Below are 115,343 nucleotides of genomic sequence, written 5' to 3' on the forward strand. Positions count from 1 at the left end.
ATAATAATGTTTATCATTCATATATAAAGAAATATATTTTGGATGAAAAGAAAATAGTTTTTAATCCTGTTAACATGAATGCGAAAAAGTTAGAAGGTGTTTATTCATTTATAATTGGTGACAATATGCATAGAAGTATTGTAGATTATGCCACAAGGGATACAATAGGAGAGGCAGAATATTTCATATCTCCTATTTCAGCGGCAGAAGCTGTTTTGACTAGTTTTGAAAAGGATAGTGGAGTTGTACATGTGGATTTGGGACACTATTCAACTGTGGTTACCATATTCTTGAACAACGCACCTATAAAATTTGTGAGAATTCAAAAATCGATTAGGCATGTTGTATTAGACATAGCGAGGGTTTTGAAGACATCTATAAACGAAGCAGAAAGACTTTTAAAGATTTATGGAATAGCTGTTTTTGAAAATATTGAACCAAGTGTTATAGAATACAAGGCGTTGGATAACAGAACGAATTTAGAGGTAAATAGAGAACTTCTTGCAAGAATAATTTATGCAAGATTAAGGGAAATTTTCTTGAACGTTAGAAAAATTTATAGAGATGCAATGTTAGATTATAAAGAATTTAAAGATTTGGGAATACCAGGTGGTGTGGTTTTGACTGGTGGAGGTGCTAAAATTTCTAGGATTACAGATGTGGCCTCCGATGTGTTGAAATGTTCTGTGAGAGTTGGAAGCTTTGTAAATACAGATGAATTTATCATTGAGGAGAATGAACAAATATTGTCTGATCCGCAATTTTCAGCGGTATTTGGAAATGTTTTGCAATTTGAAAAAGAAGAGAGTTCAGAATTTATATCCAGTAAGAATAAATCAAAAAATTCTTTTGGATTTGGTGAATTTTTTAGAAAATTGTTTAAGGGGGAATAAATATGGCATTTAATGTAAAAAAAGAAGAGAGTTTTTCAAAAATAATGCCTGTTATAAAAGTTGTTGGTGTTGGAGGAGCAGGTTGTAATGCCGTGAATAGAATGGTTGAGTCTGGTATAGATGATGTGAAGTTTATTGCCGTTAATACAGATGCACAAGTTCTTGAAGTAAGTAAAGCGGATGAAATTGTGCAAATTGGTGAAAAATTAACCAAAGGTTTAGGAGCTGGTGGTAATCCAAAAGTTGGTGAAGAGGCAGCACTTGAAGATAAAAAGAAGTTAGAAGAAATATTAAGGGGAACTGATATGCTCTTTATTACAGCAGGTTTTGGAGGCGGTACTGGTACTGGTGCAGCTCCAGTTATAGCAGAAATTGCTAAAAATTTGGGGATTTTAACTGTTGCAGTTGTTACTACACCGTTTTATTTTGAAGGTGATCCAAGGTGGAAAGCGGCAATGCAGGGAATTAGAAAAATACATCAACACGTAGATACATTAATAAAGATAAGTAATAATAAGTTATTGGAGGAGTTTTCTTCAGATATAACTTTTGTTGATGCTTTCAAAAAGGCAGATGAAACATTGTATCAAGGTATAAAAGGTATTTCCGAATTAATTACCAAAAGGGGCATTATAAATTTAGATTTTGCCGATATTGAATCTGTAATGAGAAATGCGGGAGCGGCAATGCTTGGAATAGGTGTTGGTAAAGGTGAAAATAGAGCTACAATTGCAGCGAGAAATGCGCTTGAAAGTAAATTAGTTGAACATCCTATTGAAAATGCAAATTCAATAATCTTAAATATAACAGCATCTAATAGTTTTAAATTACATGAGATGCAGGAAGCTGCTGTTATAATAAGACAGACATGCAGTGAGAATGCAGATCTCAAACTTGGTATAAATGTTGATCCTGAAATGCCTGAAGATGAAGTAAGAGTGACTTTGATTGCAACAGGTCTTGAGAGAGAAGAAGACTTTTTATACAGTCAAGAAGATATTCCTGCTTTGTTTAAATTTGGGTTGGAGGTAATGGGAAATGATGGAAAAAAAGTATAAACGATTGGGGGATATTTTAATTGATAGGGGGATAATTACAAAAGAAGATTTGGAGTATGCATTACAGGTTCAAAAAAAGACAAGAAAGCCAATTGGAGAAGTTTTAGTTGAATTGGGATTTTGTACTTGGAATCAGATAGTAAAAGCATTGTCTAAGCAGTATGAAGTACCTTATTTTGCCGAAAAGCCCAAAGTAGATCCAACATTGAATTTGAATATGAAAAGAGAATTGATGGAGGAATTAAGGGCAGTTCCAATAAAGCTTGATGGAGATAAAATAGTAGTTGTTACAGATAACGTATATAACATTTCTTTGATAAAAAGAAGGTTGAAGTTTCTTTTTGGAAAAGAGATAGAAGTGTATCTTATAGCACCTGATATGTTTGAAGAAGTTTTAATGGAAGTTTCATCGGAAAAAAAGATGGAGTTTGAAGTTTCAGAATCATTATATGAGAATGAAGAAGGAGAAGAAGAGGAAGAAAATTTGGGTGAAATAGAAAATGAAGATACCCCCGTTGTTAGATTAGTAAACAATTTATTAACACATGCTATTGAATTAGATGCAAGCGATATTCATATAGAGCCTACTGGGAAGAGAAATGTTGTTGTTAGATATAGAATTGATGGAGTTTTAAAGAAAATAACGGAATATCCAAAAAGTAGTCATGGTTCTGTTGTGGCAAGGATAAAAATTCTATCAAAACTTGATATCACTGAAAGACGAATACCACAGGATGGTAAGTTTTTTATGAATTTAAATTCTGAACAGTATGACTTTAGGGTTTCCACGATGCCATCTGTTAATGGAGAAAAGGTTGTCATGAGAATTTTAAAAGTTTCTCAATCAAATAAAAAATTAGAAGAATTGGGCTATAGTGATTATAATTATGAAAGAATTAAGCAATTGATAACTCATCCATATGGAATTATATTGGTTACTGGTCCAACTGGTAGTGGAAAAAGTACTACATTGGTTGGAATAATTAATTCCCTTAACGATGAAGCTGTAAATATAGTTACAGCAGAAGATCCAGTAGAATATACTATTGAAGGTGTCACGCAATGTCAAGTAAATCCGGAAATAGGTCTTACATTTGCAAAGTATCTAAGAGCCTTTTTAAGACAAGATCCAGATATCATAATGGTCGGTGAAATTAGGGATAAGGAGACAGCAAATTTGGCTGTTGAGGCATCACTAACTGGGCATTTAGTTTTATCAACGTTGCATACAAATACTGCAGCAGGTGCAATTGATAGATTGCTGAATATGGGGATTGATCCAAGTCTTATCAGTTCTTCATTGATTGGAGTAATTGGCCAAAGATTGGTGAGAAGAGTTTGTAATAATTGTGCAAGAGAGGTATCCCTTGATGGAGAGTATGCAGAATTTGCTAGAAAGCTTTTTCCTGAGATACCTTTAAAACAAAAAGTAGCAGTGGGATGTGAAGCTTGTAATAATACTGGGTATAAAGGTAGAACCGCTATTAATGAAGTTTTAATAGTAAATGATGAATTAAAATATTTAATAAATAATAGGGTATCACTTTCAGAGATAACAAAGTCTGCAAAGCGGGGAGGGATGCGTACTTTATTTGAGGATGGTCTTTACAAAGTTTTGAATGGAGAAACAACTCTTGAGGAAATTATAAGGGTGACAGGTGGAATGTATGAGGAATGAGGAATATAAGAAAAAATTGGAGGAAAAGGAAAAAAAACTAAAAGAAGAAATTCAAGGTTATAGAAAAAGAAGTATTTATATACTTTTTATAAATATAGTAGTTGTTCTTGTTATTTTTTTCTTGTTCAAAAGTTTGAATGTAAAAAATCCAAATTTAGTGAATGGATTTCAGGTTATTATTAAACATAAAACTGAGTTTTTTTCCAACGAAGAGATTGATGCAAAGGTTTATCTTATAAATACAAGAAATGCTTTGCAAAGTTTTGTGATTAATAATTTCCGTTTTAAAATTTTAAAAGAAAATATCCCTATATATAATTTCTACTACAATTCAAGTGTAAATTCTAATGTTGATAAACTTTCAAGTGTCTTGGTTTTTGATCTAAAGCGAGAAGTCACTATTAAGAATTTGACTGCTGGAATTTATAAAATTGTAGTTAATTTAAACTTAAATGGAAAAGATATAGAAGTTGAAAATACTTTCAATGTCAAAGAAGAAATATTAAAAGAAATATCTATGGATCCATTTTATATAGTTGGTGAAAAAATTTATCCACAAATTGTTATTGAAAATAAGACATCTACATCTGTGGAACTTAATGTAGAATCTTTAGAGTGGATTTTAGGAGGTAAATCATTTAAGGATATAAATTTAGGAAAATACAAACTTTTTAGTGGTGAAAGACTTTTTTTGGAATCTTCAAAACCATTTTTAGCCGAAAAAACGGGAATATTTACTTTAAAGTGTAGCTTAGTTATTAACGGACAGCTAAATGAGATTTTAAATAAATTTTTGGTTGTAAATGAGGTAGAAAGAAATTTAGAAGATTTAAAATTAAGAATATATTCCGATGAATATTTGAAGAAAAACTCACCTGTTAAATTTTCTTTTGAGATAAATAATCTCAAAAATAAAGAAAGGTATATTTTGATAAGAAAGGTAAATGTGTTAGTTCCAGAAGAAAATTATTCATATGAAGTTAGTAATATGAAGGTTTTTTTAAACAAATATGGTGGGGTAACTTTATTTGAACTTCCTTTAATGTTTGAAAATAGTGGAAAGCACACGATAATTTTCAGATTAGTTTCCGACAATGAGATCTCGAAAGTTTTAACTTTAAATGTTCCGTGATATAATACATAAAGGAAAATAACAAATAATTTGGGAGGTGTTTTGATGAAAGAACCTATTATAAAGGAAACGGAAGAAAAGATGAAAAAAAGTGTGAATTCGATTGATGAAGAATTAAAAAAATTGAGAACAGGAAGACCATCTCCTGCACTTTTAGAAGAAATAAAAGTAGATTACTATGGAGTGCCTACTCCAATAAACCAGGTTGCAACGGTAAATGTAACAGAAGAACGTTCTTTGATTATTAAGCCTTGGGAGAAAAATTTACTTGGAGCTATAGAAAAGGCAATTCAAAGTAGTGATTTAGGATTAAATCCAATGAATGATGGTAATGTTGTTAGATTGGTATTTCCTACTCCAACCACAGAACAAAGACAGAAATGGGTAAAAAAAGCAAAAGACATAGTTGAACATGGGAAAATTGCCATTAGGAATATAAGAAGAGATAGTATAAAGGTGTTAAAAGAAATGAAAAAAGATGGAGAAATTTCTGAGGATGATGAAAGAAGGTTAGAAAAGGAAATACAAAACTTAACTGACAAATATGTTGAAGAGTTGGATAAATTATTTGAGAAGAAAGAAAAGGAGATAATGGAGTTTTAATATGTTGCGGCATATAGCTTTTATAATGGATGGAAATGGAAGATGGGCGAAAAGACAAAATAAGCCTAGAATGTACGGTCATTACAAGGGAGCGTATAAAATTGAGGAAGTAGTAAGATGGTCTGCAAAACGTGGTGTAAAGTACACCACGTTTTATGCATTTTCAACGGAAAATTGGAAAAGACCGAAAAAAGAAGTAAATTTTATCTTTGGCCTTCTGCAGAGTAAAATTGCTGAATTTTACGAAAGAATGGATAAAGAAGGAGTAAAACTAGTCTTTTCAGGACGTCTAAAAGAATTGGGTGATAAGATATACAATATTTGTAGAGAATACGAAGAAAAGACGAAGAATAATGAGAGAATAGTTGTAAATATGGCAATAAATTACGGAGGGAGAGCAGAGATAATAGATGCTGTTAATAGAATTTTAGAGAGTGGACTACAGAAAATAGATGAAAATATTTTTAATTCGTTTCTTTATAGACCTGAAATTCCTGATCCAGATTTGATAATTAGAACTTCTGGAGAAATGAGGTTAAGTAATTTTTTAACATGGGAAGCTGCGTACAGTGAACTTTATTTTACAAATGTTTTGTGGCCAGATTTTTCAGAAAAAGATTTGCAAGAGGCGATAGATGATTATTTCAAAAGGAATAGGAGATTTGGGGGGATAAAGTGAAAGAAGAAACCAAAGTTAGGCTTTTTTCCGCATTAATTGTTGCTCCGGTTGTTGTTATATGCTTTGTTTCGTATCAAAGTTTGATAGGGCTAGTTTCCGCTATTGTTTTTTTGGCAAGTTCTGAGTTATATTTTTCAACGTTGATGAAGTACAAAAAAACGGGAGTAATTGTATTGTATATTATCATTGTTTCCGCATTTCCCGTTTTGTTTGGTTTGTGGTTTATAAATTTTTCTATGGAATTGTTTAGTGTATTATTTATAATGGGTATTTTAGTAACATTAGTTTTGGTAAAGAATAAAGATATAGTTATGGAATATTTTGGTGTTTTTTCCATATCTATGATTTACATTTCATTTAATCTTTCTTTTTTTATTCCACTTTATAAATATTATGGTGCATCGCTGGCTTTACTAACATTAACTCTATCCTGGGCATATGATAGTTTTGCGTACTTTTTTGGTCTTGCTTTTGGGAAACACAAATTATCTAAAGTTTACAGTCCAAATAAAAGTTATGAAGGGCTTTTTGGAGGAATTTTTGGTACATTTATTTATGTTTTAATTTATTTTTATGTTATGAAAACCTTTTTTCAATGCAATACTAATATTAGTTATTTGTATTCTGTGCCTTTTGCTATAATTACAGGACTATTTGATACATTAGGAGATCTTTTTGAATCTGCTATAAAAAGGGCATATGGTTTAAAGCATATAGGAAAATTTATGCCTGGACATGGAGGAATGTTAGATAGAATAGATGGATTGTTATTTGTTGCTCCGATTATATTTATATTTTTGAAAATTTTTGTAGGTTAAGGAGGTAACTGTATGCAAAGCGAAGAGATAAGGCAGCTATTTCTAGAATTTTTCGAGAAGAAAGGTCATAAAATTTTACCTAGTGCTTCTTTGATTCCAGATGACCCACAATTAATGTTTACAGTTGCGGGTATGGTTCCTTTTAAACCTATTTTTTGGGGAAAGGTTGATCCTATTTATACACGTATAGCAACGTGTCAAAAATGTATAAGAACAACTGATATAGAGAATGTGGGAAGAACACCAAGACATCATACTTTTTTTGAAATGCTTGGAAATTTTTCTTTTGGTGATTATTTTAAAAGAGAGGCAATTGAATGGGCATGGGAATTTATAACACAAATTTTAAAAATACCAGAAGAGAAGTTGTGGATATCGGTGTATGAAAAAGATGATGAAGCATACGAAATTTGGAGAAATATAGGAATACCTTCGCAAAAAATTTTAAGGTTAGGAAAGGAAGATAATTTTTGGGGGCCTGCTGGGCCTACAGGTCCTTGTGGACCGGACACTGAAATTTTTTACGATACAGGTATGGAAGTTGAAACTGTAGATGGCAAAGAACCAAATCCTGCAAATACAGAAGGGCGTTTTGTGGAGATATGGAATTTAGTTTTTACGGAATATTATCAAGATGAAAATGGAAATTTATTACCTTTGAAGAGGAGAAATATCGATACAGGTGCTGGGTTGGAAAGAATTGCTGCAATGATGCAAGGGGTATATTATAACTTTGATACTGATTTATTTTTACCTATTATAAATAGAATTTCTGATATTTTGAAAGTTGATTATGCAAAAGATCAGAAAAAGGACGTATCAATTCGTGTTATTGCTGATCATATTAGAGCTTTAGTATTTTTAATTTCCGATGGTGTGTTTCCATCTAACGAAGGAAGAGGCTATGTTTTAAGAAGAATTTTACGAAGGGCTGCAAGGCATGGTAAGTTACTTGGAGCAGATAGGCCATTTTTGTACAATGTTGTAGATGCTGTAGTAGAGAAAATGGGAAAGATTTACCCGGAAATTGTGGAGAAATCTAATTTTGTTAAAAAAATTATTCATGGAGAAGAAGAGAGGTTTTTACAAAATTTGAATAAAGGACTTGAAATTGTAGAAAAAGTTGTCAGAGAATCTGGGGGAAAAATAGATGGAAAATCTGCTTTTAAATTATACGATACTTATGGATTTCCACTGGATATTTTAAAGGATCTTGCAAATGAAAATGGATATGTACTTGATGAAGAGGGTTTCAATAAATACATGGAGGAACAAAGAAAAAAGGCGAGGAATGCAGCAGGAGAAGTTGAATTTTCTGAAAGAACAGAATATGAGTCTTTGAATTTTCACACAGAATTTGTAGGATACGATACACTAGAGACAGATGTAAAAGTTTTAAAGATTAAGACAGATGATTTTGTCGATAGTGTTGAAAACGTAGAATGTGAGTTGGTTTTTGATGTTACTCCTTTTTATCCTGAAAAAGGTGGACAGGTTTCCGATAAAGGTGTAATTAGTTTTGAAAATGGTAATTTTGAGGTCAAACATGTATATTTACCCGTTGAAGGAATAATAGTTCATAAAGGAGTGTTAAAGGGGAGGGTAAAAGTTGGTGATAAAGGTGTTGCAAGGGTGGACATGGATAAAAGAAAAGCTACTGCAAGAAATCATACAGCAACGCATTTATTGCATGCGGCGTTAAGAAAGATATTGGGGACTCATGTTAGACAAGCAGGTTCTTTGGTTGAACCTGAAAGATTGAGGTTTGATTTTACGCATTATGAAGCGTTAACAGAAAAGCAGATAAAAGAGGTTGAAAAGCTTGTAAATAAAATAGTTTTAGAAGCAATAGATGTGGAAACGGAAATTATGTCTTATGATGAGGCTGTTAGCAAAGGAGCGATGGCATTATTTGAAGAGAAGTATGGAGATAAAGTTAGAGTTGTAAAAGTATCAGATTTTAGTGAAGAGTTGTGTGGAGGTACACATGTAAAAAATACTGGAGAAATAGGATTGTTTAAAATTATCAGTGAGGGTTCAGTTAGTGCTGGTGTGCGAAGAATTGAGGCAATAACTGGAATGGTTAGTTTGAATTATTTAAAATCTCTGGAGAATAATTGGAAAAAGATTAAAAATTTACTTGAAGCAAATGACAGGGATGTATTTGCAAAAATTGAAAAATTGAAAACAGATATCAAGTTATTGGAATCAAAATTCAAAAAATTTCAGAAAAATATGGTTAATGTTGAGAAGTTATTGGAAGAAGTTAATTTGGAAAGTAACATAAAGTATTTAGTTAAAGAATTTGAAGGATTGGAAGTTGAGACATTAAGGGAGATATCCGATAGGATAATTGATAAGGGTGTGGATCTTGTAGTATTTTTTAACAAACAAAATGATAAGGTAGTGTTGATAGTAAAAAGAAGAAAAGACTTAAAAAAATTACATGCTGGTGAAATTGCAAAAACTTTATCTAAAGTTTTAGGTGGCGGTGGTGGCGGAAGACCAGATTTTGCCCAAGCAGGTGGCAAAGAAGTTTCAAAGATAAGTGATGCAAAGAAAAAATTAGTTGAATTTTTAAAGGAGTGTTAGTATGTTTAAAAGATATGATATGGGGATAGATTTGGGGACTGCTAATACATTAGTCTATGTAAGAGATAAAGGGATAGTAATAAATGAACCTTCGGTTGTCGCAATAAATGTAGAAAATGATGAAGTTTTAAAAGTTGGAAATGAAGCAAAAAATATGATTGGAAAAACTCCTTCGTATATAAAAGCAATACGGCCATTGAAAGACGGAGTTATTGCTGATTACAATGTGGCACTTGCTATGCTTACTTATTTTATTAATAGAGCTCAAAATGGTTTTTCATTTTTTAGACCCATGGTTGTTGTTGGAGTACCTGTGGGAATTACTGAAGTTGAAAGTAGAGCAATACTTGAGGCAGGTAATGAAGCTGGTGCAAAACGAGTTTTTTTAATAGAAGAACCTATGGCTACAGCTATCGGTGCTAATTTGAACGTTGAGGAACCAACGGGCAATATGGTAGTGGACATAGGGGGAGGTACTACCGAAATTGCTGTTATTTCCTTGGGAAGCCTTGTTACTTGGACTTCAATTAGGGTTGCGGGAGATGAACTTGATGAGGCGATTATCCAATATGTAAGAGAAGTGTATAGAGTGATAATTGGTGAAAGAACAGCAGAAAGGGTTAAAATTGAGATCGGAAATGTATTTCCAGATAAGGAATATGATGAACTTGAGACGAGCATTACCGGAATAGATTTGTCAAGCGGACTTCCAAAAAGGCTTGTGTTAAGAGGTGGTGAAATAAGAGAAGCTTTGAAACCTATAATAATGCAAATTGTAGATTCTACAAAGGCAACTTTGGAAAAGACTCCTCCGGAGTTAGTGGCAGATATTACAGAGAAAGGAATAGTAGTTGCAGGTGGAGGAGCACTACTTAGGGGTATCACTACGTTGATGAAGAAAGAGACGGGAATAGAGGCGTTTGTTGCAGATGAACCTATGACTTGTGTAGCACGTGGTGCAGGAATGGTACTTGATAAAGTTTCAATATTATCGAGATTGAGGAGAAATGAATGAAAAAAGTAGAAATTCTGATGTTATCTTTTTTATTACTTATCTTTATTTTTATTTTTAATTATATGTTTGAAGATAAAGTTTTGGAAAGTGTAAATGTGTTTTTTGAAAAAACATCTTATCCGTTTTTTTTACTAAGAAAAGGTTTAAATACTTTATTTGATGATGATGTAAAATATAAAATGGTTTATTTTGGCATCGAAAAGGATGAATTAACTCCCTTAAGTTTTTCTGAAAAGGGGATTTACTTTTTTGGAGTAGATGCTACTGGTGTGATATTAACAAATGATAAAAGGTTATTTGGGATAGTAAATACTACTGGTAATTTTGTTTTTGTAAAAAAATGGTGGTATGATAAATTTGAAGTTACGGTGGTAACGGATAAGTTTGAAATTGAAGCGTTGCTTGATAATGGAAATTTGGAATTTTTTGATAGTGTAGAAGTAAAAAATGGAAATATATATTATTCAAAGTATTTACCATATGGAGTTTATTTGCACAATTTAGGTGTTAGGTTGGGTTATATAAAAGATGGGAAGGTCTATTTAAATCTTACAAATTTCAATCTAAATACACACTTTTTTTTATTAGAAGATTATATTAGGAGGAGATAGAATGGGTGAATATGAAAAAATGACAAAAGAAGAATTGATAGTTAGAATTAGGGAGTTAGAAGATGAGTTATTATTACTCAAGACAAGACAAAACGAGCTTGAAAGCTTGCTTACTGAATATTCAGAGATTGTAAAGAAGCAATTTGAAGCCTTTGATGATTTTATAAAAGATTTGGGAACAAAGAGAATGATTGACCCGTTAACAAGGGTTTATTCAAAAGAACATATATTGAAATTAATAAGCTATTACCATCAAAAAGCATTTGAAGAAAACTTTGAATATGCTATTATTCTGATTAAGTTGAGAGGAATAAATGAAAAAGAAGATTTTGAAAAGGAACAAATTATTATTACCTTAGGTAAAGTTTTAAGAGAATCGGTTAGAGTTCCTTTAGATAGTATTGGAAGATATTCATATGATTCATTCTTAGTGCTATTGACCGAAATTTCAAAAGAAAATGCAAATGTTGTAAAGGATAGAATAGAAAGTTTAATGAATATTAAACTTCCAGAAGTGGAGTTTGACATAAAAATGGCTACATATCCTTACGATTCAACAAACCTTGAAGAACTATTAAATATTGTGAAAGAATGAGGGATTAAATTGGGATATTTTGTGCTAGAAAAATCTGTATTAAATGGTGAAGTGGTTATTTCAGGTGCTAAGAATGCAGCGCTTCCTATTTTGGCAGCCACTATATTAATTGATGATGAAATAGAGTTACGTAATGTGCCCGATTTGCTTGATATTAGAACGATGATTGATATTCTAAAAGAGACGGGCAAAAATGTGTATTTTGAAAATAACATTGTTAGGATTTCGGGAGTTGCTAAGAATAAAGTGATTCCATATGATTTAGTAAGAAAAATGAGAGCTTCTTTTAACGTTTTAGGGCCTTTAGTGTTGAGGTTAGGAGAGGGGCAGGTTTCATTGCCAGGGGGGTGTGCAATAGGAGTTAGGCCAGTAGATTATCATATAATGGGGTTAAAAAAACTTGGTTTTAGTATAGAAATTGAACATGGTGAGGTTTTTGCAAAAAGAGGAAAAAGTGAAGGGGAAATTTTTATTACATTACCTTTTCCCAGTGTAGGTGCAACAGAACATTTAATGACAACTGCTGCATTATTAGATGGTGTAGAAGTTGTTATAGAAAACGCTGCAATGGAGCCGGAGATTGTTGATCTTCAGAAATTTTTGAACAAAATGGGAGCGAATGTAGTTGGTGCTGGAACAAGAAAAATTATAGTAAAAGGAGTTAAAAGACTTTCAGGTGGAACATATAGTGTAATGCCAGATAGAATAGAAGCGGGTACTTACGCTATATCTATAGCATCAACAGGTGGTGAAGGTGTTGTAAAAGGTATAATCCCAGAACATTTAGAGATATTATGGGAAGTATTAGAAGAAACAGGTACAAAGGTTGACATATTTAACTCATATGTTTATGTAAATGGTAAAAATAGGAAAAAGTCTATTAATATAAACATACAACCTTATCCAGGATTTCCCACTGATTTACAACCTCAGATTATGGTTTATTTATCTGTTGCAAATGGGACTAGTATGATAATGGAAAATGTATTTAAAAATAGGTTTCATCACGTAGATGAATTGGTTAGAATGGGGGCAAAGATAAGAATATTTGATGGAACGGCGATAGTAGAAGGCGTCAAAAAATTAAGTGGAGCCAAAGTCGAGGGAACCGATTTACGTGCAACTGCGGCACTTATCATTGCAGGATTCCTTGCCGAAGGAAAAACAGAAGTACATAATGATTTTCATGCGCTAAGAGGGTATGAAAATATAGCGTATAAATTTAAAAAATTGGGAGGAAATATTAAACACGTAATTTGAGGTGATCTTTTTGAATAGAAAGGTTTTGTTGTTTTTTGTAGACGTATTCTCTACTTTAATAGCTGGAGTTTTAGCTCTTTTTATTAGATTTGGTTTTAATTTTTCTGAGATGAGAAAATACGATGAGTCAATATATGTATACATTATAATTTCAGCGTTGGTATACATTTTTAATGGAAATTACAAAGTGGTGTGGAGATATGCAAACCAAAAGGATTTTTTGAAGCTTTTTAGAGCCTCTGTTATTTCTTATTTACTCGTTTTGTCATTTTTTCATTTTTATAAGGGAATAGTTTTACCAAGGTCAGTTGGGTTTGTAATGTTTTTATCTTCATTTATTTTACTAGTTGGTGTAAGACTTTTTTATCAATTTATAATAGAAATAAAAAAAAGTGTAGAAAACAAATACTTGATAATTGGAGCTGGAGATGTAGCTGTTTCAATTGCAGAAGAAATAATGAAATCTGGTATTGGTGATGTTGTTTGTTTTATAGATGACGATACAAATAAGATTGGCCGTACAATATTTGGAAGGAAGGTCTTTGGACCTCTTTCAAAAATTGATGAATATTTAAAGTTATTTTCGTACGATGAAATTATAATTGCTATACCAGAATTAAATAGTCAACGAATCAATAGTATAATTGAAAAAATAGATCTAAAGAAAACAAAAGTAAAAGTTATTCCTTCTTTCGAAGAACTTTTTAAAGATAAAATCAGAATTGAAGATATTAGGGAAATTTCTTTGGAAGATATAATCGGTAGAAAACCTGTAAGGGTTGATTTGAGCAGAATAAGGGAGTATATAAAAGATAAAGTTGTTATGATAACAGGAGCTGGTGGAAGTATAGGCTCTGAGATTTGTAGACAAATAGCTTTTCAAGAACCAAATCGAATTATTCTTTTGGGTAGAGGAGAAAACAGTATTTATGAAATTAATGAGGAAGTAAGAGAAAAATTTCCCAATTTGGAAGTTTCAAGGGTGATTGGGGATGTGGAAAATTCGAAGTGGATGAGGGAAGTATTTAAAAAGTATAGTCCCGATATTGTTTTTCATACGGCAGCTCATAAGCATGTTCCTTTAATGGAAGAAAATCCATATGAAGCTATTAGGGTAAATGTATTTGGTACCGTGAATTTGGTGGAACTTTCATGTGAATTTAATGTTGAAAGATTTGTATTTATTTCCACAGACAAAGCGGTTAATCCAACATCTTTTATGGGGTTGAGTAAAAGAATTTCAGAACTTTATGTTCTAGCAAAAAAATGCCCTGTAAAGTTCTCAATTGTCAGATTTGGTAATGTTATTGGAAGTCGTGGGAGTGTTTTATGGAAATTTAAAAAACAAATTGAAAATGGAAGAGCAGTTACGATAACTCATCCGGAAATGAGAAGGTATTTTATGAGTATTCCAGAGGCTGTTTCGCTAGTTTTACAATCAACTATTTTGAATGGAAATTTGTTTGTTTTGGATATGGGAAAGCAGATATATATTGAAAGCGTTGCAAAAAAATTGGCAAAGATTCTAGGGAGGGATGATATTGATATAATTTATACTGGAATTAGAGAAGGCGAAAAATTATACGAGGAATTATTTTATCCTTACGAGGTTCCGTTAAAAACAGAACATCCTAAGATATATTCTGTGAATTTTTCGGTTCCAATTTCAACTGAACAAATTAAAAATCTTTCTAAAGAGATAATGGAGAATTTGTTAGTAGGAAATATTGAGAAAGCTGTTGGCATTGCTAGAAGAATTGTTCCAGAATTTAAATTTAAAGGAGGATTAAAATGAAGTTTATAGATTCATTTGTATTTAAATATGTAAAAAAAGAAAAAAAGAATGATTTTTCCAAAATTTTAAACGAGATATCTAAATTTTCAGAGCAAGGAATTAATTTTTCGGTAGAGTTAAATGAGAATATAGGGCGTTTAAGATTAGAATTGTACGAAACAAATCAAGAAAAAGATTTGATTTTTTTCAAGGGTTTATTATACACTAATATAGACAAAGTAGATTTTTCTAATTTGATGGGATTTTCTGAAAAGATTGTATTACCATCTGGTTTAGTTTTAGATTATGCGATTTCCGAAGGTGCAAAGAGTGCCATTAAAGGGTTATTTTTAGACGGAGATGTAGCTTACGTAGTAGTTGACAGTAAAAAAACAGAAAAATTAACAAATAAAGCACTGGCAATTTTAGTGTTAGAATATTTGGTTAACAACGTCTTTGAAGTAAAGTTTAATCAAGATGATTATGAAATAGAGATTGAAACTGAATTAACTGATTATTTTATATAAAAAAGAGGTTAAAGCATGATAAGTGGTTTGGTATTATTATCAATAGGAGTGTTGCTATTATTTTCTATATTTTTTTCTTTTTCATTTTCTCTAATATTTTATTTTGGTCTTTTTATTGGAGTATTTGGTTTTTATAGGATAATAAAGGAATTTCCAAAAGGAGTTGCAGCTATTATATTGGGGATTATAATTATACTGCATGGTTTAAGTTATATAAAATTAACATTTTTTGATTTCATTTTGGTACTAGTCAGTGCTGGGCTAATAGAAGTAGGCTTAGGATATATTGTAAAGAAAAGGTAACTGAAATGTGATATAATAAAGATTGCAATAAAAATAAATGGAGGTGGGCTAATGGGTGCTGTTAATAAAAAAAGAACTCTTACTTTGATAGGACATAATAGTTGTGGTAAAAGCATACTTTTATCTGCGATGTTGGTAAATGGAGGAAAGATTGATAAAGTTGGAAATAAAGAAGTAGATTTTGATCCCATTGAAGCGGAAAGAGGCTCAAGTATTTCCTCGCACGTAGCAAAATTTGATTTTAATGGTTACCGATTTACGGTTATTGATACACCGGGGTTTAGTGATTTTGTTGGTGATGTTATAAATGCAGTATTTGTTACCGAAAATATAGTTTCAGTGGTTAATGCAACTGCGGGAGTTGAAATTCAAACTGAAAGAACATGGAGTATAGCTGAGGAATTAAAAAAACCTATATCTGTGTTTATTAATCAAATGGATAAAGAAAGGGCAAATTTTGAAGAAGCATTAGATAGTTTAAAAGAAAGATTTGAAAGGAAGTTTGTTCCAGTTTTTTATCCTGTAGGTAAAGAAGATAGTTTTACAGGTATTGTAAATGTATTTTCGGGAGAAGCATTTGTTTACGAAAATGGTAAGGCAAAAAAAATAGATATTCCTGAAGAACTAAAAGATAAAGTGGAAGAGTTAAGAGCATCAATGATTGAGGATATAGTTTCTTTGGATGAGGAATTAATGGAAAGATATTTTGCAGATGAAGATATTAGTTCTGATGAGCTTTTAAAGACTTTGAAAATTGGTTACAAAAATGGTGAAATTGTTCCAGTATTTTGTGGTTCTGCCGAGAAAAATATAGGTGTTGATAAATTTTTGGAAGTAATGTCAATTTTGGGTGTAAATCCATTAGAAGGAAATGCATATAAAGCAGTTCTTGAATCTGGAGATGAGGTTGAGATTCTTCCATCGGAAGATGAGCCAGTTGTTGCATATACCTTTAAAGCGATAGTTGATCAATTTGTTGGAAAGTTGAGCTTTTTGAAAGTAATTAGTGGAAAATTAACAGCTGGTGATACACTTGTTAATGTTAATAGAGGAGTAAACGAAAAAATTGGGCATATTTACTATCCTGTATTAAAAAATACCGAGGAAACTTCGGAAGCAACGTGTGGGGATATTATTGTTATTCCAAAATTGAAAGAGAGTGCCATTGGAGACACAATGACTCATAAAGATAGAAGATTAAAGATTGTATTACCTGAATTTCCAGAGCCAATGATTTCAAGAAGTATCAATCCAAAATCCAAGTCAGATATTGATAAAATTAGTAATGGACTTGCAAGACTTGCAGATTCTGATCCAACGTTTAGTTGGGAGTTTGATCCTGAAACTTCAGAAACAGTTATTTCGGGTATTGGAAATATCCATTTGGATGTAATGGTTGAAAGATTAAAAAACATATTTGGTGTAGATGTTGAAGTTGGAAAGCCAAAAATTGCATATAGAGAAACAATTACTGGAAAGGCGATTGGTGAACATAAACATAAGAAGCAAACAGGTGGACATGGTCAATATGGACATGTGAAAATTGAAATAGAGCCAGTTGAAAGAGGAAAAGGGTTTGAATTTGTTGATAAAATAGTTGGTGGGGTAATTCCAAAAAACTTTATTCCATCTGTTGAAAAAGGAATCAAAGAGGCTATGAAAAAGGGATCACTTGCAGGATTTCCTGTAGTTGATATTAGGGTTACATTGTTTGATGGTTCGTATCATGAAGTTGATTCTTCTGATATTTCTTTCCAAATAGCTGCAATACAGGCATTTAGGAAAGCTTTTGAACAAGCAAGACCCGTATTACTTGAACCTATAATGGAAGTTTCTGTATTTGTACCAGATGAAAATGCAGGAGATGTGATGGGAGAAATTAGTTCAAGAAGAGGTAGACCACATGGAATGGAACCTGCAGGAAAAGGAGTTACAAAGGTAACAGCTGAAGTGCCACTTGCAGAGATGTTGGATTTCTCGGGTAGACTTTCTTCTATCACAAGTGGTAGAGGATATTTCACTATGAAATTTTCGAAATATGATATTGTTCCGCCAAATGTTCAAGAAAAAATTATTCAAGAAAGAAAAAGAGAAATGGAACAAGAATAATAAGATTTAAATCTTGCGGGGCTAAAAGCCCCGCATTTTTTTTAAGGAATGATTGTAGGTTGTGTAGAAAAATTTATTTGGAGAAGAATATTTGGAGGTTGGATATGGAGAAGAAAAACAAACTTCTAAAATTTCTAATAGCGTTTATTATAGCAGTTTTAGTTATTTCGGAAATTTTGTTGTTTTCTTATTTTAATTTTTTATTAAAAAATGTATATGGTGTGGATGAATCATTGTTTTCAAATTTCAAGAGTTATGCTGCGTATTTGTTAAATAAAATACCTATTCTAAATAGGTATGTAAAGTATGAGTCATTAAGTGTAAATGAACCCAAAAAGTATTTTACAGAAATATTTGAAAGTTATAAGAAAAATATAGAGGAATTAATTAAGCAATCGGAAGAAAAATTGAAAGAGGCAGAAAAATTAAGAAAACAAAACGAAATTTTATACAATTCGCTTAAAAGAATAGAGGATGAATGGAAAGAGAAAAAAATAAGTGAAGAATTGTCCAAAACAAAAGTTTTTGATACTGCTAAGAATTTAAATAAATTAGTTGAAATTTTTAAAAATGGAGATGCAAATGAATTAGTACCGTTGATGAATAGTAAAGATGTGAATGTAGAGACATTAGCTGTAGTTTTTCAGCAGTTAGCTCCAGACTTAAGGAGTGAAATGGTACAAGCACTTGCAAAAGTAAATCCAACAAAAGCAGCTGCGGTTGTTAATAAAATTTACAATGTAAATGAAATTCTTAGTAATTTAAATGAAAAATTGGAATTTTTGAAAAAAGAGATTGATAAATTGTACACATTACAAAGTCAGTTGATATCACTTGAAGGATTTAACAAAGCAGTAAAAGGATATTTATCTTCATTAAGTGAAAACGAGATTTACTCAATGATTAATTTATACAAGGATTCTCCTAGAATTGTATATTATCTGCTATCTAATGTGGATGTCTCAATTACAAAAAGGATTTTAAAACGTTTAAAAGATGAAAATGAGAAACTTTTTGTTGAGTTAATAAAATTAGGTGGTGGGATAGAATGAATCTTTTAAAACAACTTATTGCTAATAACGTTGAAATGAATCATGGTAAAAATGTAAAATTAAAAAGCCAAAAAGAAAGTAATAGCGCTTTTAAACAATTAGTAGAGGAAAAAAAGAAAATTTTTGGAAAAACAGTTTCAAAAGAAATATTAAGGCTACAAGATGAACCTTTTATAGATGAAAAAAAATTACTAAAGCATGTTATAGAAAGTTTGGAAACTTCTGTGAGTACTAAAAACTTAACAGAAGACGTTAAAGATAAGTTTTCAAATGTTGTTTTCGAAAGAAAAAATGGAGAGAATTCAAAAAAGAAAGAATATAAATTTAGTAATATGGATGGTAAAAAAGAAATTTTACCACGAGACGAAAAAACCATGCTGCAAGAAAAAAAGATAGTTAATACTTTTGAGAAAAAGGAAATCTTAGAGTTAGACAGATTAAAGTTGGAAAGATCAGAGGAAAAAAACGTAAAAAATAGTATTTTAAGAAAGATGATTAGTGATAAAAAGGAAAATAATGAAAAGTTACTCGTCTTAAAAAGTAAAAAAGATGGAAAAGTAAAAATTATAAGTAAAGTTTTTGTTGAAAATGATATTGTTGAAAAGAAAAATTTTATAAAAGAAGATACAAATACTTTAAAAAAAGGAATTACAAAATTAAAAAAAGAACCATTGGAAACAGGGAAAGATCAGAAGTTTTTTGATATCTCAAAGAAAGATGAAAAATTAAAAAATTTACGGAGAGATGTTATAAAGAGTAAAGTAGTTGAAAATAGTAAAGTAATTGAAAAAAAGGAGGATATATCTCCTTTCCATTCAATAGAAAAAACTTATTTGAATGTAAAAGAATATGTAAATGGACTCAATGAAGATGGAAATTTTCAAGGTGATTTTGTTGGTGATATTAAGAAAAATATAACAAGTGAAAATATAAAAAATAATGATAAAAAGAAAAATATAATTCTAAATTCTTCAAAAAAGATGGATGTTAAAAATATTAAAGCTGTTAAGTATAGTAAAGCTAAAGAAGTGAAAAAATTGGATGTTCCTGCAAAAATAGGCAAAGAGATAGAAAAAAAAGAAACTAAGATAAATTTAAAAGTGCAAGAAGTTATAACGAATTTTTTAGAAAAGTTAGAAGGGAAAGAATCTTATCTTTTAGAAAACAATCAAGTGAGCTTAAATGTGGATATTAAGGATTTAAGATTGTTGTGTGAAAATGTAAGACATTTAAAAAATATTAAAATAAAAGATGTGAAATTACCAAAGAACACCCCACCCAAGATTAAAGTAATTTTTACAAATGAGAATAACCTAGAAAAAAAGCTATTAAAAAGAGATGTAATATTGAATAGGAATATAATTTTAAATAAAAAAAAGGATGTAGTTTACTTTTTCAAAGACAAAATATTTAGAATTGGAAATAAGACTATAAATTCTTTAATATTAATACCTATTTCTATGACAAATGAGAAATTATCCCCAATAATTAGAGAAAAAAATCCTCCAAGGACAAATGAAATTAATAGAAGGGTTAAAATTTTAGAGCGGTTTATTAGGGAAAACAATGTTTTTTTGAAGAATAATATAAAGGGGGATAGTGAACATAAGTTGAAAATAGAATTTATTTTTGAAAGCGAAAGAAATATAAAAAAACATGTAGCACGTAAGGAAGTTAATCCAAAAATTTCCAATGAAATTTTCAAATATCAAGCAAGAAAATTATATAAGATGCCAAAATATGAAGAAGTGCATACGAAAATTGATCTTTTGAATAATACAGAGAAGGCGAACAATTTACATGTAATTAGAACAGAACTAGAATCTCGAAATAGAAACATAGAGGAAATTTACAAAAAAATTACGGAGATGATAGAGAATAAAGGAAGTTATAAGGAAAAAGCAATAATTGATTTAAAACATCCAGCTTTTGGCAAGCTTGAGATTAATTTGGAAAAAGTGGATGACGAAGTAGTTATAAGATTTGTTTTTGAAAATAAAGAATCAAGAGATATTGTAGAAAAAGGATTACACAATTTAAGGGAAAGATTTAATAATATAGGGCTTGAGATCAAAGAATATTCTTTTGAAGTTAAAGAAGAACAAGAATGGTATGAAGAAGAAAAACAAGACAAAGGAAATGAACAAAATAGAAAGCAAAAAAAGAGGTGGGTGAAAGATAATGATGAACTGGATACAAATGAATAATATTTATCCAATGGAAAATTCAAAAAATCACGGTGTAAAAAAAGAGTTAGACAAGGAAGCATTTTTAGAACTATTAGTTACTCAATTAAAAAATCAGGATCCTTTAGAACCATTAAAAGATAGGGAGTTTATTGCTCAAATGACGCAGCTATCTACACTTGAACAAATTACAAATATGAGTGAGTCAGTTCAAAAATTTGTTGAAAGTTCAGCATCGTTGTATAGAGCACAAGTTTCATCTATGGTGGGAAAGTATGCTGTTGTAAAGTCGAATATTATTGAGTTAAAAAACGGTGTGACAAATACCCAAGTTTTTAAATTAGAAGAACCTTCGCATGTAATTTTAAAGATATACGATGAAAATGGGAAAATTGTTAAAGAGGAAGACCTTGGAAATTTAGAAGCAGGTATGCAGACCTTTTTATGGGACGGTAGGAACAATGACGGAGTTGCTTTACCAGACGGGATTTATAATTTTGGACTTTATACGGTACAACCTGATGGAAGTTTAAGTGAAATTTCAGCTATGGATGGTGGAAAAGTTGAAGCAGTGCAGTTTAAAGATAATGATGTATATGTACTTGTGAATGGGAATTTGTATCCGATAAATTCAATAATAGAAATTTCTGAAGAGGGGTGAAATAGATGATAAGATCAATTTACAGTGGAGTAACTGGTCTTCAAGGATTTCAACAGGCTATTGATGTCGTAGGAAATAATATTGCAAATGTCAGTACAATAGGTTTTAAAGCATCGCGTGTAACTTATGCAACAACTTTTTCTCAGGTTTTGGAGTTGTCAAAAAGGGCAACAGAGCTTACAGGTGGGACAAATCCAAAGCAAATAGGCTATGGTGTAAAAGTTGCATCAATAGATAAGATAATGTCTCAAGGGAGTTTTCAAAACACGGGGAAAAAAACTGATCTTGCAATTCAAGGAGATGGTTTTTTTATTCTAAGAGATGGTACAGGAAAGACATATTATACTAGAGCGGGGAACTTTGATTTAGATGTGAATGGTACAATTATACAACCAACTTCAGGGTTAAAATTGCAGGGATGGATAGCCGAACCAGATCCAGAATCTGGCAAAAGATATGTAGATACAAATAAACCAATATCAGATATCCAAATTTCTGCTGGACTTTCTATGTCTGCAAAGAAGACTACTTCTATGACTGTGGCAAATAATTTAGATGCAAGAGTTGGCCCAGGTAAAACTGTTATGACATTGTCAGGTTACGGAGGAACTTCTGTAAATGTAAAGATAATTTTCGATAGAGATAAGGGAGGTTTACAGGATCCATTTGCAGATTATCAAATTTATAGAGCAAAAGTATACAGTGGAACAGATGATAATATCGATGGAGAGATATATATGAAATTTGACAAATTTGGTAATGTTGTACAATCTGGTGCAATAAAGCAAAAGTTGAGTGTTACAGCAACGACTGATGGAAGTGTTAATTTAAGTGGAATAGGTCAGGAGGATGGAAATTACACATTTATTATCAGAGATTCTAGTGGCAAAATTTTGGATGTTCAAACTGCTAGTGTAAGTTCAGGAACTGCAATTGTTGCTTCTGATCAAATAAAGAATGGTAGTGATTATGTGATAGAAGTTGCAAAAGATGTTGTTGATCTTGCAACTCCTGGGTTTATTGCATCAACGGAAAATGGAACGGTGGTTTCAACTAATCAGTTGGATTTCACATATAACGGAGCAGATATTTCTTCCAATGCAAAAGTATTTGTTAGAGATTCAAACGGTAATTTGGTTGCACAATATGATTTTACTTCTGGTTTGATAAATGGTACAAACTATAGTTTGACGGGTGTTTTTGATCCAGCAGAGATTTATACGGTGGAAGTTTATAACGGTTCGACTGTAAATAGTCTAGTAGTTCCTGGAAGTGGTGAACCTAGATTTTACGAAGCGGATAATCCTACTAATTTTTCTGTTACAGATTTTAATTCACCATTTTATACAACATCGGTGCAGGTATATGATACGCTTGGTAACGCGTATACATTATATATAGATTTCGTAAAACTTTCTGCAAATTACAACGATGGTTCTGCAAATTATAAAAATGCTTGGGCATTTAGAGTAAGGAGTGCTTCGGGAGAGAATGTAAAATATTTAAGTAATTACGATACTGGGCAAGAGATAACAAGTGGTACAACTGGTGTTATGACTTTTGATGAGAGTGGAAGGTATACAGGATTGTATGCTTTTGATCCAATAACTGGTCAGATAAATCGTGGAGAATCTATTGATGCAATTAAATTTAATGCTGCAGAAAACGGAGATGGGGAAGTAAAAATTAAATTGAATCTGACTGGTATAACGCAGTTTGCTGCAACCTCTGATGCTTATGTTGTTGAACAAAACGGAAATGCTCAAGGTACTTTGGAGTCTTTCTCAATTGCAGAAAATGGAGATATAATTGGTACATTTAGTAATGGACTTACTGATAAACTTGGGAAGGTAGCACTTGCTATTTTTAATAATCCTGCGGGTCTTTTGGAGGCAGGGAACTCTCTTTACACGGAAAGTGCGAATAGTGGAAGCGCAATAATTAGACAACCTGGATTTGGGGGTTCTGGTGCATTGATTTCTGGAGCACTTGAAATGTCAAATGTAGATTTGTCCGAAGAGTTTACAAAATTAATAATTGCTCAGAGAGGTTTTCAAGCAAATGCGAGAGTTGTAACTACTGCTGATCAAATTCTTCAAGAAGTAGTGAATTTAAGACGATAAAATAAGGGGTGAAGTGTATTATCTTACTTACTTTTTTAAATAAGAAAAAATTTTATCTTAATGCAGAGTACATTGAAAAAGTAGAAGCTTTGCCTGATACAACTATTACACTCTACAATGGGAAAAAGTATATTGTATTGGAAAGTGTGGAGGAAGTAATTGAAGAAATAATGGAATATAGAAGAAGAATTTTGAGTATTCCCCCTTTATATAAGGATGGTGAGGAATAATGGATATAGCATTACTGGGTGGTATGGGTTTGGCCTTTATTATGGTTATTTATGGGATTATATCCGGTGGAGGTGACTTTGCGGCTTTTATCAATATTCCATCAATAGTTATAGTCATTGGTGGTTCGATAGGTGCTGCAGTTGCTGCAAATCCTAAAGATATAGCTTTTAAATTTGTCCAAGTTGCACTAGAGTCTTTAAAAGAACCAAAGACTGACTATGTAAATCTTTTGAAAACTTTGGTTTCGTTATCTGAAAAAGCTAGAAGGGAAGGACTTTTATCCCTAGAGGAAAATATTGAACAACTTGAAGATCCATTTATGAAAAAAGGGTTACAATTATTGGTTGATGGTACTGAACCAGAAGTTTTAAAGTCTATGATGGAAATTGAAATAGAAGTTGCTTCAAGTGAAATGAATTTGAAAAAAGGGTTATTTGATGCAATTGGAGCATATGCCCCTGCTTTTGGTATGATAGGTACTTTGATTGGTTTAATACAAATGCTTAAAAGTTTGAATGATCCAAATTCTTTAGGTCCATCTATGGCAGTTGCACTTATTACTACGCTATATGGTTCAATAATGGCTAATGCCTTTGCGTTGCCAATTTCAGAGAAAATAGGAAAAAGAATATTAAATATGGAATTAGAAAAAAACATGATATTAGAAGGTATTTTATCAATTCAAGCTGGAGAAAATCCAAGAATATTAGAAGAAAAATTAAAGGCGTTCTTACCTCAAGCGGCTAAAGCACAATACGAGGCATCTACTCAGGAGGCAAGTGCATAATGGCTAAAAAGCAAGAATGTCCAAAAGGTGCCCCTTTGTGGATGACCACATATGGTGATATGGTTACGTTGTTGCTGACATTTTTTGTGTTGCTCTTTGCAATGTCTAGTATTAGTCCAGGTAAGTTTCAACAAGTTGCGGTAGGTTTAACATCGGCTTTAAATGGAAATCCCCCAAGTGTTTTAACTGGTGGAAAATCTTTACAAACAGAACCATTAATTTCACAAAATCCTGGGGTTTATCAGGAGATTTTAAGGATATCAGAGGAATACAAAGGAAAGGTAACTGTACAGGAAAAAGATGAAGGTACATTAATTACAATTAGTGATTTGGATATATTTGAACCAGGGAGTGCAAGGTTAACTGCTGAAGCGAAAAAACTTTTGGAAAAATTGGGAACTGTGATAATTGAACATACTACTAATGTTCTCGAAGTATATGGTTTTGCAAATGAAATACCTTTGCCTGAGAATTCTATATATTTTTCCAATTGGCATCTCAGTGCTGCACGGGCTTCTAGTGTTGTTCTTTTCTTTACAACAGAATTAAAACAGAAACGTTCATTAGAAAGAATAGCGGATATCCAGTTAGGAAGGTTTGATCCAGATTACTATTATGCACCTGAGAGGTTTGTACCAATAGGGAAGGGTGATGTTGAAATACAAAAAGAAATAAAAGCATTGAGAAATTTATATGAATTTAAACTTGAAGAGATGAGAAAAAAGTTAGTTGCAGGTGAAATTACGAGAAACGAGTGGAATGATTTTGTTGCAAGACTCACTCAAGAAACCGATCAGAAAATCGTGGATTTAAGGCAAAAATATAGAAGAATTGATATTTTGATAAAGAGAGAATTAGCAAAATAGGAGGGGTTCAAATGCCAGAGGAAGAAATTCAAGAAGCTCAGCCAAAGAAAAAAAAGGGAATAATGGGATTGCTAATGCCAATTTTGATACCTTTAGTTATATCGTTAGTGGTAAGTGTTGCAGTGGTTATGTTCTTGGGCAATAACACTCAACCACAAGCTGCAAAAGAAACTACTCAATCTGAAACTACTTCTTCAGTTCCTATAAAAGCAGTTGTTATTCAGCCAGGAACTTATCAGACGTTTATGTTAAAAGGTGGAAAGGAAGTTGCTGTTATTGACTCGCTTTCGTTTAAGGTGGGAAGTGATCAATGTAGAAGTCTAATTGCAGAAAAGAATGATGAAATCATGGATGCTTTAATGCTTATTTTTCTTAGTAAAGAGAGAACAGAAATAAATACACCTGCAGGGATAGAACTTTTGAAAAAACAAATAAAAAATGCTGTGAATGAAATAACAGGATTTGTTGGTGAAAAAGAAAAACAAGGAGTGATAGATGTATATCTTTATATAAAAGCTGTTAGCTCTGTACAGTAATTGAGGTGATAATATGTCTGATGTTTTAAGTCAGGAAGAAATAGATAGGTTATTACAGGCTGTAAATCAAGGAGAAGTATCGATTGAAGAGGTAAAAAAAGAGGAAGAAGAGAAAAAAGTTAGAACTTACGATTTTCTAAGACCTAGGAAATTTTCCAAAGAACAAGAAAGAACATTGCAGATGCTCCATGAGAATTTTGCAAGAAGTTTATCGACGTATTTTTCTGGTAGGTTGAGAAGTTTTGTTGCGGTTGATCTTGTAAGTATTGACCAGATGACATATGATGAGTTTATAAAGTCGATAAAAAATCCTTCCTTTATTACTGTGTTTTCTGCAAAGGAATTTGTCGGAAGTGCTGTACTGGATATAGATTTAGAGATTTTTTACGGTATTTTGGAAATTTTACTAGGAGGTCCAGGAACTTCTGTTGAGTTAAATAGACCTCCAACAGGAACTGAAATAGAAGTTATGAGAAAAGAAGTTGTAAATATATTGACAAATTTATCACAGGCGTGGAATAGTGTTTATTCTTTTGTTCCTGTTATTGAAGCTATTGAAACAAACCCACAATTTGTTCAAGTTGTGGCGTTAAATGAAATGGTTTTGGTTATAACATTTTTTGTAAATATTGGTAAACTTGAGGGATATATAAATGTCTGTTGGCCTTCTTCATTGGTAGAACCAATTGGAGAAAAATTAACTACCCAGAGTTGGTTTAAAACAAAACAGAAAATTGTTTCCGAGGAAGATATGAAAGCTTTAAGAGAGAATCTTGCAAGAACAATTGTGGAGTTATCTGCAACTATTGGAGAAACTAACTTGACACTTTGGGATATTTTAAATCTTGAGGTTGGTGATGTAATACGTTTAAATACTTTTAAAGAGGATCCTCTAAAGATAAAACTAAATGGGAAGGATAAATTTCTTGGGGTTCCAGGTGTTTTTAAAGGAAGGTATGCAGTTAGAATTGTAGAGGTGTTAGATGAGGAGGAGATAAAATGATGGGAGACGAACAATTTCTTTCGCAAGAAGAGTTGGACTCTCTTTTGAATCAAATAGATGATTCGCAAAATGAACTAACTGATCTTGAAAAAGATATGTTTGGTGAAATTGGGAATATAATAATGGGGAGTGGGACTACTGCTTTATCAACACTCCTTGGGAGGAAAGTTGATATAACTGTTCCTACAGTTGAAATGAAGAAACTCAAAGAAATAAGAAAAGAGGTTAAAGGTAAAAATGCGGTAGTTTCGATAAATTTTGTAGGAGAAATAGAAGGATTAAATGCCTTGGTTTTACCACAGATTGCAGTGGCAAGGATTGCAAATATTATGATGGGTGGTACTGGAGAAGTAGAATCAGAGGAAGTGGATGAAATATCATTGAGTGCAGTCTCTGAAGCAATGAACCAAATGATGGGGGCGGCAGCAACTTCTCTTTCAGATATGTTAAAAAAACCAGTGGATATAACACCTCCGGTCGTTGAATTGTTAGATTTTGATGATGAAAATGTTAAATTTCCACCGGTAGTTACTAACGAGGATGATGTTGTTGCAAAGGTTAATTTTAATCTTATAATCGAGGGGTTAGAACCTGCAGCCTTCTTTTTAACAATGTCACCACCTTTTGTAAAGAAATTGTATAAGATGTTATTTGGTAGTACTGAAACGGTACAAGAGGAAAAACAGTCTCCATTGCAGCCACAAACGCAAGTTAATAATCAATCTGGGAAGCCATCGATGGGAATGGCTACTTCTGAAAATGTTCAGAAAAATCCAGTTGCGGTTTCACCAGCTCAATTTCAATCTTTTGAAAGTGGAGGAACTGTAAAAAGTGGTACACAGATTCCAGATAGGATTCAAGCACTTTTAGATATTCCTTTAAATGTTGTTGTGGAATTAGGAAAAACGAAATTAACTTTAAAACAAGTTATGGAGCTTTCTGTAGGTTCGTTGATTGAACTTGATAAATTGACAGGTGAACCTGTGGATATTATAGTTAATGGGAAGCTTATTGCAAGGGGTGAAGTCGTAGTAATAGATGAAAATTTTGGTGTAAGAATTACGGAAATTGTGAGTCCACAAGAAAGATTTTACACTTTAGAATAAAAAAGGCTTCGGAAGATCCGAAGCCTTTTTTATTTTCTCTTTGATTTAGCCGCTATTGAAAGGGACCAAAATAGTCCTCCAAATAAAACTACACCTGCAAAAATCATAAATATTATAGCACTTATGCTCATTTTGTCTCCTCCCTTTAAATTTCCTTCTTATAGTATTCGCTGTCCTTTGAAGGAATTTTTGAAAGAATAATAGCGATAATCGGAGTTGCAATTAGTATTGCAAAACCAGTTAATAATGCCCAAGTTGGATAACCCCCATATGGTTCTTTAATCTCATCTATTAATGTTAAAACAAGAACAGATATAAGTGCAGTTGGAATTATGAATTTTAACGATAAATTAAACCATTTTCCGATCTTTACTTCTGAAACTTTGTTGATATAATTTCTGAGTTTTTCCGCACCAAAAACCCAACCAATGATTATTGATTCCAAAATTCCAACAATTAATAATGCATATATACTAAGGAAGTGATCAATGATATCAAGCCAATACAGACCTCCTTGCGTGGAGAAAAGAAGTCCACATAGGAATCCAAATATTGAAAATCCTATTAAAAATGCCTTTTTGTTTGTTTTGAATTTATCAGCAGCTGCTGCTTCTACCGATTCAACTAGCGAGAAAGCAGAATCAATACCAAGTGTTAATAACATCAAAAAGAAAGCAAGACCAATAATTGATTGGATAATCATACCACCTGGGAATAAAGAGATAGCTTTTGGATAAACTACAAATGCGAGTCCAATTCCACCATTTACAACTTCATTAACAGGACTTCCAGTTTGTAAAGCCATGTAACCTAGCACTGAAAATACGGCAATTCCAGCAAGAAATGATGTAGCAGAGTTTCCTAATGCCGTAATTATAGCGTTGTTTGCAATGTCTTCATCTTTTTTGTTGTAACTTCCGTATGCAATCATTATACCAAACGCCAAACTAAGCGTGAAGAATATTTGACCAAATGCATTAGCCCAAACTCTTGGATCTGCAAGCTTTGCAAAATTTGGTTCAAATAGATAATTTAATCCTTGTGCTGCACCATCTAAAGTAATACCTCTGATTCCAAGTAGAATTAATAAAACTACGGGTAATGGGACTGTCCATACAACTGTTTTTCCAACTGATGCTGTGCCTTTTCTTAAGATAAAGTAAATCCATAACCATGCAAGTACAAGTCCAATTAATATTGGCCATCTTATGGAACCTAATTCACCAGGACCATTGGATATTTTTAGAAAATTTCCAAAGAAAAAGTTGCTTGGATTGTCTTTCCATGCAACACCGAAAGAGTGATAAAGGTAGTTAAATATGTATGCCATTATAACATTGTAATAGAATGTTATTAATGCACCAGTTATAACAGCCCACCAACCGATAAATTCTGCACCTTTTTTGATTTTTGCCATTGATTTTGGGGCACTGCTTTGGAATTTTTGTCCAATAGCAAATTCAGCCATAAGTAGTGGAATACCTGCTAAAAATAAAGCAATAAAGTATGGAACGTAAAAAGCACCTCCACCATTTGAATAGGCCATGTAAGGAAATCTCCAAGCATTCCCAAGTCCGGCAGCAGAACCAATTGCCGCAAGTACAAAAGCCCATCTTGAACCCCACTTTTGTCTAGCCATAAAATCCCTCCTTTGTTAAGGTTGTAAAAACATTTGTAACTTTTAAGAAATTTTCTTATAAATAATATAACATATTTAACATGTAAAAATCAAATAAAAAAATCCGTTCTAAAAAAACGGATTTTTAAAAATTTTTTGTTAATTTTGTATTTACTTAATGATGTATTTTTTTAATTATTATAAAATAACCCCTCACTTTGAGGGGTTATATAGATATTTTTTCCAGGATTTTATCACATATTAGACCTTTAAAGCCAGGTTCATTTGAAAGTTCGCTGAGTAATCGAACTAAACTAAAAAATACGTCTTTAGGTACAATTGAAGATACGGATAATAGATTTTTGGAAATAGTTTCCACGTTGTTGATTAAATTTTTGGCTTCATCTTCTGTCAAATTTGTCAAGAAATCAATTATTCTTAAAATTAAAGAGTTTGCATCGTGTAATTCTAGATTCTTTGGTATTTTTCCATTAATAATGATTTCTCTTGCGGTAGGAATATTAGAAGTGATATTCTCTATAAAGATTTTTGCAGCTTCTGGGCCTAAAATTCCAGATGCGAGTTGATATCCGTATTGTCTTTTTTCATCCTCGGTTAGATTTTTTAAAACATTTCCTAATTTGTACCAACTTCTAGGGCTTGGTTTTAGCGTAGTTTTTAAAGATATATAATTTGAAGTATGGAGAAATTCTGGATTTTTCTCTATAAATTCTATTATTTCATTTGGTAAATGATTATTTTTTGCCCAATTGATCCACTCAGTTGTATCTGGTGAAACTTCTAAGATAAAAAATCTTGATAAAAAGGCGGGATCAGTTATTAAATCTACTTGATCATACTCTTCATCTGGCGGGTTCATAGAAGCTACTATCCATGTTCCTTTTGGAAGAATATGGTTGTGAATACGCTTATCAATTAAGAGTTGCATTATTGCGTTTCTTATGCTTCTGTGAGAGCGGTTTATCTCATCTAAAAAAATTATGGTATTTTCGTCTTCAGGCCACCAATCTGGTGCCAAAAAAACTGTTTTATTATTTTCTCTTGAAGGAAGTCCTATTAAATCTCCAGGTTCCATTTGGGATAGTACAAGTATGATTAGTTTTCTGTTCGTTTCTTTTGCAATTTCTTTTATTATGTCAGTTTTTCCTACACCGAAATGACCTATTAGAAGTGGAATTTCGTTACTTTCCATTATTTTTTTCGATAGTATTTTGGCTTCTTCCAGCGTCAAATTGTACACCTCCTAATTCGACTAAGAGATCTTCAATAAAAGTTTCTTCTTTGAAGGTTTCAGTAAGGCTGTAAATGTATTTCCTCCCTTTCTTTTTTCTTTTTATAACGCCATTCATAAGTAATTGTTTTATAATGTTTGTTGAATCTTTTCCTCTGATTCCATCGATTTCCTTTTTGGTAGCGTTTTTTGTTGATGCAAGAAAGATAACAATTTCAAGTTGAGAAGTTGAGAGAGTACTCAAAGAACGCCTTTTAACCACTTTTTCAACATATGTTGAAAATTTTTTCTTTGTAAAAAATTTTATATATCCATCTATGTTTCTTAATTCTATACCTGATTCTTCGTTTAGATTGTATTTTTTTTCTAGATTTTTAATTATTTCTTCTAATTTTTTTTCGTCTATTTGTGTTATTTCAATTATCTTTTCTTTTTGAATACCTTTTGAAGCAAAAATTAATGACTCAACTATTGCTATTTTTTCCACATCCATTTTAAATTCTCCTTATAAAGAGGTTTTCTTCTATTATTATTTTTTTGAGTTTTACAAGTTCCAAAATTGCCAAAAATTTTATTATAATTTCATATTTGTTTTTTGAGTTTTTTAGAATATTTATTAAATTTTTTTCTGTATCATTTAAAATTTGACTCATTACTGTCTCAATAGAAATATCTTCTTTCTTTATTTTGTAAACTTTTTGTTTTAACTCCACTTCTTTTATGATAGAAGAGATTAGTTTCTGTAATTTTTTCTCGTTAATTTTAGGAAATACCGTTTTTACAGATACGGGAATATTTTTAATACTAACATTTTCTGCTTTTTTTATCTTTTTTACCATTTCTTTTAATTTAGCGTATTGTTCGACTTGAAAGTAAAGTTTTTCTTTTGATTTTATAAATTCTTTATCTTCTGAGCTTCTAGGAAGTAGACTTCTGGATTTTAGCTCCATAAGATATGCAGCAGTTGCAATAAATTCAGATGTTATTTTTAGATTAAATTCTTTCATTTTTTGTAGATATTGATAAAATTCATCAGCAAGCTGGGAAATTGGTATTTCCCTGATACTTAATTTCTTTTTTTGTATAAGAAAAAGAATTAGATCTAAAGGTCCTTCAAATTCTTCAAATTTGAAGATAAATTCCATTAAAATCCTTCTTCTTCAATGATTGAAAGGTATTTTATCTTGTATATTTCAAGTAAATTTGCAACTGTTTCTGGATCCTCGCATTGGATTTTTATAGATACTTGTCTTTTATCATTTTCCTTTAATGTTAATATGGAAAGTATATTCATTTTGTTATTTGCAAGGACATCAATAACCCTTTTTAATTCACCTGGTTTGTCTTCAAGTTCTAGTACAATCCTTGTGCCTTGTTCATCCATAGCAGAGAGTTCTGTAAATGCCTCAAGTACCTCCTGAACAGTTAATACACCAATTACTTCTGCGTTGTTATTGACGACTGGTAATATTTGGTCTTTGTTTTCAATTAACATTAATGCTGCTTCTTCAACATTTGAGTCTTCTACCACGTAAAAGTCTGGAAATGTTATATACATATCTAATGGCTCATCTAATTCTGAATCTCTAATGCTTGATTTGTATACTACTCCTTCAAATTTTTCATTTTCATCTAAAACTATACAATAATCACAAGAAAAGTCCCTCATTTTCCTTAATGCATTACCGATTGTTTCATTTTTTTTCAATGATGGAAAATGTGTAAGTAACCATTTTTTTACATTCATAAATACAACCTCCTTTTAGAATATATTAATTACTCCATTTTCAGCACATATAACAAATACTTTATTTTTGTAAGAAAATATGTCGATAGGGTATTTGTCAGTTTTAAATTCTTTTGTGTTGCCATTAGAATTAAATACCATTAATTTATTATACGGTGCTGAAAGTATATACAATTTGTTGTTTATCACTTTTGCATTTGTTGGCGTATACTGTAACTTTTTCCATAATTCTATTTTATCATTTTTAATGGTATAAATTTCATTACTAAACATTGAACCAAAGTAAATTTTTTTATTCCAATTTAATACAAATGAAATATAAGGAGATGTTTTGTAAATTTTGAAGTTAACCAAACGTAATATGTTGCCACCACGTGTGTCTACGACGTAATCTTCTACAAGAAAAGAAGGAGTAATTAAATTGAAATTATACAATTTTTTTTTGTATTCTAAATCCACTTCTTTTTTCCAGATGAAAAGTCCTAAAGGATAGTTCTTATACATGTAGAAATAATTTGGAGCTGACAGGAATTTGTAGTAATATTTCAAGTGTAACGTGAAACTATATCCATACAAATTTCCATCTGTATCCAAGATGTAAACTTTATCTTTATCTCTCTGATAGAAGATAGGTTTTTTTTCAAGATGTTTTAAATTTTTTTCGTGTGTTTTTAAGTTTATGGAAATTAATTTTGTCCCTACTGTATCAATAATCAACAGTAAGTTTTTATCAAGATAAGATATTGCAGGAAAAATTCCCACATTGGTGAAGTAATATTCTATTTTTTCTGTTTCCATGTTATACACAATAACTGTTCTTTGAGTTGAACTTGTTAATATTAAGTATTTGTCAAATTGTGTATTTCTAAAGATGTATTTTACTCCCAAGTGTTGAGAAATTGAAAAAATTAACACATTAAATATTAGAAGATATAGTATCAAGTATTTTTTTTGCAACGTATTCTTTACTCCCTTCAAATTTTAAAACTTGTGTTTTTGAAATTAGAAATACTTCAGAGTAGTTGCTTCCCATTACTTTAGAAGCGTTATTTGCTATTATGTAATTAACTTGTTTTTTTTCTAACTTTTCTTTTCCGTATGCTATTATATTTTCCGTTTCCGCTGCAAATCCTACAATTACTTGGTTTTTAAGTCTTTGTATAGAAATCTCTTTTAAAATATCTTTTGTTCTTTTTAGTTCTAGTATTAATGATTCATTAGCCTTTTTAATTTTTTTAGCTTCTTTTCTAACAGGTGTGTAATCTGCAACTGCAGCAGTCATTATTACAATGTCAAAATTTTTAAAACGTTTAACAACTTCATTGTACATTTCATCTGCCGTTCTAATTTCTATGTATTCATCTATAAAGTATGGTTTTTCAATGTTTGTAGGTCCTGAGATTAGTGTTACATATGCCCCCATTCTTTTTGAAATTTTAGTAAGTGCATATCCCATTTTTCCGCTAGAATGGTTGGTTATGTATCTTATAGGATCTATACTTTCTTGGGTTGGGCCAGCAGTAATTAAAATTTTTTTGCCGTTTAATTTTTTTTCTTCTAATATGATTTTCAACATTTCAATTATTTTGGAATTTTCTGGGTATCTTCCCTTTCCCACATCTCCACAGGCAAGGTGACCTGTTTCTGGTTCTACTAAATACCAGCCAATTTTTTTTAGTTTTTGTATGTTTTCTAGTGTGATTTTATTTTCATACATCCTAGTATTCATTGTTGGAACAAACACTTTAGGTGTATTATTTGGAAGTGCTATCGCCGTTGTTGTTAAAAGGTTATCACCAAAACCGTTTGCAATTTTTGCAATTGTATTTGCAGTTGCAGGAGCAAGTAAAAAGATATCTGTTTTTTTGGAAAGTTCTGTGTGTATTATATATCCTCCATTTATTTGATATGTATCGGTGTATACGTTACAATTTCCAACTGCGGAGAAAACAGAAGGTGATATGAGTTTTGTTGCGTTTTCACTCATTATTACATCTATTTCAAAATTTTCTTTTCTTAATTTACTGACTAAGTCGACAGTTTTGTATATTGCTATACCACTTGATACGCCTAAAAGTATATGTGGCATTTTATTTTCCTCCTTTGAAGATATGTTTTTCTTCTGGAAATTTATTTGTTTTCACATCTTCTTTGTATGCCTTTAGTGCATCTAACATTATATTAAATGTATCGGCATATTGTTTTGAAAATTTTGGTTTAAATTCTGGATTTAGTCCAACTATATCGTGAAATACCAAAACTTGTCCGTCACAAAATCTACCTGCACCTATGCCAATTGTGGGAATAGAGAGTTTTTCTGTTATTTGTTTTGAAACATCTTCTGTTAGCATTTCAAGAACTATTGAAAATACCCCACATTTTTCTAATTGTACTGCGTTTTCAAGTATTGTTTTTTTGGAACTTTGTTCTTTTCCTTGAACTTTATATCCGCCAAAAGTATTTAACGATTGAGGTGTAAATCCTAAGTGTCCCATAACGGGGATGCCAATATTTATGCATTTTCTTATTAAATTGCAGTGGATTTTTCCACCTTCGATTTTAACTGCATTTGCTCCATTTTTAATCAGTAATCCTGCGTTTTTAATGGATTCTTCTAAGCTACAACCATATGAAAGGAATGGCATATCTGCGACTATAAAAGAATTTGGAGCTCCCCTTTTTACTGCTTTGAGATGTATAATTATTTCATCCATTGTTACAGGAATAGTTGAATTGTATCCGAGTACATTATTTCCAAGTGAATCTCCTACCAAAATTATATCTACACCTGCTTTTTCGGCAATTTTAGCAGATGGTGTATCATAAGCTGTTACCATTACTATTTTTTCTTTGCCTTTCATGTTTATTAATCTTTGAATATTCATATTTTTCACCCCTTCTTGTTACAATTTTAGCATAAAAAAACCCTCTTTTTTAAGAGGGAAGGAGATTTTCTAAACTCCATTTTAGTAATTCTGGGTGTTTCCGATTTTTGAAATTCGGATCATTTTCTAATTTGTAGGCGTTTATATTTCCAGATTTCATTTGTTTTATTTTCTCTAAATAGTCAATCATTTTATCGATATCTTCTTTATTTCCAATTTTTCCATGTCCTGGAATTATGTTTGAAACTTTTGGCATATTTTCAAGTGTATTTATCCAAAGTTCTAGATTGCTATCTGGAACTATTTCTGGATGAATGTCTGTAATTATTGTATCTCCTGCAATTATGATATTTTCTGATTCAATGTGTATATAAGATGAATCCAAGGTATGACCAGGACCACTATATATGACAAGTTTTATACCGTCTTCATATTCAAAGTAATTTTCAAATACTACATTTGGAAGTTTTATCTCAATGTCTTCTAATTTAAGTTGTTTTAGATAGTTTTCATCCATTTGTTTCATAAATTCCCTTGTCAATTTATGTGAAACAATGGGACAATCAAATGCAGAGTTTCCAAAAGTATGGTCAGGATGATAATGTGTGTTTATAACCAAAGAGATGTCCTTTCCAGAAATATCTTTTGAAAATTGCTTTATTTTCATTGCTTTTTTTGGAAAAAGTGAAGTATCTATTAGTATATTCCCTTTTTTCCCTATTATAAGTGTACTATTTGCGGCAAGTTCATTTTCGATAACATAAATTTTGTTGCTTATGTTTTTAATCATATTTATCCTCCTATATGATATACTTTTCATAGAAATATTTCTTTGTTAGGAGGGTGTATTCCTTGAATTTATCAAAAACTATACTACTTGTAGGATACTATGGTTTTGGAAATTTTGGTGATGAGCTTATGAGAAAAAGTATAAAAACATTTCTTAAAGGTAAGAACTTTAATGTTTTGGAGTTATTACCAAAAGATAAATTATCACATGGAGGTTACAATAGATTTAATTTAGTTTCTGTTATTTCCGCAATTTTAAAGTCAGACGTGGTCGTTTGTGGTGGTGGTGGCATTTTACAGGATAAGACAAGCTTGAGGAGTTTTATTTATTACTATACTATCTTTAAGTTATCATTGCTCTTGAAAAAGCCTGTTGTGTTTTTTGGAAATAGTTTTGGCCCTTTAAATTATTATTTTTCGCGGGTACTTTTAAAAGATTTGCTAAAAAATGATAATTTGTACATTTTTGCAAGGGATCCTGTTTCATACAAATTTTCAAAGTGTTTTAATGAAAACACATATCTTTGCACTGACCCTGGAATAATAGGCTTGAGTGATAAAGAACTTTCATTTGAGAAGAAGGCAGTAATAATTCCCAGAAAGATTAAAAGTTATATACCTATTTTATTCGATTTGAAAAGAAAAGGTATAAAAGAGGTAGTTTTTCTTCCGTTCTCTCCTGAGGATGTTAATCTTGCAAAAAAACTTTCAAATTTTTCAATTAAGGGTTTAAAAATGTACTTTTCTAGTGATATTAGTGAGATTTTTAGTTCAAGTATTGTGATCTCTGAAAGGTTTCACGGTTCTTTGATTGCGGCTTTCTATGGAAAACCATTTGTTTCAATTAAAGATGAAAAATTTAGAAGATTTTTTTCAAAATATGAAAATAACGATACATACTTTGCGAACAACTTATTTGAAGTTGCCTTAAAGTTAAAAGATATTCAACCTCCAAATATTAGTAAAAAGATGAAAGAAGAATGTGTTCAAATGTATAGAATGCTTGAAAAACTTCTTTTGAATATTATACGGTAACTACAGGATAATTATATACTGGATGATTTAGTATGTAAAATTCCTTATTGTATAACTTTTTAATATTTTCTTTGTTAATAACATCTTTGGGCGTGCCTTGAAATATTAATTCCCCATCTTTTAATGCATAGAGGTAATTACAATATTTTGAGGCAATATTAATGTTATGGAATGCGGCTAAAATACTTTTTCCTGATTCTGTAAGTTTCTTTAAAATTTCTACAATTTGAATTGCATGCGAAATATCCAAATGAGCAGTAAGTTCATCTACAATTATTATAGGGGTTTCTTGAAACAAACTTCTTGCTATTAAAACTCTACGTTGCTCTCCACCACTTAATGTGGAGAAGTATCTGTTTTCATATCCTGTTAATTCTACCATAGCTAGACATTTTTTTATTTTTGATGAATCATTAACTGTGTTAAAAAAACTTTTTTTTATATGTATAGCTCCAAGCTCGATAATATCCTTGACTTTGAATTCAAAAGTAGGGTTAAATTCTTGCCTTACGAAAGATACTTTTGAAGCTATAAAAGAGCGTGAGGACCTTTCCAAGTCTTTTCCAAAAATAAATACTTTCCCAGATTTAGGCTTTATTAATTTTGTAATTAATTTTAAGGTAGTAGATTTTCCGCTACCATTTGGCCCTATTATTCCCACAAAATCTCCATGTTTTAAAGAGATATTTATGTTTTTTAATTTGAAATTTTCATATTCAAAACAAATATTTTTTGTCTCAAGAATTGTTTTCATATACGCTTGCCACCTTTAACATTTGTTGGTATTTTTCTAATATTCTTTCAGCATATTGTTCTTTGTAAATACCACCGTTGTAGTGTTTTACAGCTTCTTGAATGTTCCCAAATTTATCGTAAAGGTACTTTAAATAATAACTTCCTATTTTTATATTTAATTTAAAATCCCACAATATTCTTGTCCAGCCTTCTTTAGGTTTTTTTAGGTTATAATAATTTGCAACAAAATCCGCCGTTTCAGGTTTTATCTGCATCATTCCAAGTTCACCGTAAAGTCCTATCACATTTCTGAATTCACTTTCAACTATTATGACAGAAGTTATTAGAAGTGGATCAAGCCCTGTTTCCTTTGAAGCATCTAATATTGCATCTTCTATTTTTATTAACAACTCATCGTCTGTTGGTAAACCATATGCTCTTCTGTATTCTTTTACAAAATTTCTAAACCATTTACCGGGAAGAGCATATACGATTGAAAATAATATCAAAAACACAAAAACAAAAATCCATTTTTTCATTGTTGCCCTCCTATTTTGGAATAATAAATGCCAAAAAAGTACCTAGTAGAAAACCTGCAAGTGCTTCAATAAATGTATGACCACTATTTGGGTCAACTTTTCTTCTTAATCCTACCGCATCAGATGCAATTATAGCAAGAAAAATAGCAGCTATTGCAGTATTAGGTGAGTCATATCCAGTAATACGTGCCACCTTCCAGGCTAGTGCAGATACAGTTGCAACGTGCGCGCTTGGCATTCCTCCATATCTTCCAAAACTTTTAATATCTTTATAAATTAGAACTTTTAAAAATTGAGCGATTAAAAATGCGAAGAAGGCTGTTAACAATGCATTGTTTGTTAGTAATTGCATTTTTCCCTCCTAAATTTCATACTCTTTTAATAGGTATAACAAATTTCCATTTTCTACATCTTTAAATTCCATTTTGTTGAATATCTTTTTTATTATGTATACCCCCAATCCCCCAGGTCTAATTTCTTCTAGTTTTCTTGGTTTTACTTTTGCAGGATCAACTTTTTCACCAAAATCTCTAAGATATACTTCCAATATATTGGGTTCAAGCCATTTTAAGGTCATTATTATTGTTTTATCTCTTTGAAATTTGTAAGTGTGCTCTATTACATTGGCGATTGCTTCGTTTACAGCAAGTTCTGTATCAAAAATATCTTGCTCTTTTATTCCTTTTTGAGCTAAGAAGTTTTGAATTACACTTCTTGCAATTTTTATATTTTCACTTCTTGAGAAAAAGGTCAAAGAAATAAAATCCATCATAGATTCTCCTTTATAATCTTTACTTTTTGGTTGTAATTTCCAAATTTATTCCAGCCTTCTTTTAGATTGAACTTGTTCTTTATATAGCTATCTACAATCAATATTTTGGGCCTTATTGATTTTACTACCTCAAAGAAGTTTTCTGTAATTTTTCTTTTGGATTCCTTTGTGATTTTAAAAGATTCTGGTAATATTTCCAAATTGCTCAAACCAAGTTTCTCAAGATTATTTTTTGATCTTTCTATAATCTTTTCAAATCTTTTTTTGCTTTCTATTTTTGAGAAAACACAACCACAATAATCTTGCCTGTATATTTGGCTTTCTTTTACAAATTTTGCGGCAAGATGAGATTCATTACCTTTTCTAAAAAAGCTTTCAATGTATTTAATTTTTTCTTCTTCCTCAACTATTTTACCAATATTGTTGATTTTTTCCAAAACTTTTTTTCTAGAAGCTGTTAAAGTCGTTGCAAAGGAACTTAAGTTAAGCTCTTTTGCTTTTTTTGCGGTGTTTAATAGCCTAAAATAGATACATTTGTCGCATCTTTTTGAATTTTCACCAAGATTCTCTAACCCTTTTATTACTTTGAAGAATTCTTCTATATTGTAATCACTTTCAATGAATGTCAAATTCCAGAGCTTTGCCAGTTTTTTAACTTCATTTAGCCTTTTTTCATATTCTTTTTTAGGATGAATATTGGGATTAAAAAAGTAAATGTATTTTATTTTATCTTTCCAATGAAAGTATGCTGCTGCAAGATCAGGAGCGCAACATACATGTAGTAGCATTAAAACACCTTCTTTGAGTCTAATAGTAAAGTTACGGGGCCATCATTTTCTAATTTTACACTCATGTGTGCTTTAAATTTCCCCGTTTCAACTTTGATATTATATTTTTTTACCTTTTCAACAAAATAATTGTATAAAATTTCTGCATCTTGTGGAGGAGCAGAATTGGAATATGAAGGTCTTCTTCCACGTCTACAATCTCCATACAAAGTAAATTGCGAAACAATCAGTATTTCACCTTTAATATCTAAAAGTGAAAGGTTCATTTTTCCTTCTTTATCGTCAAATATTCTCAAATTTAATATTTTTTCGACTAAATAATCTGCATCCTTTTCTGTATCTTCCTTTCCAATACCTACAAATACCAATATTCCCTTTTTTATTTTTCCAATTATCTTACTTTCTACTTCTACATTTGCATTATTTACTCTTTGTATTACCGCTCTCATCTTCTTCTCACCTTCAATATCCCTGCTTTTTTTTCTAAATCATTTATCACTGAGTAGAGCTCACTTAAAGATTTTACCACAATTGTTATATTTGCAAAGATCGTGTTCCAATTTTTTGATTCATTTAATTTGAAACTTGTAACATTAATTTTGTTTGAAATTAAGAGATTCATAATTTCTGGGAGTCTTTCTGTTTTATCAAATTCAATCTCGAGAATTGTTGTAAATCCATTTTCATTTGTTGTCCCCCATTTAGCTTCAAAGATTCTATCTTCATCAATGTGACGTATGTTTTTACAATTAATTCTATGTACAGTTATGCCTCTTCTACTTGCAACACCAACTATGTTATCACCTGGTACAGGCATACAACATTTTGCAATATGGACATCTAGATTTGATATTCCATCAATTATTACTATATTTTGGGAACTTGACTTTTTTTTATTTGATTTTTTCTTTTGCTGTTTTTCTTTTTTTTTCTCGATAATAGTCAGGATATCATTGAATGTAATACTTCCTTCACCAATTCTAGAGTAGAATTCTTCTACACTTAAATTATGACTTTTTAAAAAATTTTGGATTTTTTCAAGTTCGAAGAATTTTTCAATTGAAATGTTTAATCTTTTTGAAATTTTTCTGATTACGTCTTTCCCTGAATCAATTAGTTTTTCCTTTTCTTTTTCTCTAAAGAATCTTCTTATTTTTGCTTTTGTTCGAGGACTTTTTGAATATTTTATCCAGTTAAGACTTGGTCCTTTACTTGATTTATTAACGAGTATTTCAATAACATCTCCGTTTTTTAATTTGTAATCAATTGGAACGATTTTTCCGTTTACTTTTGCACCAGAAAAGTGGTGTCCGATTTCTGTGTGAATTGCGTATGCAAAATCTATTACAGTTGATCCAAATGGCATATGAATTATTTCACCTTTTGGTGTTAAAACAAAAACTTCTTCTAATTGTAGTTCATTTTTCAGTTCAGAAAGATTAGTATTTCCTTGTAATAACTCTTTCCGCCAGTCTAGTAATTGAATAAGCCACTTTTGCTTTAGGTTTACATCTTTTTCTTTATATATCCAATGTGCGATAAGTCCATATTCTGCTTCGTTGTGCATTTGTATATCCCTTATTTGAATTTCAAGTGGTTCACCATACTGAGTTATAACTGTTGTGTGTATTGATTTATAACCGTTTGATTTAGGTGCTGCTATGTAATCTTTAAATCTCCCGGGCAAAGGGACCCATATTTGATGTACAACTCCTAATGCAGAATAACAAAATTTTATATTATCAACAATTGCTCTTATACCGATTAAGTCGTAAATTTCTTCAAATTTTTTCTTTTTTTCTATCATTTTCTTCCAGATACTGTAATAGTGTTTATACCTTCCTTCCACTTTTGCATTAATGTTGTGTTCTTTTAGTGCCAATTTTAATTGGTTTACATATTCATTAGTTCTTTCTTCACGTTCTTTCTTTTTTTCAGAGACAAGTTCCTTTATTTTGTAGTATTCTTTAGGACGTAGTACTTTAAAAGATAGGTCTTCTAGTTCCCATTTTATAATATGGATTCCTAATTTGTGAGCAATTGGGGCATACACTTCAAGTGTTTCAAGAGCTTTATACTTTTTTTTATCTTCATTTTTAACAAATTGTATAGTTCTCATATTGTGCAACCTATCTGCAAGTTTTACAAAAATAACCCTGACATCTTCTGCCATGGCAAATAACATTTTTTGTATTGTTTCACTTTTTTTCTTTTGTTCTATATTCCCAACAGGTGCATTTATTTTGCTTACTTTAGTAACACCATCAACTATTAAAGCCACTTTTTCACCAAATTCATTTTTTATGTCATCGAGTGTAACTTTTCCTTCACTATCTTCAACTACATCGTGTAATATACCTGAAATCATAGTTTCGACATCAAGTCCCAAAGAGGCTAGAATTTTTGAAACTTCTAAGGGATGTGTAATAAAAGGTTCTCCTGATTTTCTAAAGAATCCTTCATGAGCATATTCTGCCATTTTTATGGCTTTTTTTATTTTTTCCTTTTCTAGATTGTTTAATTCTTTCTTTAGAAGCGTTTCCAAAGTTTTTATAAAATCTTCATATTTACTCAATTTAATCACTCCTCACTCTTTGGAAATAATTTTAACATATTTTTGTAAAAATATGTTATAATTCGTGTGATGATTATTTTCTTAAGCATATCTTAAAAAAAGGGAGGGGTCAAGGTGAAAAAGGTGTTCTTGTTTTCGGTTGTTTCAGTTTTACTTTTGTTATTACTAAGCGGTTGTTTTTTAGTTGATACCACACCTGTTACTTTGAAAGTATATGTTACTGATTATAACAGTGGGGCGGCGGTTTCTGATGCTAAAATCAGTCTGCTACATAATGGAATTGAAAAGTTAGATATTTATACCAATGAAAAGGGAGAGGCGTTAATTAATTTACCAACAAATCGCGATATTATCTATGTTGACTTAATAGTTACTAAAGATGGACATTCTGTTACGAGGATAAACAACCTTAAATTGGAAAAGGGAAAAGAAAATATTTTTGAAACACAACTTAGGGTAAGTTCTTCTGGTAAAACAAATGTTTTAGAACCTCTAACTGTTAATTTAGAGCTGTATGGAGATAGTGCAATGAGTAAAAATTTATCGTTTGTAGATAATGTACTGGATGTTTCAACGGATACTTTATATTACAAAGTAACCGTTGAAAGCAATGAGTATAAAGAAAAATACATCTATGTAAAATTAGGAAGTGTTCCAGGTTCTGGATTTTTTACAAATCCAAGGGATATTAATTATGGCTCACCAGCTGAAGGTAGTATTTCAACAGTTGGATTTGACGGATTGGTACCATTATATGTTGCTGCGTTTGATCAAAATGAAAATTTAGTTGTAAATGTATATTATCTAAATATCCATAGAAAGGGAAAAAGTGTAGATAACTATTATCAAGTCGAATATAAAGATGGTGCAAGGATTTTCGCGTATACCAGAAGAGGTGGAATAGCGTTTTATGGTGGTTCAGATAAGATAAATAAAAAGGCAGATATTACATTGAGAAAGCCACAAGCAGCTCCTGAAAAAGATACAAATCTTTGGGTAGAAGTAAAATGGATTTCTTGGGAGCAGTCAAGTGCATCTTCTACAACAGATCAACCTGATGCATATGTTGTATATAGAAGTTTTGATGGTGAAAGCTTTGAGGAAATAGCAACTGTTCCAGAGGGATACAATTACTATAGAGACAAATCTCCAAGACTTGAAGTTGGAAAAGAAGTCTGGTATAAAGTAGGCGCAAAATATGGAGATTATGTTGCAACTCCAACATTGTTAGGTTCTGTTGTTCCTTTGGATATTTTTGGTATAAAATACATTTCACCTGTTGATGGTGCGACAAACGTATCAACTAATCCAATATTTTCTTGGGAAATAGTAAATCCTGTAGAGTCAAAAGAAGGCACACCTGTTTATTACTTTGATATTTGGTTATACGATAACACCGTGAATGATTCTGGATATTATTCTTTAAGTAAATCTGGATATCCGAAGTATAATTTTTTGATTACTACAGCAACGTCTGTTGAAATTGAGTTTAGTAATCCTCCTTTAGGATTGTGGTGGGTGGATTATGCGGCAAAGACGTGGTATCCATATGTTACTTTGCAGAAAAATAAAACATATGAGTGGGGAAATGAACTTGCAGTAGCAGTGGTAAGCGATGAAGATTCTGAAGCATATTCAATTTATGCTGATTTAGGCAAGATATTTGATCCATTTAAGATTGAAGCAGAAATATATAATACATTTACAACGGGTGAAAATTAAGAAAGGGGGTAGAAAGAGATGAGAAAAAGTTTAAAATTTATTTTTCCACTTATTTTGATAGTATTTTTGATATTTTCTTCCTGTGGATTAAATAGTGGTATAGTAAGTAATCCGGAGAATAATAATGTAAACAATGTAAAATTTGGCAGTTTAGAGGAAGAACACGAACAAGGAAAAGTATTGGTTGGATATGAAAATAGAGAAGATGTAGAAAAAGTAGTAGAGGCGTTGAATGGTAAAATTTCTGTTGATTTGCCACAAATTAAAGTTGTTTCAATTAAATTTGATGGTACGGTAAAAGATGCATATGAAAAGATTATGAAATTAAATTTAAAGGGATTGAAATTTGTTGAGCCAAGTTACAAAAGATGGATAATTGATCCTAAACCTGTTTCTGATGAACATTTAATGATAAAATCAAATGGAGATTCCCTGTTTTCAGAAAGAGGAGAAGAGGAATTTTCAAAGTACCTTTGGGGTCTTGAAGCAATAAATGTAAAAGCAGCATGGGATGCGGGATATAAAGGAAATGGTATAGTTGTTGCAGTTATAGATAGTGGTGTTGATGGTACACATCCAGACCTTCAAGGACAGGTTATTGAAGGTTATAGACCACTTACTAATGAAGTGCTTTCCGCTGGAACAGATTCATCATTTGGTGGAGCTCATGGTACTCACGTTGCTGGAACGATTGCGGCATCGGAAAACTCTCTTGGAATCGTTGGAGTAGCCCCAGAGGCAAAGATAATGCCAATAGTAATTTTTGATGGTGCGGATGGTAAGTATATTGGTGATGACGAAGCTGCAGAAGGAATTATTTGGGCAGTTGATCATGGTGCGGATATTTTACAAAATTCTTGGGGAGGTTGGGGATACAGTTATACACTTAAGGCTGCATATGATTATGCTTTGGATAACGATGTAGTTGTAACTGTATCCGCTGGTAATGATCATACGGATCAACATGTGCATTATCCAAGTGGATATCCAGGAATTATACAAGTTGCAGCAGTAGAGTATAATGGTGGGAACTATAGGACAACGTGGTTCTCAAATAGAAGTGATGCAATAACAGTTGGAGCACCGGGCGTCTCAATTTTGTCGACAGTTCCATTGAGTACATCTAAAGGTTATGAAGGTCACAGTTTTGAAGATTCAAAGGGCGGATTGTACGATGTTTATCAGGGAACGTCAATGGCATGTCCACATGTATCTGGTGTTGTTGCATTATTAAAACAAAAATATCCAAATGCAAAAGTATGGCAGATAAGAAAGCTTATAGAAGAAGGTGCTGTTGATATAGATGAAGCAGGTTTTGATCATTCATCAGGTTATGGACTTATTAATACAAAAAATTCAATTGGTATGGAATTACCAACAAGTGGAGGAATTGAATCATTTGATGTGAAAGTGGTTAATTCTCAAAATAATGGAATTTCCGGAGTTTTTGTTACATTAAAGAGACTTGAAGGTTTTGGTGGAGATTATTTTGCAAAGACAGATTCATATGGAATTGCTCACTTTTCAAATATTGATGCAGGAAAGTATGAAATAATAGCAGGTGGTCCCGATTCAAACGATAGAAGCTATAATGGTGGATATCTTGGAAGTTATGCAACACGTAGAGAAGAAGAAAGGCAAGTTTCTAAAATATTGAATTTATCAACAAACACAACTCAAGAATTTACTTTTACTTCAACTTTCAAGTTTAAATTTGATGCACCATCGGTGAGTTTGGGGCAGGCAACGGTGACAGTTGATTCTGCATTGCATGAGATTGTTTTGGGAAAAAGAGTTTCTTATAGTGAAGAAGAGTTTATTCCTGGAAATGACTATGATTATTCAAACATTGCTGGTTTAGCACTGATAAGGATTGAAAGATCAAATGTTGGTGCAACTTGCACAGTCAATGGAACGGTAACTTTGAATGGTTATGAAATCCCAGTATATGGTACATTTGAATCAACAGATGCTACGCTTGCCACGGTAGATGAATTAGGTGGAGCAAAGCGTTGGTGGTTATTATTTGGTAGCAACTGATAAATTAATGGTAAAAATTCCCTCCCGTTTTTAGTCGGGAGGGTTTTTTTATAAATATTTTTTTATAAATATTTAAGTTATAGATAAATGAAACGAATGGAACAGCTTATTGTTAAAGTTTTTACACAGTGGTGTTTATTTTATAGCATTTAGTATCTTTTCTGGGGTTATTGGGAGTTGTGTAATTCTTACGCCGACAGCGTTATAAATGGCGTTAGCTATTGCTGCGGGTGGAGTGTCAATACCTATTTCACCTACTGATTTTGCACCGAAGGGACCACTTGGTTCATAACTTTCGACAAATTTTACAATTATATTTCCAATGTCCATTCTTGATGGTATCTTATAATTCATCAAATTATTTGTTAATAATTTTCCATTTTTAGTGTATTTTACATCTTCAAATAGTGCCATGCCTATACCTTGCACAATTCCCCCTTCTATTTGTACTTTTGCAAGATTTGGATTTATTGTTACTCCACAATCTACGACACCTACGTAGTTTATAAGTTTCACCTTCCCTGTTTCAATATCTACTTCTACTTCTGCAAAACCTGCCATATAAGGTGGTGGAGATTCTTTGCCTACATAAGAAGCGTCTGCTACAAGTTGTTTTTGGTTTTCTGTGTAATATAGCACTGTGGCAAGTTCTTTTAGTGATACCCTTTTATTACCATCTTTTTCGTATATAAACTCACCATCAAAATCTGCCTTTTCTTCCGGAATTTCAAGTTTTTTAGCGCCTTCTTTAATTATTAATTTTTTCATTTTTTCTGCGGCAAGTTGTACAGCATGACCAGATACATATGTTGTACTTGATGCGTATGCTCCCGTGTCAAATGGTGTTAAATCAGTGTCAGATGAATACACAATTATATTTTCAGTTGAAACATTTAAGATTTCTGCAGCCATCTGTGCAAGAATTGTATCACTTCCTGTTCCAAGGTCTGTTGCACCAATAAGCAAATTAAAAGAGCCATCATCATTGAGTTTTAATATGGCAGATGCCATATCAATATTCGCAATTCCAGAACCTTGCATTGCTATAGCCATTCCTACACCACGAACTTTTGTTTCAGAAACTTTTATTCTTGGATATTTTTCTTTCCAACCTATTAATTTCATTCCTTCTTCAATACATTCATTAAGTTTACAACTTTTTATTATCATTTCAGCACCTTCACGACCTTCTCCCATAATTTTGAATATAGGAGATGTCTCACCTTCATTCATCATGTTCTTTTTTCGAAGTTCTACTGGATCCATTCCAAGTTTTTGAGAAAGTATATCCATAGCAGATTCTAATGCAAAATTTGCTTGAATAGCGCCATATCCTCTATAAGCACCTGCTGGTACTGTATTTGTATACACAACTTTTCCTTTAAAACGTACAGCATTTACTTTGTTGTATAGAGGAAGAGTTTTTGAACCAGCAACCATGAAAGTTGTAAGTGCGTGTTCGCCATAAGCTCCTGTATCAGAAAGCCCCTGCATATCAATAACTTTTAACTTACCATTTTTGGTAGCACCTAAGGTTACATCGAATCTCATACAATGTCTACGATAAGTGGATTCAAAAACTTCTTGGCGTGTGTATATTAATTTTGCTGGTTTTCCAGTTTTAAGTGTTACAGCTGCTACGAATGGTTCACCGTGGACTGCTTGTTTTCCGCCAAAACCGCCACCAATTCTTGGTTTAATTACTCTTATATTTCTTATTGGTATATCAAAAGCTTCAGATATTATTCTTCTAACGTGAAATGGGACCTGTGTGGAGCTGATTATTACAAGTCTTTCGTGCATATCAATGTAAGAAGTTGCTGAATGTGGTTCAAATGCAACATGGGCTTGGGCTTGCGTATAAAATCGTTCTTTTACAACTACTTCACATTTTTTTAGTTCTTCTTCTATATCTCCAATTTGCATTTCATACGATGCTGCAATATTTTTCGCTGCATTAAATCCTATTTCAAACATAGAATGTGCTTCTTTTTCTGGATGTATTATAGATGAATGTTCTTCGGCTTTTTCAAAATCAAGAACAGGTTCAAAAATTTCGTATTCAACTTTTATCTTTTTAAGTGCTTTTGTTACGGCATTTTCATTTTTTCCAGCTACAATAGCAACTTCATCACCTACATATCTTACATATTCATCTAATATATACCAGTCATGAGGTGATGGTTCAGGATAACCTTGTCCAGCTCGTGTTATTGGATTTTTTGGAACATCTTTATATGTTAATATACATTCAATTCCCTCAATTTTTTCCGCTTCAGATATATCAATGTGTTTTATTTTTGCAAATGCATGGGGGCTTCGCAAAATTTTTACTATTAAAGAATCTTTTGGAGTTAAATCGTTCGTATAGACGGGTTTTCCAAGCATTAATCCAAAAGCATCTTTTTTTATTATGTTTTTTGTAACTTCTTTCATTTTGTCACCCCCAAAAATTTCGTGATAGCTCTATGCTGACTTTCATATCCTGTACATCTACAAAGATTACCTATGAGTTTGATTTTTGCTTTGTTTAGGTCTTTAACACCAATTTTTTTGAGATACACAGTATTTAAAATCAGACCTGGGCTACAATAACCGCATTGGTCTGCTCCTTCTTCTGATAACAATTTTGCAAAAGCTTTTGCATCTTCAAGTCCTTCAACTGTAGTTATTTCGTGACCATCAGCCCTTGCTGCAAAAACTGAACACGATGGAATAGGTTTACCATCAAAGAGAACAGTGCAAATACCACACATTCCCGTGTCACATCCTCTTCTTACACTGTAATATCCCAATTTCCTTAAAACATCGAGTAATATTTCGTGTGGTTCAATATCTATTTCTTCAGTTTTATTATTTACTTTTAACTTTATTCTCATTGTATAACCTCCCTTAAAGCTCTTTTTAATAACGCTTTACAAACTTTTTGTCTGTATATTTTTGACGCTCTTAAGTCATCGGAAAATTTGATTTTATTTAATAAGGATTCTACGGCTTTGTCAATATCTTCAAAGAAATTAAGATCTTTTGTTATCAAAACTGCCATTGCTGGTCTTGCGCCTACAGCAATTTTTACTTCATTTTCCGATTTTGAAACGGCTATGTTTATTATTGAAAAATCATATTCTGAATTTTTGATATTTTTAAATGAGACCGCCAGAGTTTTTTTCTTAATTGTTATTTTTTCAAGTATATCTTTTTGAATTTTTGTATTTAGAAAGTCTTCTAGTCTTATTTTTCCATTTTTGTATAAATGTACTTCTGTTTCTAAAACTAATAGTCCGGTTATAAGATCTGAGAAGCCAAATTTTGGGAAGATAGTACCACCAACTGTTATAAGATTACGCATTTGAAAGCTCAAGATATTTTCGGTTATGTTTTTGAGAAATCCGTTATACAGATTCGAAATAATGGTATTATCTTCAAACTCGGATAAAGTTACCATTGCACCTATTTCAATTTCATTTTCACTTTCCCGTATAAAATCAAGTTTTGCATCTATTAAATCTATTGCTGTTTCAAAACTTTGGTTTGAAAGTTTTAGAAAAGTAGCACCACCTATAATTTTTGCATTTTTTGATGTTAATACTTCGTAAGCTTCTTGCAAATTTTTTGGTTTTAAATATTCTCTAAAATAAATCATATACTCACCACCTCATTTTTAAGGTTATAAAAAGCTTTTATTGTAAGGTTGTGTACAAGTTTCTTTCTTTCACTTTTACTTGCTCTAACATCATCAATTGGTTTGGATAATTTTTCAAACTCATTTGCAAGGTATTTAAATAATTCAATTGAAAACTCTTCACCAATTATTTTGCTTTCGATATTTTTATTTCTTAATATAGTTGGAGATACAGAACCAAAACAAATGGAAATATCTTCTATTTTCCCATTATTTTCTTTAAGTAATACAGCTATACTTGCTATTGAAATTATCATAGCATTTCTTTTTCCCACCTTTTCAAAGAAGAATTTGTAATTATTTTTTACATCTATTTCTATTGCGTATATGATTTCATTTTGTGCAAGATCGATTTTTGAAGGGCCTAAGATAAAATTTTCGATTGGTATTATTCTATTTGTTGGTTTTATTATTATATTTCCATTTAATAGGTAAGTTGCAAGAATAAAGTCACCAGCGGGAGAAGCATTTGCGATATTACCAATAGGCGTGCCTCTATTTCTTATCATTGGAGAACCAATAAGTTTAATTATCTTTTCCAAAAATAAATTTATTTTGTTTTTCTTTAAGAATTCTAAAAGATCTGTGTATGTTGTGTTGAATGGAATTATTAATTTTTGATCTTCAAGTTTTATAGCTGATTTAATTTTTTTCGTGTCTATAACCGTTTGAGGTGTAATAACACCGTATCTCATTTTTACAAAAAGATCTGTTCCACCTGAAAACACAACTCCATTTGTATCATCTTTAATTTTTAAAAGCTCATCTAAAGTTGATGGGGAGTAATAATTTTTAATCATTATTCTCACATCCTTTTGCAGCTATCTTTACTGCTTCGATAATTTTTACATATCCTGTGCATCTACAGAGATTTCCTTCAAGTGCGTCTCTTATCTCTTCTTCGCTAGGAGTGGGATTGTTATCTAGAAGGTATTTTGTGGAAATGATAAATCCGGGTGTACAAAATCCACATTGAATTGCACCAGCTTTTACAAAAGCCATTTTAATGGAATCTTCTACTCCTTCAAGGGTTATTATCTCTTTCCCATCTAATTCTACTGCGAGCATAAGGCAAGAATGAACTGTTTTTCCATTAACAATTATCGTACAAGCACCACATTCACCTTCACCACATCCTTCCTTAATTGATGTTATTTTTAAATCATCACGTAAAAAATCAATGGCACGTTTATATACTTCAACTTCTTTTGTTACTTCTTTCCCGTTGAGTTTGAAATTTATCTTCATTTTATCACCTCTATATACTTCAGTACTTCTTCTAATTTTGGAGGAATTTTTTTAATTTTTATATTATTTTTTATAGGATCTACATCTTTTAATCCGTTTCCAGTTATAAAGATGGCAATAGACTCATTTTTTGATATGAATTTTTGACTTAATGCTTTTTTGAATCCTGCAAAAGCGGTTGCACCAGCAGGTTCTGCAAAAATCCCCGTTTTTTGTGCAAGCTCAAATATTGCTTTTTGTATTTCTATGTCTGATACTCTAATGAATTTTCCTTTACTTTTTTCAACATATTTACATGCTTTTATAACGTCTCTTGGCTTTCCAACTGAGATACTATCTGCAATTGTATTTGGTTGAATGTCAAACGGAGTGTATGGTCTACCTTTTTCAAACGTTTTTGTTACGGCGTCTGCACCTTCTGCTTGAACACCAATTATCTTTGGTATTTTATTTGTTAGGTTTAATTTGTAAAAATCGTAAAATCCTTTGAAAATTCCACTAATCACAGTTCCGTCTCCTACACTTACAAAGACAACATCTGGTACATTGAAATCCAATTGAACTATAAGTTCCATTGCTCCTGTTTTTTTGCCTTCTAAAAGGTAAGGATTAATTGCTGAATTTCTCGAATACCAGTTTAATTTACTTCCAATTTTCATTGAAATATCAAAAGCTGTATCGTAATTTCCATCAATTTTTAATATATTTGCACCGTATACTACTAGTTGTGCAAGTTTTGCAATCGGTATATTTGATGGAACAAAAATGAAAGTTTTAAGTTTAGTGGTAGTTGTTAGTCCAGCAAGTGAACTTGCGGCATTCCCAGTTGATGCACAATAAATTGTGTCAAAGTTATATTCATATGCTTTTGAAATTGCAATAGCTGTTGCTCGATCTTTGTATGATCCTGTTGGGTTGGTTCCATCATATTTGAAGATTACATTTTTAACTCCATAAAAGTTTTTGAAAGAGAGGAGAGGTGTATTTCCAACTTTTTGTCTAATGGGATATTCTTTTATGGGAAGAATAGCTTTAAACTGTGAAATATCGCCGCATTTGTTAAATTGACTTTTCTTTAATTTTATTTTTTCGTAGTTGTATACTATTTCAAGTGTGCCATATCTTGGGCCACATTCATCACATGTATACAGAGTTGGTGATGGTTCAAATAACTTACCACATGTTATACATCTTAACTTATACGTAGTGTACATAAAATTCCTCCTTATTTTTTTTAGATTATACTTTTATATGGTTAAAAAATAAAAAAAGTAAAAATTAAAGAAAAATTAATTTGTTAGGTTCTTTTCGAGTATAATAGAGTGTAGTTTGTGATATACTATAAATATGGAGGTGTGAGAATGAATAGAAACGAGGCGTTTGAATTATTAAAAGAACACATAAAAACAAAAAATCTTATAAAACATTGCATTGCCACAGAGGCGTTAATGCGAAAATTTGCAAAGCATTTTAACGAAGATGAAGAGGAGTGGGGAATTGCGGGACTTCTTCACGATTTAGATTATGAGTATACAAAAGATGATCCCGCACTCCATGGATTGAAAACAGTAGAAATATTGGGAGATAGTGTAAGTGATAATATAAAAAATGCAATTTTAGCACATTGTGGTAAAAAAAGAAGGGAAACACTTATGGAAAAGGTAATTTATGCGGCTGATCCAACCACTGGCTTTATCGTTGCATCAGCTCTTATTAGACCAGAAAAGAAGTTAGAGCCTGTGGATGTTAAATTTTTATTAAAAAGGTTTAAAGAAAAATCATTTGCAAAAGGAGCAAATAGGGAACAAATGAAAAGTTGTGAGGAATTTGGAATGGAACTTGAAGAATTTTTTGAAAAGTCTTTGGAAGCTATGAAAGAAATTTCCAAGGAGCTTGGTCTATGATTTTAAGAATAGTCTTGTGGACGCTTCCAGTTTTATTTATAAGTTTTGATTTAACTTTTAGCGATCTTTTTGTATTATTCCCTTTGTTTTTCTTTTTGGAATCTGCAGTTGATTTTAGTTTTGAGAAAGCTTTGAGATATGTTGTTTTTTTGAGTTTATATTCCTTTGTTGTATTTAAGGAGTTTGGAATAATTAGCATACTTATAATCTTTTTTATTTTGTTTTTGGAATCATTTAGGGATAATTTTTTGAAATTATGGGTGCTTTCGTTATTGGAGATTATTGTTTATTTTGGTATTAGAATTTTTGTTGAAAGGAATATAGTTTTTATTATTTCCATATTAATTGCTTTTGGTTTTAATTTTTATTTGTTAAAAAAGAAAATAATAGAGTATAGATAGGAGGTATTATTTATGAGGGTTACTTTCCCAGATGGCAGTATAAAAGAGTTTAATAGAGGTATTACACCAGGGGAGATAGCAAAGAATATTAGTGAGGGATTATTTAGAAACGCAGTGGGTGCGTTGGTTGATGGGAAATTGTGGGATTTGAATAGACCCATTGAATTTGATTGTGAATTGAAAATAATTACAAAAAAAGATAAAGAAGCACCTGAAATATACAGACATACAATGTCACATATTTTGGCACAAGCGGTTATGAGGATATACGGTGCTGAAAATGTGAGGTTGGGTATTGGTCCAACCATTGAAAATGGATTTTATTATGATTTTGATATTGTAAACGCTACTATTAAAGAAGAAGATTTGGAAAAAATTGAAAAAGAAATGAAGAAAATAATAAAAGAAGATTTGCCAATTGAAAGGTTTGAACTTCCAAAAGATGAGGCAATTAAATTAATGAAAAGTAAGGGACAAATCTACAAAGTAGAATTAATAAAGGAAATTGAGGATAAAAAGGTTAGTTTTTATAAGCAGGGGGAATTTGTTGATTTGTGTAGAGGTCCTCATTTGCCAAGGACGGGAATGATAAAGCATTTTAAATTGCTTTCAGTATCTGGCGCATATTGGAGAGGTAGTGAAAAAAATCCAATGCTCCAAAGGATATATGGAACATCTTTTGCTTCAAAAGAAGAACTTGATAATTACTTAAGAATGATTGAAGAAGCTAAAAAGAGAGATCACAGAAAACTGGGACCTAAATTGGGATTGTTTTTTATAAATAGTGAAGTTGCGGCTGGAATGCCCATCTTTTTGCCAAAAGGTGCAACTATTTTAAATGAGTTAATGAATTTTTCGCGAGAATTACATAAAAAATATGGTTATACTGAAGTGATAACTCCATTAGTTATGAATGTTAAGCTCTGGCATCAAAGTGGTCATTGGGATCACTATAAGGAAAATATGTATTTTACAGAAAAAGAAGAAATAGAATATGCAATAAAACCTATGAATTGTCCTGGACATATTTTGATTTACAAAAACAATGTAGTTTCTTATAGAGATTTACCTATTAGGTTATTTGAGTTTGGGAAGGTTCATAGATATGAAAGAAGTGGAGTATTGCACGGACTTTTAAGGGTAAGAGCATTTACTCAGGATGATGCACATATATTCTGTAGACAAGATCAAATAGAAGAAGAAGTTAGCAAAGTAGTTAAATTAATAGATGAATTGTACAAACCATTTGGATTTTCATATAGAGCAACTTTAAGTACAATGCCAGAAGATCACATGGGAGATGAGGAAACTTGGAATAAAGCAACTGATGCTTTGAAAAAAGTTTTAGAGGATATAAATCTTAACTTTGATATAGCAGAAGGTGAAGGTGCTTTTTACGGTCCAAAAGTTGATTTTCACGTAAAGGATTCCTTGGGAAGAGAGTGGCAATGTGCAACTATACAATTGGACTTTCAAATGCCTGAAAGGTTTGAAATTAGTTATGTTGATAAAGATGGCAGCGAGAAAAGACCTGTTATGATACATACTGCTAAATACGGTTCTTTGGAAAGATTTTTTGGAATATTAATTGAGCACTTTGCAGGTGCGTTTCCTTTGTGGCTTTCACCAATTCAAGTAATTATATTGCCGGTTTCCGATAAGTTTGTTGATTATGCAGAAGAAATTTATAAGATACTTGAAGATAATAATATTAGAGTATCATTAGATGATAGAAATGAGACTTTGGGTTACAAAATACGGGATGCTCAAATAAATAAAATACCATACATGATTATTGTAGGAGAAAAAGAGGTAGAAAGTGGTAAAATTAGTATTAGAAAAAGAGATGGAAGTGAGCAAAAAGATATATTAATAGGAGAATTTATTGAAGATTTAAAGAATATAATAAAAGATAGAAGGTGAGAATTTGATTAATGAGAAATTGTTAAAATATGTAGAAAAATATAAAAGTGAAATAGGTTTTAAAAAGGGAGAAAAAAGGGTAAATATATTTACAGAAGAAGAATTTTTGAAAGTAGAAAAAGATAACAAAATATTATTTGAAATTGTAGATGATGAAAATTATTATGAGTTAATTCCTATTGTTATGGAAAAGGTGTTGAAGGGACATTTAAATATATTAACAAAAGAAAAGGCAGAAGAGATTATTGTCAATTTATTGGTAAATATTATAGTTTTAAGTGAAGTAGAAGATGAAGAAGGTTTTAGCCATACGCAAAGAGTTTCAAAACTTGCGGAAAAATTTGGAAAATTTTTAGGAATGGATGAAAAAGAATTAAGAAAATTTGTAAGGCATGCTTATTTACATGATGTTGGGAAAATAAGCTTGGAACAGGTGATGCTGTATTCACCAACAAGAATAAGTCTTTTTGAAGAAAATTATCAAGATCACACTATAATGGGAAGTATTTTTCTTTCAATGTTTGACGTTTTGTGGGAATATATACCTACTGTTAGATATCATCACGAGCGATGGGACGGAAAAGGATTCCCTGATGGATTATCTGGTAAGCAGATACCATTTTACGCACGTGTTATCGCAATAATTGATTTTTTTGATGAGACAACTCATTTTATTTCGTCTGAATGGGAGGCTTCATTAAAGACACCAAAAGAAGCTTTGGAATTAATTAAAAAATTGTCTGGAAAATATTTTGATCCTGCTTTAGTTGAAAAATTTGAAGATTTTTTGAAAAGTGAGGGGGTGGTATAATTAGTCCAGTTGTATTTTGGATTGTATTGGGTCTGATTTTAATGGTAATGGAGATTTTAATACCAACATTTTTTATATTTTGGTTTGGAGTAGGGGCTTTAGCATCGTCTTTAGTTGCTTATTTTATTGGGAATACGATTTGGGAGCTTGTCGTGTTTATAGTAGTTTCTGGAGTATTGGTTGTTTTTACAAGGCCTCTTGTGGATAAGATAACGGGAGAACAAACAAGGAAAATAAATATTGATGATATTATTGGAAAGAAGGCTTTAGTTTTAGAAGATATTGATAATAAATCTGGTAAAGGGATTATTAAGGTTAATGGAGATACTTGGAGGGCTTTTTCAAAAGAAGATGAAATAATCGAAAAGGGAAAATATGTGAAAATTTTAAAGGTAGAAGGAGCTCATTTGGTTGTGACAAAACTGGAAAATGAGGGGGGAGATTGATGTACTTGTTATTTTTGATTTTTATATTTTTCTTGTTTATAGTAGCTTTATCTGGTATAAAGATTGTTAGGCCATATGAAAGAGGATTAGTGGAAAGATTGGGAAAATTTAAAAAAGAATTAAAAGCGGGTATACATTTTATAATTCCATTTTTTGATAGGATGATAAAGGTAGATTTAAGGGAACACGTAATTGATGTACCACCCCAAGAGGTTATTACAAAGGATAATGTGGTTGTAACGGTAGATGCGGTTATATATTACGAAATTACCGATGCATACAAGGCAGTTTATAACGTAAGTAATTTTGAATTTGCGACTATAAAACTTGCGCAAACTAATTTAAGAAACGTTATTGGTGAGTTAGAATTGGATCAGACTTTAACTTCAAGAGAACGAATTAACACAAAACTTCGTACAGTACTTGATGAGGCAACAGATAAATGGGGAATTCGTATTACAAGAGTAGAAATAAAGAAAATAGATCCACCAAAAGATATTATGGAAGCAATGAGCAAACAAATGAAAGCTGAAAGGACTAAGAGGGCTGCAATTCTTGAAGCAGAAGGAATAAGACAGTCTGAAATTTTAAAAGCAGAAGGTCAAAAACAAGCGGCAATTTTAAAATCAGAAGGTGAGGCAGAAGCTATTAAGAAGGTAGCAGAAGCAAATAAATATAAATTAATTGCTGAAGCACAAGGGCAAGGAGAAGCTATAATGTACATTTTTAAATCTATACATGAAGGAAAACCAACAAATGATGTTATAGCAATTAGATATCTTGAAACGTTAAAAGAAGTTGCAAATGGTAATGCTACTAAAATATTCTTACCAGTAGAAGTTTCGGGAATTTTGGGAAGTATAGGTGCTATTTCTGAAATGTTCAAAAATGGCGGTGAAGATAATAATGATTAATGCCTTTTTAATTTCTTTGATCTCAGGAGCCTTGGGGCTCCTGATTTCTGTTTTGACTGTGTTTTTTATAGTTATTTCGAATTCATTTTTTAAATATAACACATTTAGATTTTTTAATGAGATAATGGTTCTTGGATTTGGAATCCTTGGATGGTATTTTATATCATCTGGAATATTGTGCTTTTTGTTTTTTTTACTTATTTCTACTTTATATCAAATATATAGAATTATACGTGAAATTTACTCTATTGATGTTAGGTTTAGAATATTAGTACTTGCACTTGGAAAAGACAGATTTGAATATTCGCTTTTTTCCATTAAAAGAGTCCGTAAAAGGATTATAGGGAGCTTTTTTAAGCTTTTGGTGATTTTAATAGCTTCATATGCCATTTCTCAGTCCTTGCATGCTATGTTGGTAGGTGTTATATCTTTATTAGTTGGAGTGATTTTGATTTTTCTAAAATTGGACTGAGAAAGGGGATAATTGTGAAAAAAATTAGGGCAGAAGCTTTAGTTTTTTTAGGAATTTTAATATTACTCTTTATATTTGTAAACTCCTACATGGGAGTTTCTAATTTTTTTAAAACGTTAATGCTCACTGCACATGATTTGTTAATAAATACTGTCTTTTTTATAATGTCAATTGCTGTAATAACGGGGGCTTTTTCCGGGCTTTTGTTTGAATTTGGAGTTGCAGATTTAATTGATGTACTTTTAAAGCCTTTTATAAAACCTCTTTATAATCTTCCTGGAGTTGCTGCAATGGGGATTTTAACAACTTACTTTTCAGATAATCCTGCTATTATAGCTCTTGCTAAAGATAAAAGATTTATGAAAAATTTTGAGAAATGGCAACAGCCTCTTTTGTGTAACCTTGGCACATCGTTTGGGATGGGATTAATTGTTTCAACTTTTATGGTAGCTCAGGGTGTACGTATGGGAATTAATCTTTTTCCTGCAGTCTTAATTGGGAATATAGGTGCTTTAGTTGGTAGTGTTACAAGTGTAAGGATATTTTCTTTTTATACAAAGAGGGAATTGGGTAATTCCTCAAATGAAAAATTTGTTTCTGAAAAATACTATAGTAGCTCAAGGCATGGTAGTATTATGGAAAGATTTTTGGAAGCACTCCTCGATGGGGGGAAAAGTGGTGTAGATATAGGAATTGGAATTATACCTGGAGTACTTGTGATAAGTACTTTTGTTATGATTATAACCTTTGGTCCAAAAGATCCAAGCATAGGGTACCAGGGTCTTGCATATGAAGGAATACCCATTTTACCTTATATTGGTAAGAAGATATTTGTTATCTTGAAATGGCTTTTTGGTTTTTCAAGTCCAGAATTAATTGCCTTTCCATTAACATCTCTTGGTTCTACAGGAGCAGCGTTGGCACTTATACCTAAGTTTATTGATATGAATATTGTAACACCAAATGATATTGCCGTTTTTACCGCTATGGGAATGACTTGGAGTGGATATCTAAGTACACATATTGCTATGATGGATGAATTGGGATACAGGCACCTTACTGGAAAAGCTATTCTTTCGCATACTGTTGGGGGATTAGTTGCTGGGATAGTAGCACATTTAATGTATTTGTTCATGTAACCTCACTCCTGAATTGTAACCTTTTGTAGTGAAATGTTAAAATAATAAACGTTTTAATGTAGCATTAATTGTTTTATTATTTATTTAGATTTTAACAGGAAGGGAGTGGGGTAAGTGACTAAAGAATTGATTAATAAAAAGTTAAAAAAACTTGCCAAAAACTTTGGAACACCTGTTTTAGTAATGGATCTAGATGTGATTAAGGAAAATTACGAAAAATTAGTTAAAAATGTTAAAAACTCTAGAATTTACTATGCTGTTAAAGCCAACTCCCATGTAGAAATTCTAAAGCTTTTAAGAGATTTAGGTAGCTATTTTGATGTGGCGTCTAAACCTGAGATAGAAAAATTACTGTCTTTAGGTGTGGAACCACATAGAATGAGTTTTGGAAATACTATTAAAAAAGCATCAGATATTGTTTTTGCATATGAAAATGGAATAAGAATGTTTGCGGTAGATAGTGAAATGGAACTTGAAAAAATAGCAAGTAATGCGCCAAGTTCAGATATATACGTTAGAATAAGTACTAATGGTATGGAAGATGATGCAGATTGGCCACTTACAAGAAAGTTTGGAACAAGCGTTGATCATGCAATAAAGTTAGTAAAATATGCAAGTAAGTTAGGGTTAAATCCCATTGGAGTTAGTTTTCACGTGGGTTCCCAAAACTATAGACCTGATAATTGGCAAGTGGCTATTAGAGAAGTATCTGTAATATTTGAAGAGGCAAAAAGAATGGGAATAGATATGTATATGGTAAACACCGGTGGGGGAATGCCGGTGAAGTATTCAAAAGAGATACCGCAAATTGAAGAAATTTGTGACGTTATAAATAAATCAATTGTTGAATATATAGGGGAAGACACCTTAGTAGTTTTAGAACCGGGACGTTCTATGGTCGGGAATGCTGGAGCAATGGTAACTAGTGTGATACTTAGGAGTAAAAAAGGAGACGAAAATTGGGTTTATACAGACGCAGGAGTTTTTCATGGTTTAACTGAAACAATTCAAAATATAAAGTATGAAGTTGAAGTTATAGGAAAAGAAAGAGAGAGTAAGTGTTCTTTTGTCCTTGCAGGACCTACTTGCGACAGTGTAGATGTAATGTACTATGATATAGAACTTCCTGAAAGTACTACTATGGATGATTTGTTAGTATTGTACAATACAGGGGCATATACAACAGAATACAGCACAAATTTCAATGGAATACAATCGCCGAAAATAATTTTTGAAAAGTTGTTTGTTAAAGAAGAAATGGTAGAAGAAGTGTGATATAATAATATGTGGTTGAGCCGAGGTGGCGGAATTGGCAGACGCGCATGACTCAGGATCATGTGGGTTCTCCCGTGCGGGTTCAAATCCCGCCCTCGGCACCAGTCCCGGGTTTCCGGGATTTTTTGTATTTGAAAAAATAGAAAGGTGGAAGATGTGGAAGTAGTGAATTTTTCACAATTGAAATTAACTATTGGAAAGGAAGAAGAAGTAAGAAAAAAAATAGTAAGAAGTATAAATGACGGTCAGAAGACTTTTGTTGTTACTTTGAATGCCTCTATACTTTTGCGTACATTAAAGGATAGTTATTATAGAAAAATAGTCGAAAAAGCAAATTATATTATACCAGATGGTTCTGGAATAGTATGGGCATTAAAGAGAAATAGAAATATCTTAACGGATAGAATTACCGGTATAGATACAATGTTGTATTTGTGTAGAAAAGCAAAAGAGTACAATTGGAAAGTATATTTGCTTGGTTCGAGAACAAAGGTTGTGGAAGAAGCGGCAAAAAGACTAAGAGAGGAAGGAGTAAATATCGTTGGGTATTATCATGGATATTTTTCCGAAAATGATTTTACACCGCTAGAAGAGATAGAAGCTTTAAAGCCAGAACTTTTGTTTGTAGGAATGGGTGTGCCAAAGCAGGAGGAGTGGATATATAATAATTTTTTTCTTCCTTTCAAGTTGGCCATGGGTGTTGGTGGAAGTTTTGATGTTATTTCTGGAACAAAAAAGAGAGCCCCCAGTTTTTTTCAAAAGATGAAATTGGAATGGTTTTATAGATGGTTACAATCACCTATAAAAAAACGACATATTCCTATTGAGATTATAAAATACACATTTTTAGTATTAAGAGGAAAGATAAGATGAAAGAAAATGTTATAAGAGAATACATTAAAAGAATTGTTAATGCGCCGTTTAATCTTACTGCGATAAAGGATGAAAATCTTGCCTATTACCTGCTTGCGCTAGATAGTTTAATTCCTTTAGAGAAAATTAAATTAGAAGGGAATTTTTTAGATGTTGGGACTGGTGGGGGAGTTCCAGGAGTTTTTATCGGTATTGCATTTAAACATATGAAAGGACTATTAGTTGATGCTTCTAGGAAAAAGGTTGATTATATCAGAAATACCTGTAGAATGCTTGGGATAAATAATTTGGAATTTTTACATGGAAGAATTGAAGAGCAAAAAAATTTAAAAGGAACTTTTGATAACGTTTTTTCAAGAGCAGTTGCGGAATTGAGGATTATTTTAGAACTTACCGTACCATTTGCGAAAGTTGGCGGAAGAGTTTTTTTGTATAAAGGTAGAGAATATCTTAAAGAATTAGAGAATGCAAAGAATGCAATTGAGGTTTTAAAGGTAGAATTGACTGAAATTGTTGAATATAACATTTTGAGTAAAAAGAGGGTTTTACTTATTTTTGAAAAGAAAGAAAGTGTAGACAAGTTTCCAAGAAGGTATAATAAAATTTTAAAGAGTCCTTTGTAGGGAGGATTGTATATGTACGATACAATTTCGGCAATTTCATCACCTTATGGAACGGGGGCTATATCTGTTATAAGAATAGATGGCCCAAAAAGTTATGAAATTATAAAAAAACTTACGAATTTAGATGAAATAAAACATAGAATGGTTTACAGTACCTACATATATTTTGAAAATGAAATTATTGATCAAGTTAATGTTGTATTTTTCAAATCACCAAAAAGTTATACGGGAAATGATTTAGTTGAAATATATGCCCACGGTGGAGTTATTGTTACTCGTAAAATATTGGAAACTGTTTTGTCGAGTGGAGCACGCCTTGCAGAACGTGGAGAGTTCACAAAGAGGGCATTTTTGAATGGAAAAATTTCGCTTGTTCAAGCAGAAGCCATATATCAAATAATAGAAGCAAAAAGCGAGATTTCATTAAAAATGTCTTTGCAAAATTTAAATGGAGGGCTTAATGAAGAGATAGAATACTATCGTAGGGAGATTTTGAATATTTTATCTGAAATAGAAGTAACAGTTGATTATCCAGATGACATAGAAATTGATACGAAAAACATAGTAAAAGAGATTTTTAGAATAAAAAATGAAATAGATAACAAGGTAACAAATAGCAAAAAAGCTCTAATGTTAAACGCTGGAATTGTTATGACGATTGTTGGAAAACCAAATTCTGGAAAGTCCACTTTATTAAATAGGTTGCTCTTAGAGGATAGGGCGATTGTTACCGATATCCCAGGAACTACACGAGATGTGATAAAAGGTGAAATCGATATTAATGGTGTGAGATTTATCATTGTAGATACAGCTGGTATTAGAGAGACAGAAGATATCGTGGAAAAAATTGGAATTGATAGAAGTCTAAGGGAAATGAAAAAAGCTGATATAGTACTTTTCGTATTAGATGCTAGTACCGGATTTACGAAAGAAGATGAGTTCATATTAAAAGAGATAGAAAATAATAATTTTATTCCTATTTGGAATAAATGTGATAGTAGTTTGAAAATTAACAAGAAATTTGAAGACGAAGTGAAAATAAGTGCTCTTACTGGAGAGGGATTAAGAAATCTTGAAAATAAAATAATATCAAAAGTAAAAGATATAGTGGAAAGTGGTACTTCATCGCATATAACAACTCAAAGACAAGTAGAAATATTGGAAAGAGTTAATTTATATCTGGAACGTGCGGTTAAAAGTTTAGAAGAAGGTTTTGAATTGGATATTATATCTTTTGATTTAAGAAAGGCTTTAGAAGAATTTGATATATTACTAGGAAGAAGATTTACGGATGATTTGTTGGATAATATTTTTTCAAATTTTTGTGTTGGAAAATAAAAAAATACGGGCCTTTTTTTGGCCCGCTCAAAGCTGTGGGGGGTGTATCTCAAGGGGGATAGGGGGTTTCTCTAATTAAAATAATACACGAGTTATGTTACAAAGTTAGTCAGACCAAAGTTTCTATTATGAACCATTTGTGTTAATAATTAATTAAAACTTTTGCTTTAATAATATTTAAATGTTTTTTCCCACTTTTGCATATATTTTGACTTAGTTTGTGTGATTTTGGTTCGTAATTAATTATGAATTTATCTACTTCCCGTATCTTTTGGTGCGATACTTTTTATCCATTTTACGTAATCTGGATAATTCCTGGTTTGTATATATACATTACCAGGGCCTTCAAAATCGACTACTAGTCCTTCTCCACCAAAGATTGTGGATTTGATTCCACCAAAAGTTCTAACAGAGTATTTTACAGTTTCATCAAATGCAACAACATGTCCAGTATCAACGGTTAGTTTTTCTCCTGGTTGAAGTGTGATTTTAAATATAGCACCAAAAGAAGAAATTGCCACTTTACCAATGCCAGATAATTTTAATAAAAAGAACCCTTCACCTGAAAAAAATGTTTTAAATCCTCCAAATTTTGTATCTAAATCGATATTTTCTTCTGATGCTAAATATGAAGTTGATTGTAAAAACACTGTTCCATTTAGATCAATTACATCAATATCTCCAGGGAGTCTAGGAGCAAATAATATAGTACTTTTATTTTTCGCAGTATATTTGTTCAAAAATATATGTTCTCCTCCTAGGAAAGCCCTTTTTAAGGCTTTGAAAACTCCACCTGTTGTCGTCTTTATGTCCACATTTCCGGAAATAGAAACCATTGCACCTGATTCCCCTATAACTGTTTCTCCTGGATCTAAATGCGCGAAAAGTATAGCATAGGATCCTTTAAATTCAACCTTAAATTCCATTTTAACCCTCCTTTAATTTAAAATCAAATATTTTATGTTAATATTTATTGCGAGGTGAGAGTATGAAAAAACTATTTTTTTCGATTATAATTATATCATTTTTGGTATTTGATTTTTTTGTTATTTATTCAGAATTTAATTATTTCCCGTTATTTGAGAAAGAAATAGAGGTAAGTTTTGAAAGTTGGAAAGATTTAAAAAATTTTTTTGATGAAATAGGATATACTTCTTTAAAAAATCCTCCAAGAGTTTATTTAAAATCATTCCCAAAAGATTTAAAAGATGCACCGGTAGATGTACGAAAAGAGCTTTTTGTAAAAATAATGTTGCCGATAATAAGAAAGGTAAATAGTGAAATTCTGGCTGAAAGAGAGAAAATCATTATTTTGAAAAAAAAAGGGGACTTGGGTAAATTGAGAAAATTTATTAAAAAGTACTATGCAAAATCATATGATGAATTATTGATAAAGGTGGATAAAATTCCCGAGGATTTGGCAATTGCTCAGGCAGCTATTGAATCTGCGTGGGGAACGAGTAAATTTGCCGTTTACGCAAATAATATTTTTGGCGAATGGACATACGAACCTGGTACTGGAATAGTACCAGACGAAAGGCCAGATGGTGAAATATATGAGATAGAATATTTTAGAACTTTAGAAGATTCTGTGAGAAGTTATGCTTTAAATTTGAACAGATTACCGTATTATAAAAAATTCAGACTAATACGTGCGGGAATAGAAAAAGGCCATCCTGCAGATGGCCTAGTGTATTATTCTCAAATGAGGGAAAAATACGTAGAAATAGTAAAAACTGTGATAAAGCATCTTCCAAAATTATAAAACAAATATATTTTCACTTCTAAAGTTTTTGAGTATATTTTTTGTGTCAAATACAAACGGGACATTCTCAATAATTAGGTTATAGTCTACTCCTAAAGTATGTCCGGTAGTAACTATAGCACCGTCAAAGTTTTTTAAATTATCTTTGGTGAGTTTAATTGATTTATATTTTTTACCATTTAATTCAAATTCAGGTATAAATGGGTCGAAATAGGAAATATTTGTCTTTTTTCTTTCAAGTATTTCAATTACTTTTAGGGCAGGACTTTCTCTCATGTCGTCTATATTTCCCTTGTAAGCAACTCCAAGTACTAAAATATTACTACCGTTAAATGGTTTTTTGAATTCATTTAAAATATCTCCAAGTCTTTGTACAACGTAATATGGCATTTCATCTGCGATTTGTCCCGCTTGTTCAACCAGCATTAGGTGTAAATCATATTCTCTTGCTTTATAGGATAAATAAAATGGATCAATTGGAATACAGTGACCACCTATTCCGGGACCGGGGTAAAATGGCATATATCCGAAAGGTTTTGTGGCAGCTGCATTTATTACTTCCCAAATATTTACATCCATTTTTTCGGCAACTTTTGTCATTTCTTGTACAAGTGCAATATTTACCAATCTAAATGTATTTTCCAAAATTTTTGCCATTTCAGCTGTTTTGGGCGAACTTACCGGAAATACAGGAGCATCTAAGACATTTTCATACAATGCTTTTGCATGTTTTGTACATTCTTTTGTGATGCCTCCAACTACTTTTGGAGTATTTCTTGTTTTATACCTAATATTTCCTGGATCTACCCTTTCAGGGCTAAATGCTAGATAAAAATCATTTCCAATTTTTAAGCCTGTTTCTAGTAAAATAGGTAAAACTACTTCTTCCGTTGTTCCAGGATAGGTGGTGCTTTCAAGTATTATAAGCTGTTCTTTGTGAAGTCTTTTTGCGATATCTTTAGAAGTTTGAATAATGTATGAAAGATCAGGTTGTTTAAATTTATCTAAAGGAGTAGGCACACAAATACTCACAACGTCACATTTTGAAAGTTCATCAAAATTTGTTGTTGCACTGAGTATCTTTTTTGAAACTAATTCTTTTAGTTCTTCATCTTGAACATCACCTATATAATTTTGTCCTGAATTTACCATATCTACTCTTTTTTGTTGTATGTCAAAACCGATAACTTTGTAACCTGCTCTTGCTTTTTCAACTGCAAGTGGTAGTCCAACGTATCCTAAGCCCATTACACCAATTAATGCTTTTTTTTCTATTATCTTGCTATATAATTTACTCATAGTTACACCTCCGTATATTCGTTCATTGAGTGAATACACATACATTATATTATCTTATTTTGAGAATGTCAAGTGAATAGATGGTCATGATAGAAAGCGATACAATACTTGAAGAATTTTAGAACTTAGAATAGTTTTATTAATAACTTACTAAAACTACAGATTATGATTATGTGTGTAATTTTTTGAAAATTAAAAGTAAAAAGGTATGTTGTGTAATTTGATTTTTGGTATAATATAGATATGAAAAAAATTATATTGATAATAATTATTATTTCTACATTTATTTTTTCATTTTCTTTGGATGAAGTTCTAGTAGATGTTGAATCTGTAAATTATCGACTAGAGAATATTTTTTTATTTTCTGGAACTTTTTTATTAGATGATTATGTAAATAGTTTAGATTTATCAATGTTTAACAATGTTATTATTGAGAAAATAAACAGTATGGGCGAATTGGATTTTTTGACGTTTTTGGGAATTACATCTTTTTTAGTTTGTTTTGATGATCCATATACTTCGTTTACAATGGTTGAAAGTGTTGGATTTACAAGTGTGATAACATATTCCTTAAAAATGATTATTGGTAGGGGAAGACCTAATAGTTATGAAAAACCATTTGTTTTTAATTTTTTTTCCTTTGAAGGTAAAAATCATTCATTTCCTTCGGGACATAGCGCATTTGCATGGGCACTTTTTACGCCAATTGCTGAAAGATATGGTGACTTTTTTTATTTAGTACCCTTTTTGTTTTCTTTTTCACGGTTAGTTGGAAATTATCATTGGTTAAGTGATGTTGTTTTTGGGGCTTTAATAGGATATTCGATTGGTAAATCATTTTATATAACTTCCAGGTGAGAACCTGGAAGTTTTTTTATTTTAAGGTATAATTAGTTTGTAAAGCTAAATATAAGGAGAGATTATATGGCTATTGCGAATAGAATTATATTTTTTACTTTGATTAATGGGATTTCAAGAAATATTTATCAGGTGTTGTTTAATTTGTACTTAAAAAATTTAGGATATCAAAACGACATTATAGGAACCATAATGTCTGTTAATCTTTGGGGTAGTGCCATTTTGGGTTTAATAATAGGAATTTTATCGGATAAATACGGTAGAAAAAAGATGTTATTTGTTGTTCAACCATTGGTTTCTCTTTTTGCTATATTACGTTTGAATCCTTCAAATTTAATGTTGCTTTATGTTTTTTCATTTTTATTTGGAGGTTTTAACGCTTCTATTAGACTTTTAACTGATGTATTTTTGGTTGAAAATACGCATCATAAGAACAGGGCAAAGTATTTTGGATTGAATTTTGGGGTTAATATGTTTACGGGTGTTTTAGGAAATGGAATAGGCGGATTTTTGGGTGATTTGTTAGGGTTTAGATTTACAATGATACTTGCTATGGTTTTAAGGTTTTTTTCGATTTTGCCAGTGATGAATATAATTGAAAATAAGGTGAAAGTTGAAAATGTTAAATTAAATGAGTTTCAAAAGAAAATATTTGCATTTTATATCTTTTCAACTGCGAGCGTAGGGTTTGGTGCAGGATTATTCATACATTTTGGAAATGTAATTTTTTACGATTTATTTTCTTTGACTGCTACTTTTATAGGTTTTATACTTGCATTGGCACAGCTAGGTACAAGTATTGGTTCAACTTTTTCGCATAAACTGGGTAAAAAATTTGGAGCTGCAAAGGTTTTAATGTTATCAAATATGGTTGTTCCTATTTTAATTTTATTATTAGCTTTTATAAGGGAACCAATAACGTTTACAACAATTTATATAGGCAGATTTACTATTATGAATATGGTTAATCCTATTTTCAACACACTCGTATTATCTTATCTTCCATCCAATATTTTAGCATCTAGTACTGGTATAAGGAATTTCGCAAATAACGTTAGTCGTGCATTTGCAGCAATATTGTTCTCTGTTTTAGCATTGTCAAGTAAAGGGTATATGATTATATTTTTAATAAGTTCAGTGTTTTATTTTATTAATGGTTTTTTGATGATTATTTTTTATAAAAATATGGTGGGGAAGGATAAAAGATTTTACGACTAAATTTTGGTATAATATAGTAAATGATTAATATAAAAGCTTGGTTCAAATTTTTGGTATATTTGTCTTTGTTTGTAATCTCATTTTTTAACTTTACAATTGCAATATTTATATTTTTTATATTACAAATACCAATTGTAAAAAGGTCTGTGTTGGGGAAACTACCTTTTAATTTAGAGAGAAAAAGCTGGCTAAAAAAAGAAACTTATAAATATAAAGAAAATTTATGGTTAGATTTATATTATCCGAAAATTGAAACAAATAATGTGGTTTTATTTGCTCATGGTGGAGGATGGATAAGTGGCTATAGAAGACAACCTAACAACGTTTCATGGTATAGATATTTGGTATCAAAAGGTTTTATCGTTGCAACAATTGATTATAGATATGGTTATTTAAATGAAATAGACGTATTGGTTGAGGATATTTTTGATGCTTATAGATTTATAAAAAATATGTTTCCGTTGTCAAAAGTGAGTTTAATGGGATTATCTGCAGGTGGTCATCTTGCACTGTATTTTGGATTGAAATATAAACCTAGTGTGGAAAATATTGTTAGTTATTATACCCCATGTGATCTTTTAGATATTTGGAAAAGTTCGTCTTTGTTTGCAAGATTTGCCGTGTCAACTACGTTAAAGAGATTACCAGTAAAGTCCAAAGATGTGTATATAAAGTATTCCCCTATTACATATGTTAATAAAGATGCTCCTCCTATTTTACTTGTTCATGGTTTAAAAGATTCCGTTGTTCCATATTTTTCTTCTGTGAAAATGTATAAAAAGTTGAGAGAAAAAGGTAATAATGCCAAGCTATTATTACATCCATTTGGCGATCATGGCTTTGAATTTGTACTTAAAGATGAAAAAACTAAGGATATATTGGAAGAAACGATAAAATTTTTGAGGGGAGATTTGAAATGATAAATTTTGATTTTGACTTTAAAATGCCTGAGTATACATCTGGTTATATATTAAAGTCAAAAAGATTTAGAGTTTCGTATATTAAATTTCCTTCATTTTATAAAAATAGTGAAAAGGGGACTGAAATAGTTGAGACGTATCTTTTTGAACCAAAAAAAGATATAGGTGGAAGTTTAATGATTTTACATGGGCTTGGAACTAGTAATATTCCATTTTTGTTGTGGATGGGTACACATCTTGCAAATGCAGGGCTTAGAACTATTATTCCAATTTTACCTGGAAATTTCACAAGGGTTCCACATAACTCGGTTAGTGGAAAAGGGTATTTTTCAACTGATGTGGAAAAAGCGACAAAGTTTTGGGAACATGCTGTAATTGATATATTAAGTGTTTTAAAATTTTTTAAAACTTTGAATATGTGGCATGAAAATAACTGTTTATTGGGATTTTGTCTTGGAGGAATGATAAGTGTAATTTTGAATTCAGTTACAGATGATTTTAAAAAGACAATATTAATGACTACCGGTGGAGATGTTGGAACTTTAATATGGTATTCCCCAACACTAGCCTTTATGAGAAGGGATATAAAAAAGGGATTAGGTGGAGATATTAGGGAAAAGGAAAGGTTTTTAAATAGATTTAAAAATGATATTGAAAAATTGAGTAAGTTCAAAACTGTAAAGGAAATGCAAAACAGTGATATTCATCCGTTTTTAAAAGTTGATCCAATTGCATATGCTAAATTTGTGAAAAAAGAAAGAGTTATATTTATTGAAGCATTATTTGATAAAGCACTTCCAAAACAAAGTAGAAGAATACTTTGGGAAATGCTTGGAAAACCAAGGCGACATGTTATTTTATCCGGACATGTAACTTGGCTTCCTTTTCAATATTTTCTTGCAAGATTTATATTAAAAGAAATGGATGTAAATGAATTTAGAAGGCAAGCAAGGCTAATGGAGAAGATAAAATATGAGGAAAAATAACAAAGGAGGTACAGTAATGAAGATATTAGGACATAGAGGATATGCAGAAAAATTCACTGAAAATACGTTGGAATCTTTTGCTAAAGCTATTAAATATGGTGCTGATGGAATAGAATTAGATGTTTATTATACAAAAGATGGAGAAGTTGTTGTTACACATGATGAAGATTTAAAAAGGGTTTTTAATATAAATTTAAATGTAAAAAAATGCAACATAAAATCAATTAAAGAAAAAGCAGATGTCCCAACTTTAAATGAAGTTTTTGAAATTATACCTAAAGATAAGGTAATAAATGTAGAGATAAAGGACTTTGAAAATGCAGAGGATATAGTTAAATATGTCATAAAAGAAAACAGAAAGCAAGAGATAATTTTTAGTTCATTTGAACATGAAGTTATAAAAGAACTTTCAAGCATATATAAGTCTGAAAAATTTGGACTTTTATTTGATGAAAGACATAAAGATTTAACATTTGATGATATAAAAAAGTTATTTACAGAAACCAATATATACAGTGCACATATTCCCATAGATCTCTATTACATAGACAAGGAAAAATTTCTTTATTTAACTAATTTTTTAAGAAGTATTGAGAAAAAAGTAGTTATTTGGACAGTTAATAAAATTGAGGAAATTGAGTTTTTACGCAAGTTGGCGGATTATGTTATAACTGATTGTGTAGAAACAATTGTGAACTATTTAAAAAAGTAAAAACTGGCCTGTACAGGCCAGTTTGTTTATATTACATTGAGTTTTTTACCAACTTTTTCAAATTTTTCAAGTGCAAAATCTAAATCTTCTTTTGTGTGTACGGCGCTTATCATAACTCTTATTCGTGCTTTACCTTTTGGGACAGTGGGGTAACCAATTGATTGTGCAAAAATTCCCTCTTCAAAAAGCTCCTTACTAAATTGTGTGGAAAGTTTTGCATCGTACAACATGACAGGAGTTATTGGAGTTTCACTTTCTCCGGTATCAAAACCCAATTTTTTCATTTCTTCTTTAAAATATTTTGCATTATCCCACAATCTTTTGACCCTTTCATCTGATTCTTGGAGTATTTTAGTTGCTTCTAATGCTGCCGCGGTATCAGCTGGAGAAAGTGGACTGCTGAATAGGAAAGGTCTAGCTTTTTGCTTTAAATATTCAATTAATTCTTTTTTTCCGGCAACATAGCCGCCTAATACACCAAATGCTTTAGATAGTGTCCCAATTTCAATGTCAACCCTTCCATGTAATCCAAAGTGATCAACAATTCCTCTTCCATGACTGCCTAATACGCCCTCTCCATGTGCGTCATCTACCATAACCATGGCATTGTATTTTTCTGCAAGTTCAACTATTTCCGGTAGTGGTGCCAAGTCACCATCCATACTGAATACACCATCCGTTATAATTAGTCTTCTTCTTGCATTTTTGGCTTCTTTTAATTTTTCTTCTAAATCTTTTATATCGCGATGTTTCCATACGAATCTTTTTGCTTTTGAAAGTCTTACACCATCAATTATACTAGCGTGATTTAATTCATCAGAAAGGATTGCATCTTCTCCGCTGGTGATTGCAGGTATTACAGCTTGGTTTGCTACAAATCCAGATTGTAAGAAAATGGTTGCATCAACTTTTTTAAATTTTGCTAATGTATCCTCAAGTTCGTTGTGGAGTGAAAATGTACCAGCTATAGTTCTTACTGCACCTGGACCTACACCCCATTTTTCTATCGCATTTATTGCCGCTTTTTTCAATCTTTCTTCATTTGCAAATCCAAGATAATTATTTGAGCAAAGATTTAAAACTTTTTTTCCGTTTATGGTTAACCAAGCACCTTGTGGAGATTCAAGAGTTTTTATGTATGTGTATAGCCCTTGCTCTTTTAAATTTTCAAGTTCTTTTGCAAAAATACTGTAATCAAACATAATTTTACACCCCCTAATCAAGATTTAAAACTACTTTTCCGCATTTTTTATTCAACATAAGTTCAAATCCTTTTTCCCATTCATCAAAAGGAATAACATGTGTAACAATTTTTGAAAGGTCAACTTTTTTGTTTTTTAGTAATTCATCTGCAACTTTCCATGTATCAAACATACGTCTTCCCGTAATTCCATATACGGTAATTCCTCTCATAATTACAAGAGAATCAAGGTTGATATCTATGCTACCACCGAATATACCTAATAATGATGCTTCACCACCCATAGTGACACATTTTAAACCGTCTTCTAGTGCTTTCTTGTTACCGCTCATTTCAAGTAGAATATCTACACCATCTTCTGTTATAGTGTACACACTTTTTATTAAATCCTGTTTTGTTGGATCTATGACTATATCTGCACCATTTTCCTTTGCCATTTTAATTCTTAAAGGATCAACTTCGGAGGTAATTACTAAACTTGCACCAGCAGCTTTAGCAACTTGAATAGCCATTAACCCTATAGGACCTGCTCCTGTGATAAGTACTTTTTTCCCCGTTAAATCTGTTACCAAAGCGGTATGGATTGCATTTCCAAATGGTTCCATAACAGATGCAAAGTCTAAAGGAATTTCTTTTGAAAATTTCCACAGCACTGTTTCTGGAATAACAGCATATTCGGTAAAGACACCATTCCTATCCACACCTAATATTTCTAAATTCTTACAAACGTGCATTCTTCCAGTTTTACATTGATAACAATGTTCACATGGAATGTGCGTTTCAGCTGAAACTAAATCCCCCACTTTTACCTGTGTTACTGCTTCTCCTACTTCTACAACTTCCCCTGCCATTTCGTGCCCCACAATTAACGGCGGTTTGATCCTAGATTGAGACCATTCATCCCATTTGTAAATGTGGACATCTGTTCCACAAATAGAGGCACGACGTATCTTAACTAAGACGTCTCTTGGCCCTAATTTTTGAGGTTTATCAACTTCTTTCATTATAAATCCTGGACCTGCATTTTCTTTTAATATAGCTTTCATATTTATCCTCCTTCCATCTTAATCCATATTAAATTATATTACTTTACCAAAGATAAGTAAAAGAAAATAAGGGATTATTATGTGAAAATATTCTTTTTAAAATAGCTTAAAGTTGTAATTACTTAGTCTTTTTTATATATCCCAAAAAGAATAGGGAAAACGTATAAAACCAATTTGTTAGCATATGAAATTATATCACGGTTTAAGTTTAATTAGATAAAGTTTGATAACATTTGATTAAAATGTTATTATTAAATTTGAAATACGAAACATGGAGGTTAATATGTCTGCAAAAGATTTATTCTATGGAAGTATTTTAAAGCAGATTATAGTAATGGGACTCCCAACGGCTATTGGTTTTTCATTTCAAATGTTTTACGATTTAGTTGATCTTTACTGGATTGGTAAAATTTCAACGAGTGCGATTGCTGGGGTTGGAATTTTTTCCACTATTTTTTGGGTTGTAGAAGCTTTAAATGAAATAATAGGTGTTAGTTCTATTTCGTTGATTTCACAAAGTTATGGTAAAAGGAATTTTGAGAGAACAAATTCAGTTATTGAACAAACTATTGCTTTTAAATTTTTAGTTGCAATTGTAGGTAGTGTTATTTTACTTTTGTTTTTAAAACCTATATTTTGTTTGTTTACTAATGAAGGAAATGTTTTGGAATTGGGACTAAAGTATGGATATCTAAGAATATTTTTTCTACCAATAATGTTTTCGTCGTTTTCAATAAACACGGCATTTAGAAGTATTGGAAATTCAAAAACTCCAATGATTATAATGATAATATCCAGTGTCTTAAATATTATTTTAGATCCCATTTTAATGTTTGATGAAGTATTTATCTTTAGAGGATTTAATTTAGGCGTATCAGGCGCTGCCATTGCCACGATTATCTCACAAGTCTTTTCTTTTGTAGTTGGTTTTTATATATTGTTTAGTGGAGTTGAGGGAGTAAAACCCAGTATTAGTGAGTTGTTTAAATTAGATTTTGGGATTGACAAGAAATTAATTACTATAGGTCTTCCAAATGGTTTTGAAGTACTTATGAGAAATTTATCTGGAGTTATGATTTTATATTTTGTTTCAAAATATGGCAAAGAAGTTATATCTGCTTATACTATTGGAAATAGGATCTTTGGCTTTGTGTTTATGCCATTGTTTGGTATTTTAATGGGAAGTTCTGCAATAGTTGGACAAAGTTTAGGAGCAGAGAAGGTTGAAAGGGCAGAAAAAGTGTCAAAAATAGCGGGATGGTTAACTACAATTGTATCGTTGATTTTCGTTTGTATCATAGTTATCTTTTCAAAGGAATTTATTGATTTATTTTCGAATGATTATGAAGTGATTAGAAATGGTGTTTTATTTTTAAGGTACAGTGTATGGGGATTGTTATTTCTTGCATATGGTTTGGGAATTAGTATTGCTTTTACAGGTTCTGGTTATAATATTCCATTTCTGTTTATGAGTTTAATTTCTAGATGGATAGTCCAGATTCCTTTGATGTATTTTGTGGTAATGGTATTTAAATTGCCGGTGATTTGGCTTTGGATTAGTTTTGCATTTGGAGATTTTATGGAATACATAGTTTCCGTTTACTTTTTCAATAAGGGAAAATGGAAAGTAGTGAGAGTATAAGGAGGTGTAATTTATGATTTTAAACGACAGTAAAGTTGTGAAGTTATCACTTTTAGTTGAAATAGTCCATCCCATTGCGCGAATTCCTGTTTTAAACAATGATGGAAAGCCATATTATTTTCCCGGAGTTGGCGGTATTTCATATAACTTTGGGCTTGGTGATAATGTTTTTGAAATTTTTGGAGATCATGTTGAACCAGATGTTTCGACTAAAAATAAAGATAAAGTATTTAATGATACGTGTATGAATCTTGCGTGTATAGGGAATAAGGCTGTAGTAGTATCAGGTGAAGCAAAAGGGATGGAAGGGTACGTGATTGGAAAACATGGTGGAGTGGATAATATTTTGATATATTTTCCACAAAAAGATAAATTAGTCATTGGAGATAAGATTCAGATATGTGGATTTGGCCAAGGATTAGAGATAATAGATTATCCAGACTTGAAAGTTTTTAATATTGATCCTAATTTATTGAAAAAAATATCAATTATTGAAAAAAATGGGAAATTAATTTTTCCAGTTAAAGCTATTGTTCCTTCTTATCTTATGGGATCAGGTGTGGGGGCATCAAATCCAACTGGAACGGATTATGATATAAATACACATGATATGGACGAGATAAAGCGCCTTGGATTGGACAAACTAAAAATAGGGGATTTTGTTGCGATAAAAGATCATTATAATGGTTATGGTGTAGGTGGTTTTAGAAAGGGAGCAATTTCAATAGGTGTAGTTGTACATTCTAATTGTATAAAAACAGGCCATGGGCCTGGAATTGTAGTAGTAATGACTGCAAATGACAACAATAAACTTGATATTGAATTAAAAGATGAAGTGAACTTAAAAATGTTTTTAGAATAATCTTATTTTTTCTGTTCCATTTAAATATCCAACTACTATTTCGTTTAATTTTGGATATCTACCGATGTTTTCATCTGTTTTTACTAGTAAGTTTTTTCCTACAAGACCAATTATCGTGCCGGTTTTTGTTTCGTATTGTGCTTCTATTATTCTGTGTTTTTCTTTTGATGCATCGATATAGTCGTGAAAAATTACTTCACCATCTTTTATTATTGCAATTTTATCTGCGTATTCTTCTATCTCATATATTTCATGTGATGAAACGATAATGTATTTTCCAAGATCGGCATATTCTCTCATAATTTCCATTATTTCAACCCTTATTGTAGGATCTAAATGTTGTGTTGGCTCATCTAACAATAATATTTCTGCATTTGTGGATACGGCTAAGGCAACTAAGAATAGTGTTTTTAACCCTTGTGAGTATTTTGAAACATTTTGGGAAAGATCCAAATGGTATTTTATGGCCATTTTTTCAAATAAGTTATTATTCCACAATGGATAAATAGAACTCCATACTTTTTGATAATCATACCCAGTAAAGTTTTGAAAAACACATCTGTCTTCTGGAACATAGGATAATTTGTATTTCATTTTTTCTGTTAATTCTTCATCTTCAAAGGTTATAGTTCCATAATCTTTTCTTAGTACATGTGATATACAATTTAGGGTTGTTGTCTTGCCAACACCATTTGGACCAATTAGTGCCAAAACTTCTCCTTTCTCTAATTCAAAAGATATATTAGTCAAAACTGGTTTATTTTTGAAAGCCTTTTTTAATTGTTTAATTTTTAACATAACTTTCACCTCCAACGTAAACTCTGTAGGCTAAAAATAAAAGTAAAGCGGAAAAAAGTGCAGAATATAGTATATTTCCTTGATAAGTAGGACTAATTAAAAGATATGGATTAAAATTTATATCTAGTTGAAGACTGCCGATTTTTGTGAGTATAGAGTCTACAATTAAAAATATTATGGTAATTGCAAGATTATCTATACCAAATGATGCGGCAATGGTTGCTAGTGAAAAGATAAATGTTGAAAATATTAGAAAATAGATTGCTTGGGAGTGTTCGATAAGTATTGTGACAGAACAAATGAGTAACATTAAAAATGTGTATAGATAAAGGAATACTTCTTTTTTTGTAAATGGAAGATAATAGAAAAGTTTGTCTTTTTTTGATTTTATTTTTGAACCTAAAACGAGGTTTGAGAGGAAAAATACTGAAAAAATATTCGTGTAAGGTATAAATAAAAGCAAAAACCAAAAGAACCAACTTCCACTCTTTTCTTTTATTATTATTTCAAATAGAGCTTCAACCTTTTTCATTTTTCCACACCTCCTCAAATATTATAAAAATAGTTTGTATATCTATGTTTAACTTTTTAAGTTTTTTGACCACTTTTTTAATTTCCTCTATGGTATCATCGCTAAGTTTAATATCTTTATTTATGAAGTATCCAATTCCTTGTTCTGAGGAAATAATTCCTTCAATTTTTAACTTTTCCAACGCTTTAAGTACGGTATTTATATTAACTTGGAATATTTCTTTAAGTTCTCTAACGGGCGGCAGTTGATCTCCTGGTGTGAATTTTCCAAGAATAATTTCAGATTTTATCATGTTTATTATCTGGATATATGCGGGGATACCACTATGTTTGTCTACTTGTTTTAACATATCATCACTCCTGTTCAAAAGTGAGCCTTGGGCCTTTGATATCTAAAACCGCTTTTTTGTAATTTTTAATTTTTATGTTCCCCGATGTACAGAGTATTTTAATTTGTGCTGGATTGTTTGAAATATCAATGCTTCCTATAATGGTAGTTGCATTAATTCTTGTATAGGTATTTTTTCTGCCTAATTTTATATCTACATTCATTCCTGTTCCATCAATTCTTATTTCTTCATAGTTTATCTTTGAGTCTATATTTATACCTGTACCATTTAAATTAAAATTTTTTCCACTAATGTACCCGTCGATGTTTATACCTGTTCCATCTATCTCAAAAAATTTTGAATTTATTTTTCCATCTATATTGATACCAGTTCCATTTAGTTTTAAATTTTCACATTCTATGTCCAAAGAATTAAAACTTATGGCAGTGGCATTTATTTTTAGTTCATTTAACGTGGCTTTTCCAGATAATTTAACATTATTTGTGTTTATTTTCAGATATTTTAGGCTTTCAGTACCTATTTTAAGATAAAAAGAGTAATTATTTCCTTTATTAGTACTTATTTTGATAGTTTTTCCTTGTTCTATCTTTAATTTACTAGAATAACTTATATTATTTCCATCTGTAAATTCCAATATTAAATTTGAATTTCCCATATCTATTAATACTTCATCGGTAAAAAGTTCAGTATTGGTATCTGGATATATTATATTTTTTTGATAGTTTTGTAAACGTCTTTGTGAGAAATTTTCAATAAAATTGTTTAAAAAAAAAGGTCTAAGTTTTATGGTAAGTGTGGTTGGCAAGGAAAAAATTAAAACTAGAATAATAAATGCTATAGCTCCCCTTTTTATGATTGTTGAAAACACGAATACTCCTGCAAGAAAAATTATTATTTTAATACTCCATAGTGGGATTATAACACTTAAAATTCCCAGTAATAGCATTATCAATAGTTTAGAAAATATAGGGTATTTTTTGAGAAAATCCATAATGTCACCTCCATATTTATCTAGTGTTCTATATTAGTATAACACATATGTTCAAAAAAACAAAAAAAAAATATTTAAAAATTTAAAATCCCAATTTTGTTAAGTTTTTGGGGTCTATTTTTTCTAGAATGTTTTTTTTAGGTATATTGAATTTTTTTGAAAGTATTTCAATAGCTTTAAAGAAGTTATAATTTGCTTTTTTTATTGCATTTGCTACTTCTTCATAGCCAAATAAATTTATTAAAGGTGTTAAATTTGAAATGGATTTTTCCAAATTTTCTTTACATTTTTTCTCATTTGCCTCTATTTTAGAAATATATTTTGAAAGAGATATGCATGCATTTTTCAAAAGTTTTAAGGATTTTAATGTATAGTGAATAATTATTGGTGAAAATTGATTTAATTCTAGATTTCCTAATGAGGCAGCGTGGTTGATTAAACTATCATGTGAAAAGACAATTAGAGATATTTGCATAACGTATTCTGGAATAACGGGGTTTATCTTTCCAGGCATTATAGAGCTTCCAATTTGTACCTTTGGAAGTATTAACTCACCAATAGCGGTATTTGGTCCAGAACCAAGTAATCTTATATCGTTGGATATTTTATACAAGTTTACCGCAAGTGCTTTTAATAGTCCGTGTATTTCAGAGAAGACGTCCATGTTTTGGGTAGTATCTATTAAATTTTCTGCTTTTGCAATTTTAACACAGCACGTTTCTCTCAAAGTATTTACTATTTTTAATATATATTCCTTTGGAGCACCAATACCAGTGCCAATAGCTGTTCCGCCTATATTTACATTTCTAATTCTTTCCTCTACTTTGTTTAGTCTCCATCTATCCCTTGCAAGTGCGTCGGCAAAGGCGCCAAATTCTTGTCCCAACATTATTGGAGGGCCATCCATTAATTGTGTTCTTCCAACTTTTCTAATACTATAATACTCTTTTTCTTTTTGCTGTATGATGTTTTGAAGGTTTATTATCTTATCTATTAATTCTCTTAAACGTACTATTATTGCTATTTTTCCTGCGGTTACGAATGTATCATTGGTTGATTGATGCATATTTACATGTTCTAGGGGGTTTACAAATCCAAATTCTTTTCCCAAGATAATAGAAGCTTTATTTGCAATTACTTCATTAATATTCATATTAACTGAGGTGCCTGCTCCGCCTGATAATGGATCTACAATTATATGTGGTAATAATTCTTCCCACTTGTCACATGCTTTTTCAATGGCATTTCCTATTTCTTTTTCAAGGTAACCAAGTTCTGTATTTAATTTTGCAGCGGCCTTTTTTATCATAAAATAGGCCCAGAGAAATTTTTTGTCAAATTTTTCATTTGTATTTGGAAATATTTGAGTTGCTCTTTTTGATGAGATGCCGTATAGTGCATTGTCTTCGATTTCGATCTCACCCAAGTAGTCTCTTTCTTTCCTCATTTTTTCACCTCATTAATGGCTTAATAGCTCTATCAAGCACACCGTGTAAATAAGATATTATAACTCCGTAATTTGTCATGGGAATGTCCAAACGCTTGAACATACGAACCCTTCTCATCATGTTATTTCTGTTCATTACACAACCACCACAGTGAATAACCAATTTTGCGTCTTCAATTTCAGAAAGTTCTGGAAGGTCCACCCCTGCCCATACTTTAAAGTTTAATGCTGCTCCTGTGTGATTGGTCAACCACCTTGGAATTTTAACTCGTCCTATGTCTTCAGTAAGTGGCCTGTGGGTACAACCTTCCATTATGATAACGGTATCTCCGTCTGATAGATTTTCAATTGCTTTTACGCTTTCAACAAAATATTCTAAATCACCTCTATACCTTGATTCAAGTATGGAAAAAGTAGTTAGATCTACATCATCAGGCACATCTGAAACGACTTTCATTACACTTTGAGAATCTGTAACAACTAGTCTAGGTTTTATTCCTATATTTTCAATTGCATATCTTAATTCCCTTTCTTTTACCACTAATACTAACGATTCTCTGTCTAACCCCTCTCTTATTGCATGTACTTGTGGCATTATTAACCTACCTTTTGGTGCACCTAAATCGATTGGGACAACTAATATTACTAGATCTCCACCGTCTATTAAATCCGAAAGATAAGGTATTTCATCATCTTTTGGTAATAATGAATTTATTTTTTCTCCAATGTCCTCAAAGCCACTTTTTTTTAAAGCGGAAACCTTTATAATTGGGACATTATACTTTTCGTATGCTTTTTCTATTTTTTCTGGGTCTATTTTGTCTATTTTATTTATTACTATTAAATATGGAATTTCAAGTTCTTTAAAGAGGTTTATAATCTGTTCTTCAAAATCACCAGGTTTATTATCAACTATTAAGATTCCGCAATCTGCTCTATACAAAGTTTTTTTTGCCTTTTTTATACGTTTTATTCCTAATTCTCCAATGTCATCAAGACCAGGAGTATCAATTAGTGTAACAGGTCCAACAGGTGAAAGCTCCATACTTTTGAATACGGGATCTGTAGTAGTTCCTGCCACATTACTTACTATTGATACTTCTTGGCCAATTAGTGTGTTCATAAACGAAGATTTTCCAACATTTCTCTTTCCGGTAATTGCAATATATTTTCTGAATCCTCCACTTGCTATCATGCTTACACCTCTTTTGTAAAATATTTCACTAATATTATATCAAAAAAATGTTGTTGAGTAAATTAGATTATACTAAGTTATAGTATATGTGATATAATTATAAGCGGTAGAGTTCATCAGTTTAGGAGGTTTATCATGGAACGTGAAGAGTTAATAAAGAGAATAATAGATGAAAAGGGGAAGGAAGCTGTCGATGACTTAATTAAGCTATTAGATGATGAGGATAGTCAAGTAAGAGAGATAGCTTCAGAGGCATTGTTTAAATTGCAAGAATATTCAAGAGAAAAGTTATTAGAGGAGTTTAAAAGTAGAGTTTTAGAAGCTAAAAAGAATGATATAACACTACTTTATGTAATAGATATTTTAGCTGATATTGGAGAAAAAAGTATCAAAAAGGACTTGTACAGCGTTTTGTCACTTTATAGCTTTGAAGAAGCAGAGTTGGTAATTTATGAAGCGATAGCCAAACTAGGTTACGGTGATGAAGTTTACGATATACTTAAGTATTTTTTATTAGAAGATGCGGAAAGAAAAAAGTTTGGTGCACAAGCTGCAATGGCACTTTCATATGTGAATAGACCGGAAGTTGTAAAGGATTTAGTGAGTGCAATTAACAGTGGAGATTTTGACGGAGAAGATTTGGAAATAATTAAAAAGTCTTTATCAAATATTGTAATGAAAAATTCTATGTATTATGATATATTAAAGAAACTAGTTGGTGAAGATGTTGAAAAGTATATGGGGGAATAATATGGATTTTGAAGTGTTTAGAAAAGTTCATGTTAAATATATAGAAAAAAATATAGAAGAAGTTATAGATGAAAATAAATTAACAAATTCACAAGATTATCTTGTTGATGAATTAAAATTGTTTTGTTTAAGGTCTGGGAAGAGAATAAGGCCATTGTTATTTTTGTTAGGTGCAGAGAGTTTTGGGGCGAAAATTGATGAAAGGATTTATAAAGTTTCGGCGGTAATTGAAGTAATGCATTCTTTTTTATTAATACACGATGATATTATGGATCAATCTGATAAAAGAAGAGGACTACCTTCTATGCATAGTCTTTTGTATGAAAAGTTTAAAGATTTGAATTTTAATCCAAGAATTGGAGAAAATTTAGCGTTAGTGTTGGGAGATGTGTTGTTTTTTATAGCTTTAAGGGCTTTGAGTAAATTAGAATTGCCAAATGGTTTTTTAAAAGATTTTTCAGAATGTTACATAAATACTGGATATGGTCAAATCTTGGACGTTATTTATTCTATGAACAAAAAATATAAGGAGATTTTTGAAGAAAAGAAAATTTCTTTGGAAATTTCTAAATTAAAAACGGCTTATTATACCTTTTTTTATCCCTTTTATCTTGGAGCACTTTTTGGAAAAAGAAATGTCCCAAGGGGGGATTTAGAGGGTGTATTAATTCCTGCGGGGATAGCTTTTCAGATAAGAGATGATATATTAAGTACATTTGATGAAAATTCTGGAAAATCTAATCTTTCCGATATTTTAGAAGGAAAAGTAACGGCATTAATAGATTTTGGAAAATATGATGATAATTTTTTTGAGATGTATTTTAAACCTCGAAAAACGGACAAAGAAATAGGGTTTATAATTGATACGATAAGAAAAAGTGGAGCTGTAGAAAGTGCTAAAATCGTGATGAACGAGTTGTTTGAGCTTTCGCTAAAGAATTTAGAAAAAATAGATATAAAGAACAAAGAGGTGCTAATGGATTTAATATTGAGATTAAGGAGAGATTAAGATGCCAAATTTTGATTCTCATATAAGGGTTGGAATGTTTTTTTACCCAATTGTTTTGGGTGTTTATCTTTTTATTTTACATCTTTTAAATATGGGATATCCAGACGAGAAAGTTATAGCTTTTGGTTTTTTTCTTTTTGTTTTGTCATCTGATATGCCAGATATTGATCACAACCATTCTTTTTTACATAAATTTATAAGGTTACTTGTTATATCCTTTGTTATTTATTTCGAGTTTACAAAAAAAATTATTATATCTTTTTTTGATTTAAATGTTGGATTGTATTTGAGATTTTTGATAGCGTTTTTGACGGGATTATTTTTTGGGATTCTGTTTGAGATTATTATTCCTAAACATAGAGGGCCATTGCATACTTTTTGGGCTGCATTAATTTATGGTGGAATAATGTTTTCAGGTGCGTATTATTTGGGATTTAAGACTGAAAATTCAGCTTTTCTTGGTATAATATCTACGATAGGATATCTTGTTCATATAATAATGGATATTTCTTTTGTTGAAAAAAATGGAAAATTAATTAAAAGGTGATAGTATGTTTGTTATTGGAATTGGTGGTGGCACAGGTTCTGGAAAAACTACGGTTGCGCAAAAGATCCATGAAATAATAGGCAAAGAAAATAGTGTAATTTTGCCTATGGACAATTATTATAAAGATATGAGTCATATACCACTTGAGGAAAGAAAAAAGTATAACTATGACCATCCTAATATGATAGAGTCATCTTTGTTGGTGATGCATTTAAATAAGTTGTTATCTTCAAAAAGTATAAAGTTACCGGAATATGATTTTAAGATTTATTCTAGGACAGAAAAGTTTACTATTTTAGAACCGAAACCTGTTATTATAGTAGAAGGAATTTTTGCACTTTATTATGAGGATTTGAGAAAGTCGTACGATTTATCAATTTTTGTCGATGCTGAAAGTGATGTGAGGTTTATAAGGAGACTTGAAAGGGATATTAAAGAGAGAGGGCGGACTCTTGAAAGCGTTGTAGAGCAGTATTTGAATATGGTGAAACCTATGCATGATGCGTATGTAGAGCCTTCAAAAAAATATGCTGATTTGATTATACCCAAAGGTGGTTTTAATGAAAAAGCAATAGATGTTGTTGTGGAATTTATTTTTAAAAAGATGACTAATTTATGAAAAGAGGTGTCTTTATGTACCATAAAGTTTCAAGAGATCCCATTCATGCAGAAATTTTTATGTATCCTTTGGAAATCTTGGCATCTGATACTAAGGCAATGCAAAGATTAAGATATTTGTCACAATTAGTGGGTTCAGAATATGTATATCCTTGTGCAACTCATACTAGATTTGCACATTCGTTGGGAGTAATGCATATATCTGGTATGTATGCAAAGCATCTTTTTGAAGATAAAGCTAAAGTAAGAATTTTAAGATTAGCTGGATTATTACATGATATAGGTCATGGGCCATTTAGTCATCAATTCGATGAAGTGGTTTACAAGAATATGGGGTTAGATGATGGCCATGATGAATATAGAAATAAAATTTTAACAGAGTATATGCCAAATGCCATGTTAAAGGTTTACGAAAGGGCTCCTGAAAAGTTACAAAAGGCAGTTTTAGAAGATGTTGAATTTGTTTTAGGAGGGATTTCAGATCTTTTAGATGATTTTAGGAAGATAATGCAAATGGTGATAGATGTTTATGAGGGAGAAGAGTATGGAACAATAGAATTTGCAGTTATTCAAGGTCCCTTAGGAGCAGATAGAATGGACTTTGTCCTTAGAGATTCATACTTTGCAGGTACTAGAGGATTTGGGACTGGGTCTTTGGATAGACTTGTGAGAAATTCCATGATAATTGAAAAAGATGGAAAAAAACATTTGGCTTATAATATTAAGGTTATAGATGAGATTTATACTACGTTATTTGGCAGATTTATGATGTACAAAAATGTTTATTTCCATAAGACTTCACGTGCCGCAGATTTAATGATCCAAGAGCTTTTAGAGTTAAGTTATAAACCTTTGAAGTTAAAAGAACGTGTTGAAAATTTAGAAACTTTCATGGAATTAACCGATCAAAGAATTATAAATGAAATAGAAATTTACTTTAAGCAAATAGTTGAAGAGTACAATATTAGTTCATTTAAAGAGACAAAAGAAAAGATTTTAAATTATGAAATTGACCTCCAACCTTTGGAATTGGATATTGTAATGGCATATGAGATAGTGGAGAGATTAAAAAATAGAGATTTTTGGAAGACTATATTGGAAACGCCATTTTCCGTTGAGGGTATAGATCCTTCTGTTGCAAGTCAAGGATTTGCAATGGGTGTTTTGAAAAAAATTAAGCTAAGATTGAAAAAGGCTATTGAAGGTGCGGATGAAGAGGATAAAAATGAACTTGCAGAGATACTTTCAAATTTTGATAATATATTTAAAGTAGATACGCCTTATAAACTTTCCTTAGTGCATCCGGAAGAATTTTTAAAAAGTAATATATATATTTACGATTTTTGGAAAAAACAAGTTTTGTCCTTTGATGAGTATGTAAAAGAATATCCCGCGTATAGACTCATGAGCAGTAATTTAATACAAATAGTGAGGTTTTATGTTACAAAAGATATAAGGAGTTTATTGGAAAAGTATAATGTAATACCAAAAGTGGACATGCAACTTACTACGAGGTGGTAAAATGAAACTTCTTTTTGACGTAGGAAATACTCATACGACTATTGCACTTACGGATAATGGGAAGAAATTTAATATAAAGCGCATATCGACGTATTCATTGCAAACAGAAGATGAATTATACGTTTATCTTAAAATGTTATTTAGTGAAAACTATGATCAAATAATAGTTTCTTCAGTTGTTCCTAATATTAACCATATTTTTGAGTTTTTTTCTAAAAAATATATAGGTAAAGATGCTGTGTTTTTAAATGCAAAATTATACAAGAATATAAAGTGGGATGTTAGAGTTCCTTCTGATATTGGTGCAGATAGAGTGGCAAATGTGATTGCAGCTGAAAAGGATTACGGTAATAACGCAATAATAGTAGATTTTGGTACGGCGATAACTATTGATGTTTTGAAAAATGGAATATATGAAGGAGGAGTTATAATTCCTGGATTTGGGATGATGGTTAATGCCTTGTTTAAAGGAACTGCAAAACTTCCAAAGGTGGAGTTAAAGCCATCAGATGTTTTTATTGGAAAAGATACAGAATCTAATATAAGAATAGGTGTGATTAATACAGTGCTTGAAGGGATAATAAAAGTTGTTGAGAAAATAAAAAGTGAAACAGAAATTACCTCTGTTATATTCACAGGAGGACAATCAAAGATAATAATGGATTATAAAAAAGATGTTATTTACGATTTAGAATTAGGTCTTAGGGGGATTTATTACTTTTATGAAAGCGCTATTAGTTAATCCTTGGATTGAAGATTTTGCAGCATATGATTTTTGGCTTAAACCGTTAGGCCTGTTATATGTGGCATCTTATTTAGATAAATTAGGGTTTGAACTCTATCTTGTTGATTTAATGAATAGACATGATATTGATTTAAAGAGATTCGTAAATGTTCCTAGGGATAAGTTTTATGGCACAGGAAAATTTCCATTTGTTGAAGTAAAAAAACCAGATGTGTTAAAATTTATTCCGAGAAAATACAAAAGATACGGAGCACCCAAAGAGTTTTTTTATTACAAATTAAAAGATATAGGAAAAGTTGATATAATTTTTGTTACTTCTACGTTGACTTATTGGTATCCAGGTTATTGGGATACTATTTCTTTTTTAAAGAGTTATTATGGAAATAACGTACCTATTGTATTTGGTGGCTTTTATGTTAGAAATATACCGTCTCATGCGAGAAAGACTGGAGTACATATCTTTCCGAGTAATGATTTAAATAGATTGCCAAAGTTTTTAGAACAAGTAACAGGAAAAGAAATTAAATCTAAAAATATAGATTGGTTTATGCTTCCACCCATGTATGAGCTTTACAATAATTTGGGATATTTAGTTTTTTTAACTACTTTAGGATGTCCTTATAAGTGTTCGTATTGTATTGCTCATAGGATATGGGATGGAATAAAATTTAAACCTCCGGAAGTTGTGTTTTTTGAAATTGAAAAATACGTTGAAACATTTAATGTAAAAGATATAGTATTTTTTGATGATGCAATTTTGGTAAATTCCAAAAAGCATTTTAAAGTAATTTTAAAGAAGTTGCTGGAAAAAGGGTATTCAAAGTATAGGTTTCACCTTCCAAATGGAATACATGCTAGACTGATAGACGAGGAAATAGCGGAATTGATGAAGGAATTAAATTTTAAAACTATAAAACTTGGGTATGAAACTTCTGGAGAACTCCAGTTAAAAACGGGAGGTAAGGTCGTAGATAAAGATTTGGTAAGAGCTGCGCGTATTCTTAGAAAAAAAGGTTTTACCGAAAGAGAAGTTTCAGCGTATATTATGGTAAATATCCCTGGGCAAAGTGTTGAAGATGTAAAAAATGCTATTAATTTTTGTAAAACTGAAGGTATAGGATTTTCTATTAATGAATTTACTCCAATAATAGGTACAGATGATTGGATAAATTTGATAAATGAAGGAAAATTAACTGGATTAGAGGATCCTTTGTTGCTCAATAATACCGTTTTACCTTTTTGGTGGAAGTTTGGAATGAGTGAAAATGTGGTACAATATTTAAAGATGTATGCAAGAAAGGTAAAAGAAGGTGAAAATTACGATTGATCTGATACAATATTTAGTAACTGGATTTTTTGCTGTAATTTTAGTTATTTTTCCGCGTGAGGTTATAAAAGCTTATTTGATAGTTTTATCAGGGGATAATACGCCCAAAAAATTGAAGAGAACATCATTAAATCCATTTGTTCATTTGGATCCCATTGGGACGGTTGCGTTTATTTTGTTTGATTTTGGTTGGGCAAGACCTGTTCCAGTTTTTCCAATGAAAAATAAAAATGTTAGAAAAATTCTGATTTTTTCATCGATGATTGGTCCAATTTTGGGAGGGTTTTTTTTTATTCTATACGGTTTGTTGGCAAAAAGTTTTTTTGAATATAAAATAATGTATGAAGTTTTTTATAAGGCGTGCAAATGGAGTCTTACATATGCAATATTTTCACTCTTACCAGTTCCACCACTTGATGGTTCAAGGCTTCTTGGTGCTTTTTTGCCAGATGATTATTGGGATTGGTATATAAAATATGAAATATATGGTATACTATTTTTGTTAGGAATTTTACTGCTTTGGATATTACCGCTTATAATGGAACCTTTTGTTATATTGATAAATAATCTGACAAATTTTATAATACTAGGAAAAGGGGGATAACATGGAAGAAAAAATAAGAGAACTTGAACAACTTTTTGATGATTTGATTAAGAAATACGAAGAACTTAAGAAAGAAAATAAAGAACTTTGGAAGGAATTAAATGCTGCTATTGAAAGGGCTAATCAGCTTGAGCAAGAAAACAATGCATTAAAAGAGCAAATTTATGGAACATTTGAAAAATTATTGGGAAAAATAAAAAATGTTGTGGAGACATCAGCGGAGATAAATGGTGAAGAAAACGCTTGAGTTTAATGGTAAAAAATTTATTGTTGAATCTGATGTTGAAGAAGAGATATTAAATTATATCGAACAAAGATTAGTTAAATTAAACAAAAAGTATGATAATCTTTCATCGTTAGATGAAAGATTTCTTGCAATGTTGTGTGATGTGATTGAAAATGAATTTAAGTGTTTGGATGAAATTTCAAAATTAAGTGAAAAGTTAAAAAATATGGAGGAACCTAACGTTGAAAATAGGTCTATTTGATTCAGGGATTGGGGGAATTTCTGTTTTAAAAAAGCTTGCATATGTAAATGGAGCACATTATATTTATATTGCTGATACCGAAAGGGCTCCATATGGATTAAGGACTCCAGAAGTCCTTGAGTCTTTTGTTTGGGAATTTGTAGAGTTTTTTCATAAGAAGAGAGTTAATGAGATTTTTGCAGCTTGTAATACTACAGATTCAATTATATTGGGAAGAAATTTGGATTTGGGGATAAAATATAATAGTATAATTAAAGCCGGTATAAATGCGATAAAAGCCGATAGGATTGGAGTTATAGGCACAAATGTTACTATAAAAAATGGTAGTTATAAACGTTATTTGGAAATGATGGGTAAAGAGGTTTATCAAAAATCTACACAATTATTTGTTTCTATAGTTGAAGAAGGGGTTTTTTACGGCAGAATGGTTGAAGCTATAGCAAATTATTATTTGCTTTCTTTAAGAAAGGAGAATATTAGAGAATTGATATTGGGTTGTACACATTTTCCTTTCTTAAAGGGAATAATTTCAAGGGTTTTACCTAAGGTTAGAATAATTGACCCAGCCGAAGAGCTGTCAAAATTAGTACTAAAAGATAATTCGAAAAAACCGTTCGTTGAGTTTTATGTAACAGGAGATCCGGTAATTTTTGAAAGAAAATTAAAAAGAATAAATTTTAGAGTTCCGTATACTGTTAATAAGTTTAGAATTAGAAAGGTGATATCCATTGAAAAATTTAGTGATTTTAACGGGATTATCGGGAGCAGGTAAATCTACAGCACTTGGATTATTAGAAGATATGGGATTTTATTGTATAGATAATTTGCCTGTAAATTTAATTGAACAGATAATACCCGTAATATCTATTAATGTAGAAAATTTGGCCTTGGTTATAGATTCAAGAAGTGGGAATCTGGAAGATATGTATTTAGTTATTGAAAATTTAAAGAAGAAGTATTTAAAGGAAATTAAAATAATATTTTTGAATGCAAAGGATAGTGTATTAATAAATAGATTTGCACACACTCGAAGAAATCACCCTTTGCTTGAGGTTTCTAATTCGTTGGAAAAAGCAATTGAAAATGAAAGAAATTCGTTTACAAAAATTTTGGAGATATCAGATATAGTTATTGATACTTCTAATCTAAATCCACATCAATTGAGGGAAAGATTAGTAGAAATATTGACAAGTGTAGAGAAGAAATTTTTATTGCGTATTCTAAGTTTTGGATTTAAATATGGAGTACCATTAGATGTTGATTTTGTGTTTGATGTTCGTTTTTTTCCTAACCCATTTTATGTAGTGGGTTTAAGAAATAAAACTGGAAAAGACAAAGAGGTTAAAGAATTTTTATACAATACACAGGGTGTAAGTGATTTTATTGATATGTTGAAACAAGTTATTGATTTTGCGATTTCAAGATATGAAAATGAGGGAAGAATGGAGTTAAGTGTTGGGATTGGGTGTACTGGTGGTCAACACCGCTCTGTATTTTTTGCTGAAGAGCTTGCAAAATTTTATCTGGAAGATTGCAAAGTTTTATTGGAGCATAGGGACGTGAAGTAATGAATTTTGTAGTAGTTGGAGGCGGAACAGGAGTTTCAACTTTGTTAAGAGGTCTGAAATACTTTAAGGGTATTGATTTAAAAGCGATTATTACCGTTACAGATGAAGGAGGAAGTTCTGGAGTTTTAAGAAGAGAATACAATATTATACCTCCGGGAGATATTAGAAACAATTTAGTTGCACTTGCAAAAGATGAGGAGATACTGGGGAAGTTATTTTCGTATAGATTTTCAAATGGTTTTTTGTCGGGACATACAGTTGGGAACATAATTTTAACCGCACTTACAAAAATGTTAGGTAGTTTTACAAAAGCTGTAGAGTATATTTCAGAGGTATTAGCTATAAATGGTAAGGTAATTCCAGTATCTGAAGATTTAGTAAGACTTGTTGCATTTTACGAAGATGGAACTGTTGCTCATGGTGAAAGTGAAATAATGAAAGTTGTGAAAAAGAAAATTATCAAAATATCTTTAGATAAAGAAACTTATATTAGTAAAGAAGCAGATTGTGCAATTAAAAATGCCGATGTTATTATACTTGGTCCAGGAAGCATTTATACAAGTATTATACCTAATTTACTAGTAAATGGATTTTACGAGAGTTTAAACAAATCAAAGGCAAAAGTTGTATATGTTTCCAATTTAATGACTCAACCATCAGAGTCATATAATTTTACTCTTAGTGACCATGTGACAACAATTGAAAGATATTTAAAAAGAAAAGTTGATTATATTATTGTATCTTATTCTAATATTTGTGAAAGTGTTTTGAGACGGTATTTAGAAAATGGTTCAGTTCCAGTTGAAGTAGATATGAATGATGAAAGAATTATAATAGATGATTTAATTGAAATGAAAGATAATGATGGAAGAATAAGGCATAATCCTTTGAAACTTGCAAGTTTAATTATTGATTTGATCAGGTGATAAGATGCTTTATACTTTTTCAGAAGATGTTAAGGGGGAGCTTTGTCATTTAAAAATAAATAGCGAGGAAGAAGCAAGGTCAGAACTTTCAGGATTCTTAAAATCAAAAGGAGTTCTTATTAAAACACATGTAGATTTGTTTGTAAAATTAGAGGTTGGCTTTATCCCTGCTGCACGTAGAATAATGAACTTGATGAATCAAGTGGAAGTTGATAAAAAAAAGTTGACTTTGATAAAAAATAAATTGAAGAAAAAGAGAGTACAAATTTTTATACCTTTTTCTATAATGAAAAAGCTTGAGATAGATGTTCTGGAAATACCAAGTTATATTTTTGAAGATTTGAGTTATTTTTCTGCATTTTTAAGAGGACTTTTTATTGCAAGTGGTTCGGTTACTGATCCCGTGAAAAGTTATCATTTTGAAATAATTTCGCACAATGAAAGTTTATTAAATATTATAAAAAATTTTCTTGTAAAAAATTTGGGTGTTGAAGGAAAAATTTCAAAGTTTAATAATAATTTTAGGTATTATGTAAAAAAATCACGCGAAATTGTTGAATTGCTTAATTTTTTAGGAGCACAAAGAAATGCAGATAAGATGGAAAAGATAGTTAATTCAAGGGAAATAAAAAGTGATTTTAATCGTTCTTTGAATTTTTTAAGTGCGAATGCAAAAAGGGTAGGAGAGAGTAATGCAAAACAAATAAAAATCATAAGAAATTTAATTGAAAAGTATGGGTATGAAGTTTTATCAGAAGAATTAAAAAAATTAGCAATCTTGCGACTGGAAAATGAAGATTTAAGCTTATCGGATTTGGGAAAACTTTTTGATCCACCGTTGAGTAAAAGCATGGTTTACAATAGAGTAAGAAAGATTTTTAAAATTTATGAGAATTTGGAAGGTAAAAAAGTGGAGTGATATTTATGAAATGTCCATATTGTGGATATGAAGATACAAAAGTATTGGATTCTCGCGTGGATTCATCTGGTTTAACGGTAAGAAGAAGGAGAGAATGTATAAAGTGCAAGGGAAGGTTTACAACGTATGAAAGATATGAAGTTGGTCCTGTATTTGTCGTTAAAAGAGATGGGAAGAGGGAAAAGTTTGATAGGAATAAGATTTTGAATGGGATAATGAAAGCATGTGAAAAGACAAATGTTACGTTAGATGAAATGGAAAAATTAGTGGATGATGTGGTAAACGAAATACAAAAGTCCGGAAATTTGGAGGTATCAACATTAAAAATAGGAAGATTGGTCATGGAAAAGCTGAAAAAATTAAATGGGGTAGCTTATGTAAGATTTGCATCGGTTTATAAAGATTTTAGAGAAGTTGAACAATTTTTAGAAGTTGTGGAAGAATTGAAAAAAGAAAAATAGTATTGGAGGTGTATTAATGAAAAAAGAGGTTATTTATTTAACCAAAGAAGGATACGAAAAATTAAAAGCCGAGCTCGATCAATTAAAGCAAAAGCTTATGTTTGAAATTGCTGAAAGGATTAAAGAGGCAAGAGAGTTGGGTGATTTGTCTGAGAATTCTGAATATCAAGAGGCGAAAAACGAACAAGGTAGAATTGCCGCAAGAATTAACGAACTTGAAAATATGCTTTCAAAGGCAGAAGTTATTGAAGGGTTAGATACTAACGTAATCAACATTGGAAATTGGGTTATTATTAAAAATATTGAAACTGGTGAAGAAAAGACTATACAAATTGTAACTCCACATGAAGCAGATGTTTTCAGCAATAAGATAAGTATTGAATCTCCTGTGGGAAGAATTCTGGTTGGAAAAAAGGTAGGCGAAATAGTTAAAATTAAATCACCAAAAGGTGTTTTTAAATATCAGATTTTGGGAATAAAAGTTTAGGAGGGATTGAAGTTGTTAAAGGAATTTAGAGAACAAAGAATAAAAGAAATAAATCAATTAAGAACTGAAGGGGTCAATCCATATCCAAATAAGTTTGACAAAACACATACTAGTGAAATGATAAAAAGAGAATTTGGAGATTTAAAACCAGGAGAGGTAGAAGAAAATGCATTTGTATCTACTGCTGGAAGGATAATGTCTTTAAGAAAACATGGAAAAAGTGCGTTTTTCCATATTAAAGATTTTTATGGAAGAATACAAGCATATATTAGAAAAGACATTGTTGGAGACAAATTATATAACTTCTTTACAGAGTATATTTCAATTGGTGATATTGTAGGTGTTAAAGGAAGTGTGTTTAAAAGTAAAACAGGTGAAATTACAATTCTTGTAAAGGAAATAGAGCTTTTGAATAAACCTTTAAGGCCTATGCCTGAAAAGTGGCATGGTATTAAGGATAAAGAGTTATTGTATAGACAAAGATATGTTGATATGATTGCAAATGATGAAACGTTGAATAGATTTAGGATTAGGTTTGAAGTAATAAAATTAATTAGAGAATTTTTGAATTCAAAAGGATTTATTGAAGTTGAAACACCAATTTTGGAATATGTGACTGGTGGTGCATCAGCAAGACCTTTTGTGACACATTTGAATGTTTTTGATATTGATATGTATATGAGAATTGCAACGGAATTGTATTTAAAAAGATTTATTGTAGGTGGATTTGAAAGGATATATGAAATTGGTAAAAATTTTCGTAATGAAGGGTTATCGTATAAACATCATCCTGAGTTTACTTCAATTGAAGTTTATCAGGCTTATGCTGATTATGAAGATATGATGAATCTTACAGAGGAATTATTTGTTTTTATAGTTGAAAGGATATTTGGAACCACAAAGATAAGATATCAAGATATTGAGCTTGATTTTTCCAGACCTTGGAGAAGGGTGAAGATGAGAGATTTTATTAGAGAACATTTAAACGTAGATATATTAGAAGATTCTACAGATAAAATGATTGAAGTTTTAAAAGCACGTGAAGTAGAAGTGGAAATAAAAGACAGGGGACATATAATAGAGAAACTTTGGGATCTTGTCGAAGATAAAGTTGTTCAACCTACATTTTTATTGGAACATCCAGTTGAAATTTCACCACTTGCAAAAAAGCATAGAGAAGATCCACGTGTTACAGAAAGGTTTGAGTTAATAATCTTTGGAAGGGAAATGGCAAATGCATTTAGTGAGTTGAACGATCCAGTTGATCAATATGAAAGATTTTTAAAGCAAGTTGAGTTAAGAGAAGCAGGAGACGAAGAAGCTCAAATGATGGATAAAGATTTTGTAAGGGCACTTGAGTATGGAATGCCACCTACTGGTGGATTGGGAATAGGAATAGACAGACTTGTAATGTTGTTGACTAATTCACCTACAATTAGAGATGTTATAGCTTTCCCACTTGTTAGACCAAAATCTTTTGAAGAAGAAGAGCTAGATATAGAAGGGGGTTCGCAAGAATGAGAAAATGGTTTGAAAAGGCACACGGTGTAATTATTTGGACTATTGCTATTGCTTTTGTGGCTGGTATAGTAATTTGGTCTTTAACCTCTTATTTTTCTGCAAGGAAAAGTAAAATTGAATATTCTTTGAGTGATTCAGTAGCATTTTTAACAAAAGATGGAACAGCTTTAAATTCGGATTATTGGATTTTTCCATGGGATTTAGAAAAGTCATATAGTCAAGCATTATCTTATTACAAATTGACTGATGTTGATCCGGTTTTTGAAGAACCAATGTTAAAAACATCACTTTTGAATGACTTAATAGATACAAAAGTGGTGCTTTATTATGCGGAAGTTAGCAATATTAGACCAAGTAAAAGCGAAATTAAAGATGAACTTGAAAAACAAGTAAGTAAGATAAAGGAAAATGAAAACCTTTTGAAATATGTTGAACAAAATTTTGGTGGTTTGGAAAATTACAAAAAATCTATAGAACCTGATATTATTAAGTATTTAACTATTTCAAAAGTTAAAAATAAAATTGCCAAAATTGATGAGAAACAAATGGAAGAATACTATGAAAGTCACAAAGAGGAATTAATGAATAAGTATGATTCTGCAAATGTTGATTTTGTAAGCTTTTCAACCCAAGCTAGTGCAAATAATTTTATTACAAAAGCACTTATAGATGGTTTTGAAAAAGCTGCAACAGATCTGAATGTTTCTATTCAAAAGTATCCAAACCTTAAGAGGGGAATTTTGGACAAAAAATTTGAAGAAACGATTTTTTCTACACCAAATACTGTAGTAGGTCCAGTTCCTTTGGGGAGTAATTTTTTTGTATTTTATGTAAATGATTTAACTAATGTAGATACATTTGAAAAATTTTCGCTTTCGCAAGGTTATCAAGATGTTTTAAATCAGCTTCAGGGTGAAAAGTTTAGAAATGAGATTGAAAAGTTCAAAAAGGATAATAACGTTGGGTTTGTTATAAATAACGAAGTTTATAGGGTATGGAACGAAGTTTTAACAAAATCAGGAACTGATTTATTGAATGTGTATAAGAATTTAAATGGTATGGTATTTGATTTTAATTCAAACATAGTAAAAGAAGATGTTCCTGTTGAGATAAAAGCTGCATTTGTGACTTTGGTTGATAAGATGATAAAAGATGCGTCATTTACTAATAGTGAAATTATTGATGATGCTAAAAAAGAGTCAGATATTGTTTTGAAGAGTGTTTATAAAGATTATCCTGAATCATTTATTGCAACAAAAAAGATGAAAGAACAATATCCAGATAGAAAAGATGTATTGTTTAATTATTATACAAAGTTGTATTCTAAGATTAAACCGTATATAGAATATGGAATGCTTCAAAATGTTATGAATGATTTTATTGATTTATACGGTGGTTTGACAACTTTATCTGAAGCGACGGATATTTCATTAAATCAGAAAGCAGAAGTTCTTTATAATTTGTATGAAATAAATAAGATGCTTAAGGATGCGACAACTGCTAAGCAGTATCTTGAAAAATTAAAAGAAGCAACACCTACATATATGGATTTTGATGCGGCATTTAACGAACTTAATTTTATGAAAAACGCAACAAGCACTAATTAAGTAAAAAGAAATAAAAATCAAGTTCAAGCCCATTAATGGGCTTGAATTTTTTAGCACAACGAACTATTTATGGTATAATTTTTCAAGGGGTGATATTTTGCGGTTAGATAAATTTTTAAAGGAAACACGTATAATTAAAAGACGAACAATAGCACAGCAGCTTGCAAAAAATGGAAAGATTATTAGAAATAATATAGCATTAAAACCGGCCTCTGAGATAAGAAGTGGTGATGAACTTGAACTTTTTTTAAGGAGTAGGTTTTTAAAAATTAGAGTCTTAAGTGAGAAAGAATATGAAGTAATTGAAGAAAAAAAGATTTGGGGGGGATGAAATATGAGAAATATTGTAGAAAATCACGTGGAAGAAATGCTTGAGTTTTTAAGGTATGATAAGTCTCAATGGGGAAATATATGGGAAAAATTAAAATCCAAATTTTCAATTCTAGGAGAAATTGAAAAGAGTTTAGGTACTCCAAATTTTGATAAATTAGAAAGGAGAAATTTTGATAAATTTTTGTATGATTATAGAGAACTGGTGGGGAAGGATTCAATTGCAAAAAGAATCAGGCAACGCTCAGAAGAATTAGATTTAAAAAGAGAAGATTTTATAACATTTTTGGGAGTTTTTCCAAAAAGTGTGGATTGGATTGTTGTAGAAGAAAATGAAAAAAAAGTTATATTTGAAAATTTGTATTCATTATGGGAAAAAGGAGAACTTAATAAAGTTTCCGAAGCTGTGTTTCAATCTATTGTACATTTTAGAAAAGGAGAGGTAATGGGAAATTTTTACAATAAAGAGAAAATTTTCGAAGAAATAAATGAATTTTTGGCAAAAAAAGAAAAAGATAAGAGTTTTATGAAGTGCATTTGCAAAATTTTATATGAGAAAGTTCCATATTATAATTGGGTGGGATTTTATATGATAAATGATGAGGGGGTTTTAGAGTTAGGCGATTTTGTAGGTGAACCTACAGAACATGTAAAAATAAAAATCGGAGAGGGAATATGTGGTCAGGCAGCCGATTTGAAAAAAACATTTTTAGTTCAGAATGTTTTAAAAGAGACAAATTATTTGTCATGTAGTCCAAAGGTGAAAAGCGAAATTGTAGTTCCTATATTTAAAAATAAAGAGGTTATTGGTGAGATAGATATAGATAGTCATTATGTTTCACCGTTTGATGAAAGGGATAAAAAATTTTTAGAGGGAATATGTAGTATGGTTTCAGATTATCTTGATAAATAATGGAGGAGAAAATATATGAAGCAGCTTTTAAGGCTCCTAAAATATGCAAAGCCATACATGGCTTTATTTATAATAGCTATTTTAGTTGTTATTTCTCTTACCTTTGTTACTTTATTACCTCCACAAATTGTAAGAAGTGCTGTAAACAATTACATTACAAATGATAGCTTACCTACACCAGAAAGGTTTTCTGGTATTTTTAAAATGGCAGTGTATTTTATTATTTCTACATCTTTAATATTTGTTTTTGAATATATCTCAATTTTGATTACCACTTACCTTGGCGGAAAAATAGTTTATGACATAAGACGAGATTTGTTTCGTCATGTTTTAAAACTTCCTATGTCTTTTTTTGACAAACATCCAAGTGGTCAGATTACGACACGAATAGCAAATGATACTCAAAATGTTATGGAATTTTTTACATCTGTGGTTACAAGTGTATTTAATGATTTATTTTTGCTAACTGGAGTAATTATAATGATGTTAAGTGTAAGTAAGAATTTATTTTTAAATATTTCTTTCGTTTTTCCTGTTTTGATAGTTGCAATGCTTTTATTTAGATATTTTGATTTAAAGGCGTATAGAACTGTTAGAACAAGTATATCCAAAGTTAATGCTTATTTGGCAGAACATATTGCGGGGATGCCAGTTGTCAAATTATTTAATGCTGAAGATTTTGAAAGAAAAGAATTTGATAAGGTTAATAAAGATTTGTACAATGCTAGGATAAAACAAATGTATGTTTTTGCTATTTTTAGACCTACCGTTAGTACTTTATATAGGTTGGCAATTGCTGCGATAATTTGGATGGGAGCAAAGTATATTATTTTAAGAACTTTAAATTTTGGTGATTTATACGCGTTTATTGCTTATTTAGAATTGTTTATGAAACCACTTGAAGATTTATCCGAAAAGTACGATATTATTCAAAATACGGTAGCAAGTGCTGAAAAGATATTTACGTTGATGGATGAAGAGGAAGAACATTTTGGCGCTGAGAATGGTAAAAGGGAAATTGAAAAAGGTGTAGTTGAATTTAAAAATGTTTGGTTTAGATACAATGAAGAAAGGTGGATACTAAAAGATATAAATTTAAAATTTGAACCTGGAAAATTAATAGCTGTAGTTGGAGAAACTGGTGCGGGAAAAACTTCAATAATGAACCTAGTTAATGGGATGTATAGACTGCAAAAAGGGAAAATATTAATTGATAATTTAGAACTTGAAAAGTATAATATCCATTATTTGCGCAAGAATATTTCTGCGGTTCCACAGGATGTAGTATTGTTTTCGGGGAGTTTACTTGATAATGTGAGACTTTTTCATAAAGAAATATCTGAGGAAGAAGTTATCGAAGCTTTAAAAAAGGTGTATGTCTGGGATTTAATAGAAAGATTACCCAAGGGATTAAAAACAGAAATAATTGAAAGAGGAAAAGGAATTTCTGCGGGTGAAAGACAACTAATTGCGCTAGCACGTTCTGTATTGTTTGATGCTAAAATATTTATACTCGATGAAGCAACAAGCAATATTGATGTGCAAACTGAAGAAAGGATACAAAAAGCTGTTAGAAAATTATCGAAAGAAAAAACAGTCGTTATGATCGCGCATAGACTTGCAACAGTTGTAAATGCAGATGTTATATTCGTAATACATGATGGTAAAGTAGTGGAAAAAGGAACTCATAAAGAATTGATGAAAAAGAAGGGAATGTATTATAAACTTTATGAAGTGCAATTCAAAAAATAAAAGGTGCCGTGCACCCCTGCTTCGATTCTCTGAGACCTGAGCGTATCTCCACATCAGACTCAGGTCGAGTACCCCCACGGCACACACTTGCCTGCTTAGGGCTGCTTCCTTCCGGACCTGACCCGGTTCACAGGTAGTTGTTGCGTGGGACTCGGCCTTCAACGTCTTAGTGAAAACCGTTTTCAGACCTCAGATACCTCAGTAGGGGAATTAAGCCCCGCTAGGTGGATTTCGGGTTCAGGGGACCACCAACCCCCCGCTTAGCACGGCACCACATGATATTTTAACACTATTATTTATAATTGTCAAAGATTCATCTTTAAGAATATTGATGAAAGTTGAAAAAAAATAATAATGTGGTATTCTAAATATTTGTAAAAAAAGTGATAAATGGAGGGGAAAATATTAGGAGAAATTGGAATGTAATCTTTATAGTGCTTTTGATAGCTGTTTTTGCATTCTTTTTTAATTTTAATTCAGCAAAAAAGATATATATAAAAGGTGATAAATATTATGTGTCAAAATTTCTAGATTTTTTAAATAAAAATGGTTTAAAATATACTTTGGTAGACGAGGAAAATGCAGGCTTTATTATTGATTTAGATAACCTGGAAGTGGTTAATAACGATGGATTGGAATTTAACATAAGGTATAGTGATGAATTAATCAATAAAGTTTTGAAAAAGCTGTTTGAAGATGATTGTAAATATTTAATTTTGAATAACAACTTTTACCATGAAAATGCGTATTTTTACAAACACTTTACATTTGAAACAACTTGTGGTATAACTGTAATGGTGTTACCAGTGGAGTATGGGAGTTTGGAAATGTTTGTATTCCGAACTATTTTGAACATTATAAACAGAAATTATGTTTCATTTGAAAATGGATATCTTGTTACAAGTATGAATTTATATAAAGTCAGTAGAGAAAGGAAGCTAATTGGTATATATGATCCGATTTTGGATACTATGGAAATAATAGCCGATGAAAAAAACTAGTTAAGAGAGGTGAAAACTTTTGGAACCTATATTATCCGTTAAAAACCTAAGTACATGGTTTTATATGGAAGAGGGTGTTGTTAAAGCTGTTAACGATGTTTCGTTTGATTTACATGAGGATGAGGTTGTTGGAATTGTTGGAGAAACAGGTTCGGGAAAGAGTGTTACAGTAAAATCTATTATGAGGCTTATCCATAAGCCAGGGAAAATTGTTGGTGGTGAAATTATTTATAGAGGTAGGGGGAAAGAAGAAGATATTTTAAAGTTGTCTGCAGAAGAGATGTCCAAAATTAGAGGAAAAGAGATTAGTATGGTTTTCCAAGATCCACTTACCTCGTTAAATCCTCTTTATACAATAGGTGATCAATTAACAGAAACGATAATTAGGCACCAAAATGTTGACAGAAGGACTGCATGGGAAATCGGAATTGAAATGCTTAAAAAAGTTCAAATTCCCGAAGCAGAGAAGAGAATGGTTGCATATCCATTTGAATTTAGTGGTGGTATGAGGCAACGTGCAATTATTGCTATTGCACTTTCGTGTAATCCAAAAGTTTTAATTGCAGATGAGCCAACAACTGCTTTAGATGTTACAATTCAAGCACAGATTCTTGATTTGATGAAAGATTTGCAAAAGGAATTTAAAACAGGACTGCTGTTTATAACGCATGATTTGGGAGTTATTGCTTCTATGGCTGATAGAATAATTGTTATGTATGGAAGTAGGCAAATGGAAATAGCTTCTGCAGAAGATATATTCTACAAGCCAACACATCCATATACGCATATGTTGTTGCGTGCTATTCCAAGGCTTGATATGAAACAGGATAGATTAGAAGCAATTCCGGGGCAACCTCCGAGAATGATAGATGTACCTAATGTTTGTCCATTTGCACCAAGGTGTCCAAGGCGTTTGGATAAATGTTCTAAAGAACTTCCAGAGCTTACAGAAATTGAACCAGGACACTTTGTAAGATGTTTCAATCCCGTTCTAGATAGGAAAGAATCGGAGGCGATGAGGAATGAATGAAATAATAAAAAATGACCCCATAATAAAAGTGGAGAATTTGAAAAAATATTTCCCCATTTCAAAAGGTTTCTTGGTAAAGAAACACGTGGGAGATGTGAAAGCGGTTGATGATGTTTCGTTTGAAGTGAGAAAGAAGGAAACATTTGCGTTAGTGGGAGAATCAGGTTGTGGTAAGACAACTACCGCAAGGACAATGCTTAGATTGATTAATCCAACGGGTGGAAAAATAAAGGTGTTTGGAAAAGATATTTCAAATCTTAGCAGAAAAGAGTTGCTTCCATTTAGAAGAAAAATGCAAATAGTTTTTCAAAACCCAATAGGTTCACTAAATCCAAGAATGACAATAGGACAAATTTTGACAGAACCTTTATTATTTCACAAGATAGTATCTGATAAAAAAGAAGCCTATGATAGAGCTGTGGAAATCTTAAGAATGGTGGGATTAAAGCCATATCATATGGATAGATATCCTCACCAGTTTAGTGGAGGACAAAAACAAAGAATAGCTATTGCAAGGGCTTTATCAGTTGACCCGGAAATTATATTTTTAGATGAGCCAACTTCTGCATTAGATGTTTCAGTTCAAGCACAGATAATTAATTTGTTTTTGAAATTCCAGGAAGAGCTTAATCTTACTTATGTTTTTATTTCTCATGATTTATCGCTTGTAAGATTTATAAGCGATAAGGTTGCCGTTATGTATTTGGGGAAAATTGTTGAAATGGGTGATGTTGATGAAGTATTCGAAAATCCAATTCACCCATATACAAAGGCTTTATTATCTGCATCTCCGATACCTGATCCAAAAGTTGAGAAAAATAGAAAAAGGATAATTTTAAGTGGAAATGTCCCAAGTCCGATTGCAAGACCGAGTGGATGTTTCTTCCATCCGAGATGTCCATATAAAACGGAAAAATGTGAAAAAGAATATCCAAATATGTATAAAATTTCTGAAAATCACCAGGTATCATGTTACCTGGTAGAAAACGAGGGGGTGTGAGTTTATGAAGAAGCTCGCAGTATTTTTGGTGGTATTGGCAGTGGTGTTTTCATTTGCTGCTCAACTTCCTTATATAGGTGCTGATGCAAACGGTAAGCCAGGTGGACAGTTTGTCTTGGGAACACTAAGTGGGCCAAAGACCGTTAATGATGTTACCGCAAAAGAAACAAGTTCTACAGATGTTATTGAGATGTTTATGAGTTATGGTGGAACACTTATTGAAAGACATGGTGTAGATATGAAATTTTATCCTGCAATTGCCGAAAGTTGGGAAGGACCAAGGTTGACAGCAGATGGTGGTATGGAAGTTATTTGGCATATTAGAAAAGGGGTAAAATTTAGCGATGGTCAACCACTTACAGCTGATGATATTGTCTTTACATTAAACGAAATTTATACAAATCCTGATATTCCAAGTTCAATGCAAGATGTTTTGAAAAGTACACATGGTTATTTGCCCAAAGCAGAAAAAATTGATGATTATACTGTAAGAATGTACTACCCTGAACCATTTAGACTTGCATTTAGATACTTAGGTGGAATGTATATTTTCCCAAAACACATTGCAGAAGAATATGTAAAAAATGGAAACTTCCAAGAATTTTGGACAGTTGATTCAATTAACAAAGGGGAAGTTGTAGGGCTTGGTCCATATATTCCCGTGGAATATGTTCCCGATCAATACATAAAGTTTGTAAAAAATCCATATTACTGGAAAAAGGATGCTAATGGAAATCCTCTTCCGTACTTTGATGAGGTAATTTATAAGATAATTTCCAACCAAGATGCAATGAGACTTGCGTTTGAAAATGGTGAAATAGATGTTTATGGACCCAGAGGAACAGAATTTGCAGAATTAAAGGAAAAAGAAAAAGAGCTTAATATAGTAGTAACAACAGCAGGACCAGCATTTGGAACATTGTTTATCACATTTAATTGGAATACACCAGATCCGATCAAGAGAAAATGGTTTAGAAACGAGTACTTCAGAAAAGCAGTAGCATATGCAATAGATAAGGAATCTATAATTGATACTCTTTACAACGGACTTGCTATTCCACAATGGTCACCTGTATCCATGAGTTCTCCATATTACAACGAAGATGTTGTAACAAAATACGAATTTGACCTTGATCTTGCAAGGGCTATGCTTGAAATGGGTGGATTTACATGGGATGAAAATGGTCAACTTATCGACGAGGACGGAAATCCTGTTAAATTCTTGCTTACAACTAATGCAGGAAATAGAGTTAGAGAAGGAGCGGCAAATATAATTCAAGATGCATTGAAAAAATTAGGTATGGATGTTACATTTACACCAATTGATTTCAATACATTGGTACAAAAATTATTAAATACAGGTGATTGGGAGTCAATAATTATAGGATTAACTGGTGGTGACGAACCGCAAAGTGGTGCAAATGTATGGAAAGTAGATGCAGGATTGCATTTCTGGAATTACTCACCAGATACTGCAGAATATGTAGATAAAAATGATTATTATTTACCAGATTGGGAACTTGAAATTGATAAGATTTTCAAAGAAAATGTGGCAATTTTGGATGAAAATATTGTAAAGGATTACTTTGCAAGATTCCAACAATTGGTATCCGAGCATTTACCATTGATTTATACTGTAAACCAATTAAGGATGTACGCATATAGAGCAAACTTGAGAAATGTTAAGATAGGACCACTTGGTGGAACAACCTGGAATATTTATGAAGAATGGAGAGAACAATAATATTTTATAGCAGCAGGCGCGTCCTGCGCCTGCTTTCTTATTAAAATTCAAAGAGAGGTGACTGAGATTGCTAAGGTATATAGCACGTAGATTAATTATATTGATTCCAGAACTTTTTATAATTTCTTTGTTGGTTTTTTTGATAATGCAAGCAGCACCTGGGGATTTTTTAGATCAATACAGGCTTGATCCATCTGTGTCTAAAGAATTTATTAAATCTCTCGAGGAACAGTATGGTCTTAATAAGCCTATTTTGACTCAATATTTTTTGTGGTTGAAAGGATTATTTAAAGGAGATTTTGGATATTCATTTTATTATAGAAGACCTGTTATGGATTTGATTGGAGAAAGGGTTTTAGCCACGTTGATATTGTCGTTATATTCTTTTGTTATTTCGTGGATTGTGGGTATTATATTGGGAATTGTTTCAGCTTTAAAGAAATACTCTTTTTGGGATAAGTTTTTGACAATAATAGCATTTACTGGAATTGCGATACCTGGTTTCTTTTTAGCGCTTTTGTTGCTTTATATGGCAGCAAAGACTGGGTGGTTCCCAGTAGCAGGTATGTACGATGTTAATCATGGGAAAATGACTGTTTGGGAAGGTTTTAAAGATATTTTCTGGCATATGCAGCTTCCAGCGTTTACCTTAACATTTGGCGGTTTCGCAGGATTAATGAGGTATATGAGGGGTAGTTTACTTGATGTTTTAAACGAAGATTATGTTGAATTTGCAAGGGCGAAAGGTATGCCTGAACGCGTAGTTATCTTTAAACACGCAGTTAGGAATGCAATAAATCCTTTGATAACGATGTTTGGTTTTAGTTTATCTGGACTCCTTGGAGGAGCCGTAATTACGGAAACGATCTTTTCGTGGCCAGGACTTGGAAGATTAGTTTATCAAGCATTGCAACAACAAGATATGTACGTTGTTATGGCAAGTACGGTAATAAGTGTTATTATGTTGATCATAGGTAATTTGGTTGGTGATATTTTATTAGCAGCAGTTGATCCAAGAATTAGGTTGGAATAGGAGGTAGTAGTTAATGGCGAAAAAAGAAGAAATAAAGAAGAAAAATAATAATGAAAATATAGATTTTGAGGAAGTGTATCTTACAAGAGGTCAATTAATGTGGCGAGCTTTTAAAAAGAACAAACTTGCGATGGTAGGATTATGGACATTAATTGTTTTATATGTTATGATGTTTGCAGCTGATTTCTTGTCACCATATAATCCTTTTGAGCAAAGTCTGAAACATTCATATGCACCTCCAACAGATGTTTCTTCTGTGTATAAAGTGGGAGATTTTGAGAAAAAAGTAGGTTTATATGTTTTACCATATATAAGTTATGTTGATAAATTGGATTATACGAGAAAGACTAGAGAATTGATTTTTCCAAGTAGGATAACATTTGAGTATAAAGGCGAATTAATCACGTTGGTGTTAAATAATGCAAAATATTTGCCAAGGGATAACTTTGGAGGTAAAGTTATAAAGGTTAATGATCTAGAATTTACTTTAAAAAGAGAAGAGTATGCGTTTGTAAATGGCGAATGGAAAAAGGTTGCATCCTCAAGTGAAAAAACTGATTATTTTGTAAGAGGTATTAACGATGATGTGTTATTAAAAGGTGAAGCGTTTTTAGAGAACAATAGTTCAACAGCAAAGAGTGTTTTATTTGGAAAATATGGTTTTAAATTAGGTGTTTTAAATGAAAAAGGAATTGACAAGGTAGGATTAAAGTACACGATTAATTATATTAAATACGAGGATGAAAATGGAAAAAAACATATATTGTTTGGAAAAAATTTAAAAATAAAAGATTATGATTATAAATATTATCCTGTAAAGTGGTTTGTAAAAAGTTGGGGACCGAAGAGAAAAGACTATGGAAGAGTTGGTTATGTCTTTTGGATAATACCGCTGAAATATCATTTATATGGCGTAGATAATTATGATAATAATGAATTTGTAAGATTATATATAATGGGTTCTGATGAATTTGGAAGAGATGTTTGGTCAAGGTTAATTTTTGCATCGAGAATATCGCTTTCAATAGGTTTTATAGGATTAGCTATTACGTTGACATTATCCTTATTCTTTGGCGGAATTGCAGGTTATTATGGTGGGGTTGCCGATGAGTTATTGATGAGATTTACAGAGATTATAATGGCAATTCCAGGATTTTATTTATTGATTTTGCTAAGGTCATTGTTGCCAATGGATATCCCATCTTCTCAAGTTTACATTTTGCTTGTATTTATTTTGTCGTTTATTGGATGGGCGGGACGTGCAAGGATTATTAGAGGAATGGTATTATCGATAAAGAGAAATGAATTTGTTGAAGCAGCCTATGCACTTGGGTATCCCGATTCAAAGATTTTGTGGAAGCATGTTATCCCCAATACAATGACGTATATGATAGTGACTTCGACTCTTGCAATTCCAGGTTATATCTTGGGTGAAGCAGGATTGTCATTCCTTGGACTTGGAATTAGGGAACCGTCTGCATCGTGGGGATTGATGATGGCAAGAGCACAAGATATATACGTATTACAAAATGCCCCATGGCTTTTGATACCAGGTATATTTATATTTGTGACTGTTTTAGCTTTCAATTTCGTTGGTGATGGATTAAGAGATGCGTTTGATCCAAGGGCACTAGGATAAAAAGTTTTTCTTAGTTTTTTAAATAAGAAACACCCCCGAAGTGATAAAGTAAACCAACACTAGGGGGTGTTTCTTTTTGGAAAAAGAAATGGTGAAAGCTTGATAAAAATAGTGTTTATAAATATTATCGCATTTAAAAGCAAATAATGTGGTATTAGAGGTAAAATCACCTCAATATAATAAAAGCAGGGAATTTCCCTGCTTTTTATGGCGGAGGCGGTGGGACTCGAACCCACACGGGGGTGTAACCCCCACCGGTTTTCAAGACCGGCCCCTTAGCCAATTCGGAACACGCCTCCACTGAACATTATAACATATGTTTGGAAAAATTCAAGAGTATTTTTTCGAATTTTCTGAGAATTTTTGTTACAAAAAATTCGTGGTTTGTATCTATTGGATTTACTTTTATTAAATATGCTTTTATAAAAAGGCCAAATAACATATCGGTAAATATTTGATCACCAATCATTGCAAATTTAAAATTATTTTTCTTTCCATAATTGTTTACTATATACTTTTTAAATTTAAATGGCAAAGGTTTTTTTGCAAGCCATATGGTTTCTATATCGTAATTTAGGGGTCTAGGTTTTCCGTTGGATAAGATTAAGATTTTGGCATTTTTCTTTTTCAAAAATTCAAATATTTCAATAATTTCGTTGGGAATCTCTTTTTCTTTCCAAGTGTTTATTGTGTTATCAAAATCGAATATAAAAAAATTAAATCCTTTATCAAGAAGTTTGTTAAAATCTATGTCAGTAACCTTTTTTAAAATTTCCATTTTAAACCTCCATTTAGAAATGTTCTGAAAGACCCAAACCTACAAAAAGCTTTTGTTTAGCGTAGTTAAAAATTATAAATAGATCATCTTTCCACTTTTTTCTTGGATCAGGTGGTGGAACAATATATTTGAATGAAATGTAAAGTGAATTTTCAAGAAAATAGCTATTAGAATTAAAAGGATATGTTAATGATAAGGATATAAGATATCTATTTTGGTTAAGTGAAGCTTTTATTCCTCCTTCAATTAAAGGAAAATCAATACTTTTTGTATTATAAATAAATAAAGTAGGTGAAATTGAAAAGTTATTAATGTTTAAAAATAAGGCATCAAGATAAATTTTGTGTACAAAATTTTCTAGAGGATTAAAAATCCAGGTTATGTTAAAAAAATCCTCAGAATATCCGAGCAACATTTGATAGGAATCACCAAAACTCCAGCCAAGCCCGAAATCTATTGAAGTTGATAAAATAAATATTGATGAAAGTATAAAAAGAAAAGTTAAAATTTTTTTCATTTATAATCCCCCTTTAAAATTTCAAATTTTTCAAATTTTAGTGATATACTTTCAGTGCTTTTATCAGTAGTGAAAAGTATTTCTTTTAATTTGTTGTTGTTGAATTTGACTAATATTTTTGTTGGTTCAAGACCCAAGCGTTTTAAAAAAGTATAACCTGCAGGTATCAAAGACAAGTTATCTCCTTTTTCAAATATAGTAAAAAGTGATGAAGACAAGAAACTTGAAGTAGTCATGATAATTTCGTATACAAGGTTTATGTTGAAGTCAGAAATATTGGAAATTGTATAATTTTTGTATTTATAGTATGTTGCTGAATTTAATGTATTTGCTTCAATATTTATATCTTTTAAGAACTCAGGAGACTTTATAAGGATATCAAAATGTTCGAGATTGAGTATTGTCGCTTCAAATGATATGTTATTCTTAAAATTTGTTCCATTTTTGTCTATTACATCAAAATTTACAGAAAGATCCACAAAAAAATCTCTAAAGCCCGATGTATTTTCAACAAATTCAAAAATTCCAGAAAAAGATATTGAAATCAAAAAGAAAGTTATTAAAATAGTAATTTTTTTTATATAAATCACCTCATTTCTTCGTGGGATAACATAAGGTCTTTTAATGATTTTGAAATAATCTTTAAATCAAATTCGTCAAATTCCTCTTTATCATCAAGTAATTTTAAACTTTCATCCGACGAAAGTGTAGAAAATTCTTCAAGTCTTTCAATAGGAATTTCATCGGTGGTATTTTCAAATTTCATACTATTTAACTGTTCAATAAGAGAATTTTCAACTATATCTTTGTCTTCATTTGAGTTTGAAACGATTTCTTCGATTTCATCTATTTCTTCGAGTATCTCATTTATCTCTTCTTCAGATGATTTTTCTTTTTCTTCTTCTTCTTCTTTTACAACTTGTATATAGTCTTTTAATGTCTCATTATTTATTTCAACTTTTTCAACTTTTTCTTCTTTGATGTTGTTAGATTTTTCAACCTTGTTAACGGTGTTTTTTGATTCTAAGGCGTTTTCAACTAATTTTTCTGGTTCTTTATCTAATTCTTGTTTGGGTGTATCATCGAAGAATTCAGATAAGAATGAAAGATCTTTATTAATCAAATCTTCAAAATTAATTGTAGCCTTTGTGTTTTCAGGGAAAAGTTCTTCGGTATTTTCGACAATTATACTTGGAGTCTTTATAGGTTCAGGTTTTATTTCTTCTACAGGTACAGGATAAGTTTTTTTGGCTTTCCATACCCTAATTTCCATGAACAAAAGTATTGTGAAAGATAAAGAGAAAGTTATTAAGAAAAGAATAAGTTTGAAATTACTTTTATTATTTGTAGTATTTGTGGAAACTGGTACTTCTGTTGGATGGTATTTTTTTATCCAGTTACTCCACTCGGAAGTTTCAGTAGATTCTTTTTGTATCGAGTTTAATAATTTACCTATAATTGGGTTATCTTTATAGTTTGAAAGATATGCCTTTGCTTTATCATAGTTTCCAATCATAAATGCACTGATTCCCGCCTTAAATTTCAAAGAATTATCGTATCCTTCTATTGAAGGATCAAGAACAAGAGCTTTTTCAAAGTACTCTAGTGCTTTTTTGTAGTTATCTTGCTGATAGGCATTTAACCCCGCTTGATAATATTCAATTGCTTCTTTTTGAAAACCAAAAATGGTCAATGCAAAAAATAAAATGAAAATTGCAGAGATTTTTTTCATTTTAACTCCCCTTTTGAGAATCTATTAAGGCAAGGAAGTCATCATTTGATTTTGTTTCTTTTAGTTTATTGAGTATTAGCTTTAACCCCTCCTCTTCATTCATAGAAGAAAGCATTTTTCTTAAAAGCCATATTTTTTTTATTTGTTCCATTGAGAGCAACAATTCTTCTTTTCTAGTACCAGATAATGTAATGTTTATTGCTGGAAAAATCCGTTTGTTCGCAAGTTGTCTTGAGAGTACAAGTTCCATATTTCCTGTTCCTTTGAATTCTTCAAATATTACTTCATCCATTTTAGACCCAGTTTCTATTAAAGAAGTTGCAATTATTGTCAAACTTCCTCCTTCTTTTATATTCCTGGCAGCACCAAAGAAGTGTTTAGGTTTGTATAGTGCAGCAGGGTCAACACCTCCGCTTAATAATTTTCCACTTGGTGGAACGTTAATATTATAAACTCTTGCAAGTCTTGTTAGACTGTCAAGTAATATTACAACATCGTGACCATATTCAACAAGTCTTTTAGCCATTTCAAGTGTTAATTCTGCTTTTTTGATTTGTTTATCAGGTGGCATGTCAAAAGGTGCAGCAATAACTTTTGCGTTTACCGATTCCTTAATATCTGTTACTTCTTCAGGCCGTTCATCAATAAGCAGAACTATTCTAATGGTATCCGGATAATTTCTAGCAATTCCATTTGCGATTTCTTTTAAAATAGTTGTTTTACCAGCTTTAGGTGGTGCTACAATCATTCCCCTTTGACCTTTTCCAATAGGTGAAAAGAGATCAATTATTCTCGTTGAAAGTGTATCTTTATCCGTTTCCAGGATGTATTGGGTATCCGGATAAGAAGGTGTTAGGTTTTCAAAATTTACTCTTTCATTTGCAAGTTCTGGATCTTTATAATTGATTGCTTCAATTTTAATCATAGCGAAAAATCTTTCATTTTCTTTTGGAGGACGAATAACTCCAGAAATTATATCTCCTGTGTTTAAATTGAATTTTCTTATTTGTGAATTAGAAATATATATATCTTTTGAACTTGGAAGCATACTTTCCATACTCCTTAAAAATCCAAAACCATCAGGGTGTACTTCCAGTACTCCTTCTCCAAAAAAGTAACCTTCAGATTGGGCTCTTGCTTCCAAAATGGCAAATATCAAATCTTGTTTGCGCATTGAGGTATATCTTGCAATATCGTATTCTTTGGCTAACTTATATAATTCTTTAATTGTCATCTTTTCCAAATCTTTTATGTTGAAGGTTTCAACATTCAATTATATCCCTCCTATTTTGTTCTAAAGAGTCTATCTCCTGCGTCGCCAAGTCCTGGGAGTATATAACCTTTAGAATTTAGCTTTTGGTCTAAAGAAGCAGTATATATAATGACATCTGGATGTTCCTTATTTATTTTTTCAGTACCTTCTGGTGAGGCAATTAATGTGACAAGTATAATGTTTTTGGCGCCGTTTTTCTTTAATATATCTAATGCTTTTACAGAAGATACACCTGTTGCAAGCATTGGATCAAGTACAAAGACGATAGAATTTTCAGTTATTTTTGGAAATTTTGCGTAATATTCCACGGCCTCTAAGGTTTTTGGATCCCTATATATCCCAATGTGGCCTACTGAAGCATTGGGTAGTAGTTGTAGTATACCATCAGACATACCCAAGCCTGCCCTTAAAATAGGTATTATTACCACATCTTTATCATTAATAAAATATCCTTTAGTTTTTTCAAGTGGTGTTTCTATTTCTGTTTCAAATATTTCTATATGTCTAGTGGCTTCATATGCTATTAGAAGTGTGATTTCTTTTAGAAGTTCTCTAAATTCTTTTGGGCCAGTATCTTTCCTTCTCATGAGAGTTAGTTTATGTTTAATTAATGGATGTTCTACTACGTTAATTTTCATTTTGATTTCCTCCTTTTATTATATTTTCAATTTGTTCTAACATATCTACTCTCATTAGACGTGTTATAAAATCATCTAAATCTCCATCTAGCACTCCTTGTAAATTATAGGATGTATAATTTATCCTATGATCAGTTACCCTATTTTGTGGAAAATTATACGTTCTAATTTTTTCACTTCTTTCTCCTGAACCGATTTGTGATTTTCTATTTGAACTTATCTTTCTTGATTGTTCTTCTAGTTTTAATTTATAAAGCCTAGCCCTTAGAATGTTCATTGCTTGTTCTTTATTTTGGAGTTGAGAACGTTCTGATTGGCAAGTTACCACGATGCCGGTAGGTATATGTGTAATTCTTACAGCGGATTCAGTTTTGTTTACATATTGTCCTCCTGCACCCGATGCCCTATAGGTGTCAATTCTTAAGTCGGTGGGATTTATCTCTATTTCTACATTTGAGACTTCTGGAAGAACGGCAACTGTAGCAGTAGAAGTATGTATCCTTCCGCCTGATTCTGTGGAAGGGACCCTTTGAACTCTATGTACACCACTTTCGTATTTTAATAAATTTCCAACATTTTTTCCTTTTATTTTAACAATGACCTCTTTATATCCACCTAAATCTGTTTGGTTTTCATCAATTATTTCCGCTTTAAATCCCTTTTTTTCAACGTACCTTAGATACATTCTAAGTAAATCAGCCGCAAAAAGTGCAGCTTCATCTCCACCAGTTCCAGCTCTAATTTCTAAAAATACATTTTTACCTGTGTATTCATTTTTTGGAAGTACTAATGTTATTAATTCTTGCACTATTTTTTCTTGGTCTTTGTCTAATTTTGCAATCTCAAGATCATACCCTTCAGGCATTTCTTCTTTCCATAGTTCTTTTTCTTCTTCAAACTCTATATATTTTTTTGAAAGTTCGACAATTTCTTTCATTTTAGAATATTTTTCCGAATACTCTTTGATTTCTTCCGGTGAAAGTTGTGAACTTAGTTTTTCTTCAAGATTTTTGAGTGTTTTCGTGCTCCATTCATTAATTTGTTTTACTATCTTAATGTTCTCCATCCTAGCTTTTTAGACACCTCCTCAACATTACGAGCATTTTCAAAAACAGTTTCTTTTGTAATTAATCCTTTTAAGAAAGCTTGAATAAGTGCATCGTCAAATAAAATATTACCTTGTTTTTGGCTTGTTTGCATTATACCTTCGATTTGATGGAGTTTGTTTTCCCTGATAAGATTTTTGATGGCTGGTGTTGCAATCATTATTTCATCAATAGCAACTACTCCAAAGTCTTTTTTTGGAACAAGCCTTTGAAATACAGTTGCGATTAGTGTGTTTGCAAGTTGAAGCGCAATTTGTTTTTGCTGATGTGCGGGAAAAACATCTATTATTCTTTCTGGAGCTGCGGCAGCTGAATTTGTGTGTATAGTTGCAAAGACAAGATGGCCTGTTTCTGCGGCTGTGAGTGCTAGTGAAATGGTTTCTAAATCTCTCATTTCTCCAACCAGTATTACATCAGGATCTTGTCGCAGTGCGTATTTTAAACCATTTGTAAAACTTTCTGTGTCCGTTCCCACTTCCCTTTGATGTATTAATGATCTTTTTGATTCGAAAACATATTCTACAGGATCTTCTATTGTGATTATGTGATAAGCATATCTTGTGTTTATATGTTCCACCATAGCAGCTAGTGTTGTTGATTTTCCACTTCCTGTTGGTCCAGCGACAAGAACAAGTCCGTGGTCCTTTTCAGAAAAATCCTTTAGGATTTCTGGCAATCCAAGTTCGTCAATTGTCCTTATTTTTTTTGTAATGAGTCTCAAGGCAAGAGTTGGATTTTTTCTTTCAAAATAAAAGTTTGCTCTAATTCTTAAATCATGCATTGAAAAAGAAAAATCTATTTCTTTTTTATTTATTTTTATTCCCAAGTCTAAAAAAATGTTATCGACTGTGTTTTTGATTTCTTCTGCTGTTGGAATGGGAAATGTTTTTAAGGAAATTAATTTTCCATCTACCCTTGCCATGATGGGTAGTCCAGAAGTTATGTGTACATCAGATGCCCTTAATTCTTTTGCTTTTAGAATTACTTCATCTAAGTTTAACCCCATCATATTAATCCCCCTCTATTTTGTAGTTTTTTCCAAATAAAAATGATAGTTTTTTTAGAGTTTCGTCCTCAGTAGAATTTGACAGAATTACTTCAATTTCCTTAGTTATACCAAATTTTCTTTGAATATATTGTTCAAGAAAACTTTTTTTGTCTTTAATTAGTTCAAAATGTAGTTTTTTGCTGTAAGGAAATATCAGTTTGATTTTGTCTGATCCTTCTTGGATTTTTGCAAATGAAAGCCCAATATACAACGAAAGATCACCGTTTATCTTAAGGTCTTCTAGAACTTCATCAAATTTGGGTATGTCTTTTTCCATAATTTCAGTTTTTTCTGATTCGATATTTTCTTCTATTTTTTTATTTTCTTTTTTGATATTTTCTATTACTTTGTTTGTAGTTTTGTTGTTGTTTTCTTTAAAATTTATAAGATTTAAAAATCCGAGTTTTACAAGAATAATCTTTTCTTCAGAATATTTTATGTCTTTTAAGATATCGGATAAAGGTTTTAGAAGATTAATAAATTCAGTGTTGTTATTTTCTTCAATTAACAATAGTATTTTTTCAATTGTTTGAAATAAGAATGTTTCAAAATCTTTTCCGCTATAGTATACTTCATCTATTATTTTTAAAATATTAATAATATTACCTTCTTTGATGTTTTTTAATAAATTATCTATAAGTTCTTCTGAAACTAAACCTAATGTATTTCTTACATCATTTATGTCAATATTATTTTTCGACGATTTAGCTACTTGTTCTAAGATTGTGAGTGCATCTCTGAGTCCACCGTTTGCGCGTTTTGCTATCTCTATAAGGGCATCTTTTGTGGCATTGAATTTTTCTTTTTGGCATACAAATTCCAATCTATCTACTATATCTTTTAATGGTATATTTTTGAAATCTATAACTTGACATCTCGAAATAATTGTTTGTGGGATTTTTTCAGGATTTGTTGTTGCAAGTATGAAAACAACATTTGATGGAGGTTCTTCCAGGGTCTTTAGAAGGGCGTTAAATGCTTCCCTTGTGAGCATGTGTGCCTCATCTATGATATATACTTTATATTTTCCTTGAGCAGTGTGATATCCTACTGTTTCTCTTATTTTTCTAATTTCATCTATTCCTCTATTTGAAGCCGCATCAATTTCAAGAACATCCATAAAATTTCCTTTATCTATTGAAATGC

At 31.3% G+C, this 115,343-nt stretch carries 118 protein-coding genes, 2 tRNA genes and 1 other RNA gene (2 of these 121 only partly in view); 77 read left to right on the plus strand and 44 right to left on the minus strand.

Annotation, left to right across the window (positions count from 1 at the left end; genetic code table 11):
* The 26 genes from ftsA to fliY all read left to right on the plus strand — a co-directional run.
* Nucleotides 1–893, plus strand: partial view of a cell division protein FtsA gene (ftsA, locus tag XO08_RS07000; protein WP_075666296.1) — the 3' portion only. Its footprint begins 373 nt before the window's first position; only the last 893 of its 1,266 coding nucleotides appear in the window; its start codon lies beyond the left edge, outside the window; the stop codon is at nucleotides 891–893.
* A gap of 2 nt (nucleotides 894–895) precedes the next feature.
* Nucleotides 896–1,951 carry a cell division protein FtsZ gene (gene ftsZ, locus XO08_RS07005; RefSeq protein ID WP_075666297.1) on the plus strand — a complete coding sequence of 352 codons (1,056 nt, stop codon included), beginning with the start codon at nucleotides 896–898 and terminating at the stop codon, nucleotides 1,949–1,951.
* The gene (locus XO08_RS07010) at nucleotides 1,932–3,629 is read left to right on the plus strand and encodes a GspE/PulE family protein (protein ID WP_077287770.1); all 1,698 of its coding nucleotides are present in this window, start codon (nucleotides 1,932–1,934) and stop codon (nucleotides 3,627–3,629) included. The genes ftsZ and XO08_RS07010 overlap by 20 nt, the downstream gene beginning before the upstream one ends.
* Nucleotides 3,619–4,761, plus strand: a complete 1,143-nt coding sequence (locus XO08_RS07015; protein ID WP_075666298.1) for a hypothetical protein — start codon at nucleotides 3,619–3,621, stop codon at nucleotides 4,759–4,761. The genes XO08_RS07010 and XO08_RS07015 overlap by 11 nt, the downstream gene beginning before the upstream one ends.
* Before the next feature lie 45 nt (nucleotides 4,762–4,806).
* Nucleotides 4,807–5,364: a ribosome recycling factor gene (frr, locus tag XO08_RS07020; RefSeq protein WP_077287772.1), complete on the plus strand. Its 558-nt coding sequence runs from the start codon at nucleotides 4,807–4,809 to the stop codon at nucleotides 5,362–5,364.
* Between the two features lies 1 nt (nucleotide 5,365).
* Nucleotides 5,366–6,043, plus strand: coding sequence for a polyprenyl diphosphate synthase (gene uppS, locus XO08_RS07025; RefSeq protein ID WP_075666300.1), 678 nt, complete (start codon nucleotides 5,366–5,368; stop codon nucleotides 6,041–6,043).
* Nucleotides 6,040–6,861 carry a phosphatidate cytidylyltransferase gene (locus XO08_RS07030; protein WP_077287774.1) on the plus strand — a complete coding sequence of 274 codons (822 nt, stop codon included), beginning with the start codon at nucleotides 6,040–6,042 and terminating at the stop codon, nucleotides 6,859–6,861. The genes uppS and XO08_RS07030 overlap by 4 nt, the downstream gene beginning before the upstream one ends.
* A gap of 12 nt (nucleotides 6,862–6,873) precedes the next feature.
* Entirely contained in the window at nucleotides 6,874–9,453 is a 2,580-nt protein-coding gene (gene alaS, locus XO08_RS07035; protein WP_077287776.1) for an alanine--tRNA ligase, read from the plus strand.
* A gap of 1 nt (nucleotide 9,454) precedes the next feature.
* Nucleotides 9,455–10,468: a rod shape-determining protein gene (locus tag XO08_RS07040; RefSeq protein ID WP_075666303.1), complete on the plus strand. Its 1,014-nt coding sequence runs from the start codon at nucleotides 9,455–9,457 to the stop codon at nucleotides 10,466–10,468.
* Entirely contained in the window at nucleotides 10,465–11,079 is a 615-nt protein-coding gene (locus XO08_RS07045) for a hypothetical protein (RefSeq protein ID WP_075666304.1), read from the plus strand. The genes XO08_RS07040 and XO08_RS07045 overlap by 4 nt, the downstream gene beginning before the upstream one ends.
* 1 nt (nucleotide 11,080) lies before the next feature.
* Nucleotides 11,081–11,674, plus strand: a complete 594-nt coding sequence (locus XO08_RS07050) for a diguanylate cyclase domain-containing protein (RefSeq protein WP_075666305.1) — start codon at nucleotides 11,081–11,083, stop codon at nucleotides 11,672–11,674.
* Nucleotides 11,675–11,683: 9 nt separating this feature from the next.
* On the plus strand, nucleotides 11,684–12,934 hold the full coding sequence (gene murA / locus XO08_RS07055) for a UDP-N-acetylglucosamine 1-carboxyvinyltransferase (protein ID WP_077287778.1): 1,251 nt from the start codon (nucleotides 11,684–11,686) through the stop codon (nucleotides 12,932–12,934).
* A gap of 1 nt (nucleotide 12,935) precedes the next feature.
* Nucleotides 12,936–14,729, plus strand: coding sequence for a nucleoside-diphosphate sugar epimerase/dehydratase (locus XO08_RS07060; protein WP_232218176.1), 1,794 nt, complete (start codon nucleotides 12,936–12,938; stop codon nucleotides 14,727–14,729).
* Nucleotides 14,726–15,235 (plus strand): hypothetical protein, encoded by a 510-nt coding sequence (locus tag XO08_RS07065; RefSeq protein WP_075666307.1) that lies wholly within the window; start codon nucleotides 14,726–14,728, stop codon nucleotides 15,233–15,235. Before XO08_RS07060 ends, XO08_RS07065 begins: the two co-directional genes overlap by 4 nt.
* Before the next feature lie 15 nt (nucleotides 15,236–15,250).
* Nucleotides 15,251–15,538, plus strand: a complete 288-nt coding sequence (locus tag XO08_RS07070; RefSeq protein WP_077287780.1) for a hypothetical protein — start codon at nucleotides 15,251–15,253, stop codon at nucleotides 15,536–15,538.
* A gap of 51 nt (nucleotides 15,539–15,589) precedes the next feature.
* Nucleotides 15,590–17,647 carry an elongation factor G gene (fusA, locus tag XO08_RS07075; RefSeq protein ID WP_077287782.1) on the plus strand — a complete coding sequence of 686 codons (2,058 nt, stop codon included), beginning with the start codon at nucleotides 15,590–15,592 and terminating at the stop codon, nucleotides 17,645–17,647.
* Between the two features lie 104 nt (nucleotides 17,648–17,751).
* Complete coding sequence (locus tag XO08_RS07080; protein ID WP_077287785.1) at nucleotides 17,752–18,699, plus strand: hypothetical protein; 948 nt, start codon at nucleotides 17,752–17,754, stop codon at nucleotides 18,697–18,699.
* The gene (locus XO08_RS07085) at nucleotides 18,696–20,906 is read left to right on the plus strand and encodes a flagellar hook-length control protein FliK (RefSeq protein ID WP_077287787.1); all 2,211 of its coding nucleotides are present in this window, start codon (nucleotides 18,696–18,698) and stop codon (nucleotides 20,904–20,906) included. Before XO08_RS07080 ends, XO08_RS07085 begins: the two co-directional genes overlap by 4 nt.
* Nucleotides 20,881–21,546, plus strand: coding sequence for a flagellar hook assembly protein FlgD (locus XO08_RS07090; RefSeq protein ID WP_075666312.1), 666 nt, complete (start codon nucleotides 20,881–20,883; stop codon nucleotides 21,544–21,546). Before XO08_RS07085 ends, XO08_RS07090 begins: the two co-directional genes overlap by 26 nt.
* Nucleotides 21,547–21,551: 5 nt before the next feature.
* Entirely contained in the window at nucleotides 21,552–23,669 is a 2,118-nt protein-coding gene (locus tag XO08_RS07095) for a flagellar hook-basal body complex protein (protein WP_075666313.1), read from the plus strand.
* Nucleotides 23,670–23,686: 17 nt separating this feature from the next.
* A complete protein-coding gene (locus XO08_RS07100) occupies nucleotides 23,687–23,899 on the plus strand; it encodes a flagellar FlbD family protein (protein WP_075666740.1) in 213 nt (70 codons plus the stop codon).
* Complete coding sequence (locus XO08_RS07105) at nucleotides 23,899–24,687, plus strand: motility protein A (RefSeq protein ID WP_075666314.1); 789 nt, start codon at nucleotides 23,899–23,901, stop codon at nucleotides 24,685–24,687. Before XO08_RS07100 ends, XO08_RS07105 begins: the two co-directional genes overlap by 1 nt.
* The gene (locus tag XO08_RS07110; protein ID WP_075666315.1) at nucleotides 24,687–25,553 is read left to right on the plus strand and encodes a flagellar motor protein MotB; all 867 of its coding nucleotides are present in this window, start codon (nucleotides 24,687–24,689) and stop codon (nucleotides 25,551–25,553) included. Before XO08_RS07105 ends, XO08_RS07110 begins: the two co-directional genes overlap by 1 nt.
* Before the next feature lie 11 nt (nucleotides 25,554–25,564).
* A complete protein-coding gene (gene fliL / locus XO08_RS07115; RefSeq protein WP_075666316.1) occupies nucleotides 25,565–26,089 on the plus strand; it encodes a flagellar basal body-associated protein FliL in 525 nt (174 codons plus the stop codon).
* A 13-nt stretch (nucleotides 26,090–26,102) separates the two neighbouring features.
* A complete protein-coding gene (fliM, locus tag XO08_RS07120; protein WP_075666317.1) occupies nucleotides 26,103–27,092 on the plus strand; it encodes a flagellar motor switch protein FliM in 990 nt (329 codons plus the stop codon).
* A complete protein-coding gene (gene fliY / locus XO08_RS07125) occupies nucleotides 27,092–28,198 on the plus strand; it encodes a flagellar motor switch phosphatase FliY (RefSeq protein WP_077198695.1) in 1,107 nt (368 codons plus the stop codon). Before fliM ends, fliY begins: the two co-directional genes overlap by 1 nt.
* Before the next feature lie 29 nt (nucleotides 28,199–28,227).
* Here the strand turns inward: fliY and XO08_RS09275 are convergent, their stop codons facing one another.
* From XO08_RS09275 to XO08_RS07170, 10 genes are all read right to left on the minus strand, one after another.
* On the minus strand, nucleotides 28,228–28,329 hold the full coding sequence (locus XO08_RS09275) for a MetS family NSS transporter small subunit (protein WP_143609944.1): 102 nt from the start codon (nucleotides 28,327–28,329) through the stop codon (nucleotides 28,228–28,230).
* A 14-nt stretch (nucleotides 28,330–28,343) separates the two neighbouring features.
* Complete coding sequence (locus XO08_RS07130; protein ID WP_075666318.1) at nucleotides 28,344–29,837, minus strand: sodium-dependent transporter; 1,494 nt, start codon at nucleotides 29,835–29,837, stop codon at nucleotides 28,344–28,346.
* A gap of 205 nt (nucleotides 29,838–30,042) precedes the next feature.
* On the minus strand, nucleotides 30,043–31,068 hold the full coding sequence (locus XO08_RS07135; RefSeq protein WP_075666319.1) for an AAA family ATPase: 1,026 nt from the start codon (nucleotides 31,066–31,068) through the stop codon (nucleotides 30,043–30,045).
* The gene (locus XO08_RS07140; protein ID WP_075666320.1) at nucleotides 31,019–31,561 is read right to left on the minus strand and encodes an SMC-Scp complex subunit ScpB; all 543 of its coding nucleotides are present in this window, start codon (nucleotides 31,559–31,561) and stop codon (nucleotides 31,019–31,021) included. The genes XO08_RS07135 and XO08_RS07140 overlap by 50 nt, the downstream gene beginning before the upstream one ends.
* 1 nt (nucleotide 31,562) lies before the next feature.
* Complete coding sequence (locus XO08_RS07145) at nucleotides 31,563–32,213, minus strand: ScpA family protein (RefSeq protein ID WP_077287789.1); 651 nt, start codon at nucleotides 32,211–32,213, stop codon at nucleotides 31,563–31,565.
* Nucleotides 32,213–32,815 (minus strand): CBS domain-containing protein, encoded by a 603-nt coding sequence (locus XO08_RS07150; RefSeq protein ID WP_075666322.1) that lies wholly within the window; start codon nucleotides 32,813–32,815, stop codon nucleotides 32,213–32,215. Before XO08_RS07150 ends, XO08_RS07145 begins: the two co-directional genes overlap by 1 nt.
* A gap of 15 nt (nucleotides 32,816–32,830) precedes the next feature.
* Nucleotides 32,831–33,772 (minus strand): hypothetical protein, encoded by a 942-nt coding sequence (locus XO08_RS07155; protein WP_077287791.1) that lies wholly within the window; start codon nucleotides 33,770–33,772, stop codon nucleotides 32,831–32,833.
* Complete coding sequence (coaBC, locus tag XO08_RS07160) at nucleotides 33,732–34,904, minus strand: bifunctional phosphopantothenoylcysteine decarboxylase/phosphopantothenate--cysteine ligase CoaBC (RefSeq protein ID WP_077287793.1); 1,173 nt, start codon at nucleotides 34,902–34,904, stop codon at nucleotides 33,732–33,734. Before coaBC ends, XO08_RS07155 begins: the two co-directional genes overlap by 41 nt.
* Before the next feature lies 1 nt (nucleotide 34,905).
* Nucleotides 34,906–35,700 carry a 3-methyl-2-oxobutanoate hydroxymethyltransferase gene (gene panB, locus XO08_RS07165; RefSeq protein ID WP_077287795.1) on the minus strand — a complete coding sequence of 265 codons (795 nt, stop codon included), beginning with the start codon at nucleotides 35,698–35,700 and terminating at the stop codon, nucleotides 34,906–34,908.
* Nucleotides 35,701–35,749: 49 nt separating this feature from the next.
* A complete protein-coding gene (locus XO08_RS07170) occupies nucleotides 35,750–36,490 on the minus strand; it encodes an MBL fold metallo-hydrolase (protein ID WP_077287797.1) in 741 nt (246 codons plus the stop codon).
* A gap of 62 nt (nucleotides 36,491–36,552) precedes the next feature.
* On the opposite strand from XO08_RS07170, the gene XO08_RS07175 reads away from it, so the two are divergent.
* Nucleotides 36,553–37,524 carry a polysaccharide pyruvyl transferase family protein gene (locus tag XO08_RS07175; protein ID WP_232218177.1) on the plus strand — a complete coding sequence of 324 codons (972 nt, stop codon included), beginning with the start codon at nucleotides 36,553–36,555 and terminating at the stop codon, nucleotides 37,522–37,524.
* Here XO08_RS07175 and XO08_RS07180 read toward each other — a convergent pair.
* Genes XO08_RS07180 through XO08_RS07210 form a run of 7 tightly spaced genes read right to left on the minus strand, consistent with a single transcriptional unit; the run spans nucleotide 37,514 to nucleotide 42,933 of the window.
* Nucleotides 37,514–38,278 (minus strand): ABC transporter ATP-binding protein, encoded by a 765-nt coding sequence (locus tag XO08_RS07180; protein ID WP_077287799.1) that lies wholly within the window; start codon nucleotides 38,276–38,278, stop codon nucleotides 37,514–37,516. The two genes, XO08_RS07175 and XO08_RS07180, sit on opposite strands and share 11 nt — an antisense overlap.
* Nucleotides 38,262–38,798: a transglycosylase SLT domain-containing protein gene (locus XO08_RS07185; protein WP_077287801.1), complete on the minus strand. Its 537-nt coding sequence runs from the start codon at nucleotides 38,796–38,798 to the stop codon at nucleotides 38,262–38,264. Before XO08_RS07185 ends, XO08_RS07180 begins: the two co-directional genes overlap by 17 nt.
* A gap of 10 nt (nucleotides 38,799–38,808) precedes the next feature.
* Complete coding sequence (locus XO08_RS07190; RefSeq protein ID WP_077287803.1) at nucleotides 38,809–39,150, minus strand: divergent PAP2 family protein; 342 nt, start codon at nucleotides 39,148–39,150, stop codon at nucleotides 38,809–38,811.
* Between the two features lie 9 nt (nucleotides 39,151–39,159).
* The gene (locus XO08_RS07195; RefSeq protein WP_077287805.1) at nucleotides 39,160–39,567 is read right to left on the minus strand and encodes an ATP-binding protein; all 408 of its coding nucleotides are present in this window, start codon (nucleotides 39,565–39,567) and stop codon (nucleotides 39,160–39,162) included.
* Nucleotides 39,567–40,358 (minus strand): epoxyqueuosine reductase QueH, encoded by a 792-nt coding sequence (locus tag XO08_RS07200; protein ID WP_077287807.1) that lies wholly within the window; start codon nucleotides 40,356–40,358, stop codon nucleotides 39,567–39,569. Before XO08_RS07200 ends, XO08_RS07195 begins: the two co-directional genes overlap by 1 nt.
* The gene (dtd, locus tag XO08_RS07205; protein ID WP_077287809.1) at nucleotides 40,358–40,807 is read right to left on the minus strand and encodes a D-aminoacyl-tRNA deacylase; all 450 of its coding nucleotides are present in this window, start codon (nucleotides 40,805–40,807) and stop codon (nucleotides 40,358–40,360) included. The genes XO08_RS07200 and dtd overlap by 1 nt, the downstream gene beginning before the upstream one ends.
* Nucleotides 40,804–42,933 carry a bifunctional (p)ppGpp synthetase/guanosine-3',5'-bis(diphosphate) 3'-pyrophosphohydrolase gene (locus tag XO08_RS07210; protein ID WP_075666334.1) on the minus strand — a complete coding sequence of 710 codons (2,130 nt, stop codon included), beginning with the start codon at nucleotides 42,931–42,933 and terminating at the stop codon, nucleotides 40,804–40,806. The genes dtd and XO08_RS07210 overlap by 4 nt, the downstream gene beginning before the upstream one ends.
* 114 nt (nucleotides 42,934–43,047) lie before the next feature.
* Here XO08_RS07210 and XO08_RS07215 point away from each other — a divergent pair, with 114 nt between their 5' ends.
* Together XO08_RS07215 and XO08_RS07220 are read left to right on the plus strand one after the other, a co-directional pair.
* Complete coding sequence (locus tag XO08_RS07215; protein ID WP_077287811.1) at nucleotides 43,048–44,655, plus strand: hypothetical protein; 1,608 nt, start codon at nucleotides 43,048–43,050, stop codon at nucleotides 44,653–44,655.
* Nucleotides 44,656–44,673: 18 nt separating this feature from the next.
* Nucleotides 44,674–46,695: a S8 family serine peptidase gene (locus XO08_RS07220; RefSeq protein WP_075666336.1), complete on the plus strand. Its 2,022-nt coding sequence runs from the start codon at nucleotides 44,674–44,676 to the stop codon at nucleotides 46,693–46,695.
* A gap of 135 nt (nucleotides 46,696–46,830) precedes the next feature.
* Here the strand turns inward: XO08_RS07220 and XO08_RS07225 are convergent, their stop codons facing one another.
* The 6 genes from XO08_RS07225 to thrC are packed head-to-tail and all read right to left on the minus strand — an operon-like array spanning nucleotide 46,831 to nucleotide 52,839.
* Complete coding sequence (locus XO08_RS07225) at nucleotides 46,831–49,131, minus strand: xanthine dehydrogenase family protein molybdopterin-binding subunit (protein ID WP_077287814.1); 2,301 nt, start codon at nucleotides 49,129–49,131, stop codon at nucleotides 46,831–46,833.
* Nucleotides 49,128–49,574 carry a (2Fe-2S)-binding protein gene (locus tag XO08_RS07230; RefSeq protein ID WP_075666338.1) on the minus strand — a complete coding sequence of 149 codons (447 nt, stop codon included), beginning with the start codon at nucleotides 49,572–49,574 and terminating at the stop codon, nucleotides 49,128–49,130. The genes XO08_RS07225 and XO08_RS07230 overlap by 4 nt, the downstream gene beginning before the upstream one ends.
* Nucleotides 49,571–50,338 (minus strand): xanthine dehydrogenase family protein subunit M, encoded by a 768-nt coding sequence (locus XO08_RS07235; protein WP_077287816.1) that lies wholly within the window; start codon nucleotides 50,336–50,338, stop codon nucleotides 49,571–49,573. The genes XO08_RS07230 and XO08_RS07235 overlap by 4 nt, the downstream gene beginning before the upstream one ends.
* The gene (locus XO08_RS07240; RefSeq protein WP_077287818.1) at nucleotides 50,335–51,177 is read right to left on the minus strand and encodes a xanthine dehydrogenase family protein subunit M; all 843 of its coding nucleotides are present in this window, start codon (nucleotides 51,175–51,177) and stop codon (nucleotides 50,335–50,337) included. The genes XO08_RS07235 and XO08_RS07240 overlap by 4 nt, the downstream gene beginning before the upstream one ends.
* Nucleotides 51,170–51,625: a (2Fe-2S)-binding protein gene (locus XO08_RS07245; protein WP_077287821.1), complete on the minus strand. Its 456-nt coding sequence runs from the start codon at nucleotides 51,623–51,625 to the stop codon at nucleotides 51,170–51,172. Before XO08_RS07245 ends, XO08_RS07240 begins: the two co-directional genes overlap by 8 nt.
* Complete coding sequence (thrC, locus tag XO08_RS07250) at nucleotides 51,622–52,839, minus strand: threonine synthase (protein ID WP_077287823.1); 1,218 nt, start codon at nucleotides 52,837–52,839, stop codon at nucleotides 51,622–51,624. The genes XO08_RS07245 and thrC overlap by 4 nt, the downstream gene beginning before the upstream one ends.
* A gap of 147 nt (nucleotides 52,840–52,986) precedes the next feature.
* On the opposite strand from thrC, the gene XO08_RS07255 reads away from it, so the two are divergent.
* The 13 genes from XO08_RS07255 to mnmE all read left to right on the plus strand — a co-directional run bounded on the left by XO08_RS07255 (nucleotide 52,987) and on the right by mnmE (nucleotide 63,744).
* Entirely contained in the window at nucleotides 52,987–53,529 is a 543-nt protein-coding gene (locus XO08_RS07255) for an HD domain-containing protein (protein ID WP_077287824.1), read from the plus strand.
* Entirely contained in the window at nucleotides 53,526–53,930 is a 405-nt protein-coding gene (locus XO08_RS07260) for a hypothetical protein (RefSeq protein WP_077287826.1), read from the plus strand. Before XO08_RS07255 ends, XO08_RS07260 begins: the two co-directional genes overlap by 4 nt.
* Before the next feature lie 12 nt (nucleotides 53,931–53,942).
* A complete protein-coding gene (thrS, locus tag XO08_RS07265) occupies nucleotides 53,943–55,853 on the plus strand; it encodes a threonine--tRNA ligase (RefSeq protein WP_077287828.1) in 1,911 nt (636 codons plus the stop codon).
* 4 nt (nucleotides 55,854–55,857) lie between these two features.
* Nucleotides 55,858–56,664, plus strand: coding sequence for an HD-GYP domain-containing protein (locus tag XO08_RS07270; protein ID WP_077287830.1), 807 nt, complete (start codon nucleotides 55,858–55,860; stop codon nucleotides 56,662–56,664).
* Between the two features lie 41 nt (nucleotides 56,665–56,705).
* Entirely contained in the window at nucleotides 56,706–57,110 is a 405-nt protein-coding gene (locus XO08_RS07275) for an NfeD family protein (protein WP_158074255.1), read from the plus strand.
* Nucleotides 57,110–58,024: an SPFH domain-containing protein gene (locus XO08_RS07280; protein WP_075666348.1), complete on the plus strand. Its 915-nt coding sequence runs from the start codon at nucleotides 57,110–57,112 to the stop codon at nucleotides 58,022–58,024. Before XO08_RS07275 ends, XO08_RS07280 begins: the two co-directional genes overlap by 1 nt.
* Complete coding sequence (locus XO08_RS07285; RefSeq protein ID WP_075666349.1) at nucleotides 58,017–58,496, plus strand: hypothetical protein; 480 nt, start codon at nucleotides 58,017–58,019, stop codon at nucleotides 58,494–58,496. The genes XO08_RS07280 and XO08_RS07285 overlap by 8 nt, the downstream gene beginning before the upstream one ends.
* A gap of 14 nt (nucleotides 58,497–58,510) precedes the next feature.
* A complete protein-coding gene (locus XO08_RS07290; RefSeq protein ID WP_075666350.1) occupies nucleotides 58,511–59,635 on the plus strand; it encodes a hypothetical protein in 1,125 nt (374 codons plus the stop codon).
* A 114-nt stretch (nucleotides 59,636–59,749) separates the two neighbouring features.
* On the plus strand, nucleotides 59,750–60,910 hold the full coding sequence (locus tag XO08_RS07295) for a type III PLP-dependent enzyme (protein ID WP_077287834.1): 1,161 nt from the start codon (nucleotides 59,750–59,752) through the stop codon (nucleotides 60,908–60,910).
* 19 nt (nucleotides 60,911–60,929) lie between these two features.
* Nucleotides 60,930–61,014, plus strand: a tRNA-Leu gene (locus XO08_RS07300).
* Nucleotides 61,015–61,066: 52 nt separating this feature from the next.
* The gene (locus XO08_RS07305) at nucleotides 61,067–61,783 is read left to right on the plus strand and encodes a WecB/TagA/CpsF family glycosyltransferase (protein WP_075666351.1); all 717 of its coding nucleotides are present in this window, start codon (nucleotides 61,067–61,069) and stop codon (nucleotides 61,781–61,783) included.
* Entirely contained in the window at nucleotides 61,780–62,406 is a 627-nt protein-coding gene (gene rsmG, locus XO08_RS07310; RefSeq protein WP_075666352.1) for a 16S rRNA (guanine(527)-N(7))-methyltransferase RsmG, read from the plus strand. Before XO08_RS07305 ends, rsmG begins: the two co-directional genes overlap by 4 nt.
* Nucleotides 62,407–62,418: 12 nt before the next feature.
* Nucleotides 62,419–63,744 (plus strand): tRNA uridine-5-carboxymethylaminomethyl(34) synthesis GTPase MnmE, encoded by a 1,326-nt coding sequence (gene mnmE / locus XO08_RS07315; protein ID WP_075666353.1) that lies wholly within the window; start codon nucleotides 62,419–62,421, stop codon nucleotides 63,742–63,744.
* 251 nt (nucleotides 63,745–63,995) lie between these two features.
* Here the strand turns inward: mnmE and XO08_RS07320 are convergent, their stop codons facing one another.
* The gene (locus XO08_RS07320; protein ID WP_075666354.1) at nucleotides 63,996–64,670 is read right to left on the minus strand and encodes a TIGR00266 family protein; all 675 of its coding nucleotides are present in this window, start codon (nucleotides 64,668–64,670) and stop codon (nucleotides 63,996–63,998) included.
* A gap of 62 nt (nucleotides 64,671–64,732) precedes the next feature.
* Here XO08_RS07320 and XO08_RS07325 point away from each other — a divergent pair, with 62 nt between their 5' ends.
* Nucleotides 64,733–65,509 carry a glucosaminidase domain-containing protein gene (locus XO08_RS07325; protein WP_075666355.1) on the plus strand — a complete coding sequence of 259 codons (777 nt, stop codon included), beginning with the start codon at nucleotides 64,733–64,735 and terminating at the stop codon, nucleotides 65,507–65,509.
* Here the strand turns inward: XO08_RS07325 and XO08_RS07330 are convergent.
* On the minus strand, nucleotides 65,504–66,808 hold the full coding sequence (locus XO08_RS07330; protein WP_075666356.1) for a nucleotide sugar dehydrogenase: 1,305 nt from the start codon (nucleotides 66,806–66,808) through the stop codon (nucleotides 65,504–65,506). The genes XO08_RS07325 and XO08_RS07330 overlap by 6 nt on opposite strands.
* Nucleotides 66,809–67,051: 243 nt before the next feature.
* On the opposite strand from XO08_RS07330, the gene XO08_RS07335 reads away from it, so the two are divergent.
* From XO08_RS07335 to XO08_RS07355, 5 genes are all read left to right on the plus strand, one after another.
* Nucleotides 67,052–67,666 carry a phosphatase PAP2 family protein gene (locus tag XO08_RS07335; RefSeq protein WP_075666357.1) on the plus strand — a complete coding sequence of 205 codons (615 nt, stop codon included), beginning with the start codon at nucleotides 67,052–67,054 and terminating at the stop codon, nucleotides 67,664–67,666.
* Nucleotides 67,667–67,732: 66 nt separating this feature from the next.
* Nucleotides 67,733–68,884, plus strand: coding sequence for an MFS transporter (locus XO08_RS07340; RefSeq protein ID WP_075666358.1), 1,152 nt, complete (start codon nucleotides 67,733–67,735; stop codon nucleotides 68,882–68,884).
* A 20-nt stretch (nucleotides 68,885–68,904) separates the two neighbouring features.
* Nucleotides 68,905–69,804 carry a S9 family peptidase gene (locus XO08_RS07345; protein WP_077287836.1) on the plus strand — a complete coding sequence of 300 codons (900 nt, stop codon included), beginning with the start codon at nucleotides 68,905–68,907 and terminating at the stop codon, nucleotides 69,802–69,804.
* Nucleotides 69,801–70,790, plus strand: a complete 990-nt coding sequence (locus XO08_RS07350) for an alpha/beta hydrolase (RefSeq protein ID WP_075666360.1) — start codon at nucleotides 69,801–69,803, stop codon at nucleotides 70,788–70,790. Before XO08_RS07345 ends, XO08_RS07350 begins: the two co-directional genes overlap by 4 nt.
* A gap of 16 nt (nucleotides 70,791–70,806) precedes the next feature.
* Nucleotides 70,807–71,502 (plus strand): glycerophosphodiester phosphodiesterase family protein, encoded by a 696-nt coding sequence (locus XO08_RS07355; protein ID WP_075666743.1) that lies wholly within the window; start codon nucleotides 70,807–70,809, stop codon nucleotides 71,500–71,502.
* A 26-nt stretch (nucleotides 71,503–71,528) separates the two neighbouring features.
* Here the strand turns inward: XO08_RS07355 and XO08_RS07360 are convergent, their stop codons facing one another.
* Both XO08_RS07360 and tdh read right to left on the minus strand, forming a co-directional pair.
* Entirely contained in the window at nucleotides 71,529–72,704 is a 1,176-nt protein-coding gene (locus XO08_RS07360; protein WP_075666361.1) for a glycine C-acetyltransferase, read from the minus strand.
* Nucleotides 72,705–72,717: 13 nt separating this feature from the next.
* Nucleotides 72,718–73,749, minus strand: a complete 1,032-nt coding sequence (tdh, locus tag XO08_RS07365; protein ID WP_077287838.1) for an L-threonine 3-dehydrogenase — start codon at nucleotides 73,747–73,749, stop codon at nucleotides 72,718–72,720.
* Between the two features lie 283 nt (nucleotides 73,750–74,032).
* Here tdh and XO08_RS07370 point away from each other — a divergent pair, with 283 nt between their 5' ends.
* Nucleotides 74,033–75,391 carry an MATE family efflux transporter gene (locus XO08_RS07370; protein ID WP_232218178.1) on the plus strand — a complete coding sequence of 453 codons (1,359 nt, stop codon included), beginning with the start codon at nucleotides 74,033–74,035 and terminating at the stop codon, nucleotides 75,389–75,391.
* Nucleotides 75,392–75,404: 13 nt separating this feature from the next.
* Nucleotides 75,405–76,253 (plus strand): DUF4438 domain-containing protein, encoded by an 849-nt coding sequence (locus tag XO08_RS07375; protein WP_075666363.1) that lies wholly within the window; start codon nucleotides 75,405–75,407, stop codon nucleotides 76,251–76,253.
* Here XO08_RS07375 and XO08_RS07380 read toward each other — a convergent pair.
* The 6 genes from XO08_RS07380 to hydF all read right to left on the minus strand — a co-directional run bounded on the left by XO08_RS07380 (nucleotide 76,245) and on the right by hydF (nucleotide 81,565).
* Nucleotides 76,245–77,051, minus strand: a complete 807-nt coding sequence (locus XO08_RS07380; protein WP_075666364.1) for an ABC transporter ATP-binding protein — start codon at nucleotides 77,049–77,051, stop codon at nucleotides 76,245–76,247. The two genes, XO08_RS07375 and XO08_RS07380, sit on opposite strands and share 9 nt — an antisense overlap.
* Entirely contained in the window at nucleotides 77,038–77,583 is a 546-nt protein-coding gene (locus XO08_RS07385) for a hypothetical protein (RefSeq protein ID WP_075666365.1), read from the minus strand. Before XO08_RS07385 ends, XO08_RS07380 begins: the two co-directional genes overlap by 14 nt.
* Nucleotides 77,570–77,932, minus strand: coding sequence for a GntR family transcriptional regulator (locus tag XO08_RS07390; protein ID WP_077287840.1), 363 nt, complete (start codon nucleotides 77,930–77,932; stop codon nucleotides 77,570–77,572). Before XO08_RS07390 ends, XO08_RS07385 begins: the two co-directional genes overlap by 14 nt.
* Before the next feature lie 4 nt (nucleotides 77,933–77,936).
* Nucleotides 77,937–78,923 carry a hypothetical protein gene (locus XO08_RS07395; RefSeq protein ID WP_075666367.1) on the minus strand — a complete coding sequence of 329 codons (987 nt, stop codon included), beginning with the start codon at nucleotides 78,921–78,923 and terminating at the stop codon, nucleotides 77,937–77,939.
* An 82-nt stretch (nucleotides 78,924–79,005) separates the two neighbouring features.
* On the minus strand, nucleotides 79,006–80,370 hold the full coding sequence (locus XO08_RS07400; RefSeq protein WP_075666368.1) for an aspartate ammonia-lyase: 1,365 nt from the start codon (nucleotides 80,368–80,370) through the stop codon (nucleotides 79,006–79,008).
* Nucleotides 80,371–80,374: 4 nt separating this feature from the next.
* On the minus strand, nucleotides 80,375–81,565 hold the full coding sequence (gene hydF / locus XO08_RS07405; protein WP_075666369.1) for a [FeFe] hydrogenase H-cluster maturation GTPase HydF: 1,191 nt from the start codon (nucleotides 81,563–81,565) through the stop codon (nucleotides 80,375–80,377).
* Nucleotides 81,566–81,700: 135 nt separating this feature from the next.
* On the opposite strand from hydF, the gene XO08_RS07410 reads away from it, so the two are divergent.
* From XO08_RS07410 to XO08_RS07510, 21 genes are all read left to right on the plus strand, one after another.
* Nucleotides 81,701–82,315: a hypothetical protein gene (locus XO08_RS07410; RefSeq protein ID WP_077287842.1), complete on the plus strand. Its 615-nt coding sequence runs from the start codon at nucleotides 81,701–81,703 to the stop codon at nucleotides 82,313–82,315.
* A 1-nt stretch (nucleotide 82,316) separates the two neighbouring features.
* On the plus strand, nucleotides 82,317–83,324 hold the full coding sequence (locus XO08_RS07415; RefSeq protein ID WP_075666371.1) for a polyprenyl synthetase family protein: 1,008 nt from the start codon (nucleotides 82,317–82,319) through the stop codon (nucleotides 83,322–83,324).
* A 1-nt stretch (nucleotide 83,325) separates the two neighbouring features.
* Entirely contained in the window at nucleotides 83,326–83,871 is a 546-nt protein-coding gene (locus tag XO08_RS07420; RefSeq protein ID WP_075666372.1) for a metal-dependent hydrolase, read from the plus strand.
* Nucleotides 83,872–83,875: 4 nt separating this feature from the next.
* Nucleotides 83,876–84,490: a uridine kinase gene (udk, locus tag XO08_RS07425; RefSeq protein WP_077287844.1), complete on the plus strand. Its 615-nt coding sequence runs from the start codon at nucleotides 83,876–83,878 to the stop codon at nucleotides 84,488–84,490.
* Between the two features lie 14 nt (nucleotides 84,491–84,504).
* Nucleotides 84,505–86,010 (plus strand): HD domain-containing protein, encoded by a 1,506-nt coding sequence (locus XO08_RS07430; RefSeq protein WP_077287846.1) that lies wholly within the window; start codon nucleotides 84,505–84,507, stop codon nucleotides 86,008–86,010.
* Between the two features lies 1 nt (nucleotide 86,011).
* Nucleotides 86,012–86,752 carry a type III pantothenate kinase gene (locus XO08_RS07435; RefSeq protein ID WP_077287848.1) on the plus strand — a complete coding sequence of 247 codons (741 nt, stop codon included), beginning with the start codon at nucleotides 86,012–86,014 and terminating at the stop codon, nucleotides 86,750–86,752.
* Nucleotides 86,733–88,082 carry a radical SAM protein gene (locus XO08_RS07440; RefSeq protein WP_077287850.1) on the plus strand — a complete coding sequence of 450 codons (1,350 nt, stop codon included), beginning with the start codon at nucleotides 86,733–86,735 and terminating at the stop codon, nucleotides 88,080–88,082. Before XO08_RS07435 ends, XO08_RS07440 begins: the two co-directional genes overlap by 20 nt.
* A complete protein-coding gene (locus XO08_RS07445) occupies nucleotides 88,066–88,686 on the plus strand; it encodes a site-2 protease family protein (protein WP_077287851.1) in 621 nt (206 codons plus the stop codon). Before XO08_RS07440 ends, XO08_RS07445 begins: the two co-directional genes overlap by 17 nt.
* 1 nt (nucleotide 88,687) lies before the next feature.
* Nucleotides 88,688–88,933, plus strand: a complete 246-nt coding sequence (locus XO08_RS07450; protein ID WP_077198601.1) for a hypothetical protein — start codon at nucleotides 88,688–88,690, stop codon at nucleotides 88,931–88,933.
* Nucleotides 88,914–89,174: a cell division protein ZapA gene (locus XO08_RS07455; protein ID WP_077198602.1), complete on the plus strand. Its 261-nt coding sequence runs from the start codon at nucleotides 88,914–88,916 to the stop codon at nucleotides 89,172–89,174. Before XO08_RS07450 ends, XO08_RS07455 begins: the two co-directional genes overlap by 20 nt.
* Entirely contained in the window at nucleotides 89,155–89,946 is a 792-nt protein-coding gene (gene murI, locus XO08_RS07460) for a glutamate racemase (protein ID WP_077287853.1), read from the plus strand. Before XO08_RS07455 ends, murI begins: the two co-directional genes overlap by 20 nt.
* Nucleotides 89,903–90,742 carry an RNase adapter RapZ gene (gene rapZ / locus XO08_RS07465; protein ID WP_077287855.1) on the plus strand — a complete coding sequence of 280 codons (840 nt, stop codon included), beginning with the start codon at nucleotides 89,903–89,905 and terminating at the stop codon, nucleotides 90,740–90,742. The genes murI and rapZ overlap by 44 nt, the downstream gene beginning before the upstream one ends.
* Complete coding sequence (gene yvcK, locus XO08_RS07470; protein ID WP_077287857.1) at nucleotides 90,742–91,668, plus strand: uridine diphosphate-N-acetylglucosamine-binding protein YvcK; 927 nt, start codon at nucleotides 90,742–90,744, stop codon at nucleotides 91,666–91,668. Before rapZ ends, yvcK begins: the two co-directional genes overlap by 1 nt.
* 4 nt (nucleotides 91,669–91,672) lie before the next feature.
* On the plus strand, nucleotides 91,673–92,587 hold the full coding sequence (gene whiA / locus XO08_RS07475) for a DNA-binding protein WhiA (protein WP_077287859.1): 915 nt from the start codon (nucleotides 91,673–91,675) through the stop codon (nucleotides 92,585–92,587).
* Between the two features lie 5 nt (nucleotides 92,588–92,592).
* A complete protein-coding gene (gene nrdR, locus XO08_RS07480; RefSeq protein ID WP_075666384.1) occupies nucleotides 92,593–93,048 on the plus strand; it encodes a transcriptional regulator NrdR in 456 nt (151 codons plus the stop codon).
* A 16-nt stretch (nucleotides 93,049–93,064) separates the two neighbouring features.
* Nucleotides 93,065–93,535: a transcription elongation factor GreA gene (gene greA / locus XO08_RS07485; RefSeq protein WP_075666385.1), complete on the plus strand. Its 471-nt coding sequence runs from the start codon at nucleotides 93,065–93,067 to the stop codon at nucleotides 93,533–93,535.
* A 12-nt stretch (nucleotides 93,536–93,547) separates the two neighbouring features.
* Entirely contained in the window at nucleotides 93,548–95,056 is a 1,509-nt protein-coding gene (gene lysS / locus XO08_RS07490) for a lysine--tRNA ligase (protein ID WP_075666386.1), read from the plus strand.
* Nucleotides 95,053–96,663: a peptidyl-prolyl cis-trans isomerase gene (locus XO08_RS07495; protein ID WP_075666387.1), complete on the plus strand. Its 1,611-nt coding sequence runs from the start codon at nucleotides 95,053–95,055 to the stop codon at nucleotides 96,661–96,663. The genes lysS and XO08_RS07495 overlap by 4 nt, the downstream gene beginning before the upstream one ends.
* Nucleotides 96,664–96,760: 97 nt before the next feature.
* Nucleotides 96,761–96,994, plus strand: coding sequence for a S4 domain-containing protein (locus XO08_RS07500; protein WP_075666388.1), 234 nt, complete (start codon nucleotides 96,761–96,763; stop codon nucleotides 96,992–96,994).
* A gap of 3 nt (nucleotides 96,995–96,997) precedes the next feature.
* Nucleotides 96,998–97,906 (plus strand): GAF domain-containing protein, encoded by a 909-nt coding sequence (locus XO08_RS07505; RefSeq protein ID WP_077287861.1) that lies wholly within the window; start codon nucleotides 96,998–97,000, stop codon nucleotides 97,904–97,906.
* 15 nt (nucleotides 97,907–97,921) lie between these two features.
* Nucleotides 97,922–99,658 (plus strand): ABC transporter ATP-binding protein, encoded by a 1,737-nt coding sequence (locus XO08_RS07510; protein ID WP_077287863.1) that lies wholly within the window; start codon nucleotides 97,922–97,924, stop codon nucleotides 99,656–99,658.
* A gap of 6 nt (nucleotides 99,659–99,664) precedes the next feature.
* Here XO08_RS07510 and ffs read toward each other — a convergent pair.
* An RNA gene (gene ffs / locus XO08_RS07515) (signal recognition particle sRNA large type) lies at nucleotides 99,665–99,927 on the minus strand.
* Nucleotides 99,928–100,173: 246 nt separating this feature from the next.
* Between ffs and XO08_RS07520 the strand changes: the two genes are divergently transcribed.
* From XO08_RS07520 to XO08_RS07545, 6 genes are all read left to right on the plus strand, one after another.
* Nucleotides 100,174–100,659, plus strand: a complete 486-nt coding sequence (locus XO08_RS07520; protein WP_233120242.1) for a hypothetical protein — start codon at nucleotides 100,174–100,176, stop codon at nucleotides 100,657–100,659.
* A gap of 19 nt (nucleotides 100,660–100,678) precedes the next feature.
* Nucleotides 100,679–101,689, plus strand: coding sequence for an ABC transporter ATP-binding protein (locus XO08_RS07525; protein WP_075666391.1), 1,011 nt, complete (start codon nucleotides 100,679–100,681; stop codon nucleotides 101,687–101,689).
* Complete coding sequence (locus XO08_RS07530) at nucleotides 101,682–102,689, plus strand: ABC transporter ATP-binding protein (protein ID WP_198927590.1); 1,008 nt, start codon at nucleotides 101,682–101,684, stop codon at nucleotides 102,687–102,689. The genes XO08_RS07525 and XO08_RS07530 overlap by 8 nt, the downstream gene beginning before the upstream one ends.
* Before the next feature lie 4 nt (nucleotides 102,690–102,693).
* Nucleotides 102,694–104,433, plus strand: a complete 1,740-nt coding sequence (locus XO08_RS07535) for an ABC transporter substrate-binding protein (RefSeq protein ID WP_077287865.1) — start codon at nucleotides 102,694–102,696, stop codon at nucleotides 104,431–104,433.
* A 67-nt stretch (nucleotides 104,434–104,500) separates the two neighbouring features.
* Complete coding sequence (locus XO08_RS07540; protein WP_075666394.1) at nucleotides 104,501–105,466, plus strand: ABC transporter permease; 966 nt, start codon at nucleotides 104,501–104,503, stop codon at nucleotides 105,464–105,466.
* A 13-nt stretch (nucleotides 105,467–105,479) separates the two neighbouring features.
* Nucleotides 105,480–107,105 carry an ABC transporter permease gene (locus XO08_RS07545; RefSeq protein ID WP_077287867.1) on the plus strand — a complete coding sequence of 542 codons (1,626 nt, stop codon included), beginning with the start codon at nucleotides 105,480–105,482 and terminating at the stop codon, nucleotides 107,103–107,105.
* Nucleotides 107,106–107,313: 208 nt separating this feature from the next.
* On the opposite strand, the gene XO08_RS07550 is transcribed toward XO08_RS07545, so the two are convergent.
* The 10 genes from XO08_RS07550 to dnaX all read right to left on the minus strand — a co-directional run.
* Nucleotides 107,314–107,404: transfer RNA gene (locus tag XO08_RS07550), tRNA-Ser, on the minus strand.
* A gap of 8 nt (nucleotides 107,405–107,412) precedes the next feature.
* On the minus strand, nucleotides 107,413–107,883 hold the full coding sequence (locus XO08_RS07555; protein ID WP_077287869.1) for a haloacid dehalogenase: 471 nt from the start codon (nucleotides 107,881–107,883) through the stop codon (nucleotides 107,413–107,415).
* Nucleotides 107,884–107,896: 13 nt separating this feature from the next.
* Nucleotides 107,897–108,400 (minus strand): hypothetical protein, encoded by a 504-nt coding sequence (locus XO08_RS07560; RefSeq protein ID WP_077287871.1) that lies wholly within the window; start codon nucleotides 108,398–108,400, stop codon nucleotides 107,897–107,899.
* Nucleotides 108,397–108,990, minus strand: coding sequence for a hypothetical protein (locus XO08_RS07565; protein WP_231450381.1), 594 nt, complete (start codon nucleotides 108,988–108,990; stop codon nucleotides 108,397–108,399). The genes XO08_RS07560 and XO08_RS07565 overlap by 4 nt, the downstream gene beginning before the upstream one ends.
* A complete protein-coding gene (locus XO08_RS07570) occupies nucleotides 108,987–110,132 on the minus strand; it encodes a tol-pal system YbgF family protein (protein WP_077287873.1) in 1,146 nt (381 codons plus the stop codon). The genes XO08_RS07565 and XO08_RS07570 overlap by 4 nt, the downstream gene beginning before the upstream one ends.
* A 1-nt stretch (nucleotide 110,133) precedes the next feature.
* A complete protein-coding gene (rho, locus tag XO08_RS07575) occupies nucleotides 110,134–111,405 on the minus strand; it encodes a transcription termination factor Rho (protein WP_075666399.1) in 1,272 nt (423 codons plus the stop codon).
* An 11-nt stretch (nucleotides 111,406–111,416) separates the two neighbouring features.
* Entirely contained in the window at nucleotides 111,417–112,043 is a 627-nt protein-coding gene (upp, locus tag XO08_RS07580; protein ID WP_075666400.1) for a uracil phosphoribosyltransferase, read from the minus strand.
* Nucleotides 112,033–113,109 carry a peptide chain release factor 1 gene (prfA, locus tag XO08_RS07585; RefSeq protein WP_075666401.1) on the minus strand — a complete coding sequence of 359 codons (1,077 nt, stop codon included), beginning with the start codon at nucleotides 113,107–113,109 and terminating at the stop codon, nucleotides 112,033–112,035. Before prfA ends, upp begins: the two co-directional genes overlap by 11 nt.
* Entirely contained in the window at nucleotides 113,091–114,158 is a 1,068-nt protein-coding gene (locus XO08_RS07590; protein WP_077287875.1) for a type IV pilus twitching motility protein PilT, read from the minus strand. Before XO08_RS07590 ends, prfA begins: the two co-directional genes overlap by 19 nt.
* A 1-nt stretch (nucleotide 114,159) precedes the next feature.
* Nucleotides 114,160–115,343, minus strand: partial view of a DNA polymerase III subunit gamma/tau gene (gene dnaX / locus XO08_RS07595; RefSeq protein WP_077287877.1) — the 3' portion only. It continues 229 nt past the right edge of the window; only the last 1,184 of its 1,413 coding nucleotides appear in the window; its start codon lies beyond the right edge, outside the window; it ends in the stop codon at nucleotides 114,160–114,162.

Source organism: Thermosipho sp. 1074 (assembly GCF_001999655.1).
GTDB classification, from domain to species: domain Bacteria; phylum Thermotogota; class Thermotogae; order Thermotogales; family Fervidobacteriaceae; genus Thermosipho; species Thermosipho affectus.

Coding starts and splice junctions, on each gene's coding strand:
- ftsZ (WP_075666297.1), top strand. CDS start 896: ATGGCATTTAATGTAAAAAAAGAAGAGAGTTTTTCAAAAATAATGCCT.
- XO08_RS07010 (WP_077287770.1), top strand. CDS start 1,932: ATGATGGAAAAAAAGTATAAACGATTGGGGGATATTTTAATTGATAGG.
- XO08_RS07015 (WP_075666298.1), top strand. CDS start 3,619: ATGAGGAATGAGGAATATAAGAAAAAATTGGAGGAAAAGGAAAAAAAA.
- frr (WP_077287772.1), top strand. CDS start 4,807: ATGAAAGAACCTATTATAAAGGAAACGGAAGAAAAGATGAAAAAAAGT.
- uppS (WP_075666300.1), top strand. CDS start 5,366: ATGTTGCGGCATATAGCTTTTATAATGGATGGAAATGGAAGATGGGCG.
- alaS (WP_077287776.1), top strand. CDS start 6,874: ATGCAAAGCGAAGAGATAAGGCAGCTATTTCTAGAATTTTTCGAGAAG.
- XO08_RS07040 (WP_075666303.1), top strand. CDS start 9,455: ATGTTTAAAAGATATGATATGGGGATAGATTTGGGGACTGCTAATACA.
- XO08_RS07045 (WP_075666304.1), top strand. CDS start 10,465: ATGAAAAAAGTAGAAATTCTGATGTTATCTTTTTTATTACTTATCTTT.
- XO08_RS07050 (WP_075666305.1), top strand. CDS start 11,081: ATGGGTGAATATGAAAAAATGACAAAAGAAGAATTGATAGTTAGAATT.
- XO08_RS07065 (WP_075666307.1), top strand. CDS start 14,726: ATGAAGTTTATAGATTCATTTGTATTTAAATATGTAAAAAAAGAAAAA.
- XO08_RS07070 (WP_077287780.1), top strand. CDS start 15,251: ATGATAAGTGGTTTGGTATTATTATCAATAGGAGTGTTGCTATTATTT.
- fusA (WP_077287782.1), top strand. CDS start 15,590: ATGGGTGCTGTTAATAAAAAAAGAACTCTTACTTTGATAGGACATAAT.
- XO08_RS07080 (WP_077287785.1), top strand. CDS start 17,752: ATGGAGAAGAAAAACAAACTTCTAAAATTTCTAATAGCGTTTATTATA.
- XO08_RS07085 (WP_077287787.1), top strand. CDS start 18,696: ATGAATCTTTTAAAACAACTTATTGCTAATAACGTTGAAATGAATCAT.
- XO08_RS07090 (WP_075666312.1), top strand. CDS start 20,881: ATGATGAACTGGATACAAATGAATAATATTTATCCAATGGAAAATTCA.
- XO08_RS07095 (WP_075666313.1), top strand. CDS start 21,552: ATGATAAGATCAATTTACAGTGGAGTAACTGGTCTTCAAGGATTTCAA.
- XO08_RS07105 (WP_075666314.1), top strand. CDS start 23,899: ATGGATATAGCATTACTGGGTGGTATGGGTTTGGCCTTTATTATGGTT.
- XO08_RS07110 (WP_075666315.1), top strand. CDS start 24,687: ATGGCTAAAAAGCAAGAATGTCCAAAAGGTGCCCCTTTGTGGATGACC.
- fliL (WP_075666316.1), top strand. CDS start 25,565: ATGCCAGAGGAAGAAATTCAAGAAGCTCAGCCAAAGAAAAAAAAGGGA.
- fliM (WP_075666317.1), top strand. CDS start 26,103: ATGTCTGATGTTTTAAGTCAGGAAGAAATAGATAGGTTATTACAGGCT.
- fliY (WP_077198695.1), top strand. CDS start 27,092: ATGGGAGACGAACAATTTCTTTCGCAAGAAGAGTTGGACTCTCTTTTG.
- XO08_RS09275 (WP_143609944.1), bottom strand. CDS start 28,329: ATGAGCATAAGTGCTATAATATTTATGATTTTTGCAGGTGTAGTTTTA.
- XO08_RS07130 (WP_075666318.1), bottom strand. CDS start 29,837: ATGGCTAGACAAAAGTGGGGTTCAAGATGGGCTTTTGTACTTGCGGCA.
- XO08_RS07140 (WP_075666320.1), bottom strand. CDS start 31,561: ATGGATGTGGAAAAAATAGCAATAGTTGAGTCATTAATTTTTGCTTCA.
- XO08_RS07145 (WP_077287789.1), bottom strand. CDS start 32,213: ATGGAATTTATCTTCAAATTTGAAGAATTTGAAGGACCTTTAGATCTA.
- XO08_RS07150 (WP_075666322.1), bottom strand. CDS start 32,815: ATGAATGTAAAAAAATGGTTACTTACACATTTTCCATCATTGAAAAAA.
- coaBC (WP_077287793.1), bottom strand. CDS start 34,904: ATGCCACATATACTTTTAGGCGTATCAAGTGGTATAGCAATATACAAA.
- panB (WP_077287795.1), bottom strand. CDS start 35,700: ATGAATATTCAAAGATTAATAAACATGAAAGGCAAAGAAAAAATAGTA.
- XO08_RS07170 (WP_077287797.1), bottom strand. CDS start 36,490: ATGATTAAAAACATAAGCAACAAAATTTATGTTATCGAAAATGAACTT.
- XO08_RS07180 (WP_077287799.1), bottom strand. CDS start 38,278: ATGAAAACAATTCTTGAGACAAAAAATATTTGTTTTGAATATGAAAAT.
- XO08_RS07185 (WP_077287801.1), bottom strand. CDS start 38,798: ATGAAAAAATGGATTTTTGTTTTTGTGTTTTTGATATTATTTTCAATC.
- XO08_RS07190 (WP_077287803.1), bottom strand. CDS start 39,150: ATGCAATTACTAACAAACAATGCATTGTTAACAGCCTTCTTCGCATTT.
- XO08_RS07195 (WP_077287805.1), bottom strand. CDS start 39,567: ATGGATTTTATTTCTTTGACCTTTTTCTCAAGAAGTGAAAATATAAAA.
- XO08_RS07200 (WP_077287807.1), bottom strand. CDS start 40,358: ATGCTACTACATGTATGTTGCGCTCCTGATCTTGCAGCAGCATACTTT.
- dtd (WP_077287809.1), bottom strand. CDS start 40,807: ATGAGAGCGGTAATACAAAGAGTAAATAATGCAAATGTAGAAGTAGAA.
- XO08_RS07220 (WP_075666336.1), top strand. CDS start 44,674: ATGAGAAAAAGTTTAAAATTTATTTTTCCACTTATTTTGATAGTATTT.
- XO08_RS07225 (WP_077287814.1), bottom strand. CDS start 49,131: ATGAAAGAAGTTACAAAAAACATAATAAAAAAAGATGCTTTTGGATTA.
- XO08_RS07230 (WP_075666338.1), bottom strand. CDS start 49,574: ATGAGAATAAAGTTAAAAGTAAATAATAAAACTGAAGAAATAGATATT.
- XO08_RS07235 (WP_077287816.1), bottom strand. CDS start 50,338: ATGATTTATTTTAGAGAATATTTAAAACCAAAAAATTTGCAAGAAGCT.
- XO08_RS07240 (WP_077287818.1), bottom strand. CDS start 51,177: ATGATTAAAAATTATTACTCCCCATCAACTTTAGATGAGCTTTTAAAA.
- XO08_RS07245 (WP_077287821.1), bottom strand. CDS start 51,625: ATGAAGATAAATTTCAAACTCAACGGGAAAGAAGTAACAAAAGAAGTT.
- thrC (WP_077287823.1), bottom strand. CDS start 52,839: ATGTACACTACGTATAAGTTAAGATGTATAACATGTGGTAAGTTATTT.
- XO08_RS07255 (WP_077287824.1), top strand. CDS start 52,987: ATGAATAGAAACGAGGCGTTTGAATTATTAAAAGAACACATAAAAACA.
- XO08_RS07260 (WP_077287826.1), top strand. CDS start 53,526: ATGATTTTAAGAATAGTCTTGTGGACGCTTCCAGTTTTATTTATAAGT.
- thrS (WP_077287828.1), top strand. CDS start 53,943: ATGAGGGTTACTTTCCCAGATGGCAGTATAAAAGAGTTTAATAGAGGT.
- XO08_RS07275 (WP_158074255.1), top strand. CDS start 56,706: ATGGTAATGGAGATTTTAATACCAACATTTTTTATATTTTGGTTTGGA.
- XO08_RS07280 (WP_075666348.1), top strand. CDS start 57,110: ATGTACTTGTTATTTTTGATTTTTATATTTTTCTTGTTTATAGTAGCT.
- XO08_RS07285 (WP_075666349.1), top strand. CDS start 58,017: ATGATTAATGCCTTTTTAATTTCTTTGATCTCAGGAGCCTTGGGGCTC.
- rsmG (WP_075666352.1), top strand. CDS start 61,780: ATGAAAGAAAATGTTATAAGAGAATACATTAAAAGAATTGTTAATGCG.
- mnmE (WP_075666353.1), top strand. CDS start 62,419: ATGTACGATACAATTTCGGCAATTTCATCACCTTATGGAACGGGGGCT.
- XO08_RS07320 (WP_075666354.1), bottom strand. CDS start 64,670: ATGGAATTTAAGGTTGAATTTAAAGGATCCTATGCTATACTTTTCGCG.
- XO08_RS07325 (WP_075666355.1), top strand. CDS start 64,733: ATGAAAAAACTATTTTTTTCGATTATAATTATATCATTTTTGGTATTT.
- XO08_RS07330 (WP_075666356.1), bottom strand. CDS start 66,808: ATGAGTAAATTATATAGCAAGATAATAGAAAAAAAAGCATTAATTGGT.
- XO08_RS07335 (WP_075666357.1), top strand. CDS start 67,052: ATGAAAAAAATTATATTGATAATAATTATTATTTCTACATTTATTTTT.
- XO08_RS07340 (WP_075666358.1), top strand. CDS start 67,733: ATGGCTATTGCGAATAGAATTATATTTTTTACTTTGATTAATGGGATT.
- XO08_RS07345 (WP_077287836.1), top strand. CDS start 68,905: ATGATTAATATAAAAGCTTGGTTCAAATTTTTGGTATATTTGTCTTTG.
- XO08_RS07350 (WP_075666360.1), top strand. CDS start 69,801: ATGATAAATTTTGATTTTGACTTTAAAATGCCTGAGTATACATCTGGT.
- XO08_RS07355 (WP_075666743.1), top strand. CDS start 70,807: ATGAAGATATTAGGACATAGAGGATATGCAGAAAAATTCACTGAAAAT.
- XO08_RS07360 (WP_075666361.1), bottom strand. CDS start 72,704: ATGTTTGATTACAGTATTTTTGCAAAAGAACTTGAAAATTTAAAAGAG.
- tdh (WP_077287838.1), bottom strand. CDS start 73,749: ATGAAAGCTATATTAAAAGAAAATGCAGGTCCAGGATTTATAATGAAA.
- XO08_RS07370 (WP_232218178.1), top strand. CDS start 74,033: ATGTCTGCAAAAGATTTATTCTATGGAAGTATTTTAAAGCAGATTATA.
- XO08_RS07375 (WP_075666363.1), top strand. CDS start 75,405: ATGATTTTAAACGACAGTAAAGTTGTGAAGTTATCACTTTTAGTTGAA.
- XO08_RS07380 (WP_075666364.1), bottom strand. CDS start 77,051: ATGTTAAAAATTAAACAATTAAAAAAGGCTTTCAAAAATAAACCAGTT.
- XO08_RS07385 (WP_075666365.1), bottom strand. CDS start 77,583: ATGAAAAAGGTTGAAGCTCTATTTGAAATAATAATAAAAGAAAAGAGT.
- XO08_RS07390 (WP_077287840.1), bottom strand. CDS start 77,932: ATGTTAAAACAAGTAGACAAACATAGTGGTATCCCCGCATATATCCAG.
- XO08_RS07395 (WP_075666367.1), bottom strand. CDS start 78,923: ATGGATTTTCTCAAAAAATACCCTATATTTTCTAAACTATTGATAATG.
- XO08_RS07400 (WP_075666368.1), bottom strand. CDS start 80,370: ATGAGGAAAGAAAGAGACTACTTGGGTGAGATCGAAATCGAAGACAAT.
- hydF (WP_075666369.1), bottom strand. CDS start 81,565: ATGATAGCAAGTGGAGGATTCAGAAAATATATTGCAATTACCGGAAAG.
- XO08_RS07410 (WP_077287842.1), top strand. CDS start 81,701: ATGGAACGTGAAGAGTTAATAAAGAGAATAATAGATGAAAAGGGGAAG.
- XO08_RS07415 (WP_075666371.1), top strand. CDS start 82,317: ATGGATTTTGAAGTGTTTAGAAAAGTTCATGTTAAATATATAGAAAAA.
- XO08_RS07420 (WP_075666372.1), top strand. CDS start 83,326: ATGCCAAATTTTGATTCTCATATAAGGGTTGGAATGTTTTTTTACCCA.
- udk (WP_077287844.1), top strand. CDS start 83,876: ATGTTTGTTATTGGAATTGGTGGTGGCACAGGTTCTGGAAAAACTACG.
- XO08_RS07430 (WP_077287846.1), top strand. CDS start 84,505: ATGTACCATAAAGTTTCAAGAGATCCCATTCATGCAGAAATTTTTATG.
- XO08_RS07435 (WP_077287848.1), top strand. CDS start 86,012: ATGAAACTTCTTTTTGACGTAGGAAATACTCATACGACTATTGCACTT.
- XO08_RS07440 (WP_077287850.1), top strand. CDS start 86,733: ATGAAAGCGCTATTAGTTAATCCTTGGATTGAAGATTTTGCAGCATAT.
- XO08_RS07450 (WP_077198601.1), top strand. CDS start 88,688: ATGGAAGAAAAAATAAGAGAACTTGAACAACTTTTTGATGATTTGATT.
- XO08_RS07455 (WP_077198602.1), top strand. CDS start 88,914: ATGGTGAAGAAAACGCTTGAGTTTAATGGTAAAAAATTTATTGTTGAA.
- yvcK (WP_077287857.1), top strand. CDS start 90,742: ATGAATTTTGTAGTAGTTGGAGGCGGAACAGGAGTTTCAACTTTGTTA.
- whiA (WP_077287859.1), top strand. CDS start 91,673: ATGCTTTATACTTTTTCAGAAGATGTTAAGGGGGAGCTTTGTCATTTA.
- nrdR (WP_075666384.1), top strand. CDS start 92,593: ATGAAATGTCCATATTGTGGATATGAAGATACAAAAGTATTGGATTCT.
- greA (WP_075666385.1), top strand. CDS start 93,065: ATGAAAAAAGAGGTTATTTATTTAACCAAAGAAGGATACGAAAAATTA.
- XO08_RS07495 (WP_075666387.1), top strand. CDS start 95,053: ATGAGAAAATGGTTTGAAAAGGCACACGGTGTAATTATTTGGACTATT.
- XO08_RS07505 (WP_077287861.1), top strand. CDS start 96,998: ATGAGAAATATTGTAGAAAATCACGTGGAAGAAATGCTTGAGTTTTTA.
- XO08_RS07510 (WP_077287863.1), top strand. CDS start 97,922: ATGAAGCAGCTTTTAAGGCTCCTAAAATATGCAAAGCCATACATGGCT.
- XO08_RS07530 (WP_198927590.1), top strand. CDS start 101,682: ATGAATGAAATAATAAAAAATGACCCCATAATAAAAGTGGAGAATTTG.
- XO08_RS07535 (WP_077287865.1), top strand. CDS start 102,694: ATGAAGAAGCTCGCAGTATTTTTGGTGGTATTGGCAGTGGTGTTTTCA.
- XO08_RS07545 (WP_077287867.1), top strand. CDS start 105,480: ATGGCGAAAAAAGAAGAAATAAAGAAGAAAAATAATAATGAAAATATA.
- XO08_RS07555 (WP_077287869.1), bottom strand. CDS start 107,883: ATGGAAATTTTAAAAAAGGTTACTGACATAGATTTTAACAAACTTCTT.
- XO08_RS07560 (WP_077287871.1), bottom strand. CDS start 108,400: ATGAAAAAAATTTTAACTTTTCTTTTTATACTTTCATCAATATTTATT.
- XO08_RS07570 (WP_077287873.1), bottom strand. CDS start 110,132: ATGAAAAAAATCTCTGCAATTTTCATTTTATTTTTTGCATTGACCATT.
- upp (WP_075666400.1), bottom strand. CDS start 112,043: ATGAAAATTAACGTAGTAGAACATCCATTAATTAAACATAAACTAACT.
- prfA (WP_075666401.1), bottom strand. CDS start 113,109: ATGGAGAACATTAAGATAGTAAAACAAATTAATGAATGGAGCACGAAA.
- XO08_RS07590 (WP_077287875.1), bottom strand. CDS start 114,158: ATGATGGGGTTAAACTTAGATGAAGTAATTCTAAAAGCAAAAGAATTA.